The organism is Cellulomonas chitinilytica (assembly GCF_016862675.1).
GTDB lineage: Bacteria > Actinomycetota > Actinomycetes > Actinomycetales > Cellulomonadaceae > Cellulomonas > Cellulomonas chitinilytica.
Map to the genome: position 1 here is coordinate 1 of NZ_BONK01000004.1, position 111,833 is coordinate 111,833.

Consider the following 111,833-nt stretch of genomic DNA (forward strand, 5'->3'; position numbering starts at 1 on the left):
GGGCCCCACACCAGGGACGAATCGGGCTCCTGTGGACAACCATCACTCGACCGGTCGACAGGTGGACCCGTCCCCGGACCGCGACCGGCACCGGCTCCTGCGAGGATCCACGACTGGGAGGAGAGCATCGGATGGCATTCGTGGCGTACGGGCGCAGGATCTCGGTGGACCCCACCGAGGTCCGGTACGACTACGGGATGGACGAGGACGACCCGGGGCGCGGCGTGCTGGTCATCCCGGTCGCGGACCCGGACTCGTGGTTCATCGAGGGGTGCGACGATCGGCCCCGAGGTGCGGGGCGCGTCGCCGGTCGGGCCGCCCTGCACCATGAGCGGACCGGCGAGTGGCCGGAGAACGCCTCGGTGTTCTCATGACGACGATCCGGGCCGCTCGCCGGCGGCGGCCCCGGTCGGGGCTCGGAGCCGTGGACACGACGGAGGGACGCACCGTGACCGAGGTCGGCCGGTGATCGTCGAGTCGTCGGTCGAGGTCGCCGTCCCGCCGCAGGTCGCGTTCGCGGTCTCGCAGACGACGGGCGCCACCCGCCTGCGCTGGGACCCGTTCATCCGCCGGCAGGCGTTCCTCGACGGCGCGACCGCCCCCGCCAAGGGTGTCCGGACGCTGACCCGCCACCGCTCAGGCCTGCGGATGGTCAGCGAGTACGTCTCGTACCGGCCGCCGACGAACGTCGGCATGAAGATGGTCGAGGGGCCGTGGTTCTTCGTGGTGATGGCGGGCGGGTGGCGGTTCACGCCGCTGCCGGGCGGCGGGACCCGGGCGGTGTGGCGGTACAGCTTCACGTGCCGGCCGCGATGGCTGGCACCCGTGGCGGAGCGGGTCGGGCGCCTGCTGCTGCGCCGGGACATCGACCGGCGGATCGCCGGGTTCGCCCGGGGGTGCACGGACCCCGAGGTGCTCGCCTCCGTGTCGGAGGCCGGGTGGTAGCGTCCGGCGACGACCGGAGCAGAGGGGCACGCGTGACGGGTGGGTTCGAGGTCGACCAGGACCTGCTGCGGGCGCTCGCGCGCTCGTACGAGGCCGCGGCGGACGGGATCACCGGCATCCGCACGACCCCGACGGACGTCACGGCGGCCCTGCCCGGCGCGCTGGCCGGCACGGCCGCCGACCCTGCTGCTGACGTCGTGCGGGACGCGTTTGGCTCGGTCGCCCGCCGCCACGAGGACCTCGCGACGCTGGTGCGGGGCACGAGCGGCCGGTACGACGAGTCCGAGGCGCGGGTCGTCGACGGGCTGGGACGGCTGAGCCCACCGGCACCCGCCTCCCCGCGGCTGCACCGGGGCATGGAGTGACGTACACGGTGTCGGGCGTGCGTGCGTGGCGCCCCGAGGTGCTCGACGACGTCGCCGACGGGCTCTCGTCGTCCCTGGACGGCTTCGAGCAGCGGCTGTCCGACGCGCTGCGTGCGGCGGACGACGCGACGCAGACGTGGCGCGGACCCGCGTCCGACGCAGCGCACACCCGGGCGCTGGCCGAGAACCGGATGGGCCGCAGGATCGTCGCGGCCACCGACGCCGCGATCACCGCGCTGCGCACGGCCGCCAAGGACCTGCGGTCCGTCCGTGACCACGCGGTCGGGCGGGTCGACGACGCCCGCGCCGAGGGCTTCTCCGTCTCCGACGAGTGGCAGGTCACCGACCAGGGCTCCGCGGTGTCGTCGACGGCCCGTACCGTGCTGCCCGCGGCGGAGGTCGCCCGGCTCGACGCCGCACGACGCGCTCGTCTGGCGCACCACGTCGACGTCGTCGCGGAGGCGCTGCGCCAGCTCGGCGACGCGGACCACCGCGCGTCGTTCGCCGTCGACGGGGCGCTCGACGAGCTGCGGTCGACGGGCAAGGACGTGGCCGCCGGCGTCGACTACGCGCCCCCGACCTCCTTGACCGGGCTGACTCCCGCGCAGGTCGATGCGCTCCTGCGTGATCCCGCGTTCGTCGCGTGGACGGCCGGTCACCCGGACGCCGCCAAGCGGCTGCTCGACGGCGCCGTGGACGCCGGGCTCCTCGCGCCGACGGACCCCCGGTACAGCACGTTCCTCGACGGCTTCTGGCAGCGCGAGGCGCTGGAGGCCGCAGGCATCGACGTCGACGCCTGGGACCCGTCGAAGGGCACCGCCGCGAACGCCGCGATCATCGAGCAGGTGTACACGTACTACGGCCGGCTGTTCCTCGACCACCCCGAGCTGCAGTGGGCGGGGATGGCCAACATGATCGGCCCGTCGTTCGCGGGCGGCTTCTACGACCTCGGGATGCTCCGCGACATCGCGCGGCGGGTCCAGGAGGCCGGGGGTGAGCTGCCCGACATCCCGTTCACCGGCACCGACGACGAGCTGCGGAGGGCGATCGACGGGCTGGCCGACATGGGCGACGACGAGCTGAAGTTCTTCGAGTCGACGTTCCTGTCGATGCAGAAGGAAATCTTCCTCGACCAGGGCGCCATGCACGAGGCGTACCTCGTGGGCGGGACCGCGGAGATCGACCGGATGCAGGCGGCGGGCCTCCTCGACCGGACGACCGACCTCGCCTGGCACGACATCGCCGACGGCGTCGCGCACGACGACCCCGCCCTGGTGTCCGCCGGCAACGGGTCGCTGCTGCGCCGCGAGCAGTGGGACATCATCCGGGACGACTACGACACCATGCGCTCCCACCCCGGCACCGGCGAGCTGTTCACGTACGCGGCGACCCTCGTCGGCGCGCCGTCCATCCCCGGGGCGCACACGTTCGCCGAGGAGTTCCCCGTGGTCGTCGACCTGGGCGAGGTGCCGGTCACGGGCACGAGCCTCGGGGAGGTCGTCACCCCGCTCCCCGCCGGCAACGTCGCGATCGCCGAGGACCGGTGGAAGCTCGTCCAGGAGGACACGCTCCCCGCCTACCAGCACCTCCTGGCCACCGACCCGCAGGGTGCCCGCGACCTGGTCGCGTCGGACTTCGGCGACCGGCTCGACGACCAGCGCCTCGCGTCCCGCGCCGACGAGATCGTCGACCACCTCGTCCGCGACTGGGACTACCGCCGATGAGGCGCCGCCCGGCGGCCGTCGTCGCCCTCGTCGCCGTCACCGCGTCCCTGCTCGCCGCGTGCAGCCCCGCCTCCCCCAGAGAAGAGACGACGACCTTGGGACCGAACGAGTACTCCCGCCTCGACGCGGCCGGGATCGCGCAGATCCACGACACCCGCTTCGCGCGGTTCGACGTGCGCGACGGTGTGCTGCTCCCCCAGGACGTCGGCCTGCCCGAGGGCTCCTCGGGCACGATGGTCGGCGGTGCGTCCGAGCCCGAGCTGACCGTCGAGCTCGTCGGGCCCGACGCCACCGAGACGATCACGACCCGCACGCTCGACGTCATGACGGGCGAGAACGGAGCGATCATCTTCTGGCGGACCCCCGAGGACCACGACGCCGCCACGGCTGCGCTGCACGACGACCAGACCGTGTGGGGTCTTCGCGCGCAGGACGTCGACCGGTGGCTCACCGAGACCGCGGACCCCACCGTCGGGCAGGGCTCGCGGTTCACGCGCGTCGTCGGGTCCGGGGTCGGGCGCAGCGGCCTGGTCGGGACGGTCGAGGGGTCGGTGAAGGACGGCAAGGAGACGCACCGGGTCGTCGTCGAGCTCGGTTCCGCCCTCTACACGCCCGACGCGCTGGAGACCATCCGCTCGACCGGGTCCGTCGCGGGGATCCCCGCCTCCTGATCGCGCGGCCGACCCGCCCCACGGTGGACGGAGCCGGCCCTGTGGACGACGGCCGTCCGTCCGGTGGACGGGTGATGCTGGTCCTCCAGCCCTGACGTGTCGGGCCGTGCCGTCTAGCATGTGGCAGCCCGGAACCGGCCGGGCGTCGTCAGGAGGTGGTCGTGAGCACGCCGACCGCCGCGCGCCGCGACCCGCACGTGCGGTTCGGCATCGAGGTCGGCGCCGAGCGACGGGACATCGCCCTGCGACCCGACGTGCGCGTCGGTGACGCCATGCGCAGCGCGCTGCTTCCCGTGGGCGACGAGGGCGTGCTCGTGCTCGACTCCACCGGCCGCGCGGTGCCGCTGGACACCGCGGTCGGTGCCGTCGTCGCCGACGGCGGCCTCCTGCACGTCGTGCGGCGTGCCGTCCCGCGTGGCCGCGCGAAGCGATGGGCGGCGGAGCGCCAGGACGTCGTCCTGCGCCGTCCTCCCGTGCAGACGGGTGCGCTGGCCGTCGCGACGGCGCTGGGCGCGGGCACCGCGGTGGCGGCGCTCCTGCCGGGGACCCTGGGGGCGTGGTCGGCCACCGTCGCCGCGGTCGCGCTCGGCATCGGCGCACTCGCCGCCGTCCTCGTCGCCGCCGCCGGACCGGCAGCGGCCGTCGCGGGCCCGACGCTCGGGTTCGCCACGACCGTCCTCGCCCTCGACGCGGCCGACCCCGCGACGGCCCGGCTGTCCGTCACCGCGGGGCTGGTGGTCGCGACCCTGCTCGCGGGCGCCCGGCTGCTCGTCTCCCGGTCGTCGGGCACGCCCGACGACCTCGCCGGCCCGCTGTTCGCGGCGCTCGCGGCCGTCGCCGTCGTGCAGGCCGTGACCCTGCTGGCCGCGCTGCCGTCCGTCGTGGGGGCCGCAGCCCTGGTCGGCGCCGCGCCCGTGGTCGTGCGGCTCGTCCCCCAGCTGTCGATCGCCGTCCCCGACGAGCAGCTCATCGACCTCTCGCGCGTGTCCCGCACCGCGCTGTCCGTCAGGACCCCACGGGTGCGGAGCCTCGGACGGGTCAACGAGAGGCTCGTGCTGCGGACCGTGGCGTCCGCGGAGCGGCGCAAGGACGTCGCGACGGTGGTGGCCACCGTCCTGCCCGTCGCGCTGCTGCCGTGGGTGCTCGCGACGGCGTGGTCCGCCGGCTCCACCACGGCGGCGGGCGTGGCCGGGTCCGTGCTGGTCACGTGCGTCGTGGGCGCGTTCGCCCTCGGCCCGCGCGGTCAGCGTGGTCGGGCGGCCCGCTGGGCGCCGCGGGTCGGGGCCGCCGTCGTGCTCGTCGAGGCGGCGCTGCTCGCGCCGGTGCCGGACCGCTGGCGCGTCGCGACGACGATCGGCGCGCTCGTCCTGGCACTGGCGTTCGCGGCGGTCGTCCCCGCCGTCGCGCGCGGGCAGCGGTCGGTGCTCCTGTCCCACCTCGGCGACCGCGTCGAGGGGCTCGCGGTCGCGCTCTCCCTGCCTGCCGCGCTCTGTGCGGCGGACCTGGTCGACACGTTGCGGAAGGTGGCCTCCGGATGAGCGTCGGAGCAGTGCCGACCTGCCTCTCGTGCGGTCGCCCGGTCGACCAGACGACGCGCATGTGCGACGACTGCCGGTCCACGGCGGGTGCCGTCGTCATCGACCCCCGCACCGCGCCGCAGCCTCGCGACGACCGGGGGGCGGCGCAGTCGCGACGCTCGCGGAGGAACGCGGTCGCGACGGGGTCCGCCGCGGCCGTCGGCGCCCCGGAGCGCACGGCCGGACCCGGTGCCGGTGCCGCTGCGCTCGGTGCTGGTGCCGCTGCGCTCGGTGCTGGTGCCGCGTCGCTCGGTGCTGGTCCCGCGGTGCTCGGTGCTGGTCCCGCGGTGCTCGGTGCTGGTCCCGCGGTGCTCGGTGCTGGTCCCGCGGTGCTCGGTGACGCGTTCGCCGGAGCGCCGCCCGCCGGTCCCGCGCGGCGGCTCGCCGCGTTCGCGGTCGACTCGGCCGTCGTGGTGGCGGCCGCCGCGGTGGCCTTCGCCGTCACGCGCAGCACGCTCATCGCCGCGCTCGTGCTCGCCGAGCTCGTGGTCGGCGTGACCGTGTGGGAGGCCCGCACCGGGCGGACCTTCGGGAACCTGCTGCTCGGGCTGCGCTCCGCGCGCGTCGAGGCACCGTTCGCCCTCGGGTCGCCGCGCGCCGGGTCGCGCGCGCTCGTCGTGCTCGCCGGCGCGGCGGTGGCAGGCGTGGGCCAGTGGTTCGTCGTCGGGTCGTCCGCGTTCGACCGGACCCCGCTCCGGCAGGGGTGGCACGACAAGGTCGGACGGTCGGTCGTCGTCGACGTCCGCGCCGAGCGGGCGTCGTCGGGTGCTCCCGCCGGCGCCGTCGCGCCTGTCCTGACGAGCGCGGCCCCGCCCGCCCTGACGCGTGCGCACGCGTCCGTCCCTGCGCCGACGCCCCCGCCGGCAGCGGCCACCACCCGCGTGGCCGCCCCGTCGGTCCCGGTGCCGCCGGCGCCCGCCCGGTCCGTGGCCGTCCCGCCCGTCGCCGCCCCGCCTATCGCCGTCCCGCCTGTCGCCGCTCCGGCGATCCCCGCCTCAGCGGTCCCGGCCCCGGCCGGGCCGCAGGCGGCGCCCTCGCCCCGTCCGGCCACCGCATTCGTCCTCACGCTCGACGACGGCCGGTGGACCGAGGTCCGCGGGCCGGGGGTCGTCGGCCGCTCCCCCCAGGTCGCCGCCGACGAGCGGTACGACCACGTCGTCACGATCGACGACACCACCCGCTCCGTCTCGCGCACGCACGCCCGCTTCGGCGTGAGCCCGGCCGGCTTCTGGGTGCAGGACGCCGGGTCGGGCAACGGCACGATCGTCGTGCTGCCGGACGGTCGCGCCGTGCTCGCCCCGCAGGGTGCCCGCACACCCGTCCCCGTGGGGGCGACCGTGCGGCTCGGGGAGCGCACGTTCACGGTGACGGAGGTGCCGCATGTCCAGTGACATCGCGCCGGGCACCTCGTCACCCCGGGGCGCGCCCCTGCTGATCGTCGCCCCGTCAGGCCCGGCGTCCCGACGCCCACACCTCCAAGGACTCCGATGACCGTCACCTCGTCCGCACCGGTCGGGACCCTGCTGCGCCTGTCGGTGACCGCCGGCGACCGGCGGCTGGACCTCGGAGTCCCGGGCAACGTCGCCGTCGTCGAGATCCTCCCGGGCCTGGCGCGTGCGCTCGGCCAGCTCGACGCCGCCACCGCGCACGGGGGCTACCGGCTCGTCACCCCCGACGGCACGCCGCTGGACGCCGCCCGCAGCCTCGTCGGCCAGGGGGTCGAGGACGGCACCGTGCTGGCGCTGGAGTCGGGTGCCCGCGCGACGGCGCCGCGCGTGTACGACGACGTCGTCGAGGCCGTCGCCGACGCCGTCGAGTCCCAGTACCAGCCGTGGACGCCCCGGGACAGCGCGCTGGGTGCCGCCTGGGGGGCGGTGGCGCTCGTCGTGGTCAGCGCCGCCCTGCTGCTCGGTGCCGACACGGCGTCGACCATGCCGCCGGTGCTCGCGGGTCTCGGTGCGGTGCTCGTCCTCGTCGCGGGGGCCGTCGTCGGGCGCGTCGGGCCCGAACCCGTCACGGGCCGCATCCTCGTGCTCTCGTCGGGCGTCCTGGCGGCCGTCGCCGGGCTGACGCTCGGCGACCGGCCCCCGTCGTGGGGGCTGTCCGCGGTCGCGGCGGGCGGTGCGCTGCTCGTCGTCGGGCTCCTCAGCGTCCCCGCCCTCGCGGACGCGCGTGAGACTGCCGTCGCACCGGTGCTGCTCGGTCTCGTGCTCGCGAGCGCGGGGCTGGCCGTCGAGCTGACCGGCGCGGCGCCCGGCACCGTCCTCGCGGTCGTCGTCGCCGTCGTGGTCACCGCGAGCGTCGGCGTGCCGTGGCTCGCCCTGTCGAGCACGCCCCTGCGGGTGGTGCCGGCACGCACCGAGGCGGAGATCCTGCTCGATCCCGAGCCGATCGACCCGGCCGTGGTCCGGCGGCAGGCGCAGCGCGGGCAGCGGATGCAGGTCGCCCTGCGGATCGCCGTGGGGGTGTTCTCGCTGCTCACCGTGCCGGCCGTCGCCGCGACCGGGGTCATGGGCGTCGCCCTGCTCGTCGTGGGGTTCACCGGGATCCTGCTGTCGGCACGCCAGTCGTGGTCGCGGGCCGACGTGCTGGTCGTCGTCTCGGGCGCGATCGTCGGGCTCGCCGGCACCCTCGTGGCCGCGGCGGTGCTGCACCCGCAGTGGCGTGGCGCGCTCACGGCGGTCTCCGCGATCGGCGCCGTGCTCGTGGTCGGCGTCGGGCTGGTCTCCCCGGGTCGTCGCGTCGGGCTCGCCCGGGTCGGTGACGTCGTCGAGGTGACGTGCCTGGCGGTTCTCCTGCCGCTCGGCGTGACCGCCGCCGGTCTGGTCTGAGCGGGCGGGACCGGACGTGGCATCCAAGCGCGACCTCGTCGAGGCGCAGACCTACAGCCGCCGCCGGCTGCTCACGGCGTTCGTCAGCGGCGCCCCCGGCGGGCAGGAGCTGGAGCCGACGACGCCGTTGCGCGGGGTCGTCGCCGGGGGGCTCCTGACGGCCGTCCTCGTCGTGGGCTCCCTCGCGTGGGGCCAGCTGAAGCCCACGCTGCCGCAGGGCTGGGACGACGGGAAGCTCGTCGTCGTGAAGGGTGTCGGCACCCGGTACCTGAGCAGCAAGGGCGTGCTGTACCCGGTCCTCAACGTCACGAGCGCCCGCCTGGCCGTCCCGTCGTCCGCGTTCGCGACGGTCCAGGTCTCTGAGGACGACATCGCCGAGACGCCCCGGGGCGGCACGATCGGGATCGCGGGTGCCCCGGACGCCCCACCGGCGGCCGACCGGCTCGTGCCGACCGGGTGGCTGTCCTGCCTCGTGCCCGACGGGGCGCGGACGCTGGTCGGCGTCGACGTCCCGGTCGACGCGGACGCGGACGGGAAGCCCGACGCTCCGGGGACCGCCGTGCCGGACGGCTCCACGTCCGCCGTGCTGGTGCACGCCGCGGACGACCTCTACCTCGTCCAGGACGGGGTGCGGCACCGGATCGCCGCGCAGGACGTCGCGGCCGTCCAGCGTGCGCTGGAGGTCGAAGGGGTGGTGCCCCAGGAGGCGCCGGCGGCCTGGCTGAACCTGTTCCCCGAGGGGACGGACCTCGGGCCGGTCACGCTCGAGCACGCCGGCGAGCCGGTGCCCTCGATGTCGGCGCTCCCTGCGGACACCCTCGTCGGCACCGTGGCGGAGGTGAGCGCGGCCGGGGTCCCGACCCAGCGCTACGTCGTCGACGACCACGGCGAGCTCGCGCCGCTGAGCGACTTCGCGACGCCGCTCTACGCGCTCGGCTCGGGCGCCGTGGTCGACCGGACGGCCCAGTTCACGAGTGCCGACGTCGCCGACGTCCGGGCGTCGGACCCTGTCGCACCGTCCGACTGGCCGTCGGCGCTGCCGGACGTGGTCGGCGCCGACGCGTCGCCCTGCGCACGTCTCACCACCGGTGAGGACGCGCACGTCGACCTCGTGACGACGCCCGTCGACGCCGAGGCCCACGCCGGGGTGCTCGTGGCGCCCGGCGCCGGTGCCCTGGTCGCCGCCCGCACCGCCCCCGGGGCGACCGCGACGGTGCGGCTGGTCGACGAGAGCGGCCGCGCGTTCGCGATCCCCGACGTCACCGACGAGCTCCTGGCTCGCCTCGGGTACGAGCCGGAGCACGTCGCGTCCGTCCCGCCGGCATGGGCCGCGCTGCTCCCGTCCGGACCCGCGCTGACGATCGCGGCGGCCTCGACGCCGACGGGCGGCGCGCCGCTGCCGACGGCGGCCCCGTGAGCGTGCGCCCCTGGGCCACGTCGCTCACGGCCGCCTCCGCGATGGTCCTGCTCGCCGGCCTCGCGCCCGCGGCGCACGCGCAGGTCCCGGTCGCGGCGACGGAGTGCGACCCCGCGACCAGGCAGCTCGTGGCGGATCCGCCGCCATCGCTGGCCACCCTCGCCGCCGAGAGCGCCTGGTCGATCGCCACGGGCGCCGGCGTGCTCGTCGCGGTCGTCGACTCCGGCGTCGACACGCGCAACGACCACCTGTCCGCGGCCGTCGTGCCCGGTGCCGACCTGGTCGGGCGCGACGTCGAGGACTCGGGCCGCACCGACACGGACGGGCACGGGACGGCGGTCGCCGGCCAGATCGCGGCCCGGCCGGTGGACGGCTCGGGCCTCGTCGGCCTGGCGCGCGACGCCACGATCCTGCCGGTCCGCGTCTTCTACGGGCAGGACGACGAGGCGAAGCGCGACGGCACGAGCGTCCAGACCGACCGGATCGCTGCCGGCATCACGTACGCCGTGGCGCACGGCGCGACGATCGTGAACGTCTCGTTGAGCTCGTCGACGGACGACCCCGCCCTGCGTGCCGCGGTGGCCGACGCGACCGCCGCCGGGGCGCTCGTCGTGGCGAGCGCCGGCAACCGGGCGGCGGACCCGGACGCCCCGGACGGTCCCCGCTACCCCGCGGCCTACCCCGGCGTCCTCGGGGTGACCGCGACCGACGCGGACGGCCACGCGACCGACGACTCCTTCCACGGCCCGCACGTCGACGTGGCCGCACCGGGGGTCAACGTGCTCACCACGTTCCACGCGGCGGGTGACTGCATGCTCGCCGGAGGGGCCGCCGCGAGCAGCTGGGCGACCGCCTACGTGAGCGCCGCCGCCGCGCTCGTCGCGGAGCGCCATCCGGACGAGTCGCCGGCCGAGTGGGCGTTCCGGCTCGAGGTCACCGCCGCGCGCGACCAGCCCGCCGAGCGCGACGACCGGCTCGGGTGGGGCGTCGTCCGGCCGACGGAGGCGCTGCTGTTCGTCGACGACGGCTCCGCGCCGGGGCCCGACTCCCCGACGCACGCCCGCCCGGTCGTGCCGGCCGTGCCTGCCGCGGCGCTCGACACGAGCGTCAAGCCGTCACCGCTGGCCGGCGTGCGGTCGGACGTGGTCTGGTGGGTGCTCGCGGGGGTCACGGGCGTCCTGCTCGTCGTGCTCGCCGCACGGCTCGCCGGGTACCGGGGCCGGCGCCGCTGAGCCCCCCGGGCCGCGCTCAGTCGTCGCAGCAGCCGTCGTCGCACCCGTCGTTCCCGTGCACGAGCTGGGCGACGGGCGTGCAGCAGGCGTCACCACGCCACGCCTCGACGCCTTCCCGGACCGCGAAGCCGGCGATCGCGAGGGCGGCGAGCGGGTCGGCCCACCACCATCCGAGGGTGCTGTTCAGGAGCAGCCCGACGAGCAGCACCCCGGACAGCACCGAGCAGATCAGGGTCTGCCGGGAGTCGGCGACCGCCGAGGCGGACCCGAGCTCGCGGCCGGTGCGCCGCTCGAACCACGACAGCACCGGCATGACGGCGAGGCTGACGGCGGCGAGCACGATGCCGGCCGTCGAGTGCTCCGGCGCGTGAGCGGTGAGCAGGGCACGGACGGCGTCGGCCCCGACGAACACGGCGAGCCCGAAGAACGACACGGCGATGAGCCGCATCGCGACGTGCTCGCGGGTGCGCGGGTCGGGAGCGGCGAACTGCCAGGCGACGGCTGCGGCCGACAGCACCTCGACGACGGAGTCCAGCCCGAAGCCGATCAGCGCGGACGACGACGCGACCCGACCGGCGGCGAGCGCGACGACGGCCTCGACGACGTTGTAGCTGATGGTGGCGGCGACGACCCAGCGGATCCGTTGCTCGAGCACCCGGCGACGGGCGCCGTCGAGGGGTCGAGGTCCGATCGAGAGGGCGCTCATGAGCAGGTGCACTCCGGTCCGCAGCACTCCGGGTCGACCGCGAGCACGAGGGTCAGGAGGTCGTCGAGCGCCGGGGCCAGGTGGGGGTCGGCGAGCCGGTACCAGGTGCGCCGCCCGTCCGGGACGGCCTCGACGAGCCCGCACCCCCGCAGGCAGGCGAGCTGGTTGGACATCACCTGGCGCGAGACCCCGAGCGCGTCGGCGAGGTCGGACGGGTACGCCGGCGCCTCCCGCAGCGCGAGCAGGACGCGGGTGCGTGTCCGGTCCGAGAGCGCGTGGCCGAGCCTGCTCAGCGCGGCCGTGTGCGTGAGGGTCACCGTCTCCACGGGTCGACAGTACACGGACCGCTGAACTGCCAGTCGGGCGGCGCTCGTGCGCAGCCGACCCGTGACCGGTACGGCGCGAAAGCCTCGTGACCTGCGCGTTCGACGCGCCTACCATCGCCGCATGCGCATCAGGGGGGCTGCGGCCGACGCCGCGCGGACCACGCCGACGGCTGCACAGGGGCGGCGGGCCACGCGGGTGACGACCGTCGAGCTGCTGTTCGACCTGGTGTTCGTCGTCACGATCGCCCAGCTCGCCACGACGGTGTCGCACGACCCCGGATGGTCGTCCGCCGGGCGGGCCGGGCTGCTGCTCGTGGTCGTCTGGTGGATGTACGACGCGTTCGCGTGGCTGACGAACCAGGCCACGCCCGACACCCCCGCGGTCCGGCTCCTGTTCATCGCCGCGATGGCCGCGTTCCTCGTGCTGTCGCTCGCCATCCCCGACGCCCTCGCCGGGTCGAGCGTGCTGTTCGGCGTGGCGTACGCGGTGATCGCGCTCGTCCACGGGGGCCTGTTCATCGCGCTCGGCGGGGTGACGAGCGCGCGCGTGATGCTGCGGGTCATGCCGATCAACGTCGGGATCGGTGCGCTGATCGGCGTGGCCGGGCTCGTCGAGGGACCCTGGCACACGGTGCTCTCGCTCGCGCCGGTCGCCCTCATCGTGCTGGCCGCGGCGATCGCCCGGCGGTCGCCGTTCGACCTGGTCGCGGAGCACTTCGTCGAGCGTCACGGGCTGCTCATGATCATCGCGCTGGGCGAGTCCGTGGTGTCCGTCGGCGCGGGCGCCGGCGAGCACGGCTTCGACACCGGGACCGTGCTGGGCGCGGTGCTCGTCGTCGGCGTCATCGCCGCCCTGTGGTGGTGCTACTTCTCCGGGGACGACGAGCGTGCGACGCTCGCCTTCGGGGCCGTCGAACCCCGCCGCCGCACCACCGCGGCGCTGCGCGCGTTCTACGTCGACCACCTGCTCATGCTGTTCGGGCTGGTCCTGCTCGGTGCGGGCCTGCACCTCGCGCTCGAGGACGCCCTGCACCTGCCGACCGCGACCACCGGCTGGCTGGTCGGCGCGGGCGTCGCCCTGTTCCTCGTCGGGGACGCCGACTACCGCCGCTACCTCGGGCTCGGCGCCTGGTGGTTCCGGGCGGGCGGGGCCGCGGCGGCGCTGCTCGTCGGCGGGCTGGCCCCCCTCGTCCCCGCGGTCGTCGTGGTCGCGGCGCTCGGGCTCGTGGTGGTCGCGACGATCGCCGTCGACGTGCGTCGGGAGTGATGTCACAGATCCGCCCCGGCCGGTGTCTTGATGCCGACACCAGCACACGAGGAGGAACGATGACCAGCACCGCCCGGGTCCCCGCCGTCGAGATCACCGGCCTGTACGGGACCGTCGTGAAGGTCTTCAGCAAGCGCATGCTCGGCAAGGTCCCGTCGTCGCTCGGGGTGCTCTACCAGAACCCTGCGGTGCTCAAGCTCTCGCTCGGTCTCGGCCAGAAGACGTCGAGGTGGCACGCGTGCGACGCGGACCTCAAGTCGTACGCGCACATGGCGGTCGCCGCGCTGCTCGGCTGCTCGTGGTGCCTCGACCTCGGCTACTTCCAGGCCCACAACGACGGGCTCGACCTGACGAAGGCACGCGAGATCCCGCGGTGGCGGGAGTCCGACGTGTTCACGCCGCTGGAGCGGGACGTGCTCGAGTACGCGGAGGCGATGTCGCAGACCCCGCCGGCCGTGACCGACGAGCTCTCCGGCCGGCTGCTCGACCAGCTCGGGGCGCCCGCGCTCGTCGAGCTCACGTCGTGGGTCGCGCTGGCGAACCTGTACTCCCGGACGAACGTCGCGCTCGGCATCGAGTCCGACGGCCTCGCCGCCTCGTGCGACCTCCCGCCGATGCCGCAGCGCTCGTCGGCGCAGCCCTTGCCGGCGCAGACCTCGTCGGCGCAGCCCGCCGCGTAGCGTCGCGGAGATGACCGACGACCCGTTCGTCACCCACCGCAGCCTGCTCTTCACGGTCGCGTACGAGATGCTCGGCTCCGCCGCGGACGCCGAGGACGTGGTCCAGGAGACGTGGCTGCGGTGGGCGGACCTCGGCGAGGACGCCCGCGCCGAGGTCCGCGACGCGCGCGCCTACCTCGTCCGCATCACGACCCGGCAGGCGCTCAACCGGCTGCGCACCCTCGCCCGGCGGCGCGAGGAGTACGTCGGCGAGTGGCTGCCCGAGCCGCTGCTGACCAGCCCGGACGTGGCCGAGGACGTCGAGCTGGCCGAGAGCGTCTCGTTCGCGATGCTCACCGTCCTGGAGACCCTCGGCCCCACCGAGCGGGCGGTGTTCGTGCTGCGCGAGGTGTTCGACACCCCGTACGACGAGATCGCCGCGGCCGTCGGCAAGTCGCCGGCGGCCGTCCGGCAGATCGCGCACCGCTCCCGGGAGCACGTCGACGCGCGTCGTCCCCGCCGGCAGGTGAGCCGGGCGGAGCAGGCCGAGGTCGTCGAACGGTTCCTGGCCGCAGTCCGCGCCGGCGACCTCGACGGGCTGCTGCGGGTCCTCGCGCCGGACGTCGTCGTGGTGGCCGACGGCGGTGGCGTCGTGTCCGCGGCGCTGCGCCCGATCTCGGGCGCCGAGCGGGTCGCGACCTTCCTCAGCATGCTGGCCGCGACGGTCACCGACTTCACGACCGCCCCCATGTCGCTCAACGGCGGGCCCGCCGCCCGGGTCGACCTGAGCGGCGAGCTCAACACCGCGATGAGCCTGGTGATCGAGGACGGCCGGATCAGCCGGATCTACGCGGTCCGCAACCCGCACAAGATGTCGCGGCTCGACGAGGAGACGACCCTGCGCCGATGACGGCGGGCGGCCACCGTCGTCGTGGCCGCCCGTCGGATCAGCGGGACGTCACCGGCCGGACCGCGTCCGACGTCTCCCACGCGAACCCGTCCGGGTCTGCGCACGCGCCGCCGTCGCCGACGATCGCGATCCGGTGCGACCCGGTGCCGTCGGGCGCGACCCCGGCGTCCTTGGCGAGCGCCCGGCGCCCGTAGAGGGCGAGCTTGACGGCGCTGCCCGGGGTGGCGAACTCGACGTACTTGCGGCCGAAGCTCTTCGCCACGCCGAGCCCGCGGTCCACGTAGAACCGCTTGCTGACGGCGACGTCGTCGACACCGAGCAGGAGCACGACGTCGTCGACGGCGAGGGTGGCCGGGCCGGTGTCCTTCTTCGACGAGGTCGCGATCTTCCAGATCGTCCCGTCGGGGGCGCGGACCACCCCGCCGGTCCCCCAGAACGACTTCGCGACCGGCTTGATCGTGGTGGCGCCCGCCGCGAGCGCGGCGTCGACGAGCCCTCTGACGTCGGCGGGCTGGGCGACGGTGAGCGACAGCGTGAAGCCGCGGAAGCCGGTCGTCGGTGCGTCCGAGGCTCGCCCGCGCAGCCGCGCGCCGAGGCCGAAGGCGGACGAGTAGAAGTGCTCGGCGGCCGACGGGTCGGCCACGTCCAGGATCAGGGAGTCGATGGTTGCCATGCCGACGACGCTACGAACCCGGCCCCCAGGGGTGCTTCTCGATTCCTGACCACCTCAGCGGGAGGTCGTCAGACCACCGACCACGGCCCGCCGGATCCGCAGCGCCTCACCGTGCGTCGACACCGTGAAGCCCCAGCGCGACGCCGCGTCGTCCAGGGGCGCCAGCGAGAGCTTCTCCATGAAGATCGGCGCCTCGAACAGCAGCTCGCCGCCCGGTGCGGCGACCCGGTACGCGAAGGTGCGCTCGTTGCGACCTCGCTGGACGGGGATCGCGAGGAACGCGACGTGGTCGCCGCGACGCACCAGCACCCCGGGGTGGTCCGCCCGCGCTCGGCCCGACACCAGGCGGAGGCCGTCCGGCTCCTCCCGGCTGTCGAGGAGCGACCACCACCGGTACCACGACGGCCTCGGGTCGCGTGCACGCTCGACGAAGACGGCGACGCCCACGATCACGACGAAGCCCCAGACGACAGCGAGCGGGAGGTCGTGCGTGCGCCACGGGACGGTCGACGTCCAGCCCTTCTGCGCCTCGACGACCAGCCCGACGATCGCGGACGTGACGAGCAGGATCGGGAACACGAGGCCCGGACGCGGCATCGGCACCCGGGTCCGCCACCCCGTCATGACGAGCCGCGGCACGGGCCGGTTCAGGTCGCGCAGCGAACCGGCGACGAACGTGTGGTCGGACATGCGCGGAAGGTACCGGCCCGCCGGGACCGCGCCTGACCGGGTTCGCCCGGTCGGCCGAACCCGGTCACCCGGCTGACCTCGGCCGAGCGCGCCGGGGGCGCGGCGTAGGCTCGTCGTCGTGGCCACGTTCTCTGCGGTGACTCGTCAGCACATCCTCCAGGCGATCGCGGAGTACGACTCCCGCGGTCGCGACGACTTCCTCGGCGTGTACGGCTACGACCCGTCGGTCGGCTACGCGCTCCAGCACGACGGGCGCGACTACGACCCGGCCGCGATCCTCGGCGTCGCCCACCGGTACGCGACCGGCCGGCTCGCGCCCGCGCACGAGTTCTCCGACGGCCTGTCCGGCGCGACGGCGATCCTGCGCAAGCGCGGGTTCGACGTGACCGAGCCGGCCGCCCCGTTCCGGCCGGCACCGGCGGCACCTGCTCGACGCACGCCGGCCCCGCGCACCGCGGCGGCGGCCCGGCCGACCACCCGCACGTCGACGCGGGCCGCGACTCCCGAGCGGCCCGTCGCGATGTGCCCGACGTGCTCGATGGTGCTGCCCGCGACCGGGATCTGCGACTACTGCTCCTGACGGCTCACACCAGGACGACCGAGCCCTCCACGGTGATCTCGTCCGCGTCGTCGTCGTCGAACCAGCGCCCGTTCTCGCCGAGGTAGCGGAACCGCACGGTCGTGCCGACGGGAACCTTCACCGACGCGCTCGCCGTCCCGTTCGACCGACGCTTCAGCGGGTGCGCCCCCGGGGTCCAGTCGTTGAACGTGCCGACGACGCTCACGTTCCCGTCGACGGCGGACGACGGGAGGGCGAAGGTCAGCGTGCAGGTGGCGGCGGAGCGGGACTTCTTCAGCACAGGTGGGTCCACTTCCCTCGGTCGGGCCGATGCGTACCCGCGCATCGTCGCGCGCCCGTGTTTCGTGGAGTGCCTCGGTCGGATGACCGGGATGTGACGTGTCGGGGCCGGAGATGGCCGACAGGTGTCCGTGAGGGGACGCCGGTTCGCTCAGGAGAACGGGGAGAGCACGAGCCGACCCCAGGCGAGGAACGCGGCGAGGAACGCCAGCACCGCGGTGAGCACGACGAGCGTCGGCTCCTTGCGCCGGATGTGCACGGACATCGCGCCGAGCATGTTGAGGGTCAGGCCGATCGCGGCGACCGGCACGAGCACCTCCGCGATACCCGTCACGGCGGGCAGGATCAGCCCGGCGGCGCCCAGCACCTCCACGACGCCGATGAGGCGGATGGTGCCCGGCCCGAAGTCCTCGACCCAGCCGATCCCCGTCGCGGCGAGCTGCTCCTTGGTCCGGACGAGCTTGAGCAGCCCGGTGAGCAGGAAGACGAACGCGAGGAACCCCGCGACGACCCACAAGAGCACGTTCATCCGTCGCACCATCCACATGTCGTCGCGAACCCTGGTGCGACCGTAGCGGCCGGTGCGCGCCGAACGTCCCGATTCGGGGATCTTCGCGGTGGACGCGTTCGCTGCTGGACGACGAGGGGTCGTGGCCTCGACACGTCACTGCCGGCGGTCGGCGAGCCTCTCCTGGATCATCCCGACGACCTTGCCGATGTTGAGCGTCCAGCCGACGCCGAACACCCGCGGGTTCACCAGGTGGGGCCCGTCCGGGTTCCACACCCGTTCCAGGAACCGCTCGGACGTGGGCATCCGGAAGTCGTACGGCACGAACCCGGCGACGGTGCCGTTCCACTGGCGCTCGTCGCGGGGCGTGCGCAGCTCCTTGACGACGGCCGTGACCGCGAGCGCTATCGAGACCAGCCGGACGATGTTCTGGAGGTTGAGGCCTCCGGTGCGACGCCCGTCGTGCGATGCCATGGCTGCTCCCTCGTGCGCGCTGGTGGGGCCTCCATGATTCACCGATCGGCGGCCGCAGGCGAGGCCGGGGTCAGCTCGCGTCGAGGACCTCCCGCAGCCGGGCCGCGAACGCCTCCGGCTCACCGGGGTGGCCGAACTCGTCGCCCATGAACCCGGTGTGGTGGCTGGGGAACACCGTCAGCTCGACGCCGAGCGCGTCCGCGAGCGCCGACGGCGCGCGCCACGTGAGCAGGCCCTTGCTCTCGATCCCGGCGACGACGACCACCCGGGTCGACGCCGCGGTGAGGGCCGCGACGTCCGGCTCGTACGCGGTGACCGCGTTCGAGATGCCGGACAGGAGCGGGTCGACCCGGCCACCGTCGTCCTGCGTCGGCAGACCGAACACGGCGGGGTCGACCGGTTCGCGCGCGAAGTCGTCGGTGAACTCCCCCTGCCAGGACGTCAGGGCGATGAACGTCGCCATGCCCGCACCCCAGCCCCGCTGGTGGTACGCGTCCTGCACCCGCTTCTCGGCGGCGAACGCCTGCGCCGCGTCGGGCAGGACGCCCAGCAACGGTGGCTCGTGCGCGACGAACGTGCGGACGTCCTCGGGGTGCGTGGCGACGAGCTCGAGCCCGGTGACGGCCCCACCGCTGCTCCCCATGAGGTCGACGGGCCCGCCGACCTCGGCGATCAGCCGGTGCAGGTCGTCGGCCTGCTGCTGCGGGGTGTTCGTGATGCTGCCGTCGGTGCGGGTGCTGCGGTCCAGGCCCCGCGGGTCGTACGTGAGGACCGTGCGGTCGTCGAGCAGGCGGGCCAGCGTCCCGAATCCGCCCGCGCCCATGGGCTGGCCGATGAGCAGGACCGGCGGGCGGCCGTCCGCGGTCGGGAGGGGGCCGTGGACGTCGTAGACGATGCTCGCACCGGGCACGTCCAACGTCTTCGTGGTCGGGGTGGTCATGGCGGGTCTCCTGCTCCGGTCGGCGGTGTCGGTCCTTGCGGGCGCCGGACGTTCCGGCCCTTCACTGACCTTGTCGAACCTGACGTCCGGGATTCGACAGGTCCGTCCGCTCCGTGTCCTGCCGGGCGAGCTCGATCACGTCGAGGAGGAACTGCGTGCCGTGCACGCGCAGGGTGGACTCGAGCAGCTCGGGGTCGCCGGCGCGCGTCGCGGCCACGATGGCACCGAACCGCTCGGCGAACAGCAGCCGGGGCACCTGCGGGCCGAACAGGCGGAACGCCCGGCGGATGTGCAGCCGCAGCCGGTCCATCGACGACACCAGGACGGCGTTGTCGCAGCGGTCGACGAACAGGTCGAGGGCGCCGATCCCGAACAGCGGCTCGGCGACGGGCTGCGGGCCGGCTGCCTCCCCGAACGCCCGGCGCTCGGCGGTCGCCAGCCACTCGATGTCGAAGTCGCTCAGGTGCGGGAGCGCCAGCCGCCCGGCGAGGCCGAGCAGCGAGCCGAAGACGACCGCCGTCTCGGTCAGGTGGTCGAGGTCGAACGGCGCGACGCGGTAGCTGCGGTTGGCCTCGATGCGGACCAGCCCCGCCTCGGCCAGCCGCCGCAGCGCCTCCCGGACGGGCGTGCGCGAGACCCCCAGCCGCTCGGCGACGTCGGCCTCGCGCAGCGGGGTGCCGGGGGCGAGCCCGCCGTCGACGATCTCGTCCTCGATCCGGCGGTGCACGCCGTCGGACAGCGCGGTCGTCGAGGGGCGCGGGACGAACGGCGCCTCGGACGCGGGCACGCGACCTCCTGTGACGTGGGGACCGCCGACCAGCCTAGGGGCCGCGCGGCGGCTCACGCCGTCACCTCGACGCTCTTGCGGGTGCCCCAGCCGACCTTGGTGACGGTGGCGAGCGCGTAGAGCCGCAGCCCACCGATGACCGTGGCCTGCCACAGGCCCACGAGCGGTGCACAGGCGAACGTCAGTGCACGCTGCCAGGCGGTCTGGTCGCTGCGGCGCAACGACAGGTACGGGGTCGAGATCAGCAGCACGAGGGCTGCCGCGACGGCCCCCGACCAGACGAGCCCGCCGGGCTTCACGCCGTGACCGGCGACCGCGATGCCCACGAGCACGGCGACCCCCGCGACCGTCCTCGCCCACTTGAGCAGGTGGATCCAGTACGCCAGGCCTCGGACCGGGAGCTCCTGGAACCGGCAGACGGCCCGCAGGTACGACCCGCGCATCCACCGCAGCTGCTGGCGGGCGTGGTGCCCGAGCCGCTCCGGCATGAGCGTGAAGGCGAACACCGAGGCCTGCTGGACCGCGCGGCCCCGCTGCAGCGCGAACATCGTCAGGAGGCTGTCGTCGGACTGCTGCACCGAACGGCCGAACAGCGTCTCACCGAGGTACTGCTCGGCGTTGTCCAGGAGCACGGCGGCCCGGTAGTAGGCGCAGCCGCCGGAGTTCACGAGGACGCACCCCATCGCGGACAGCCCACCCCGGTCGACCATCTGCCAGGCGCCGAACCAGACCTCCTGCAGCCGGGTCAGGAGGTTGGTCCGGTAGTTCAGCACCAGGATGTGACCGGCGACGGACTGCACGCTCTCGTCCGCGAACCGAGGAAGCGCCTCCTCGGTCGCGCGGGCGTCCACGATCGTGTCGCTGTCGATCGTCAGGTAGATGTCGGCATCCGGTGCGAGGCGGGCTCCGGTCATCTGGGCCTGACGCTTGCCCCCGTTCTTCTGCCGCGTCCAGCTCCCGTCCACACCGGTCTCCTCGCACCGGGCCAGGAACCAGGCCTTGACCTCCGCGTAGTCGCCGCTCGTCGAGCCGTCGTCCACCACGCACACGGCGCTGAGCGGGCGGGTCTGGGCGAGCAGCGAGGACAGGCAGCGTCGCAGCGCGTCGGGGTCCTCGTTGTACGCCGGGACGAGCGCGGCGACCTTGAGGCCCGCCGTCGACGCCCCGTCCGCGCGGTCGGGGCGCGGCTGCTGGTCGCGCGCCGCGAGCACCAGCTGCACGAGCACGCAGAGCACGGCCACGAGGTACACGCTGTCCACCCACGGGTTGCGGTCGGCGACGAGGATCACCCACAGGTGGAAGCTGGCGTAGAGCGCCATCGCGACCGCCGTGGCGGTGAGCAGCCAGGTGGCCCCGCTCGTGCTCACGCGCGCCGACAGCTCGTCGTCGCGGTCGGGTCCGGTGCCGACCGTCATGACGACACCTGCTGCGACGACCGGCGCTGGGTCCGCCGGTGCGCGAGCCTGAGCACCACCGCCCCCAGGACCACCAGGGCCGCGGCGGAACCGAGGATCCAGGCCACCCCGGAGGCCCCCGTCGCCGCTAGCCCGCCCGCTGCCGTGCCGGCGGCCAGCACCTGCGCGACGATCGTCGGCTGCCCATCGCTCATGGCTCGTCTCTCCTCTGTTCGTGGCATCTCGGTATACCCGATGCTTCAAGACTGGGCGCAAGAAGGGCGAAACGTGCGGGACCAAAGTCTCTATTTTGACGTTTCGGTATGCCCGTAGCGTGGGACACGTACTCACCGCACCGACTCCCGAAAGAAGCTGCGCATGTCTGTCCAGACGCTCGTCCGCCCCACCGACGACCAGCTCGTCCCGTCCTTCGTCGAGGACCGGACCCGGTCGACCGTCTACGACGTGGCGATCGTCGGGCTCGGCTACGTGGGCCTGCCCCTCGCACAGGAGGCGTGCCGCACCGGCATGGCCGTCGCCGGGTACGACCTGTCCACCCGCGTCGTCGACGGCCTCGTGCAGGGCCGCTCGCACGTGGACGACCTCAGCGACGCCGACGTCCGCGACATGACCGCCGCCGGCTTCACGCCCGGCACCGACGCGTCCGTGCTCGCCCAGGCCGCCGTGATCGTCATCTGCGTGCCCACCCCGCTGTCGGCCACCGGCGGCCCCGACCTCGGCGCCGTGCGCGGCGCGGTGCGGACAGTCGGCGAGCAGCTGCAGCCCGGCACCCTGGTGATCCTGGAGTCCACGACCTACCCGGGCACCACCGAGGACGTCGTCGCCCCGATGCTCGAGGAGTTCTCCGGGCTGCGCGCCGGCCGCGACTTCGCGCTCGCCTTCTCCCCCGAGCGGGTCGACCCGGGCAACGCCCGCTTCGGCATCCGCAACACCCCGAAGGTCGTCGGCGGGCTCACCCCCACCTGCACCGAGCGGACCGTCGAGTTCTACGGCCGCGTCGTCGACCGCGTCGTCCCCGTGCGCAGCACCCGCGAGGCCGAGACCGCCAAGCTCCTCGAGAACACCTACCGCCAGGTCAACATCGCCCTCGTCAACGAGCTCGCCCGCGCGTTCCACGAGCTCGACATCGACGTCTGGGACGTCATCGACGCCGCCTCGACCAAGCCGTTCGGGTTCCAGGCGTTCCGCCCGGGTGTCGGCGTCGGCGGCCACTGCATCCCGATCGACCCGATGTACCTCAACCACCAGGTCCTCCAGCAGCTCGGCCGGCCGCTGCGGATGGTCGAGCTCGCCCAGGAGATCAACACCTCCCAGCCGTCCTACGTCGTCGCCCGCGTCTCCGAGCTTCTCGGCCGCTCCGGCCTCGCCCTGCAGGGCGCGACCGTCCACCTGCTCGGCGTCACCTACAAGGCGAACATCGCCGACGACCGCGAGTCCCCCGCCCACCCGCTCGCCGAGCTGCTCGTCGCCGCCGGTGCGCACGTCACCTTCCACGACCCGCTCGTGCGCGAGTGGGACGTCGCCGGCGTGCGTCGGGTCTCCGACGCCGAGCAGGCCACCGCCGTGGCCGGCGCCGACGTCGTCGTGCTCGTCCAGGACCACGACGGCTACGACGTCGACGCCCTGGCCCTGGCGGCCCGGACCTTCCTCGACACGAAGGGCGCCGCCACGACGCCGGTGGCCCACAAGCTCTGACCCCTGGAGCGGACGTCCCGGCGACCCGACGCCGGGACGTCGTCGTGCCGGCCCGACCGCGTCCTCAGGCCTCGCCGGCCGGCGCCGCCACCGCCCACGCGCGAGGGATCAGCTGGCTGGCGACCACGTCGGTCAGCGCGGACGGGGGCAGCTGCGCCTCGTAGACCGCGGCCTCCATCTTCTGCATCCGCAGCCCCTCGGCCAGGTCGGCGTCGTGCCCGAGGTAGCTGACCCGCATGACGGTCCCGCCGCGCCCGTCCGGCATCTGGTCCACGACCCGCATCGGCAGGCCGTTCCAGCGCGCTTCCAGGTAGAACTCGAACAGCTCGTCGACCTCGTCCCGAGGCACCTCGCGGCGGAACCGTCCCGAGGCGGTCTGCGAGAACCGGAGCCGACGGTCCGGCTTCTGCGCCGCCGCGATCACGACATGGTCGTCGAACACGTCCGCCGGGTACGTCGCACCCTGCCAGCGCGCCACCGGACCCACGTGCATCGGCAGCATCGGGAACGCGACCGATCGGGCATGCGGTCCTTCGAGGACCCAGCCGTAGCCCACGTCCACGTACGTCGCCAGGAGCGTGCTCGACCCGTCCGCGCCGACCCGCACGATCTCCGACATCGCCGGCACCCGCGAGTGCACCACCCAGTACAGCGGCACGACGTGCCCCGGGGCCGCCACGAACCCGTTGCCCGTGAACGGCGGCCGGTCGACGAACGGTCCGCCGGTGACCGCGCGAGTCGTCGGGTCCGTGCCGCCCGTGGCGTTCTCGAACCTGAGCTGCTCCGTCGACGGGAAGCGCAGCACGTCGACGAACTGCGGGGACGGCCCGAACGGCGACCCCGGGTACGCCAACCCGTGCGCGACCACGAGATCCGCGGCCGTCGTCGCCCACTCGACCGAGTCCGCGCGGACCACGAACCCGCCCATGCGCTCGTACCCGTGCGACCACGTGGCCTGCGACTGCTGCGGCGTCACCGCCTTCTGCATCAACGTCACCGTCTACGCCTCACCCTTCACTCGTGGACCTCGCCCGACTGCGACCAGGTCTACCGGAACGAAGGACCGACGATCGGGTGAGTGCCGCGACGGCCTACCGGGCGGCGCGCGGTGCTGGCAGCCTGGACCGACATGGGCGTGACGCGCGCGGCGTACTGGGACGGGCAGGCGGCGACGTACGACCGCACCACGGCGTTCTTCGAGCGGCGGCTGTTCGCCCAGGCACGGCAGTGGATCGCGGAGCGCACGTCCGGGAGCACGCTCGAGGTCGGGGTCGGCACGGGCGCGAACCTGCCGTACTACGCGGGTCGCGCCTCCGACATCACGCTCGTGGACGTCAGCGCTGAGATGCTCGCGGCGGCGTCCGCGCGGGCGCGGCAGCTCCGCGTCACGGTGCGGACGATGCACGGGGACGGGGCGCACCTGGACCTGCCCGACACCTCGGTCGACACCGTGATCTGCACGTTCATCATGTGCTGCGTGGAGGACGAGCGGGCCGTGCTGCGGGAGCTGGCGCGGGTGCTGCGGCCGGACGGGCGGCTGCTGATGGCAGACCACGTCGAGTCGTCGACGCACCTCGGCCGGGGTGTGCAGCGCGTGCTCGACCTGGTCACGCCGGCGAAGGCCGGGGAGCACCACCGCCGTCGGCCCATCCTGCTGCTGCCCGACGCCGGGCTGCGGGTCACGGAGACGACGGCGACCCGCTGGCGCCTCGTCGAGCAGCTCGCGGCGACGAAGTCGGCCTGATCAGGGCCGCTCGACCTCGGGGCCGGTACGCCGGCCGACCGCGAAGATCCGTGAGAACTCCAGCACCACGCCCCACGGCCGCCGGGGGTACGCCCGGTCGAGCTCGGCGACGTAGTCGTCGAGGTAGGCAGCCCGCTCGGCCTCGTCGGTCAGCATCCCGAGAACCGGCCGCAGGCCCGTCCCGGTCACCCACTCGAGCACCGGCGAGCGCTGCGCGCCCGCGGGGTCGAGCACGTGCAGGTACGTCGTCCGCCACACGTCGGCGTCGAGCCCGAGGGCGGCCAGGTCGCCGAGGTACGTCCCGGGGTCGACGACGCCGGCGGACCGTTCCAGCGCCGGGAGCAGGTCGGCGGCGCGGGCGTGCCGGGCGGCGACCTCCCGCATGAGCCGGTGCGAGGGGGCGTCGTAGTTGTCCGGCACCTGCATCGCGAACCAGCCCCCGGGCGCGAGCGCGTCGACCCACCGAGGGACCAGGGCCCGGTGGGTCGGCACCCACTGCAGCGTCGCGTTCGTGACCAGCACGTCGATCGGCGCTCCGAGCCCGGTGGGGTCCCAGTCCTCGGCGCTCGCCTCCGTCCACTCGACGCGTCCGTCCGTGTCGTGGGAGCGCGCGGCGGCGAGCATCTGCGGCGACGAGTCGATGCCGACCACCCGCGCGTCCGGCCACCGCTGCGCGAGCCCGAGGGTCAGCGGCCCGTCGCCGCAGCCGAGGTCGACGACGAGCGCGGGCGCCGGTGCGTCGACCCGCGCGAGCAGGTCGGCGAACGGGCGGCCCCGGTGCGTCCCGAACAGCGCGTACTGGTGCGGGTCCCACATGGCGGCGCCTCCGACCGACGACGAAGTATCTCGACGTCAAGATACTCCGCCGTGGTCGTCCGGCGGAGGTGGGGAGAGACCGGCCGACACGTCCCGGGACGACGACGTCCCCGGCCTCCGTGCGGAGACCGGGGACGTCGGAGGTGAGGACTACGCGCGGCCGGCCGTGAGCGCCGCCCACGTCTTCGGGCCGACGATGCCGTCGACCGTCAGCCCGTGCGCACGCTGGAACGCCCGCACCGCGGCGGTCGTCCGGGCGCCGAAGACGCCGTCGGAGCCCACGCCGAGGCGCTGCTGGACGGTCCGCACCACGTCACCGCGTGCACCGGCGCGGACACCGGCGGTGACCTGCGTCGGCGTCCCGGCGCTCGTCACCGGAGCGGCGGCGCTGATGCCCTGCGCGTTGCCGACGGCGACCATCACGGCCCACGTCTTCGGGCCGACGACGCCGTCCGCGACCAGGCCGTGCGCACGCTGGAAGGCACGGACCGCCGCGACGGTCTGCGCGCCGAAGCGGCCGTCCGCCGTCGTGCCGACGATGCGCTGGATGAGCACGACGGACGCGCCGCGAGCGCCGGCGGACACGCCGCGGGCGATGGCGGACGCGGGGATCGCGTCGCTCGTCAGCACCGGCGCGGCGGGAGCGGCCGGGGCAGCCGGGGCGGCGGCCGACGTGACGTCCCACGCGAACTGGAGCGTCTCGGCGTACTGCGACCCGATACCGGCGCCCACGAGGATCGTGTGGTGGCCGACCGAGAGGCCGGTGAGCGTGAACTCCGTGACCCCCTCGTCCAGGAACACGGGGTCGGCCGACTGGGCACCCTCGACGGGGTCGAGGAGGTAGCCGACCTGCGCACCCTCCGTCGTCGTCACGCGGAAGTGCGCGGTCGTGGACGTCGTGGACGCGGCGGGCGTCTCCGCGAACGCGAGGGTCGGCGCGTCGACGACGGAGAACGACCGGTCGACGACGTCGGAGACGTTGCCGGCCCTGTCCGTGGTCCGGGCCAGGACGTGGTGCGTGCCGAGGGACAGGCTCGTGAGCTCGACCTCGGCGTCGGCCGCCGTCCAGCGGCCGCCGTCGAGCTGGTACTCGTAGGTCAGGACGTCCTCGTCGTCGGAGTCGAGCCAGAAGCTCACCGCGTCGTGACCGATGCGGTCGCCGTCCCTGACCTCGTTCGAGCCCTGGCTCAGGTACACCTGGACGCCCGGCACCTCGGTGTCGACCTCGATGGCCAGGTAGGCGGACCCGGTCAGCGCGGTGTCGTCGGTGACGGTCACGTCGACGTCGTGGACGCCGTCGGCCAGCTCGGGCAGCTCGAGCGGCGCGGCCGTGTCGGCCCACTCGATGCCCGCGTCCGTGTCCCCGTCGACGACGACCGTGACCTGGGCGTCGCCGGACACGTCGAGGGAGGAGATCGTGATCTCCGGGGTGGGGTCGTTCGTCAGCTCCGGGCCGTCGACCGTGATCTCGGGCAGGACGACGGCGGACGCGGGTCCGACGCAGGAGAGGGTCATCGCGCCGGCGAGCGGCAGGGTGAGGAGCGCCAGGCGGGCACGCGTGCGGAAGGGGGACGTGGGCGCGGTCGAGCCGGTGCGCGAAAGGGGGGTCACATCGGTCTCATCGACGCCGTTCTCGACGACGTGAGCGAAAGCCGGTGGGCGCCGTCTGCGACGCAGGTCACGCGGTCGCCGTGACCCCCGGAGACCGGCGGAACGGCGCCAGGACGGCGCGCAGCATGTCGGCGTGCCCCCAGTCGGGGACGAACTGCGCGACGACCGCGAGGTTCTGCCGCAGGTACAGCAGCGGCATCCGCGCGCGCCACCCGATGTCGAGGCCGGTCACCTCGGCGTACACGTCGAAGAAGCGGTCCGACTCCGGCGGGCGCGGCTCGGACCAGAGCATCGCCACGTCGACCTCCGCCCACGTGCGGGACACGGCCGGGTCGACGAGCGCAGGTCCGCCGTCGGCGGTCGCGACCACGTTCGACGACCAGAGGTCCCCGTGCGTGAGGCACGACGGACGCTCGGGCAGCAGCTCGGGGAGCCGCGCGCACAGCCGCTCGAGGGCGTCGCGGTCCGCGTCGTCGAGCGCGGCCCGGACCCGCGGCTCCGGCAGCCACCGCAGCAGCCGGCGACGGGCGAAGAACTCGAACCCGTCGTCCTCCCAGGTGTTGTCCTGCGGCTCCAGGCCGAGCCAGGTCGTGCGGTGCCACCCGAACGGGCCGCCCGCGGTGGACGTGTGCAGGTGGGCGACGTCGTGCGCGAGACGCTCCCAGAACATCGGTGTGTCGATGCGTGGCTGCAGGGCCTCCAGGACCAGCAGGTCGCGCGTGGCCAGGTGGACGTCGGGCGTCCGGATGCCGCCGAGGTCGCGCAGCGACTGCAGCCCGTCGGCCTCGGCGACGAACATGTCGTCCTCGCGGGGCCTCGGGGACGTCTTGGCGAACACGGTGGGCGACGAGCCGCGGTGCGCCAGGCCCGCCGCGGCGACGACGCCGCCGTGCACCTCCTCGACCCGCGCCACGTCGGTCAGCCCCGCGTCGTGCAGCCGGCGGAGCAGCAGGTCGGGCGTCGACATGCGTGCCACCGTAGCGGCGCCCGCCCGCCCGGAGGCGAGGCCCCATGACGGTGGTCGCTCCTACGCTCGGGCCCGTGACCAGCGTCCGTCACCAGGAGGCAGGCGCCGTCACGAACACGTCGAACAGCGCCGGGTCGTGCGCGTGCACGAGCACCGTGAACACGACCAGGTCGAACAGCAGGTGCACCGCCACGACGTACGTGAGCGACGCGGTCCGCCGGAAGATCCACCCCTGCACGAGCGCGAACGGGATCGTCAGCAGCGGACCCCACTCCCGGTAGCCGAGCTCCCACAGGAACGACACGAAGACGGTGGCCTGCAGGACGTTCGCGAGCGGGAACGGGAAGTGCACCCGCAGCAGCGCCAGCACGGTGCACACGAAGAACAGCTCGTCCCAGATGCCCACCGCGTTCACCCCGACGAACAGCCGCGCGATCTCCTGCGGCGTGTCCACGACCGGCCAGTTCAGGTACGCGCCCGAGCCGAGGAAGTACCAGGGCAGCAGCAGGTACGCGAGCACGACGACGACGGGCAGGTAGACGACCTGCGTGCGGGTCCACCGCCGTCCTGTGCGCACGGGGAACCGGATGACGTCCTGCCCGAGCACGAACCGCGACAGCGCGTACGGCACGAGCACCGCCGCCGAGAGCACGACGGCGAACCGCGCCATCCCGGCGTCGGACAGGTCGGCCCGCAGCGAGATCGTCGAGATGATCGCCATGCCCAGCCCGACGAGTGCGAGGTCGCGCCCCAGCGCCTGGTCCACGACCCACGCCAGGGCCACGCCCACGACGAGCGGCACGTACCCGCCCGGTCGCGCGTGCACGGCGAACAGCAGGACCGCCGACCCGCACACGAGGACGGCGGCCGCGACGCGCGCCGCGTGCCTGCCCGTCAGGGCGAGCGCCGGCGGCGCGACCGTCGTCGAGGCGGAGACGTCCACGCCGTGCAGTCTGCGGACCGACGCGGCCGCCCGCGACCTCAGCCGTGCCGCGGCGGCAGGTCCGTCCCGGCAAGGGCTTCCCCCGGGTGCCCGACCTGTGCTGGTGTGGGGTCCGGCCGGCAGGGGGCCGGCCCCGGCGTGACCTACGGGCGCGCCGCCGCGTGAGGAGGCCCGCCGAATGACGGCACGTCGCACCCTGATCGCACTCGTCTCGTCCGTCGCCGTCCTCGGGGCGCTCGCGACACCCGTGGAGGCGCACGGGCACAGCAGCCCCGAGGAGAGGTTCGCCCAGCAGGTCAGCACCAGGAACGTCCTCGGCCACCTGGCCGCGCTGCAGAAGATCGCCGACCGGAACGGCGGCAACCGGGCCGCGCTGACGACGGGGTACGAGCAGAGCGCCCAGTACGTCGAGCGCACGCTCCGCAAGGCCGGGTACCGCACGGAGCGCGACCCGTTCTCGTACGACCGCGAGGTCGTCGACACGAACAGCCTGACCGAGAACTCACCGGCGACCGCCGCGTACGAGGTCGACCTCATGGAGTTCTCGCCGAACGCCCCGGCCGGTGGGGTCACCGCCGACCTTTCCGCCCCGACCGACCCGCTCGGCTGCGAGGCCGACGACTGGTCCGGCGTCGACGCCACCGGGACGATCGCGCTCATCAGCCGCGGCACGTGCACGTTCGCGACGAAGGCCACCAACGCCGAGGTCGCCGGTGCCGTCGGCGTCGTCGTCTACAACAACGTGCCCGACGCGCAGGTGCTCGGCACGCTCGGCGCCCCCGACCTCGTCACGATCCCCGTCTCGGGGCTGCGCCAGGCCGACGGGCAGGCGCTCGCGACCGCCCTCGCCGCGGGTGCGGTGAACGTGACGCTCGACGTGAGCAGCCACGTCGAGACCGTCGAGTCGTTCAACGTGATCGCCGAGACCCGGCAGGGCCGCGACGACAACGTCGTCATGCTCGGCGCGCACCTCGACAGCGTCGAGGAGGGCCCCGGCATCAACGACAACGGCACCGGCTCCGCGACGATCCTCGAGGTCGCCGTGCAGCTCGCGAAGTCGCACGCCCGGCACAACAACACGGTCCGCTTCGCGTGGTGGGGTGCCGAGGAGGCCGGGCTCGAGGGTTCGACCGCGTACGTCGACGAGCTCGCGACGCAGCCCGGTGAGCTCGACCGCATCGCGACGTACCTCAACTACGACATGGTCGGCTCGCCCAACTACATCATCAGCGTCTACGACGCCGACCAGTCGACGTTCCCCGCGCCGGTGGACGTCCCGCCGGGCTCCGCGGAGACCGAGGACGTGCTCACCGAGTGGTTCGACTCGACGGGCCAGCCGTGGGTCGACACCGCGTTCGACGGGCGGTCCGACTACCAGGCGTTCATCCTCAACGGCGTCCCGGCGTCCGGCCTGTTCACCGGGGCCGACGACGTGAAGACCGACGAGGAGGTCGCCCTGTTCGGCGGCACGGCCGGGATCACGCACGACCCGAACTACCACTCCGCGGGCGACACCCTCGCGAACGTCAACCGAACCGCCCTCGGCATCATGACGAAGGCGATCGCCGCGTCGACGTACAGCCTCGCGTGGGACACCTCCGCCATCAACGGCGTCTCCGGCCCCGGCGCCGGTCACCCGTGGCCCGGCCACGGGCACGGCCCCGGCAAGCACGGAAACCCCGACGACAACACGGGCTGGAAGCGCGCGTCCTGACGCTGCCCGCACAGCGGCCGGCGACCCGGCCTGGGCACCTACGCCCGGGCCGGGTCACCGCCCCGCAGGATCGACGCCATCTTCTTGCCGCGCGCGAGCTCGTCGACGAGCTTGTCCATGTAGCGGATCTTCTGCATGAGCGGGTCCTCGATGTCCTCCACGCGGACGCCGCAGATCACGCCCGTGATCAGGGAGGTGTGCGGGTTGAGCTCGGGGGCCTGGGCGAAGAAGGTCTCCAGGTCGCGGCCGTCATCGATCGTCGCCCGCAGCCCCGCCTCGTCGTACCCCGTGAGCCACGTGAGGACCTCGTCGAGCTCGTCCCTGCCCCGGCCCTTGCGCTCCACCTTCTCGACGTAGAGCGGGTAGATGCTGGCGAAACTGATCCCGAAGATCCGGTGCCCGGGCATCGATCCTCCTGCGTGGTGCCTGTCGGCCTGGTGGGTTCCCTCCGCCAGTGTCCCTCGGCTCACTGCCAGACGGTGGCCTTGACGTCCGGCTCGATCGGGCGCTGGGCCACCACGACCGGCGCGTCGGCGGCGTTGGACGCCGCCAGGTCGCGGACGTTCTTCTGCACCGCGACCGACGAGAACAGGGACATCGCGAACGCCAGGCCGTAGAAGCCCTTCTCCGACAGGGTCATCGACGAGTTCGCGAGCCCCACCGAGACGAGCACGAGCGACGTGAGGACCATCGCCCAGGCCAGGCCGAGGAAGATGCTCGTCACGGGGATGCCCTCGGCACGGTCGCGGACCGACTTCTGCAGCGCGATCGCCGAGAACAGGCCGAGCAGCAGCGTCGTGCCGTAGAAGCCCTTCTCCGACGTCGTCATGCCGGCGTTCCACAGCCCGACGCCGAACGCGGTCACCGCGATGACGAGGGCGACCCACGACGCACCGATGAACGCGGCGGTCGGACGGGCCGGGACGGTCTGCTGCGACATGAGGACGCTCCGGGAGTCGGTGCCGGCGGTTGCCGAGACGTGGCCCCTGATCGTGGTGGTCGTGGACGGTCGGCGGCAAGCATCTCGCCCGACGCCCCTCGTGTGGCCTAGCGGCTCGCGCATGCGACGCACAGCGCCGCGGACGGCCGGGCCCCGAGCCGCGCGGCACCGACGGGCTGCCCGCACCGCACGCACACGCCGTACGTGCCGGCGTCGAGGCGGGCGACGGCGGCGGCGTTCTCGGCGAGGCGCTCGCGCAGGGACACGACGAGCCCGTGGGTGTGCGACCACTGCTGGGAGAGCGTCGACCCCTCCGGGTCGTGCTCGTCGTCCGCGTCGGCGTCCGACCGTGCGCGGCGGACGTCGTCGACGGCGTGCTCCGCGTCCGCGAGCCCGGCCTCCAGGGCGGCGCGCTCGCCGGACAGCAGCGTGCGCGCCTCGTCGTCGAGCTCGTGCGGCGGACCCACGGACCGACGGTACGTCCGACGTCCGACGTCCGACCCGGACGGGAATGGGCGGGACTGGACGGGACGTCCGCGGGTCCGGACGTCAGCCGCCCGCCAGGCCCAGCGGTCCCGCGAGGGCCTGGACCACCGGCCACGCCGCACCCGCCGTGGTCCCCGCGACCGTCACCGTCACCTCCGGCGGGCCGCCGGGGACGTCCGGCCGGTGCGCCGACCAGAACGAGACGCCCGTGTCCTCGCCCACCAGCAGGATGACGCCCGGCACACGGGGCGGCAGCCCCAGGCCGAGCCCGTAGGCGTACGCGCCGTCCGCGGAGGCCGCGTGCGGGGTCGTCGCCTCGGTGACGAGCGTGGACGGCACGATGCGTCCCGCGAGCAGCGCGTCCCAGAACCGCTCCATGTCGGCGACGGTCGTGTACGCGCCGCCGTCGCCGCCCGCGATCACCGGCAGGTGCAGCACGTGCGAGCGCCACACGTCGCCGACCCGCACGTAGCCGATCGCCGCGTCGGCGGGCAGCTCGTCGGAGCGCAGGAAGTCGGTGCGCGCCATCCCGGCCGGGCCGAGCACGCGTGCGCGGACGAGGTCGTGGAACGGCACGCCGGACGCCCGCTGCGCGAGCAGGGACAGCAGGACGTACGTGGCGTTGCGGTACTCCGGCGGACCGCCCGGCGGGCGCTGCGGCACGCAGCCCACGAGGACCGGCAGGTAGTCCTCGGGCGAGACGAGCGCGTGCACGGGGACGTCCAGCAGGTACGCGTCCTCGTCGGCGTCGTCGTCGATGACGTCCGCGAGGCCCGACGTGTGCGTCAGCAGGTGCTCGACCGTGACGTCGTCGGGGATCGCCGGCAGGTCGTCGCCGAGCAGGTCGCGTGCGGCCGTGCCGAGGTCGAGCGTCCCGTCGGCCACGAGCGAGAGCACCGCGAGCGCCGTGAAGCCCTTGCTGCCCGACGCCATCGCGAGCCGGTCGTCCGCGGTGAGCGGCCGTCCCCACCGGCGGTCGACCGCACCCCAGGCCCGCTCGGCGACCACGACGCCGCCGAGCCGCACGCGGACGACCCCCGCCGCCTCCCGGGGATCGTCCTCGTCGACGGCCCGTTCGACGAGCCCGGTCACCTCCGCGGCTGTCACGACTGCCATCGTCCGAGCCTACGGACAGAACGCCCGAACCGGACCGTCCATTTCGTTGGCAAGCGCGCGACCTGCAACTATGCTCGACGCCGGACACCGCACAGGGGGATCGCCGCGGTGCCCGCCCGGCCCGTCGTCGGGCACGTCATCGCAGGAGGCCCTCACCGGCCACCCCGCCCCCGTGCCATGCAGCGACCGCGGACGCACGTCGACCCGTCGACGTGCGTCGAGCTCGCCCGACGCGCCGACAGAGGAGTCCGCATGCCGCACCCGCCCGCCGTCCGCGCGACGGGGCTCGTCAAGACGTACGGCACGAGCACCGTGGTCGACGGCATCGACTTCGAGATCCACCCCGGCGAGTTCGTGGGGTTCCTCGGGCCGAACGGTGCCGGCAAGAGCACCACGATGCGCATGATCGGGTCGGTCACCCGGCGCTCCGGCGGCGACCTCGCGGTGCTCGGGCTCGACCCGTCCACCGACGGGCCCGCCGTCCGGTCCCGGCTCGGCGTGTGCCCCCAGGACGACCTGCTCGACATCGAGCTGTCGTCGCTGCAGAACCTCACGACGTACGCCCGGTACTTCGGCATCTCGCGCACCGAGTCCCGGTCGCGTGCGCTCGAGCTGCTCGACTACATGTCGCTGTCGGACCGGGCGCAGGACAGGGTCGCGAGCCTGTCCGGGGGGATGCGGCGACGCCTGACGATCGCGCGGGCCCTCGTCAACCGGCCCGACGTGGTGCTGCTCGACGAGCCCACCACGGGTCTCGACCCGCAGGCGCGCCACCTCGTGTGGGAGCGGCTGTACGCGTTGCGGGACAGCGGCACGACCGTCGTCCTGACGACGCACTTCATGGACGAGGCCGAGCAGCTGTGCGACCGGCTCCTCGTCGTCGACAAGGGGACGGTCGTCGCGTCGGGCGCCCCGCGCGAGCTCATCGACCGGTACGCGTCGAGCGAGGTCGTCGAGGTCCGGCTCACGCACGGCCGGCCCGCCGAGTGGGCCGCCCGGCTGGACGGCCTCGGCGAGCGCACCGAGGTGCTGCCGGACCGTGTGCTCGTGTACGCGCAGGACGGCGACGCCGTGGCGGCGGCGCTCGAACGGCTCGGCCTCGACGTGTCGAGCGTGCTCGTCCGTCGCTCCAGCCTCGAGGACGTGTTCCTGCGGCTCACGGGCCGCGCGCTGGTCGAGGCGTGAGCGTGCGACAGGTCGGCGCTGTCGTCGAGTACCAGCTGACCGGCTTCCTGCGCGTGTGGCGCGGGACCGTGTTCGGTGCGGTGCTGATGCCCGTCGTGTTCTTCCTCGCCATCGGGGTGTCCGTCGGCATGCTCGTCGACGGGCGGCACGGGGTCGACGGCGGCTACGCGTCGTTCGTCGGCGCGGGGCTCGCCGTGTTCGTGGGTGCGCAGATCGGGCTCATGGAGTCCGGCATCCCCGTGTTCGCGGCGCTGAACTGGCACCGCGCGTTCATCGCCAACCAGTACACGCCCGTGAGCCCGGCCCACGTCGTGACCGGGCAGATCGCCTTCATCACGCTGCGCGCCGCCGCGTCCGCGACGATCTTCCTCGCGGTCATGGCGGCGTTCGGCGCGACGCACAGCCCCGGCGCGGTGCTCCTGCCGCTCATCGCCGCGCTCACCGCCGCGTCGCTCGCGGGGCTCAACTTCGCGGTCGCCGCGAGCGCCCGCACGTCCTTCCAGGTCGAGAGCGTCACGAAGATGCTCACGACCGTCCTGCTGCTCGTCTCGGGCGTGTTCTTCCCCGTGACGCTCCTGCCGTCGTGGCTCGAGGCCGTCACGTGGGTGTCGCCGCTGTGGCACGCCGTCGAGCTGGGCCGCGCCGCCAACACCGGCACCGGCAGCACCGGGCCGGTCCTCGTGCACGTCGGCGTGCTCGTCGCCTGCACGCTCGCCGGCGTGCTGCTCGCGACCCGTCGCCTCACCGCCCGGCTGGAGAGCTGACCATGACGCAGACCCCCGTCGCGGACGACCAGCGGTCCGCCACGCGCGCCGCCGCGACCGTCCGGTACCCGGCCCTCGCGCTCACCGAGCGCAACGTCGTGTTCTTCCGGTCCGGCGGCGCGTACTGGTGGCTCGCGCTCGTCGGGCTCGCCGAGGCCACCGCCTACCTGCTGGGCATGGGCTGGGGCGTCGGCTCGCTCGTCGGCCCCGTCACGCTGCCCGACGGGACGAGCGTCCCGTACGCCGCGTTCGTCGCACCGGCGCTGCTCGCGACCGCGGCGATGGACACCGCGTTGGCCGAGTCGGTCGTGTCGTTCTTCGGCAAGCTGCGCTTCGCGCGGATCTACGTGCCGATCCTCAACACGCCGCTGCGGCCCATGGACGTCGCGGTCGGCGAGCTCGTGTGGACGCTCGCGCGGGTGCTGCTCTTCGCGGTGAGCTTCGTCGCCGTGATGCTCACCCTCGGGCTGGTCCGGCCGTCGGCGGTCCCCCTCGTGCTGCCCGCGTGCCTCCTCGTCGGTCTCGCGTTCGGGGCCGTGGGGATGGTCGTCGCGACGGCGCTGCGCAGCTGGCAGGACTTCGATCTCGTCGGCGCCGTCCAGTTCACGCTCTTCATGTTCTCGGGCACGTTCGTGCCGGTCTCGACGTACCCCGGGTGGTTGCAGTGGGTCGTCGAGCTGTCGCCGCTCTACCACGGGATCGAGCTCGTGCGGCCGCTCGCCCTCGGGACGGCGTCGGCGGCGACGCTCGGGCACGCGGCGGTGCTCGTCGCGGTCGCGGGCGTCGGCTTCGTCCTCGCGGCCCGGCGCATGCACCGCACCATGTACTCCTGACGGCGTCCCGGGGAGCGCCGGGACGCCATCGCCGCTCAGGTCGCCGACGTCAGGTCGCCGCCATCAGGTCGCCGGCACCCGCAGCGCGTCCGAGACGTACACCTCGGCGCCCGCGCGGCGCGCCTCGGCGAGCACGCGCGCACCCCATCGCGGCATCAGGCCCGCCCACCGCGCGGTGACGACGACGAGGTCGACCTCACCGTCCGCCAGGCCCGTGTGCACCCCGACGGAGTGCCGCACGTCCCGGGCACCCGCACGGCGCGCAGCCCGGACGCGGTCGGCGTCGACGTCGACGAGCACGTGCTCACGCAGCTCGGGCGGCACGTCGCGGCCGATGCCGAGGACGGCGACCCGCCGCCCCGCCCGCACCGCGGCGAGCGCGACCGCCTCGTCCGCCCCGGGTTCGGTCCCTGCGGCGTCCCGGGTCCAGCGGGCCAGCGCCTCGGCCTCCAGCTCCGTCTCCCACATGAGGTCCTCCTCGAGCATCGCGTGCTCGAGCTCGAGCACCGGGTCGCGGTACTTCTCGAAGAACTGGCGGGTGTTCCGCTTGCCGCTCGCGAGGTTCGCCTCGATGTCGCGCGGGTGCGGCGGCTCCACCGCCCACGCCGTCCGGCTCACCGCGAACCGTGCCCCGTGCCGCGCCAGGCGGTACCCGAGGTCCTGGTCCTCGACGCCCCACGAGACGAAGCCCTCGTCGAAGCCGCCGACCGCCCAGTAGTCGTCCGTGCGCACCGAGACGTTCATCGACCAGAAGAACAGCCACGGCAGCCGCAGGCCCGTCAGGTCGAAGCCGAGCTCCGCCCACCGGTCGTGCCGCAGGTCGCGCAGGTCCGGGTCGCCGCCGTGCTCCGCGACGACCTGCTCGGGCGGGCACTCGCGCAGGGCCAGCGCGAGCGACGACGACAGGTCGTACGGGCGGTACCCGTAGGTGTAGCCGGTGAGCGCGACCGGCCCGTCCGCCTCGTCGTGCACGCGCAGGTGCTCCGCGAGCAGCGACCGGCCCGCGAGCGTGCCGCTGTCGAGGAACACGAGCACCGGTGCGGACGCCCGCCGGGCGCCGGCGTTCCGTGCCGCCGAGACGCGGTAGCCCCGGTCCTCCTGCCAGGTGCGGGCGATCCGCAGCCGCGGCTCGAACGACGCGACGACGTCGGCCGTGTGGTCGCTCGACCCGTCGTCCGCGACGACGACCTCGTAGTCCTCCACGTCGAGCGTCTGGTCCGCGAGCGACTCGAGGGTGCGCCGCAGCGCGTCCGCGCGGTCGTAGGTCGGGATGACGACGCTCACGCGGGGGCGGCGCGGGGGGTACGGGCTCATGGGTGCGGTGCGGACCTTTCGGTGAGGACGGTGGACAGGTCGTCGGGCAGGCCGAGGAGCCCTTCGGTGCGCGCGACCGCGACGAAGGCACGGGCGTAGCCCTCGGGCGAGCCGGTCTCGTGCCACGTGCTGGCGAGCAGGCAGCCGAGGACGGGGTGGCCGGCGGCATGGGTGGCGAGCGCCGCCGACAGGTAGACCTCGCCGTCGGGCCCCGGGGGCGTGCGGCGCAGCTCGGCGAGCAGCCCCGCGTCGACGACGACGCCCCCGACGGACGCCAGCCGCGACTCGACCTCGTGCGCCGCAGGCTTCTCGACGATCCCGCCGACGCGCACGTACGGCCCGTGCGGACCCTGCACGTGCGCGATCCCGCAGCGCGGGACGTCGTCGTCGCCGACCTCGACGAGCGCGAGGCACGGCAGGCCCGTCACGTCGTGGCACTCGAGCAGCGCGGCCGCGCGCGACGGCCCGACGAACACCTCGTCACCCCACACGACGAGGAAGGGTTCGCCGTCGGCGTGCTCGGCCCCCGTGAGGATCGCGCCGCCGTTGCCGGGGACCGGCCCCTGCCGCACGAGCCGCACCTCGACGCCGGCCGGTGCGCACTCGGCCGGGACGAGCACGCGCTCCACGTAGGTGTTCAGGGCCGCCTTGCCGGGAGACGTGACGAGCACGACGCGCTCGATCCCCGCCTCGACGAGCTCGGCGACGACGTGGTGCAGCACGGGCAGCCGCCCGAGCGGGAACAGCTCCTTGGGCACGACCGACGTCAGCGGGCCCATGCGCGACCCGCGCCCCGCGACCGGCACGACCGCCGTGCGGACCCGCTGCTCAGGCATCGACCGTCACCCGCCCGTCGCGGCGCGCCAGCTCGTGCCGCACCACCGCCTCGAGGTCCGCGGCGACCCGGGCGACGGGCGCCAGCGCACGCACGTCGTCGGGGGTCGCGCGCCCGGTGCGGACCAGGTGCGCCCGCACCCCCGCCGCCAGGGCCGCGTGGACGTCGCCGGGTGCGTCGCCGACGAGGAACGCGTCGTCCGGCCCGGCACCCAGGTCGTGCAGCGCCGCGTGCACCATGCCGGGCGCCGGCTTGCGGCACGGGCACCCGTCGTCGGCGCGGTGCGGGCACACGTACGTGGCGACGACGCACCGCGCGGCGGGGCCCAGCGATGCGAGCACGTGGTCGTGGACCTCGAGCACCCGACGCTCGTCGAGCAGCCCCTTGCCGACGCACGCCTGGTTCGTCACGACCGCGACCTGCACACCGGCGCGTGCGAGCAGCTCGAGCCCGCGCCGGCCGCCGTCGAGCACCACCACGTCCCGCTCGTCGCGCACGTACCCGTCGAGGTTGCGCACGAGCACCCCGTCACGGTCCAGCAGCGCGACGGGCCGACCGGCCACGGGCGCCCGATGACGACGCACGAGAGGGCGCAGAGCAGCCGTCCCCGCCGTGCTCACGTGAACCTCAGCACGGCGGCGCGCGTGCCCTGCGGCTCGAGCGCGAACGTCAGCTCGCGGCGGCCGAGGGTCGCCATCGCCGCACGCACCGACGCCGCGCCGCGCGCGTCCGGGACGTGCACCAGCAGGAACCCTCCCCCACCGGCCCCGAGGAGCTTCCCGCCGGTCGCGCCCGCGGCCCGCGCCCGCTCGTACAGGTCGTCCACCCGGGAGTTCGTCACCCGGTCGGACAGCTGCCGCTTCTGCAGCCAGTGCCGGTGCAGCACCTCGCCGATCGCGTCGAACTCCCCCGCCTCGACCAGCGCCACGGCCTCGACCGCAAGCTCGTGGATCGCGTCGAGCGCACCGATCACGGACCGGTCCCCCGCCTTCGTGCTGTGGTCCTGCACGGACAGCGCCGCGCTCGCGTCCCGCACGCCGCCCACGTGGAACAGCAGGAGCCGCTCGGCGACGAACTCGTCGAACCCGGCGGGCACCGGCACCGGTCGCGGGTCGACGCGCCCGTCCGGGGCGATGACGAGCTCACGGATCCCGCCGAACGCCGCCATGTAGTGGTCGTGGCGCCCGACGCTGCGTTCCAGGTCGACCATCTCGAGGTCGCTCGCGAGATCGGCGACGCGGGCGCGCGCGTCGTCGTCGGGCACCGCGTCCGCACCCTGCAGCGCGTGCACGAGCGCGACCCCGAACGCCCCCGAGGACCCGAGCCCGCTGCCGGACGGCGCGTCCGCGAACGACGCGACCTGCACGTCCCGGGTGCGGCCCAGCCGTTCGAGCGCGGCGCGGGCGAGCGGGTTCCCGACGCCGTCCGCGGACCCGACCGTGGCGACCGTGTCGAACCGGGTCGTCACCGTGCCGTCGAACGTGCGGTCGAACGCGCTCACGCACACGTACCGGCTGATCGCGAGGCTCAGGACCCGGCCGCCCCGGCCCAGGTGGTAGCTCGGCAGGTCCGTCCCGCCGCCCGCGAGAGACACGCGCAGCGGCGCCATGGTGGTGACCGCCCCGAGCGCGGGCGGCCGCACGTCGACGCTCATCGCCGCCCTCCGGTGACCGTGCCGTGAGCCGCCGCGTCGGCCGCGGTGACCCCGACGGCCGCGTCGACCTCGTCGAGCCGTGCGGGCGGCACGACCACGGCGCGCAGCTCCGCGAGCAGCGCACCGTCCGGCCCGTGCGGCAGGTCCGCGACGGCCTCCCGCGTGTGCTGCACCACCAGCTCTGCCTCCGCACCGGTCAGGACGCCCGCCCGCACCGCGCGGTCGAACCGGTCGGCGTCCTTCCACGCGGGCACGAACGCCGGGGGGTGCAGCTCGACGTCGAGCTCGAGGTCGAGCGTCTCGACGCCCTCCGGCACGACGACGAACGGCCGCTGCGCGTTGACGTAGTACCGGCCGGGACCCGAGCCGTCGGCCGGCGCGAACCAGCCGGTCGCGCACCACCGCCCGGGGCGCAGCACGTAGGTGCAGTCGTCGCCCGACCACACCGCCGGCGCGAGCGACCAGTCGTCGGCCCAGGTGTGCACCCGGCGGCCGTCGGGTCCGACGGCGGCCAGCCACGACGAGCCCGCGCTGATCCGCACGGCGGTGACGTCCGGGTCGTCGCGCAGCACGGTCACGGGCAGGTGGCACCACGTGCGGCCCGCGAGCACGTGCCGCAGGGCGACGACCGTCCCCGGCTCCCAGGGCCGGCGGGCCGACGCGTCGGGCAGGCCGGTCAGGCCCGTGAGGTCAGCGACCACGGCGGTTCTCCCGGGCGACCTCGTACGCGTCGAGCGTCGCGTCCCGCATCGCCTCGACCGAGAACCGGCCGGCGACCGCGGCGAGGCCGCCCTCGACGAGGTGCCCACCGAGCGCCCGGTCCCCGAGGACCCGCAGCACGGCGCCCGCGAGCGCATCGGGGTCGCGCGCCGGGACGAGCAGCCCGTCGACCCCGTCCTGGACGACCTCGTCGAGGCCGACGACGTCGGAGGCGACGAGCGGCACGCCGTGCTGCATCGCCTCGATCGCGGCGAGCCCGAGGCCCTCCTCGAGCGAGGGTTGCACGGCCACGTCGGACGCCGCGAACACCGTCGGCATGTCGGCGAGCGTGAGGTCCTCGTGGTGGGTGACCGCCCCGTCGCCGACCGCCGCGCCCAGCCGGTCGAACACGTCGCGCGCGTAGTCGAAGTCGGAGACCCGCCCTGCGAGGAGCAGGTGCGCGTCGGGGTGCGCGGCCCGGATCTTGCCGAACGCGTCCGCGAGGTGGACCTGCCCCTTGCGGGTGTAGAGCCGGCCCGCGCACGTCACCACCGGGCCGTCGGCCGGCAGCCCGAGGTGGGCACGCGCCTGCGCACGACCCGGCGCCGCGGGAGCCCCCTCGACCCCGTGGTAGACGAGCCGCAGCCGGTCCGGCGTCGCCCCGTACCGCACGGCCCGCTCGTGGTAGAAGCGCGACGCCGCGATGTGCATGTCGACCGGGAGCACCCCGTACGCGAGCCGGCACCGGCCCGCGCCGAACGCCTCGAGGTCCGGGTTCTGCTCGTGCAGCGACGCGACGAGCGCCGCGCGCTGGTCCTCGGCGACGGGGAGCCCGAGCTGCAGCGTCTCGTGGCTGTTCGCGTGCACCACGTCGAACGTCTCGCCGTCGAGCGCGTCGCCGAGCTCGTTGAGCAGCGCGTACTGCAGCTGGCGCCAGACGACCTTGTCGCGGCGGTCGACCTCGCCCGCGAACCGGCGCAGGCGCAGCACCCGGCAGCCGTGCTCGGTGGTCCCCGCGGGCAGGTCGTCGAGCCACGAGCCGTCGGTGACGACGGTGACGTCGTGCCCGGCGGCGGCCAGGCTCGTCGTCAGCAGCCGTCCGTACGTCTCCGCGCCGCCCGTGAGCGGCTCGAACGTCGAGGTCAGGAAGAGGATCCGCACCGTCAGCTCCTGTCGGTCGTCATCGGTCGGCCGGCGAGCACGCCGCCCACGAGCACCCCGCCCGCGGGCACGTGCGCACCGGGCAGCAGCACCGCGTCCTGCACCCACGCCCCGCGACCGACGTGCGCGCCGGCCTCCAGGGACACGCGCCCGTGCAGCACGGCCCCGGGCTCCACCGTCGCGGACCGCGCCCGGTGCTGGGTGCCTTCGAGCGCGTCGAGCGCTCGCAGCGTCGCGGCGTGCAGCGCCCCGGGCGACCCGACGTCGAACCACGCGCCCGTGAGGCGGTGCGTCGCGACGGTGTCCCCGCGGGCGACGAGGCCGGGCACGAGGTCCGCGACGAAGTCGACGACCCCGTCCGCGGGCAGCACGTCGAGGGCGTCCGGGCGCACCGCGTACATGCCTGCGCTGACCAGGTGCTCCTCGTCGGGCGGGACGTCGGGCTTCTCGCGCGCCGCGACGAGGAGGCCGTCGTCGTCGACCTCGAGCACGCCGAACCGGCTCGCCTCACGGACGGCGGTGACCGCGAACGTGAGCGCCGCGCCGGTGCGCAGGTGCGTCGCGAGCAGCCCGTCGAGCGGGTCGTCGAACAGCGCGTCCCCGGACACCACGAGCACGACGTCCGCGTCCGCCAGGTCGGCGCCGAAGAACCGCAGCGCACCCGCGGGCCCCGTCAGCCGCTCCTCGCGTCGCGCCGTGACCCACGGGCCCCACGGCCGAAGCGCCTCCTCGACGAGGTCGGAGCGCACGTGCGTGTTCACGAGCACGCGCTCGGCCCCGACCGCACGGAGCTTGTCGAGCGCCCGGTCGAGCAGCGTGCGACCCAGCACCGGCACGAGCGGTTTCGGCCGCTCGTCGGTGAAGGGCCGCAGCCGGGTCCCGGCGCCGGCGGCGAGCACCACTCCCGCGACCCGCACGTCAGCGCACCCCCGGCACGGCGGCGCGCACGCGCCCACCCACCCAGTCGACGACCCCCGGCACGCCGTCGGCGACCGTGACGGTCGGCCGCCAGCCGAGCTCGCTCGCCGCGCGCGAGGGGTCGAGCGCCACGGCCCGGACCTCGCCCGGCAGCGGCGGCCCCAGCACGGGCGCGAGGTCCGGGCGGCCCGCGGCTCGCACCACGTGGTCGTGGATCTCGAGCACGGACGTGCCGATCCCCGTGCCGACGTTGACGAGCCCCGTGCCGCGGCGCGTCGCCCGGGCGAACGCGTCCGCGACGTCGTCGACGTGCACGTAGTCGCGCGTGGACAGCCCGTCGCCGTTGACCGTGCACGTCAGCCCCTGGACCGCGCGCTCGGCGAAGATCGCGACGACCCCGGCCTCCCCCCAGGGGTTCTGCCGCGGCCCGTACACGTTGCCCAGCGCCAGTGCGACGGTCTCGACGCCGCGCTCGCGCGCGTACGTCTCGAGGTAGCTCACCGCGACGGACTTCGTGATGCCGTAGAACGACCGGGGCGCGTGCGGGTGGTCCTCCGTGACCGGCTGCTGCGCGGCCGGCACGTCGCCGTAGATCGTCCCGCCGCTCGACGCGAACGCGAACCGTCCGCAGCCACCGCGCAGCCCCGCCTCGAGCATCGCGACGAGCCCGACGACGTTGACGTCCGCGTCCAGCAGCGGGTCGCGCATCGAGACCTTGACGCTCATCTGGGCGGCGAGCAGCACCATCGCGTCGGGGCGGAAGTCCTCGACCGCGCGGGCCGCCTGCGGCGAGCGGACGTCCGCCCGCACGACGAGCTCGTCGGGCACCCACCCGAAGTCGCCCGACGACAGGTCGTCGACGACGAGCACCTCGTCGCCCTGGCGCTGCAGCGCCTCGACGGTGTGCGAGCCGACGAAGCCGGCACCGCCGGTCACGAGCACCTTCATCGGACGACCTCCAGGTGGTGGGCGGCGGTGACGCCGAGCTGACGGAGCTGGCCGGGCAGGTCCTCGTAGCCGCGCAGCAGGTGGGTCGCGCGCGGGATCGTGACCGGGCCGTCCGCGACGAGCGCCGCGAGCAGCAGCGCCGCCGAGCCGCGGATGTCCGGGCAGTCCTCCAGCACGCCCCCGCGCAGCCGCACGTCGGGGCGCCCGTCGACGACGACCTCGACCGCCGGCCGGCCCTCGACGTGGGTGCGGCTCACCACCGGGGCGTCGAGGCCCGCCGGGACGAGCCGGTCGAGGAACTGGAACCGGTCGACGAACACGGTGTCCGTCAGCGTCGAGCGGCCCTCCGCCCGGGTCGCGAGCAGCAGCGCCGCGAACGGCGCCCAGTCGCTGCTGAACACCGGCTCCGACCCCGCCCGCACGTCGGTCGCGCGCAGCGCCCGGTCGCCCGGGTGCGCGACGGTCATCGTGCCGTCGCCGACCTCGACCTCGGCACCGATGCGCTCGCACAGCTCGACGAAGCGGGGGACGCGCAGGTCACGGGTGAACCGGACGGTCACCGCCCCGCGGGTCAGCAGGCCCGCGGTGAGGAGCGTGACGGCGTGGATCCGGTCCGGCCCGACGGCCCACCGGACGGTGTCGGGGCCGGGGCCGGTGACGGTGATCCGGTCGCCCACCCGGTGCACGTCCGCGCCGTTCGCCGCGAGCGCTTCCACCTGCTCCCAGCAGGACGGCTCGGCGGTCGCCCCCTCGACGACGCTCGCACCGGGCGTCGCGAGCGCCGCCGCGACCGCGACGACCGTCCCCGTCATGCTCGGGTACGCGAACGCGACCCGCGCGGGCCGACGCACGGTCCACTCGACATCCGTGCCGTGCTCCGTCGCCCGCCACGTCGCCCCGAACAGCGCCAGCGTGTCGAGGTACCACTGCGTGGGGCGGAGGCCGATCTCGCACCCGGCCGGGACCCCCGCGAACCGCAGCCGCCCGCGATGGTGCAGCGTCGCGGGGATCAGGCAGTACAGGTTGCGGGACCGGGACACGAGCTCGGCCGACCACTCGACCGTGCCGGGGGGCAGCGGCGAGCGCAGCCGCAGCGTGCGGGCGTCACGGTCGTGCTCGACGTCCGCGAACACGAGCCGCATCGCGTCGACGAGCGCCAGCGCGTCGCTGTTCGCGGGCACGCCGGTCAGCTCGACGTCCGCCGCGACGGCCGCGGCGGCGAGGACGTGCGCGAACGCGTGCTTGCCGCCGGGCAGGTCGACGGTCCCGCGCAGGGGGGTGCCGTCGTGCTCGACGGTGACCGGCCCCGCCGTCGCCGGGCCTCCGGTCGTCTGGCCGGTGGTCATACGGTCGCCTCCCGCATGAAGGCGGCACGGTCGTAGCCGTGCCGGACGAAGTGGTCGACGAGCGCACGCTCGACGGGGAACCGGTAGGGGAAGGTCTCGACCGCCGCGTCGACGGCGTCGCGGACGCCCTGGTCGGGCACGTGGAACACGCCACCGCCGCGCACCGCGTCGTAGACGTACCCGGCGCCCTTCGCGAGCGAGAGCTTGTCGCGGTCGGTCACGTAGGCGGGCAGCACGCGGCGCGCCGCGTCGCGGAGCAGGCTCTTCGTGCGACCGCCCTCGAGGTGCGCGGGCGCGGGGTGCCGCAGGGCCGCCTCCACGACGGCGACGTCGAGGAACGGCACGCGGCACTCCAGCGTGCGGTGCATCGACATCCGGTCGAGGCGCTGGCAGTTCGTGCGGTGCAGGGCCCGCAGCCGGTCGACGCGGCGCCGCTCGAGCGCGTCGGGGTCGGTGAGCACCGCGCCGTCGGCGCCGCGCTCGGTGTACCCGAAGAACAGCTCGTCGGCCCCCTCACCGGTCAGCACGACCCGACGGCCCGAGGCGGCCACCGCGTCGACGAGGCGCAGCATCGGGGCGGCGTGGTTGACGACGTGCCACTCCCACGACTCGACGATGCCGACGACCTGGCCGGCGTGCTCCCACAGCTCGTGCGGGTCGTGCCCGACGACCTCGACGAGCTCGACGTCGAGGTCGTCGCACAGCCGGCGCGCGACGTCGACGTCCGGCGAGCCCTCGCGGTAGAGCACGAACGCGGTCACGTCCCGGCTGCGCTCCAGGGCGTGCGCGAGGACGAGCGAGGAGTCGAGCCCGCCGGAGAGCATGACGGCGTACGGCTCGTCGGGCACGCGGGCGTGGACCGCGTCGCGGACCGTGCGCGCGACGTCGTCCAGCGCGGCGCCGGGGCGCACGTCCGACGGGCGGGCCCGCACGACGTCCGCGGCGTCCCACCACGTGTCGGCGACCGGCTCGGCCGAGCTGGGCGCGAACGTCACGAGCGCACCGGGCGGCACCTCGGTGATCCGCTCGGCGCCCGGCACGTCGAGCAGCGCCTTGATCTCCGACGCGAGCACCGTCACCTCGCCGGCGCGGACCAGGTACAGCGGCTTGATCCCGAGGTGGTCACGGGCCGCGACGACCGTCCCCGTCCGCTCGTCGGCCGCGACGAGGACGCCCTCCCAGTGCACCGCCCGCAGCGCCGCACGGACGCCGCGGGCCTCGACGAGCTCCGCGAGCACAGCGGTGTCGGAGGTCGCGGCGGCCGCGGGCAGCCCGAGCTCGGCGGCGAGCTCACGGAAGTTGTAGACCTCGCCGTTGTGGACGACGACGGTCGCCCCCGACCGGGACGTGACCGGCTGCCGGCCAGCCGGCCCGCCGACGATGGGCAGCCGGTTCGTCCCCAGGTGCGCCGCCGCCGTGACCGCGTGGGCGTCCTCGTGGCGCGTGCCCGGCGACCCGCGGTGCTCGATGCGCCGCAGCCCGGCGCCGACGAGCCCGGCCCGGACGGCGTCCGACCCGCCGCCGACGGCCGCGACGATCCCGCACATCAGAGCTCCGTCCCGGCCAGCACCGGCGCGGGGGCGCCGACGGCGGCGCACACCTGGGGCTCGCCGTGCCGCAGGTACCGCACGAGGCAGTGGTTCACCCACAGGTGCAGGTCCTCGGTGAGGCCGTAGTCCCCGGCGCCGACCTCGACGACGACCTGCGCGACCTGCGCGATGCGTCCGCGCCGCCCGACGAGCGCGATCAGGTCCAGGCCCCGCTCGGCGGCGACGGTCGCGGCGGCGACGAGGTTCGGGGAGTCCGCGCTGACGCTCAGCAGCACGAGCACGTCGCCGGGGCGGCCGAGCATCTCCAGCTGCGACGCGAACCCCCGGTCGGCACCCTCGTCGTTCACGAGCGCCGACCAGCGCGCCGTGTTGTCCGCGAGCGCCATGACGATGCCCCGCCCGCCTCCGGCGAGCCACGCCGCGGCGATGTCCGCCGCCATGTGCTGCGCGGTCGCGGCGCTGCCGCCGTTGCCCGCGACGAAGATGGAGCGGCCCGCGTGCAGCGCGCGCTCGACCGCCTGGATGGCCGCGGCCACGTCGGCGTGCGGGAGCCGCTCGACCGCGTCGGACAGGTCGGCGGCGTACCGCTCGACGACGTGCGACGCCTCGGTGCGCGGGCGCTCGGGGGTGACCGGGGCGATGTCGTCGTCGAGCTCTTCGATGGGGGTCGGTGTCACGGCTGCCGTGCCTCCGTCTCGTGACGTGCTGCTGCGGACGTGCCGTCGGGCGACGGCGCGTGGGGGCGTGCGCGGCGGTAGCGGTCGGGGTCGCCGCGCCGTGGGCGGTCCACGGGGCGGGCGGTGCCGACGAGCGCCTTGTTGGGGCGGACGCCCTCGGCGTCGGTCATCACGGGCCGGGGATGGTCGAGGTGCATCCCCGTCGCGTCCGCGCGGACGACCGGGCCGAGCTCGGCGAGCCGCCGGATCAGGTCGTTGTCCTCGTCGCCCCAGCCCTCGTACCGCTCGTCGAACCCGTCGACCGCGTCGAACAGGTCGCGCCGGACGACGAGGCACAGGCCGAGCGTGTCGCGCAGCACGTAGCCCGTGACCTGCTGCGGGCCGACGTCGGCGGCGACCAGGCCGGGCGCGACGCTGCTCGCCGCGACGCGGTCGGTCGAGGCGGGGTCGAGCCAGATCGCGTCGGTGTGCGGGAAGGCGACCGCCGCGTCGGCCGCGTCCTGCACGGCGCGGTGGAGGGCGTCGCGGACGAGCACGTAGTCCCCGTCCAGCACGCACACCGTGGGCTCGTCGGTCCGCTCGACACCGAGGTTGACGGACCACCCCTTGTTGAACGGCCCCGGGTTCCAGGCGAGGACGACGTCGTCCGCGAGCTCGCGGACCGTCGCGGGCAGCCGCTGCTCGTCGTCCTGCTCGACGAGCACCACGTGCACGTGGTCGTCGGGACGCAGCGTCCGCCGCAGGACCCGCAGGGCCACCTCGACGTTGCGCAGCCGCGCGGGCTCCCGCACCCGGACGGGCACGACGACCGCGACGTCGAGCGGCGTCGCGTCGGCGGGACGCACCGGGGCCTGCGGCGCACCGGGCACCCCGCCGAGCCACAGCTGCGTCAGCCCGCGCTCCGCGACGGCGGCGAGACGCTCCTCGGCCGACGCGAGGTCCGCCCGCGCGACGTGCCGGCGCACGACGTCCGTGACCCGGGCGTGGGCCGCCCGGCGGTCGCCGTCCGCCGCGAGGTCTGCCGCGACGGCGGCGAGCTCGGCGCCGCCCAGGGCGTCGGCCGGCAGCACCGCGTCGACGGCCGCGAGGTACAGCGGGACCTGGCGCTTCCACGTCGTCGCGTTGACCTGCGCGGCCGGGTCGTTCAGCACCATCCACGCCGCCGCGACGCCCTCCGCGACCCGTCCCTCCGGCACCGTCGCGCCCGGCGCCGGGTGGACGTCACTCGCCGTCACGACGCACCGACGGCCACCGGTGAGGTGAGCCGGGACGGGACCAGCGGCACCAGCGCCGCCCGCGGCGACCAGCGCAGCAGGTGGTCGATCTGCCCCTCGCGCAGGCCCAGCGACCGCATGTTGCGCGCCTGCCCGTCGATGTTCGTCGACCCGGCCGCGACCCGGCCGTCGGACCGCAGCCGCAGCGAGCTGGTCTCCGCGGCCACGAGGTGCTCGCCCGCCATCTCGAAGACCTCGATGTGGTCGGTGATCGCGATGAGACGGTCCGCACCCACGTACTCGACGGTGCGGCGGCAGATCTCGAGGTCGACGTGGTCGCCGTCGAAGTTCAGCATCGGCAGGATCCGTCCCGCGCGTGCCGCCGTCACGATGACCGCGGGGACCGGCCCGAGGACACGGTCGAGCGTCGCGGCCGTCCACTCCTGCGCCAGGAACGCACCGAGCTCGTCGGCGCGGCGCTCCCGCTCGGCGCCCGTGCGCCACGCGTGCCGGAACGCCCGCGGCATGTCGTTGAACAGGTGGTCGGTCACGAGGGCGTCCTGCTGGCCGTCCGTGAGGCGCTCGACGAAGTCGATGACGTCCTGCGTGCGGCGTGCGCTCGTCCACGGGTCGCCGTGCCGGAAGTGCCCGAGCGCCAGCCGCACGCCGTGCGCGTAGAACAGCTCGATGAGCGCCGCGAACGTCAGGTCCTCGCCGACGAGCCCGTCGAGGTCGACCGCGTCGGGGGCGATCACGACATAGCGCAGCCCGTGGTCGCCGAGCGCCGCGATGCGGCGCCACGTCTGGGTGTCCGGCATCCAGCACCCGGCCGGCGGGACACCGCCGGACGTGCCGAGCATCGGCCCCTCGACGCCGAAGCCCAGCACGTGGTCCAGCTCGCCGCGCGCGCGGCCTGCGCTCCACGCCGCGACGACGTCCTCGAAGGTGTCGACGTACTCGCGGCGCAGGAACACGGTGGGGACGACCTCGACGCCGCGCTCCGCCGCGAGCGCGTCGACGCCCGCGAGGGCGTCCGGGGTCATCGAGCTGAAGTCGTGCGGGCCGATGCCGTGCACGTGGAACAGGACCGGGGTGGGTCGGTCGTCGTCCGTCGTCGCACTCGTCACGATCATGGTTCCTCTCCGGGGTTCGGGGGGCCGCTGCCGGGCGGCCGGGTCAGGGCTCGAGCGCCGTGGCGCGCAGCCGCGTGAGCTGGGCCGGCTCGAGGCCGTGGTGGCTCAGGTACTCGGTGACGCTCCCGTGACGTGCACGGATGCGCCGGAAGGCGTCGACCAGCAGGGCCTCGGTGACGGGGCGACCGGTCGCCTCGGCCGCGTCCGGCGACAGGTGGCTCTGCGCGTTCGACGCGAGGTAGTCGTCGAGGACCCGGCGCTCGGGGACCCCGAGGACGTCGAGCACCATCGCGGCGACCAGGCCGGTGCGGTCCTTGCCGGCCGCGCAGTGCACCAGCGCCGGGCCGTCGCTGTCGGCGATGCGCCCGACGGCGTGCGCGAGCGCGGGGCCGCACGCGTCCACCATGAGCCGGTACACGTCCGCCAGCTCGGCCGGCACGTCCTGGCCCGCGGGGAACACGGGGCAGCTGTGGTACCGGACGGGGCCGTCCGTGTACCGGTGCTCCTCGGAGTCGCGGCGCAGGCTCACGACGGTGCGGATGCCCGCCCCGTGCAGGGCGGTCGGGTCGACACCGTCGGTGCGACCCGACCGCCACAGGAAGCCGTGGCGGGTGACGCGCCCGTCGAACGTGCGCATGCCGCCGAGCTGGCGCACGTTGCGCAGCCCCGCCAGCGCGGTCGACGTCGCGCCCGCCGTGCCCGCTGCGCTCGCCGTCGTCGTCGTCGTGCTCATCGTCACCCGCCCCCGCTCAGCCGACCGCGGTGAGGCGGACGGTGCGGACGGGGTTGTCCTTGTTGGTGTCGACGAGCCGGACCGTCTGGAACCGGCCGACGCCGAGCTCGCCGTCGACGATCGGGATGCTCGCGAACGGCGGGATCAGCGCCGGCAGCACGTGGTCACGGTTGTGCCCGTGCTTGCCGCTGCGCTGCGTCCACGGCCCGTCGACCGGAAGGATCTCCTTGAGGATGCTCAGCAGGTCGGCGGGTGTGCGCTCCCCCTCCTCGAGGACCGCGAACCCGGCCGTGGCGTGCGGCGTCCAGGCGTGCAGGATGCCGTCCGTCACCCCCGACGCGCGCACGAACTCGCGGCACTGCTCGGTGATGTCGTGGGCGACCTCGTCGGCGCCCGTCTCGACCTTGAAGTCCGTGCTCGTCACCATCTCGGTGTCTCCTCTCGTGCGGTCAGGCGTGGACGACGCCCAGCAGGCGGGTGATCTCGTCGGCGAGCGCGTCGCGCGCCGCCGTGAGGTAGTGCTTCACCTCGATCGAGGCGGGCTCGCTCTCCAGGTACTCGCGCAGCCCCCGGGTGAACACGCCGTTGAGGTGCGTCGCGATGTTGACCTTCGTCATGCCGGCCTCGATGGCCCGGCCGATCTCGTCGTCGGGCACGCCGGACGAGCCGTGCAGCACGAGCGGGACCTCGAGGCGGTCGCGGATCGCGGTGATGCGCGGCAGGTCGAGCGCGCGGGAACGCTCGCGCATCGAGTGCTGGGAGCCCACCGCGACGGCGAGGGCGTCGACGCCGGTCTCCTTGACGAACTGCGCCGCCTCGTCGGGGTCGGTCAGCACACCGGGTGCGTGGGCGCCGCCCTTGCCGCCGATCTCGCCGAGCTCGGCCTCCACGTAGACGCCCTGGTCGTGGCACCGCGCGGTCACCTCGGCGGTGCGCCCCGCGTTCTCGGCGTACTCGAGCTTCGACGCGTCGAACATGATGCTCGTGAACCCGAGCTCGACGGCCTGCTGCACGAGCTCGGGGTCGGTCGCGTGGTCGAGGTGCACCGACACCGGCACGCTGGACGCGCGGGCGATCGCGAGCATCGCGGACCCGAGCGGCACGATCGAGCCGTGGTGGCGGGCGCAGTTCTCCGTCATCTGGATGATCACGGGCTTGCCGGCGCGCTCGGCGCCGATGACGTGCGCCTCGGCGTACTCGAGGTTCAGCACGTTGAACGCGCCGACGCCGCGGCCCTCCCGTGCGGCGGCGTCGACGATCTCAGCGGTGGGTACGAGTGGCATGGCTGTTCCCTTCTTCGGGCGCGCGCGAGCGACCCCGCACGTGCGTGGTGGGTGGAGCGGTACGCGTCAGTCGTCGACGACGACGCGCTGCCAGTCGGCGCGGTGCGCCTCGATGTAGGCGATGTCGTGCAGGTACAGGTCGGCGTGCCCGTCGGCGATGTGCCGCGCGAAGTTCTCGTCCCCGGCGTCGGCCGCGGCCTGCATGAAGTCGACGAGGGACTGCAGGCGGCGTCCGAGGGTCGCGACGACGGTCGCGCGCAGCTCCGGGGTCGCGCCGTAGGCGTCGAGGAACTGCCGCGCGCGCCGCGCCTGCTCGTCGGTGCCGCCGAAGCCGTCGCCGTTCTCGGGCCGGGTCAGGGGTGCGAACCGGTACAGCGCGTACGCGAGGTCCCACGCCCGCGGCCCGGGCCGGGCACCGTCGAAGTCGATGAGGGAGACCGCCTCACCGTCCCGGAACACGCAGTTGTACGGCGCGAAGTCGCCGTGGCACAGGACCTCGACGGGCTCGATCGGCCCGAGCTGCCAGCCCTCGACGCCCTGGTCGAGCAGCGTGGTCGTGGCGTCGTGGTACCCGCGCAGGAGGCGGCCGGCGGACAGCAGCGCCGACTCGCTGCGCACCTGCTCGGTCAGCGGGTAGTTGCCGACCTCGCCCGCGACGTAGTCGAGGACCTCGCGGCCCTGCTCGTCCGTGCCGTGCACGCGCGGTGCGCCCTCGAAGCCGACGTCGCGCAGGTGGCGCAGCAGCACGTGGATCGCGGGCGTCCAGGGGCGTGCCGGTCGGCGCACGGTGCTGCCGACGCGGGTGACGACGTTGACGCCGCCGCCCTCGAGGACCTCCTCGTCGGGCGCCGGGCTCGTGGGCTGGGCGGCCGGGGCGGCGGGGGTGTCGGCCATGGCGGGGACCTCCTCGGTGGTGAGCACGTGCGCGGGGCGGGTCACGGGGTGGGTCGAAGGGTGGGTCACGGGGCGGCGACCGGGGTCGCGACCGGGGCGGCGGCACGCGCGTCGGGCCCGACCGCGCCCGGGGGCACGGGCGCACCGGCCCACCGGTCGCACGTGAGGTCGGGTCCGTCGCCGTGTGCCTCGACGACCTCGACGTTGCGCAACCAGTGCACGCGCCCGTGGTCGCGCGGGAGGTTCGCGCACACCGCCGGGACGGCGAGCTGCAGGATCCCGCCGTGCGCGACGACCGCCACGACCGCGTCGCCGGGGTGCTCCTGCTGCACCCGCGCGACGACGCGCCGCAGCCGGCCGATCACCTGCGTCGCCGACTCGCCCCCCGGGGCGACGGGCTCGTCGAGCGCACCGTCGGCCATCCACCGCTCCCACCCGGCGTCCAGCCGCGGCAGGCCCTCCGACGCGGGCGTGCCCTCGACGACACCGGCGAACAGCTCGCGCAGGTCGTCCAGCGGGACGAGGGGGGCACCGGACCGGCGGGCGAGCGCCGCCGCCGTCCGCGTCGCGCGCAGCGTGGGGCTCGCGTAGACCGCGTCGAGCGACCCGGCGAGACGCTCGGCGAGCTCCTCGGACTGCCGGACGCCCTCGGGCGTCAGGTCAGGCCCGGGGGTCGCCGTGGAGATCACGCCGTCGCGGTTGTGCACGCTCTCGGCGTGCCGGACGAAGACGAAGCGGGTCATGCACTGCTCCCTGGGATCGGGGGGTCGAGGGCGGGGCGGGCGCGGGTCACAGGGTCCGGGTGAGCATGTAGTCCGCCCGCCCGTACCCGAGCTCGAGGAACCGTTCGAGCGAGGCGGCCTCGGCGTCACCGACCGTGAGCCGCTCGTCGGCGGTCCCCGCGCGCGGGCCCCGCACCTGTCCCGCGAACAGCCCGTCGCCGTCGGCGTGCTGCCCGTACCGGTACCCGACGCCCCGGGCGAACGTGAGCTTCGGTCGTTCGAGGATGTACTCGGGCAGCGTGCCCCGCATCGCGACGCGGAGCGGCCACTTGGTGAGCTCGCCGTGGACCATCTCCTCGGGGCGGAACCGGCGGGCGGCCTCGACGACGCGGCGCGCCGCGAACGGCAGCCGCACGTCGACCCCGAACCGCTGCCCGAGCCGGTCGAGCCGCTGCGCGCTCGTGCGGTGGAAGTTGCCGAGCTCCTTGTCGCGGCGGGCCGCCACCTCGGCGGCGTCGTCGGCCGCGGAGCGGTACCCGCCGAAGAGCTCGTCGCTCGCCTCGCCGGTCAGCAGCGCACGCCCGGTCGTCGCGACGTGCCGCATCAGCACCCGGCTGGGGACGGCGTGCGTGAGGACCTGCTGCTCCCACGACTCGACGTCCGCGACGAGCTCCCGCAGGAGCGCGTCGGCGTCGTCGATCGGCTCGGGCTCGATCACCGTCAGCGGGACGCCGAGGTCGGCGCACAGCCGGGTCGAGAACTCCAGGTCGGGCGAGCCGGGCAGCGCGACGGTGACGGCCACGACGTCCGCGCCGCTCTCCCGGGCGACGGCGAGCACCGTCGACGAGTCGACGCCGCCGGAGACGGCGACCGCGACGGGGCGGCCGGCGCGGGCGGCGACGCTCGCCCGGACCTCGCGCCCGAGCGCGGCGGCCCGGTCCTCGAACGTCTCGTCGGTGTCGGCGCGCACCAGCTCGTCGCGCCAGGTCTGCGGCTCGTCCCCGCCGAGGACGACGACCGACGCCGGCGGGACCACGGCGATGCGCTCGACACCCATCGCCACGAGCTGCTTGATCTCCGAGGCGATCGCGACGCCGCCGCCGGGGAGCACCCCGTGGTGCAGGGGCCGGGTGCCGAGCTGGTCGCGGACGAGGAGCGCCGACCGGCCGTCCGACGCGACGACCACGGCCGCGCCCTCCGTGCCGTCGACGACGGCCGGGACGTCCCGCGGCGCGGGTCCGCGGCGCAGCAGGCGGTGCGCCGCGGCGTCGAGCGACCCGTCGACCAGCACGTCCGGCTCGGCCGGCCGCGGGCCGGTGACGCTCACGCTGCCGCCGGCGGGCAGCGCCCAGGTGGCGGTCGTGGCGTCGCGGTAGACGGCGGTCGCGGCGGCGGTGAGCGCGGCGGCCCGGTGGTCGGCGAGCACGAGGGCGAGTCTCACGAGGCTCCTTCGGAGAGCGGCTGGAGGTGACGGCGGAGATCGGTGGGATCGATCCCACGAAGGCCGGGCACGTGGTCGTGCGTGACGTCGGCGCACCCGCCGAACGGCGTGAGGTGGACGGCGACCGCCCCGGCGCCCTGGGCGCCCCGCACGTCCTCGTCGAGCGAGTCGCCGACGTGGACGACCTTGTCGAGCGGGCGGCCGAGCTCGGCCGACACCCGGCGGAACACGCGCGGGTCGGGCTTCGCGAGGCCGAGGACCGACGAGTCGAAGGTGCGCTCGACGGGGATCCGGCCGTCCGCCGGGTCCCCCGACAGGCCGGCGGCGGCGAGGATCTCGACGGTCATGGGCCGCACGGTGTTGCTCACGGCGGCGACGGGGACACCGGCCGCCGCGGCGGCGAGCAGGAGCTCGCGGGCACCGGGGACGACGCGTCGCCAGACGTCGGGCCGTCCGTGGACCTCGCGCAGCCGGTCGACGTACGCGTGCACACGCTCGACCGGGGCGCCGACGCTCGCGGCGACGTGGTCCCAGCCGACGAGCGGGACGGCACCGGACTCGCGGACCCGCACGAGGTAGTGGACGGCGTCCCAGTGCTCGCCCGGCGCCGCGTCGGCGAGCACCGCCGTCGGCTCCGGGAGCACGAGGACGCCCGCGACGTCGAGGCTCAGCGCCTCGCCCGGCGCGACGCCGACCGCGGCCCCGGCACCCGGGTCCGGGCGCGCGGCAGCCCATTCTGCACGCATCAAAGAAAGCCCCCTTCGCTCGGCCACGGCCGGTTCTCACCGACGACGCAGCTCGCGCGATAAATCTCATCTGCGCACATTTGGGCGCGGGGACACTTAACCCTAGGGCCACCGCGATCCGTCACCAGTGATCCACGATGTGAGACCCGGACCGCGGTTCGCGCGGTCCCGCACCGCGCCGGCCGGGCGCGAGGACGAGCCGCGACGGGCGCGGCGAACGTGCAGGTCACAGCGGTGTCACGTGCTACGGTGCAGCGTCCGGTCGACGAGGTCCGGCGGTAACCTGTGCATCCGAGCTGCCCGGCGTGTCGTCACCGGCGTGGTCGCGCGGATCGCCTGGGCCCGCCCGGCAACGTCCCCTCGGGCGCCCCGAACTGCACCGGTGCCGTTCGGCGAGCACACCTGCGTCGACGCGATTTCACATTCCTGCGCGAGAAGTTCGGTGCAGGTTCACACCGCGGCTGCCAATGCTTTCCGCACCATCGGGCGGCGGAGCGTCGGGGCATTCCCGGAACCTCCGCACGCCCGCCCCCGTCTCGGCATGCCGAGCGCCGTCCACCGCCGACCAGCACGACGAGGTGCTCGGCGTCTGCGCCGTTCACCCTCCGCCCGCGCCCGTCGACCCGACGCGGCACCTACCCTGCCGACCATGGAGTCCGGAAGACGGAACGAGCGCACATCCAGCGCCTCGTGGGGAGATCGCCAACTCGTCCTCAACGCGTGGTTCTTCGCGTCAGGGTCGGCGCTCGCCGGGCTCGGGCTGCTCGTCACTGCCTTCATGACGTCGACCTGGCAGCTCGCGGCCGCCGCGGTGCTGCTGTTCGGCACCACCTGCGCCCAGGCGTCGATCATCCGGCGTCGGCGCGCGGTGCTCAACCACGGCGACCTCGACTTGGCCGGCCACGCCGCCATGGTGGGCGCACTGTCGCTCCTGGGCTTCATCGCGGCCGTCGTCCTGTGCTCGACCGCAACGTGACTGACGGCCGATCGGCCGGTCAGGGCGCGAAGCGTCGCTGGAGGTCGGCGTACGAGATCGCACCGTCGAGGAAGCCCAGCGTGCCGCCGTCGAGCAGCTCGCGTCCGGCGCGCTCCAGCGTGCTGTAGGCCGCTCGGGCGAGGCTGCCGCCGAGGCTGACCCGTGTCACGCCGAGGGAGAAGAGGGTGGGCGCGTCGGTCGTGCTCGCCAGCCCGGCCACGACGTTGAGCGGGCCGGGGACCTGCGCGGCGAGCCGGCGGATCGTGTCCGCCTCCACGACACCCGGCACGAAGACGCAGTCGGCGCCCGCCTCGACGAACCGGGCCGCCCGCTCGACGGTCTCCTCGAACGGGTCGCCGGCCGCTCCGACGAGGTAGGTGTCGGTCCGGGCGTTCAGCACGAACGTCCCTCGGGGTGCCGCTGCGCGGGCCGCCGCGACACGGTCGACGGCCTCGTCGACGCCGAGCAGCGCGCCGTCGCGCACGTCCTCCAGGTTGCCGCCCACCACGCCGAGCTCGACGGCACGGGCGACCGTGCGGGCGACGTCGTCCGGGGTGGCGCCGTAGCCGGACTCGAGGTCGGCGCTCACCGGGACGTCCACCGCCGCCACGATGCGCGCGACGTGCTCGAGCATCGTGTCGCCGTCCAGCGCTCCCCCGTCGGGCACCCCGCAGGACCACGCGATGCCCGCGCTGGTCGTCGCGATCGCCGGGAAGCCGACCCCTTGGAGCACCCGGGCGGAGCCCGCGTCCCAGGCGTTCGGGAGCACGAAGCCCGGACCGGCGTGCAGGGCGAGGAGGGCGGCCGCCTTGTTCACCACCCCATCGTCGGCCACCGGGCGCCGGAACGCGCCGGCGAACGGCTGTGGCGCCGGCGCGCGTCCGGGGTACGCCGCGGACCGTCCCTCAAGGTTCGCCGCCCCGGGCCGATCTGTTCGGTATGCCACCGACGGGACACGCGGCCGCCTAGGCCCGACGAGCCGATATGGGCAGACATCTGGCAGCCCCCAGCGCGCGACGGCCACCCCTCGCGCGGTGGGCGCGCGCGTGCCTGCGTCCGGTCGCCTGCGGGGTCGCGGTCGGCGCCGTGGCGATGACCTTCGCCCAGGTCGACCCCGACACGTCGTCACCCGCCTTCGCGGACGCGCCCGGCGTCGCCGCCGACCGGCTCGGGCCCGGCACCGTCGCCGCTCCGGCGGACGCGACGTGGACCGCCACCGACGCCGACACCTCCTGGCTGACCGACGCGATCGCGGCGGAGGCGGCGGAGCGCGCACGGCAGGCCGCCGAGGCCGAGGCCGCCCGGCAGGCTCAGGTCGAGGCCGAGCGGGAGGCCGAGCGCAAGGCCGCCCGGAGCCTCGCGCGCGGCGGGTCGTCGACGCCCGGCGTCCCGCCGTCGCGCGTCCCGGTCGGTGAGGTCAAGCAGTACGCCGCGGGCCTCGTCGGCGCCGACCAGTGGGGCTGCCTGGAGGCGCTCTGGCAGCGTGAGTCCGGGTGGGACCCGTCTGCGACCAACTCGTCGTCCGGTGCGTTCGGGATCCCGCAGTCGCTTCCCGGCTCGAAGATGGCGTCGGCCGGTCCCGACTGGAGGTCGAACCCGCTGACCCAGGTCCGGTGGGGCGTGTCGTACATCGAGGGCCGCTACGGCAGCGCGTGCGCCGCGTGGCAGCACTCGCAGTCGACCGGGTGGTACTGATCCGGCGTCCCGGGAGACCGCACGCCGCGCACCCGGTCGGGGTGCGCGGCGTGCGGTCGACCCGGTCGACGCCCTATCGCTGGAGCGTGAGCAGGCCGGGCCGGTACGGCAGCAGGCCGTAGTCCCCGCCCGAGCTCGGCGAACGGCCCTGGTACAGCAGCTGCAGGTTGCAGGGGTCGATCGTCATGGTCTGGTCGTTGCTGCTGCGGATGAGCTCGCCGTGGCTGATGTCGTTGGTCCACGTCGCGCCGCTGTTGGCCTTGCCGGCGAACGGGTTGCTCTCGCTCGCGGCCTGCGGCGTCCACGAGCCCGAGAGGCTGCTCGCGGTGAACGAGCGGAAGTACCGGCCGTTGGAACCGATCGCCTCGACGATCATCAGGTACTGGTTCTGGCCCTTGACCTTGTAGACCTGCGGGGCCTCGAACAGGTTGTTCGTGGAGTCGCTCATGACGGTGGTGTACGAGGAGCCGAAGCTGCCCGGGAAGTTCCCGATCGGCATGCTGGCCCGGTAGATCTTGCCGTTGTCACCGGCGAAGAACAGGTACATGTTCGTGGCGTCGCCGATGATCGTCTGGTCGATGGGGCCGGTGCCGGAACCCGAGATGCTGCCCGTGAACAGGGTCTGCGCCGACGACCACCCGTTGGGGTTGGTGGGGTCGCTGGACGTCCGGTAGGAGAACGCGGTCGGGCCCCACTGGTAGGTGAGCACCCAGATGTTCTTCGGCGCGAAGTAGAACAGCGACGGTGCGACGGTCGCGGACGTCATGGCGTTCTGGCTGGCCGAGCCCATGCTCGACCAGCTGCTGAACAGGCCGAAGCTCATCGAGCCCCAGGACGAGCCGTTGTCGTGCGTCGTCGCGTAGACGAGGTGCTGGCCGTTGTACTCGGCGGTCGTGAAGTCCTTGAGCGACGCCCACCCGGACCGCGGGGTGGCGAGCGAGCCCGTCGACGACCAGCGGTAGCTCGACGGCAGCGAGCACGTGCCGCCGGTGGACGTCGGAGTCGGCGTGGGCGTGGGGTTCGTCGAGCCGCCTCCCACCTTGACGAGCTGCCACTGCTGGTTGCTGCCGTTCCAGTCGGCGTACTGGACGACGTTCGCGCCGTCGGCGGTGGACGCGCCCTGCACCTCGACGGCCTTGCCGCTGTTGCGGCTGATCAGCTGGATGTAGCCGTCGACGTCCTGCAGGGAGAACTGCTGGTTCGTGGAGTTGGCGTCGGACCACTGGATGATCGCGGCGCCGTCGGCGGTGGACTTGTTGGAGACGTCCAGCACCTTGCCGGAGAGCCGGGACTTGAGCCGGTAGTAGCCGCTGCCGGAGTCGACGAACTGCCACTGCTGCTGGTTGCCGTCGTTGCGGGACCACTGGGCGATGCGCGCACCGTCGTTGGTGGCGAGGTTGTACACGTCGAGGGCCTTGCCGCTGTTGCGGTTGACCAGGACGTACCAGGCGGACGTGTCGACGCTGGCTGCCGCGGCCGGGCCGACCTGCCCCGGCACCGCTGCCACCAGGGCCAGCACTAGGCCGGCGACCGCCAGGGCTCGTGCGGCGATGGACTTCCTCATCCTTCGCTCCTTCGGTTCGTCGTGTCCCGCGAGCAGTGCCGGCACGTCGGCTCCCCGGCGACGTGGCGCGGCACGGCGGCGGGAGGGCCGGCGATGTTAGCGCTCACATCGTCGTGGCCGAGCTCCGGGTAGGGGGTGGTTCGCCGGGGAACGTATCCGGATCTACATCGATGTACAAGACATTCCGGGCTCCGGAACGTTTCACGTCGACGCACCCGGCCACGAGCGAGCGGCGGCGCCGCTCGGAGGTCGGAGCCGGAGCGGTCGCCTAGCGTGGACGCGGACGCACCCCCGCAAGGAGGATCACCGATGACGGCTCTGCCGGCCGGGCGCTCACCGTGGCCGAGCAACCACGCCCGCCGCCCGAGGGCGCTCGCCCCCCGGCTCGGGACGGGGCACCGTCTTGGATGAGACCGGCGCCCGCCACTGGATCGACAACCGCGACCGCTACGACCGCATGTACCGGCCCGTCGAGGACGCCCTGCTCTCGGCCGCCGCGATCCGCCCCGGGGAGCACGTGCTCGACGTCGGCTGCGGGTACGGCACGACGACGCTCGACGCGGCCGACCTCGCCCGGCCCGGCACCGTCACCGGCGTCGACGTCTCCCCCGCCATGCTCGAGACGGCACGCGCGCGAGCCGCCGGCGACGACCACGTCACGTTCGTCGAGGGCGACGCGCAGACCCACACGTTCCGACCCCCGTCGTGCGACGTCGTGCTCTCCCGCTTCGGCCTCATGTTCTTCGCCGACCCCGTGGCGGCGTTCGTCAACCTCCGGCGGGCGACCCGACCCGGCGGGCGGCTCGCGTTCATCGCGTGGCGGTCGCCGAGGCACCAGCCCTGGTTGTGCGTCCCCGGGGCGGCGGCAGCCCACGCCCTCGGCGTCCCCGTCCCCGACCTCGCCGAGGGCGACGGGCCCGGGATGTTCTCCCTCGCGGACGAGGGCCGGGCACGGAGCGTGCTCGTGGCGGCGGGATGGACGGAGGTCGAGGTCGAGCCCGTCACGGTGCCGCTCCTGGTCGGCGGCGGCGGGACCGTCGAGGACGCCGTCACGTTCCTGCGGACCGGGACGCTCGGGCGCCGGCTGCTGGACGGCGTCGACGTGGACACCGGGGCGCGAGCGCTGGCGGAGGTGCGGGCGGCCCTGGCGCCGCACACCCACCCCGACGGGGTCCGCCTCGACGCCGGCGTGTGGCTGGTGCGCGCCCGGGCCTGACGGCGGCGCACCGCGCCGGTCACGCCGGTGCGGCCCCGGGGTGCACGACCGTCAGCGGCGACGGCAGCTGCCACCCCAGCAGCTCGCTCGCGTGCGACCGGAACACGTCCGCCGGGTCACGCCCGCTGCCGTCGTGCAGCGTGGCGATCAGGTCCATCACCCGTGGCGTCGTCGCGATGAGGTAGCGGCACGGGTCGGCGCTCGGGTTCCAGTACGTGTGCCGCACGCCCCGCACCGCCGTCGCGGCCCCGCCGGGGTCGAGGCCGACGACCCGGTCGTCGAGCAGCACGTGCAACGCGCCCTCGAGCACGTACCAGGTCTCGTCGTCCTCCCAGTGCACGTGCACCGGTGCGATGAGCCCGCGCTCGCCCGCGGGATTGCCGGGGTCGGACCACTCCACGAGCCGGATCTCGCTCCCGGGCGGCGCGAGCTCGGCCTCGGCGACGCGCGCGGACGCGTCCGCGCGATCGAAGGCTCGGTATCCACCCGGCACCGCTCCAGCGTGCTGAACGTCCGAGCACCCGTCAATGCCGTCGCGCGGGTCAGCGAGCCGCGGCCGCCCCGAGGGCCCGGGCCAGCGCGTCGACCTCCGGAGCGAGGTTGCCGGCCGCGGCGAACCGGCGGCGGGCGTACCCGAACGCGACCCCGTTCTCCGGGTCCGCGAACCCCTGCGCGCCCGCCGCGCCCGAGTGGCCGAACGCGGACGCCCCCAGGAACGGGTACGGCACCTGCGTCCGCTCGAACCCGAGACCGAAGTGGTCGACCTCGCCGGTCACCAGGTCGGGACCCGGCGTCGCGAGCGCCGCGACGGCGGCCACGGACGCGTCGTCGAGCAGCGCGCCGCGCCCGTCGGCGCCGATGGCCGCCGCGTACAGCCCGGCGAGCCCGCGAGCGTTGCCGACCGCCCCCGCCGACGTCTGTCCGAGGCGGCGCACCTGCGGGGCGTTGCCGATCGTGACGATGTCCGTCGGCGGGTCGGCGTCGAGGTTGAACGCGACGGAGATCAGGGAGTCGCGGCTCGGTGCGGCCGCGGCGCGCTGCGCCTGCTCGGCGTCGGTGAGCAGCGGCGGCTGCGCGTCGACCACGCGGTCGTCGAGCGCCTCCGGGAGCCCGAGGTGCAGGTCGAGGTCCCGCGGCGCGCGGATGCGCCGCTCGTAGACGTCCCGCAGCGAGAGCCCGGTCTGTCGCCGCACGGCCTCGCCGAGCAGCGCCCCGACGACGAAGGCGTGGTACCCGTAGCCCGCACCCACGGGCCACGCGGGTGCGAGCGGGGCGAGCCGTGCCGCCAGCACCGCGTCGTCGGCGAGCTCGTCGAGCCGGAACCGCTCCGGCACCCCGACGAGCCCCGCGCGGTGGGTGAGGACGTCGCGCACCGTGAGGACGTCCTTGCCGTGCGTGCCGAACTCGGGCCAGTCGTCCGCGACCCGCCGGTCCAGGTCGAGCACGCCGTCCTGCGCGAGCAGCGCGACCGTCAGGTGCACGGCCCCCTTGCCGGTGGAGTACACCGGCATCAGGGTCTGCGCCGGCAGGCCCACGGCGAGGTCGACGACGCGCTCGCCGCCCACGTACGCCGCGACCTGCGCCTGCAGGCCGGGTTCGCCCGCGGCGGTCGCCGCGAAGGCGTCGCGCACCCCCTCGAAGCCGGGCGCGACCGTGCCGTGCACCTGTGCCGTTGCCGTCGTGCTGGTCATCGGGAGCCTCCGCAGCGGTGGGCCGTCCCCTGCCGACGGCCGAGCCCGCGGCACGTTACCCGCGGCCACCGACACGCTCGGCGCTCACCACACCCGCGTGCGCGACGTGCCCGACGTGAGGGACGCGAGCGGTCCGGCCGGGTAGGTGCCGCCCGACGACTTCGGCTGCCCCGTGAGGTCGGTGCCGAGCACCGCGGGGCTGCCGTCACGCTCCTCGAAGTCGGCGTCCGCGAAGCGCACCCGCTCGAGGTCGTCGCCGGTGACGAGCCCGATCCGCACCTCGTCGAACCCGGCCGGGAGCCGGGCCTCGAGGACGACCCCGCCGCCGTCGTCGACGACCGCGACGTGCACGTCGTCGCCCGCGAGCACGACCGCGCCGGGCTCGCCGGGGACCGGCTGCGCACCGCCGACGAAGACGTTGTCGCGCAGGTAGGCCGGCTGCTTCACGCCCTTGAACCGCTCGTGGTCGCCGCGCCACAGGTCGTGGACCTCGGCGAGGTAGGCGGCCAGGTCGGCGGGATGGCCGGTGTACCCGACCGTGCCGTGCCGGGCGGTGTCCCCCGTGCCGGCGTCGGGCGCGTACGCCGGGGTGCCGTCGCCGCCGAGAAAGACGTTGCCGACGAAGCGGTCGTCGCCGCCCTCGATCGCGGCGTACCCGGCGACCTGCGTGCTGTGCGGCAGGTGGTACGGCGTGGGGCGGTCGAGCACCGGCTGCAGCCAGAGCGTGCCGCGCACGAGGTTGTGCACGAAGGCACCGCCCTGGCTGAAGACCTCCAGGGACGCCGCCGACGCGAAGATGTTGTGCTCCACGAGGTAGGGCCCGTGCGACACCTCGACGAACAGGTCCCGGCTGTTGCCGTAGTACACGTTGCGCGAGACGCGGGTGCCCTGGGTCTGCCAGTCGAGCCAGGTGCCCAGCGAGCAGTCGTGGATGCGGTTGTGCCGGATCTCGACGTCGATCGCGGCGTGCAGCTTGATGCCGGCGATCTCGTACCCGTAGAACTCGCGCTTCAGGGCGATGTCGTGGATGTGGTTGTCCTCGATCGTCGAGAACACCGCGCCCAGGTGCCCCACGATGCCGTTCTGCCCGCAGTCGTAGATGGTGTTGCGGCGCACGACGTGCGAGCCGACGTGCTCCCGGTCCCAGCCGATCTGCCGTGCCGCGAACACCGACTCGAGCTGGTACTGGTAGCCGGGCTTGTCCCGGCGCCACCGGGCGTAGTTGTGGCCCGTCGAGGCCTCCTTGCCCAGTGAGATCCCCGAGCACTTCGCGTCGTGGATGACGTTGTCCTCGATGACCCAGCCCTTGGCCCAGTTCGGTCCGACGAGGCCCGGCTGGTCGGCGGTCGGCGGGGTCCACGGGCAGGCGGCCTGTGCCAGCTCGAACCCGCGCACGGTGATGTGGTCGAGGTGGTGCTCCGTCGGGAAGAACACCGAGCGGCGGACGTTGACCTCCACGAGCCGGGCGTTCGGGTCGGCGCCCTGGAAGTTGGCCCACACGGTCGTCTCGTCGGGGCCGACCTCCGCGTACCAGACGTACCGCGTCCGCTCCGGGTCGCGGATCGGGACGGTGGTGCCGGTCCAGTGGTCGACCACCGTGGTGCGCAGCGGCGGGTCGGCCAGCGCGGCGTGGTCCAGGACCTCGTAGAAGCTCGTCCCGTCGAGGTACACGTCGCCCAGGTGCGTGCGCGGCTGCCCTTCGACGTACAGGGCCCAGTCGCCGTCGAGCTCCTCGGCGAACGGGTTGAACTCGCCGAACAGCGTGTTCGGGATCGCGACCCTCCACACGGTCCCGTCCTCCCGCTCCCAGCCGGTGACCTGCTCGGAGCCCTTGATCACCACGTGCTCGCCCGGGGCGGCCTCGTAGGTGATCCGGCGCCGGTCGCTCAGCCCGCCCCGCTGCGGCCTGACCCACTCCCGGTACTCCCCGGCGTGCACGACGACACGGTCCCCCGGCCGCGCGACGGCCGCCGCCTTGCTGATGGTCCGGAACGGCGTCCCGGCGGACCCGTCGGCGGAGTCGGACCCGGTGGTCGCGACGTGGAGCGCAGGTGCCATCGTGCGTGACCTTCCGTACGTGCAGGCGACGTCGCCTCGGTGCGCGGGCGCCGGTCCATCGTCCCGCCGGTGTCGGCCGCTTGCATGTTAACGCTCACATGAGAGCCGGGCGCAGCACGCGACCGGACTCGTCAGCGCACCCGCAGCACCTGGCCCAGCCGCTCCCGCCGCCGGGCGGAGGACTCGACCGCGACCACCACGAGCACGGTCGCCGTCAGGAGCCCGACCGGCACGACCGCCCACCACGAGAGCACCACCGACGGGTCGGCCGACTGGCCGGTGACGAGCCGCAGCGCGAGCGGCGCGACGAGCCCGCCGACCAGCAGCACGCCGAGCAGCACGCCACCGAGCGCGGCCACCAGCGTCGGCGGCAGCAGCTCCCCGGCAGCGACCCGAGCCGTCCCCCGACCGCGCAGCCCGAGCACCCGGGCCGTCGCGAGCGACCGGGCACGACCCGGAGCGGACGCCGCCGCGTCGAGGACGACGACGACGACCGCGAGCCCGGCGCACACCGCCGCGACCAGCACGAGGAGGGTCAGCAGCCCGTCGGCCAGCGGGTCGGACCGCCGGTCCGCCAGCCACCGGGTGCGGGCGAGCACCGTCCCCCCGACCGGCTCGGCCGCCGCCCGGGCGGCCGTGGCCGCGTGCGGGCCGACCGCCCACACGGTGTTCGGGTCCACCGCCGCCTGCTCGGTCCCGACGGGGCGGGAGCCCACCTTCGCGGCTCGTGCGGCGACGGCCGCCCTGACGACCGCGGCCAGCGCCGCACGGTCCACCACCACGGTGGGGCCCGCGTTCGACCCGTCGGTCCGCTGCGCGGGCAGCGCGGGCACCCGGCCGACGGGCTGGAGGTCGATCGTCACGTCGCCCCACCTCAGCGACGGCTCGGTGCCCAGCAGAGGGTCGGCGACGAGGGCGGGCAGCGGGCCGGGGGTGGCGCGGGTCGTCGCGCCGTCGGACGCGTCGGCCAGTGCCGCGAGGGCCGGGGCCGGCCCGAACGGTGTGCGGGCGAGCAGCTCGCCGTAGGGCACCGGGTCGATCGCGACGACCCGCACCGCGTCGACGCCACGGACGTCGAAGAGCTGGCTCCGGTCCTGCACGCGCCCGACCGCCACCGCGTCGACACCGTCGGCGGCCGCCAGGTCGCCCGCGACGTCCTGCAGCGCCGCGTCCGGGGTCGTCGTGCGGACCAGGACGTCAGCCCCGACGCCGTCCCACGACCCGTCCGCCTGCCCGGAGCGGACGGTGCCCGCGAGGGCGGCGCACAGCGCGACGAGCGTGGTCACGACGACGAGCGCCACGAACGGCAGCACCGCTCCTGTGGACCGGGCGCGCGCCACGGCGAGCAACGGCCCGGCCTTGCGGGACCGGCGGGCGAAACGCAGGGCCGCGCCCAACAGCGGCGGGACGGCGCGCCACATGAGCAGCGCGCCCGCCGCGGCGACGAGGACGGGCGCGGCCGCGAGCGCGAGGTCGGCGGCGCCGGACATCGACAGGGCGCCGCGCCGGCGCAGGGCGGCCAGCGCGGCGACCGCCAGCACGAGCAGCGCGACCTCGACCGAGACCCGCCGCACCGTGCGGACGCGCTGCGCGAGGCGCCGGCGGTGCCGGTCGGTCGGGACGCGCCGGGCCTCGCTGCGCGCCGCCGTGACCGCGGCGGTCGCGGGCGGCGCGAGCACGCCCACGACCAGGATGACGACGACCCACGGCCACGTCACCGCGCCGGGTGCCACGAGGGCGCCGAGCGTCAGGCCCACCGCCGCCCCCGCGCCGACGACCACCGCGGACTCGGCTCCGGCCTGCCCGGCGATGCCGGCGAGGGAGGCGCCACGCGCCCGCACCGTGCGCAGCGCCACCGCGCGTCGCCGAGCGAGGAGGTCGGCGGCGACCAGCAGCACGAGCACGGCGCCGCACGCCAGCCCGGCGAGCACCACCATGGCCTGCGACCACGTCGCCGCCACGTGCTGCCGCGCCTGCGAGAGCAGCAGGTCGAGCCGGGACGTCACCGTGGGCTGGGGTCCCGGAGCGAGCAGCACGTCGGGTGACGCCTCGAGCGCCGCGACCTGCGTGGCGAGGGCCTCGGAGCTCCGGTAGTCCACCGCCCCGGGGTCCACGGGGAACTGGAACCTGCGGGTCACGCCGTCGGGCTCGAGCGCGGCGCGGGCCGCGGGGAGCGAGGCCGCGGACAGCAGCCCGCCCACCACCGTCGTCGGCTCGCTGCGTGGCCCGACCACGCGCGGCCGCAGCACCTCGGGTCGGGCCGCCCACACGGCCGCGCCCGGGTCCTGCGGCGCGAACACGCCCGTGACCAGCACCGGCACCGTGGTGTGGTCGGGCAAGACCACCTGGAACGTGCCGCCGGCCCCGACGCCGAGCGTGCGCGCCACGTCGTCCGACAGCGCGAGCTGCACGGCGCCGTCGGGTCCCGGGCGGCCCGGGGCGACCCCGTCGAGCCAGCGGACGGCGGGCTCCTGGCCCGCCCACAGGTACGTCATCCACAGGACGCCCCCGGTCGGCAGCCCGGGGGTGCTGAACCCGAGGTCGATGCTCGTCGCGGAGGCGACGGGCGGCCCGAGCACCGGGCGCAGCGACGGCGGCAGCGCGTCCTCGATCCGGCGCGCCGCGTCGTCGACGCCCCCCGTGGTGTCCGCGGCGCCCGCGGTCGGGTCCGACGCCCCCGGACCGTAGAGGCTGGTGACCACCAGGTCGGTGGGCGGGTCGGCCTGCGCGACGGCGGTCCGGACGGCGGTGTCGGCCCGGGCGACGAGCAGCCGGGGCACCGCGTCGGTGAGCATCACCGTGAGCGCGACGACGAGGACCGTGACGAGCAGCGGCCACAGGTCGGCGCGGGCCCGGCGCCACGCGACCCTCATGCGACCGGGTCCATCCGCAGCCGGGCGATCGTCGCGCGCCGCACCGCACGGGCGGTGAGCGGCACGACGAGCGCGGCGCAGCCGAGCACCAGCACGAGCACCATCGCCACCTGGGCGGGCCACGGCCACTGCACGGCCGCCGCCGGCACGGGCGCGAGCCCCTGCGGGGAGAGCACGAGCAGGGGGCCGACGGCCCAGCAGGCGAGGGCGCCCAGCACAGCGCCGGCCAGCAGCGACGCGCCCGTGACGATGGCCTGCTCGGCGAGCAGCGACGCGAGCACCGACCGTCGCGAGGCGCCCAGCCCGCTCAGGCGGGCCACGTCGAGCTCGCGCGCCTCGAGCGCGGTCGTGGAGTGCAGCGCGGTCCCGACGAGGGTCAGCACGAGGGCCGCGACGACCAGGAGTGCGGTGGCCGCCCGCTGCGGAGCACGGAGCGGACCGTCGGCGCTCTCCTGCGCCACGGCGGCGCGTGCGGTCACAGGACCGAGCCCCTGGGCCGCGAGCGTGCGGGCGGCGCCGGGAGGGGGCGCGCCACCGACCCACCACTCGTCGGTCAGGGTGTCGAGGCCGCCGTGGCTGAGGGCGGCGCGGGACAGGGCGTCGACGTCGGCCAGCAGCGCCGGCGCGCGCGGCTGCGACGGGACGTACGCCGTGATGCCGAGGACCTTCGCGTGCACGGGGGTCAGCCCGAGCGCGAGCTGCACGCCGTCGCCGACCTTCAGGCCGAGCTGGCCGGCCAGCCGGGCCGAGACCACGACGGGCACCTCCTCGACGGGACGGAACGCGAGCGCGGTGAGCGTGCCGTCCGACCAGTACAGGCCCGGCAGGTACGCGGTGCCGTCGAGGGTCAGCCGCACGCCGTCGGGCGCGGTCGTGGCCGTGACGTGGTCGAGCGCCGCCACGACGTACTCCTCGCCCCGTGCACGCGCGACGGACCAGGTGCTGCCGGACGCCGGCGTCGCGTCGCGCAGCGTCAGGTCCAGGTCGAACGGGACGTCGCTCTGCTGGTCGGGATCGGCGGCGTCGCCGAAGGCCGAGAGCCGGGCGTCCACGCCGACCACGCGGGCGTCCTGCGGGACGGCGACGGTGACGGTGTGCGGAGCGCCGTCCAGCGGCACCACGCCCGCGGCCAGCGCGGCGCGTGCGCCGTCGGCGTCCTGCACGACGAGGCTGAGGTCGGCGTCGATCGCGACGTCGTCCGCGACGTGGCCGGACACGACCAGGTCCGCGCTCGTGCCGGTCAGCAGCACTCCCCCGACGGCCTCCGCGGGTGCCAGCCCGGACGTGGTGTGCGCCCAGCCGCCGGCCGGCAGGCGCCCGCGCAGCAGCCCGTCGGCGTGCCGCGTGTCGACCGCGACGAGGTGCACGGCCTCGTCGGCGCTCTGCACCCGTGAGCCGAGCGTGACCGTCCGGCTCGTCACCGGGCTGACCTGCCCGTTCGTCGCCTCACGCAGCGAGGCGCCGGTGCCGAGCGCACGTGCCGGCACCACCAGGTCGGTACCGACGGCCGCCGCCGCCTGGTCGCCCTGGGACCGCACCCACGTCGCGGCGAACCCGACGCCGAACGTCGCGCACGCCGTCGCCAGCACCACGAGGAACGCCGCCGCGGCGCCCTGCGGTCGACGGGCCGCCCCCCAGGCCGCGAGCGGCAGGGTCAGCGAGCGGGCCGTGCGGGCGCGCGCGTCGGCCCGCCGGGCGAGCAGCGGGAGCGGGCGCAGGGCGAGCGCCGCGCCCGCCAGCAGGCACAGCACCGGGGCGACGACGAGCACCGGGTCGGCCACGGCGCCCGTCGCGACCTGGTGAGCGCGCAGCTGCAGGAAGGCGACGGCCGCGAGCGCGAGGAGCACGAGGTCGGCCCCGGAGCGGGCGACCACGCCGACCCGGTCCTCGCGGGTGCCGCGCGGCGTCCCGGTGCGCAGCCACGGCAGCACCAGGAGCACGCCGAGCGTGAGCGCGACCGCGGTGACGACTCCGGCGAGCCGCAGCAGCCCGCCCTCGGGGAGATCCGCGGGGCCGAGGCCGACCGCGTCCGCGAGCACCCGGTGGAGCGCGACCGCGAGCGCGGTCGCGGGGACGACGCACAGCAGGGCGAGGACCCCGGCCTCGGCGGCGGCCTGGCCGACCAGGCGGCTCCTGCCCATCCCGCGGGCGGCGAGGAGCGCCGCCTCGGGCGCGCGCCGGGCGGCGACGAGCCGCGCGGCCAGCACCACGGTCGTCCCGACGAGCGCGGCGCCCAGCAGGGCCACCGCGAGCACCCCGGAGCCGGTCACCCCTCGTTGCTGGCGCGCGGCGTCGAGCGTGCGCGCGAACGGCAGGTCCGTCACGACGTTCTCCGTGCGGTCGCCGAGGGTGCTGTCGAGCTCGCCGCGGAGCGCGTCGACCGCCGTGCCGGCCCGGGTCACGTCGACGGCGCTCGCACCCGACAGGTCGGGCTGCACGCGCAGCGTGACGCGGAGCAGGGGGATCCCGCTCGCGACGGCCCCGCCCGGCGCGACGACCAGCGGGCCGTAGGCGGAGATGGCGCCGCGGTAGTTCTCGCCCACCCCGCTGCCGTCCAGCGGGTCCTCCTGCCACGGGGCTCCCGGCCGGGGCACGAACGTCCCCACGACCGTCAGCGGCGCGCCGCCGGGGCCGCCCGGGGTGGCAGCGAGCGTCGTCGTGCTCCCGACGTCGAGGCCGAGCGCGCGGGCCGTCGACGTCGGCAGCGCGACCTCACCCGCCGCGGTGGGCCAGCGCCCCGACGCGACCGTCCCGCGCGCGTCCGGGTCGTCGAGCTCGGCGAGGTACGCCAGGCGCAGCGGACCCGCGTCGGGCGGCAGGTAGCGCATGACGGTCGACGTCCACGTGGTGACCGTCGCCGGGAGGTCCCCGAAGGGGGCGGTGAGCAGGGCCGTCGCGTCGGCGACCGCCCCCGAGGCGTCCCGTGCCGTCGCCGCGACGCGTTCGGTCACGTCCGGGTCGTCGGGGTCGTCCGGGAAGCCCAGCGCCACGCCGACCTGGACGTCCGCGGCGGGGGCGCGGACGATCGCGAGCTGCAGCGCCCGCTGCGGGGAGGCCGTCGTGAGCAGGACGCACGCGCCGATCAGCGCCGCGCCGGCGACCATGACCGCCAGCACCGCCGCGAGCACGCCCACCTGGGCCCGCCCGCGGCGCCACCAGAGGTCAGACACGCGCGCCGTCCCCGACGAGCCGGCCGTCCACGAGGCGCACCGCGCGGTCCGCGAGCGCGATCATCACCGGGTCGTGCGTGGCGACCAGCGCGGTCATGCCCTCCGCCTCGACGACGCCGCGGATCAGCGCCATGACCGCCAGCCCGGTCTCGCTGTCGAGCTGCCCCGTCGGCTCGTCGGCGACGAGCAGCCGCGGCGACCCGGCGAGCGCCCGCGCGATCGCGACCCGCTGCTGCTGGCCGCCGGACAGCTCGTCGGGCCGCTGGAGCGCGTGCGGGGCCAGCCCGACGAGGTCGAGCAGCATCTCGACGCGGCGCTCCCGCTCGGCGACCGGTGTCTCGCGCAGGCGCAGCGGGACGCCGACGTTCTCGGCCGCGGTCAGCACGGGGATCAGGCCGAACGTCTGGAAGACGAACGCGACCCGGTCGCGGCGCAGCAGCGCCTGCCCGTCCTCGGTCAGCGCGGCCACGTCGACGTCGTCGACCCGCACGCTGCCCTCGTCGGGACGGTCGAGCCCGCCGACGAGGTTGAGCAGCGTCGTCTTGCCCGAGCCGGACCGGCCGACGACCGCCACGAGCTCGCCCGGCGCCACGTCGAGGTCGACGCCGCGCAGGGCGTGCACGGCGGAGCGGCCCTCGCCGAAGGTGCGGTGCACGTCCCGGAGGCGGACGGTCGCGCCCGGCTCGACCCCCGGCTGCGCGCTCACCGGGCGCTGCCGTCGGGCCGGACGCTCACGTGGTCGCCCTCCAGCGCGAGGCGCACGCGCCGGGTCAGCGCGAGGGCGTCGCGGTACTCCTTCGGCACCTGCACGCGACCCGCCCGGTCCATCACCGCGTACTCCTCGTGCGTGGCGTCGCCGCCGGTGTGCCGCCGGAGCACCTCGCTGCTGGTCCGCCCGTCCCGGATCGCGACGGTGCGCTCCACCTGCCCGCTGACCGCCTGGTCGTGCGTGACGACGACGACCGTGGTGCCCGCCTCCCGGTTCGCGGTCCGCAGGGCGTCGAACACCTCCTGCGCGGTGGTGGTGTCGAGCTCCCCGGTCGGCTCGTCGGCCAGCAGCAGCTGCGGCTCGTTGGCGAGCGCGGTCGCGATCGCGACGCGCTGCTGCTCACCGCCGGACATCTCGTGCGGCTGCCGGTCGGCCAGGTGCCCGACGCCCACGAGGTCCAGCAGGTCGCCGGCCCGCGCGGCCCGCTGCCGGCGAGGCGTGCCCGTCATCGGGAGCGCGACGTTCTGCCGGGACGTCAGGTACGGCAGCAGGTTGCGCGACGTCTGCTGCCACACGAAGCCGACCATCGTGCGCCGGTACGCGACGCGGTCGCTCGCGTGCATCGCCATCAGGTCCCAGCGGCCCACGCGCACCTTGCCGGCCGTCGGCGCGTCCATCCCGGACAGCACCGCGAGCAGCGTGGACTTCCCCGAGCCGCTGGCGCCGACGACCGCGACCATCTCGCCCTCGTCGACCAGCAGGTCCAGGCCCTGCAGGGCCTGCACCTCGACGCTGCCCGACTGGAAGATCCGCACCAGGTTGTCGCAGACGACGAGTGCGTCATGACCGAACTGCGCGGGGGGCGCCGCGCCGCCACCCAGGGCCTCGAGCGTGCTCTCGGACACCGGCGGCTCCCTTCGTCGGACGAACCTGCACCCGCAGGCTAGGGCAACGCCCCGCTCCTGCTGTCGTGATCACCTCCAGGACACCTGCGGGACCTTCGTGTAGGTCACGCCGGCGGCGTCCCAGCGTTCTCCGAGCGGCACCAGCCGGGCCTTGAGGTCGTCGAGCTGCCGGTCCTGCTGCGGGGTCCAGGCGATCTCCGCGACGGCCGCGAGCCGCGGGAACGCCATCGACTCGACGTCCTCGACCGTCCGGAGCGTCTCGGTCCACAGCGGCGCCTCGACGCCGAGCAGGTCGTCGTCGCCGACGCCGTCGACGACCTGCGCCGGGTCCCACGAGTACGCCTCGGCCAGGTCGGTGAACCCGCGCGCCCACTGCAGCCCGTGCGGCGTCGAGGCGTCGTACTTCATGTCGAGGTACGTCGCGTCGGCGGGCGACATGATCAGCCGGCCGCCGCGGTCGACGAACGACCGCACGCGCTGCGCGAGCCCCTTCGTCTCGGGGCGCACGTAGCTCCAGTACTGGCCGACCGTGCCGGGCGGCAGCGGGCCGGCGTCCGCGATCTCGTGCCACCCCACGACCGTCTTGCCGGTCCCGGCGGCGATCTGCGCCGCCCGGGTCACGAACGCCGCGTACTGCTCGTCGGACGTGGCTCGGGACTCGTCGCCACCGATGTGCAGGTAGGGGCCCGGCGTGAGGGCGGCGACCTCGTCGAGCACGTCCTCGACGAACCGGTACGTCGTCTCGCTCTCCGGGTCGAGCGTGCTGAAGCCGACCTCGATGCCGCTGTACGCGGGGACCGCCCGTCCGTCAGGGTTGAGCTCGCCGTACGACGCGAGCGCGGCGTTGGTGTGCCCGGGCATGTCGATCTCGGGGACGATCGTGACGCCCCGCGCCGCCGCGTGGGCGACGATCGCGCGGTAGTCGTCCTGCGTGTAGAAGCCGCCGGGGTCGCCGTCGACCGCGTTGGCGGCGCCGACCTCGGTGAGGCGCGGCCACGAGCCGATCGCGATCCGCCAGCCCTGGTCGTCGGTCAGGTGCAGGTGCAGGTGGTTGACCTTGAGCAGCGCGACGTCGTCGACGTACCGCTCGACGTCCTGCACGCCGAAGAAGTGCCGGGCGACGTCGAGCATCGCGCCGCGGTAGGCGAACCGGGCGTGGTCGCGCACGTCCACCGCGGGGACCTCGCGCGCGGCCCCCGGGTCGCCGAGCGGCACGAGCTGCCGCAGCGTCTGCACGGCCGCGAACGCGCCTGATGGCTCGGCCGCGGCGATGTCGATGCCGTTGTCGTCGACGTGCAGGAGGTAGCCGTCGTACCCGGTGACGGCGGGGTCCACCGTGAGCCGGACGTCGGCGTCGGCCGGGCCGGCGGCCCCGCCGGTGGCCACGGCGACCCCGGTGTCCTCGTGCAGGAGCTCGACGAGCGCGGCGGCGGGCCCGGCGAGCTCCGGGTCGGCCGACACCGTGGCGCTGGTGCCGAGCACGAACGGCGCACCCTCCCCCGCCGTCAGCTCGACCGGCCGCGGCACGACGCTCGGGCCCACGGCGCCCGCCGGTGGAGGTTCCGCCGGGGGCGGCGTGCACGCGGCGAGCACGAGCACCGCTCCGACCAGCCCCGCCGTGATCCCCGCACCCGTGCGCCACCGTGTCATCAGGCCTCCCGTCCCGCGCGAGTCTGGCATCTCGTTGAACCAGAAGGCCCCTGCGGACGTCCCCTAGGTGGGTGGCGTGCCCGTCGACCGGCTGCTCGGGACACAGGGCCGTACGGGACGACGTCGACCGGTCCGGAGCCGGATCGCCGCCCGGGAAGAGGGGACCCCATGGATCGTCGGCGGATCGTCTGGACGCTGATCCTCAGCGCACTCCTGCTCGGCCTGGTGGGCACCACGCCCGCGTCGGCGGCCGGCACCTGGCAGCTCATCGACAACCACCAGCGGACGTGCGTCGTGAGCACGCGTGGTGGCACGAGCTACTTCGGCATCTGGGTCAAGGGCACCTGGACCCACCAGATCGACGTCGGCGCGAGCGCCCTGCCCGCGGGTGCGTCGACCTCCACCTTCTACGCACCGGTCCCGCCGGGCTCGAGCGACGGCGTCGGCTCGCTGGCGTACGTGGCGGTCGCGGTGCCCGCCGGGACGGCCGTCGGCACCTACACGGCGTCGCTGTGGGCGAGCGACGCGAGGTCCACCGACAGGGTGCCGATCACCCTGGTGGTGAACGCGACGAGCTGCCGCCGGTACTAGCCGGCGAGGATCGCCGCACGTCGTCCGGACCACCCCACCCTGGGACATACTGCGCGCCATGGGATGGGGCGCGACGCTGCTGCCGTTGTCGGGGATGGGTGACGCCTGGGAGTGGTTGGCGGAGTGCGCCGTCGACCCGCTGCCCGAGGCGCCACCCCCACCCGGGGCGCCGGTCGGCGCCGCCGACGTCCTGCGCCTGCTCAGGGCCGCCGGGCTGTCGGGCAGCACGTCGCCGCTGGTCGACGACGCGCTCGACCACCTGCGCCGCGACGACGCCGAGGACGGCGACGAGGACGACGCCTGGGGCGAGACGGCGCTGACCTGCGTCTTCCTCATCGACCACACGGAGCCCGGCGAGTACCACCGACCACCCGAACGCCTCGACCCGGGCACGCCCGTCGTCGCGATCGGGCTCGACAAGCCGCACCCGCACGCGGCGCTGCGGGCCGCGGCGGCACTCGTGCCGGTGTGGGGGCCGACGGTGGCGATGGAGGACTCGGGCTGCCGCTCGATCGTCGTCGACGGGCCGATCGGCGACCTGGCCGCCGCGACCGACCGCTGGCTCGACCATTGACGCATGCCGATATAGACATATGATCGCAGGATGGCACGGGCAGCGACCACGTCGGACGTCTTCAACGCGATCGCCGAGCCGCAGCGCCGGGAGATCCTCGCGCTCCTGCGGGCCGGCGAGCGGCCGGTGACCGAGCTCGCCCACGAGCTCGGGATGACCCAGCCGGGGGCGTCCAAGCACCTGCGGGTGCTCCGCGAGGTCGGGCTGGTCCGCGACCGCAAGGCGGGCAAGCAGCGGGTCTACTGCCTCGACGCCCGCGGGCTGCGACCGGTCCACGAGTGGACCGGCGGGTTCGAGCGGTTCTGGAACGAGAGCTTCGACCGGCTGGACGCGTACGTGCAGGACCTCACCCACGCACCGCAGGAGGAGTGACCGATGAGCACGACGGAGCACACGCCGACCGCGCAGCCCGCCACGGCCGACCGCGAGATCGTGGTCTCCCGGTCCATCAGCGCCCCACCCGAGCTCGTGTTCGAGGCGTTCACCGAGGTGCGGCACCTGTCGCAGTGGTGGGGACCGGAAGGGTTCACCACCACCACGCGGGCGTTCGAGTTCCGCGTCGGCGGGGAGTGGGACTTCGTGATGCACGGACCCGACGGGACGGACTACCCCGAGTGGATCTCCTGGACCGAGATCACCCCGCCGGAGCGGATCGCCCTGCGGCACGGCGAGCACCGCGACGACCCGGACTCCTTCGAGTCGGTCCTGACGTTCACGCCCGACGGCGCCACCACCCGGCTCGAGATGCGCACCGTCTTCCGGACCGCGGCGCAGCGCGACGAGGCGGTCGAGAAGTACCACGCGATCGAGGGCGGCCGGCAGACGCTCGGCCACCTCGCGGCCTACGTCACCCGGACCGCCGGGACGGGAACGGAGCCCTGATGGCCGGGACGGTGTTCTTCAGCGTGACCATGTCGCTGGACGGGATCATCGCGCCCGAGTCCCTCGACGACCTCATGGGGCCGCAGTGGAGGGAGCTGCAGCAGTGGGTCTTCCCGCAGCGGTTCTTCCGGGAGAACCTGCAGCTCGGCGAGGGCGGCGAGGAAGGGCGCGACGACGACATCCTGCGCGAGACGTTCGCGCGCACCGGCGCGAGCGTGATGGGCAGGCGGATGTTCGACGCCGGGGAGCACGCGTGGCCCGACGAGGCACCGTTCCACACCCCCGTCTTCGTCGTGACGCACGAGCGGCGCGACCCCTGGGAGCGCCCGGGCGGCACCACGTTCCACTTCGTGAACGACGGCATCGAGGCCGCGCTCGACCAGGCCCGAGAGGCCGCCGGCGACCGTGACGTCCGCATCGCCGGCGGCGGCGCGACGATCCTGCAGCACGTCAACGCGGGCCTGGTCGACGAGTTCTCGATCGCCCTGTCGCCCGTGCTGCTCGGCACGGGGATCCGCCTGTTCGAGGGCGTCGACGCGGGTCGGGTCGCCCTGGAGCAGGTCCGTGCCGAGCCGACGCAGCGGGTCACCCACCTGACGTACGCCGTCCGGGAGCGGTAGCAGCCTCCGGGTCACGGGTGCTGGGCGACGTACTCCCGTGCGGAGTGCAGCGCCACGTCGAGCCTCGCGCGGACGGCCGTCAGCTCCCCGCGATGAGCCTCGATGAACGGTGCCTGCAGGTCGGCGACCATCTGCGCGAGCCGGGGCACCAGCTCGACGTCCTCCTTGCACCGGGCGTCGACGACGGCGCTCGTCTCGTCGAGCGGTCCGCCGTTCGCCACCAGCGTGTCTCCTGAGTTGCGCTTGCCATCCGTGACGGCCCAGCGACCACGCCCCTCGTCGCGGTACAGCCCGTGGGAGGCCAGGCAGTCCCCCCACTCGCGCAGCACGAGCTGGCCGGCGTCGCTCTGCACGGCCTGCTCGATGAAGTCGGGGGGGACCTCGCTCAGCTCGGTGCTGGGCCAGAACTGCTGGACGGCCGGCGTCTCGCCGCACCGGTCGAGGATGGCCTGCTGCTCGCCGGTCCGAGCCTCGTCCTCCACCCGCTTCGCCACGCCGTAGCGCTGCGCCGGGACGCCCCAGACGCCGTAGCCGAACTGCTCGGCCGACGGCAGCCACCACACGCCGAACCGACGGTCGCCGACCGGGTTGGGTTCGGTCGCTGGGTCCAGGAGCGATTCCGACACGGGGTCGGTGATCTCGTACCCGCGGTCCGCGGCGCACGCGCGCATCGCCAGCGCGCTCGCCTGGACCACCTCGGCCTGCTCCTGCTCGGTGAGGGAGTACCGGTCGAGCGGCAGGGTGATCGTGCCGTCGGTCGTGTCGATCACGACCTCGCTGTCCTCCGGCAGCACCGCCGGGGTCGCGTCGTCCGCGACGAACCGCATCGCGGGCGCCGCACCGAGCGCGACCGCGAGGGCGACCACCGCGACCCCACCCACCACCGCGACCCTGCGGACGGTGCGCCGGCGGCGCCCTCGGCGCAGCGTGACGTCGACGTCGGTGGGGACGTCCGGCGCGGCCCGGTCGGCGCGCTCCCGCAACCTGTCGACCCAGAGGTCGTCGGGGATGACGTCGTGGCTCATCGCGGCCCTCCCTCGTCGTCGCCCAACGGCCCCAGGTGCGCCCGCAGGAGGCTGAGCCCGCGGGACGCCTGCGACTTGACCGCGCCGACGCTCACCCCGAGGTCGGCCGCGACCTCCCGTTCGGTCAGCCCGACCAGGTAGCGCAGCACGACGACGCGCCGCTGCCGGGTGGTCAGCCGCGCCAGGGCCCGGACGAGCTCGTCGCGGTGCTCGACGACGACCGACTCGCTGGCCCGGGCCGAGTCCGGGACCGACGCCGGCGCGCTCAGGACCTCGCGACGCCGCCGCCGCCACATGTCGATGCGGGAGTTCGCGAGCACGCGACGGGCGTACGCCAGCGGGTCCGTCTGGCGTGCCCGCGGCCACGCGACGTACGTCCGCACGAGCGCGTCCTGCACGAGCTCGGCGGCGAGGTGCGCGTCACCCGTCAGCAGCCACGCCGTCTTGCCGAGCTCGCCCCTGGCCGCCGCGGCGAACGCGGTGAACTCCGCGTCGTGGTCGGTCCGGGTCCCACCGGTCGGGAGGATGCCGACCTCGCCGACGACCGCCCCTGACCCGGCCGTCGACGACGGCGCCCGGGACGGGTCTGAGTCGGACACGAGTGCAGTCACACCCTTCACACGCACGGCGGCAGGCAAAGGTTGCCACCCGGATGCGAGCTCGCGTGTCCCCCGTGAGAGCTACCCACGACTGCCCTCCACGCGGTGACGTGCTGGAACACCCCGGATCCGTAGCGTCCTTGACGAGCCGCAGCACCCCGCTGAGGCCCTGTCGAGGAGGAACGTCATGCGTCTGTTGAAGCAGCTCGGGACCGTGGGAGGCGTCGCCGTCGTCGGCAGGGTGGCGGTCGGTCTGGTCGGGGGGAGCTGGCTCCTCCAGCTCCTCGTGGGTGCGGTGGCGGCGGTGCTCACCCTCCTCGCGTACGCGTGGGTGGTGCGCAGGACCGAGCACCGGGAACCGGTCGAGGTGGGACTGGCCGGGGCCCGCTCGGCCCTCGGCCGGGGCCTCGGGATCGGCGTGCTGATGTTCGTGGCCGTGATCCTGGCGATCACCGTCGCCGGCGGGTACCGGATCGACGGCTGGGGCTCGGTCACCGTCGCCCTGGGCGTGCTCGGTGCGACGCTCGCCGCCGCCGCCGCCGAGGAGCTCGTCTTCCGCGGCGTCCTGTTCCGGATCATCGAGGAGCGCGCGGGCACGTTCGGCGCCCTGCTGCTGACCGCGGCGATGTTCGGTGCGCTGCACCTGGTCAACCCCGAGGCCACCCTCTGGGGGGCGATCGCGATCACCGTCGAGGCCGGACTCATGCTCGGTGCCGCGTTCGTCGCGACCCGCACCCTGTGGCTGCCGATCGGCCTGCACATCGGCTGGAACTTCGCCCAGGCCGGCATCTTCGGCACGGTGGTCTCGGGCAGCGACCAGTCGCAGGGTCTGCTGGTCGGCGTCACGTCGGGTCCCGTCCTCCTGTCCGGTGGCGCGTTCGGCCCGGAGGCGAGCCTGTTCTCCGTGCTCGCCGGGCTGACGCTCACCGTCGTCTTCCTGCGCATGGCCGCCCGCCGCGGTCGTCTCGTGCCGAGCCGCCGGCACCGCGCCCCGGCCGAGCAGACCGTTACGGTCTGACCGTGACCGACCTCCGGAGGGTGTCCGCCGCGTGGCAGCGGTACGACGTCACGCGGCGGGACCTGCCGCTCGCGGTGGCGGTCGCCCTCGCACCGTTCGTCCCGGCGCTGCACACCCAGGGGACGCGGCTCGGTGGCGTGCCGGACCGCCCGGTCGATGCGCTCGCCCTCGTGGCGATCGCGCTCCAGTCCGCCCCGCTGGCGGTCCGCCGCCGGTGGCCGGCCGTCTGCCTGGCGCTCGTCTCGGTCGGCTTCGCCGTCGACCAGCTCCGCGGCTACCACACGGTCGCGGGCGTCGCTCTGCCCGTCGCGGTGCTCAGCGCGGCAGCGCACCTGGAGCACCACCGGCGCACGACGATGGTCGTCGCCTCCGGGGCGTACGCGGCGCTCGCCGTGGCCCTCGACCGGCGCGGGTCCGGCGAGGGCGTCGCGGGGTTCGTGACGTTCTACCTGTTCCTGGCCGTCGCCTGGGGCGTCGGGGCGTGGCTCCGCCAGACGAGGGCCGTCGAGGTCGCACGTCGCCAGCGCGTGGCCGAGACCACCCGGGCCGCCGAACGGACCCGCCTCGCCAGGGAGCTGCACGACGTCGTGACCCATCACGTGACCGCGATGGTCGTGCAGGCCGAGGCCGCCCGGTACCTGACCGCCGACCCCGGCCGCCTCGACCAGACCCTGACGGCCGTCACCGACACGGGCCGCCGGGCCATCAGCGACCTGCGACAGCTCCTCGACGTGCTCGACCCCGACCACGGACCCGGACCGCGCACACCGACCGTCGGCGACCTGGACGACCTCGTCGAGCAGACGCGACGCTCCGGCCAGCCCGTCGAGTACGTCGAGGAGGGCCGGCCGGCGCAGAACGCGGTCGCCGCCCACGTCGCCGTCTACCGGGTGGTCCAGGAGAGCCTGACGAACGCGCTCAAGCACGCGCACGGCAGCCGCACCGTCGTCCGCGTGCACCACGGCGCGGCCGACATCACCGTCGAGGTCAGCACGGACGGGTCCGGCGCGCCGACGGCGGCCGTCGGCGGCAGCGAGCGCGGCCTGGCCGGGCTCCGCGAGCGGGTCGGGCTGCTCGGCGGCGAGCTCAGCGCCGGACGTCAGCCCGGCGGCGCGTTCGTCGTCCGGGCCCGCATCCCCGCGGCGGGCGCGTCGTGACCGTGCCTGTCCACAAGCCCGTCCGCGTGCTCGTCTGCGACGACCAGGCCCTCATCCGCGCCGGCTTCGCGACGATCATCGATGCCCAGCCCGACCTCGAGGTCGTCGGCGAGTGCGGCGACGGACGCGCCGCGGTCGACCTGACCCGCCAGGTGCACCCCGACGTCGTCGTGATGGACGTCCGCATGCCCGTGCTCGACGGCATCGAGGCCACCCGCCTGCTCGCCGGCGCCGGCGTGCCGGACCCCGTCAAGGTCCTCGTCGTCACGACCTTCAACCTCGACGAGTACGTCTACGAGGCCCTGCGCGCCGGTGCCAGCGGGTTCCTGCTCAAGGACGCCCCACCGGCGCAGCTGCTCGACGGCATCCGCACCGTCGCCGCCGGTGCCGCCCTGCTCGCACCGGAGGTGACACGGCAGCTCGTCGGCCGGTACGCCAGCCGGATCAGCCCCCCGGAGCCCGTCACCGACGACAGCAGGCTGACCCCGCGCGAGCTCGAGGTGCTCCGCCTCATCGCCGACGGGCTGTCGAACGGCGAGATCGCCGCGACCCTCGTCCTCAGCCACGAGACCGTCAAGACGTACGTGTCGCGCATCCTCACCAAGCTCGACCTGCGCGACCGGGTGCAGGCCGTGGTCTACGCGTACCGCAGCGGCCTGGTGACCTGACGGGCGGCGACGATCCCCGTCGGACCTCCCGCGCGCCGGGCGGCGGCCGCCGCCGTCAGCCCTCGTCGCCCGCCTCGTCGACGTCCCCGTCGAGACAGAGCGCCGCGAGCCGAGGCAGCCTCCGCCGCATCTCGTCATCGTTCTCGAAGTCTCATCGCTCGCCGGAGGATGCGCTCCAGCGGCAGCTCTGGCCAGCACCCCGGTCAACGCCTCGTCGAACGGCACGTCCGCCGCCGCGCGTGCCGTCTCGACGAGCGTCCGTCGTCCCTACAGGCCGGCGAGGCGCGCGCGCAGGAACCGCTCGATGCGAGCGGAGTCGTCGGGTTCCTCGGTCAACCCGACGCGCTCGCTGACCGCCGCCCAGCCCTCGAGCTCCGCCAGGACGAACGACCAGTCCGCGAGCCGCAGACCGACGGAGAGGAACGCGTCGGGCGGGGGCCACCCGAGTGACCCGTCGTCCACGTGCGGATGGGCCGCAGACGCGGCCCATCCCGTCCGTCGAACTCTCCTGCCGGTCGCGACGCGGTCGTCGTCACCGTCGACCGCCGCGACGGCGACGGTGTTGTCGACGGTGGCGTCGATCAGCTGCCAGTCGCGCACCGGCATCGTGATGTGCTGGATGTCGTCCATGCCCGTGCGTCACCCCTCGCTGGAACGTCTCCTCGACAGGGCCCGACGTTAGCCTCGGTCGCATGCCCATCAAGCTGGAGAACGTCGGCATCGCCGTCCGCGACCTCGACGCGACGATCGCCTTCTTCACCGACCTCGGACTCACCGTCGTCGGCCGCGACACCGTGAGCGGCGAGTGGACCGACACCGCCGTCGGCCTCGACGGCAACCACGCGAAGATCGCGATGCTCCAGACGCCCGACGGTCACGGTCGCCTCGAGCTCTTCGAGTACCTCCACCCCGACGCGATCGACACGGAGCCCACCCGTCCGAACGAGATCGGCATGCACCGCGTCGCCTTCTCCGTCGACGACATCGACGCAGCCCTGGAGATCGCCGCACGGCACGGGTGCCACCCGCTGCGCGGTGTGGCGACCTATCAGGACGTCTACAAGCTCACCTACCTCCGCGGTCCCAGCGGCATCCTCGTGATGCTCGCCGAGGAGCTGCGCAAGGCGTGAGGGTCGATCGGCTCCCGTCGGAAATCGCTCGCACGTTGTCGTTATCTGTACTCATCTAAGATGATGTGTATACGGTAAGCGACACTCGAGCCAAGGAGGGGCGACGTGAACCGCCTGGACGCACTGCCCGACGGCGCGTTCACGCTCGACGACGCCGCCATCGCCGGGATCAACCCCCGCGCGCTGCAGCGCCTCGCCGCCGACGGGCGCGTCGAGCGGATCGGCCACGGGCTCTACCAGCGACCCGAGACCGCGACGTACGACACCGACCTGTACGCCGCCGCCAGGAGGCAGCCGCTCTCGACCCTGTGCCTGGCGTCAGCCCTCGCCCACCACCGCCTGACCGATGCGATCCCCGCACGCATCGACCTGGCCCTGCCACGCGGCACACGCCGTCCCGCGACCAGCCAGACCATCCAGTGGCACCACTTCGATGGCGACACGTTCACCATCGGCCGGAGCACGACCGCCATCGAAGGCTCCGACGCCACCGTGGGCCTCTACTCCGCCGAACGCTCCATCGTCGACGCGTTCCGCCTGCGCAGCACAGTCGGCTACGAGCTCGGAATCGAAGCGCTACGCACGTGGCTGCGCCGTCGAGGCAGCCACCCCAGCTCGCTGCTGAGCATCGCCGACGCCCTGCCCCGAGCCCAGGGACCGCTTCGAGACGCGCTGAACCACCTCGCATGAGACCCGCCCAGACGTACGCCGCCCTACGACGCGAAGCCAACGCACGAGGACGAGCATTCGGCGAGATCGTCACCTTGTACGCGTTGGAACGCTTCCTCGCGCGCCTGACCCAGACCCCGTACCGCGACGACTTCGTCCTCAAGGGCGGCGTGCTTCTCGCGGCCTACGGCCTGCGTCGCCCGACACGCGACATCGACGCCCAGCTCATCGACCGGGACCTCGACGCGGCGCACCTGCTGACCGTCGTGCGCGCCGTCGCCGACGTGGCCACCGAGGACGCCCTCGTGCTGCACGTCGAGGACGCATGGGTCGAGCAGATCCGCGACGAGGACGCCTACACCGGGCTGCGGGTGCACGTCGCCGCCCACGTGCACACGTTCGACGTCAGCACCTTCAAGGTGGACGTGTCCACAGGCGACCCGATCAGCCCGCAGATCGACACCATCGAGCTGCCCACGATCCTCACCGAAGACACCATCACGCTGCGGGCGCACCCGCTGCCGACGGTCGTCGCCGAGAAGACGGTCACAGTCATCGAGCGAGGCACGACCAGCACACGATGGCGCGATCTGATGGATGTCGTGACGCTGGCCCGTACGCACACCTTCAACGCCGGCGAGCTCAACGCCGCAGGCAACGCCACCGCCGCCCATCGCGGCGCGAACCTTGGCCCTCTCGCGCCGCTCGTCAAAGGGTACGGAGAGGTCGGGCAAGCCAAGTGGGCCGCGTGGCGCCGCGCGTGGCAGCTGGAGGACAGGACCGAGCGCAGCCTCGACACGCAGGCCGAGCTGGTCGCGGCGTTCGTGGACCCCGTGTACGCGGGCAACGTCACCATGGCCGCCACCTGGAACCCGGACGCGTACGAGTGGCGCGAGCCCGGCTCCGACCCGGAGTAGCGCTCGGGCATGGCGGTCGCTCCCGCGGAGGCTGGCTCAGTGAGGTCGGGGGCTGAGTACGACGCCCGGCGACACCAGTGCGGGCGACGCGCTCCCGTCCGGACGAGGGCGGGCCGTCGGCTACCGCGTGATCTCCGCCGAGTCTTCCCGATGGGCGGCGTAGATCGCCGCGCGGATCGCCGACCTCACCTCGTCGATCCGGGCGTGCACACGTCGCAGCGTCTCGGGACCCGGCGTGCCGGTGGGGATGGCGAGCGGAATCGCGCGTCCCACCGTGCCCCGGGCGACCTGCTCGGGCGCGAGGTGCTCGAGGACGTCGAACGCGATCGCCGCGTGCCTGGTGTCGTTGTGGACGCGGATCCAGACCCGGGGTTCGGGCCGCCCGGACGGGTGCTCCTTGCGGCCGGACGCGATGGCGACGTGGGTGTCGAACGGCGTGACCTGGACGTACCGCACGACGTCGAAGTCGGGGTCGACCCGGACCTGCGGGTACAGCCTCTGCCCTCCGAAGAGCACCGTGGTCACCTCGAGGACCATCCGCTCGATGTCGCCCTTGCGGAGGTCGCAGTCGTCGAGCAGGTCCGCGGGTTCGAACGGCGGCATGCCGAGCACCGCCGCCATCGCGTCGTGCAGGTCGGGCGGGCCGGAGGCGACCTCGGACGCGAGGGCCTCGTCGATCGCCGAGACGATCGCGGAGGCGGTCGTCACGATCTGGTCCCGGACGGTGTCGATCATGGCCGCACCCCACCGACCGGGCGGGATCTGCAACGGCACCCCCAGTCCCTGGCCCTCCCGCAGCGTCCCGGAGGGGTGCAGGTCGTCGAGGACCCTCTGGGCGACGTGCGCGAAGGCGGTGTCGTCGGAGATCCGCAGCCAGGCCCACGGGCGCGGTGCGTCGACCTGCCTGCCCTTGCGTCCCACACCGACGACGAGTGACGTCGGCAGCGGAGCCAGCTCGACGAACCGGCGCACCTCGAAGTACCGGTCGGTGCCGGCGGGCGACCGCTGCCCGAACAGCCCGGACGACGCCTGCTCGACGACGCGCCAGATGTCGTCGCGGCGGCCCGGCTGGTCCTCCGTCAGCTCCGCCTCGGTGAGCGGCGAGATGTCCAGGGCACGCGACGCCGCCACCAGCCCGGCGAACTGCGCGACGTCGGGGCTGTCCGGGAGGCGATCGGCCAGTGCGCGCGTGACCTCGTCGTACGTCCAGACGTCGAGGTGGACGGACTCGTCGGGGAACAGCACGCGGTACTCGGCCAGGACGCGGTCCGCCTCGTGGCGTCGTGACTCGGGTACCAGCACCGCGAGCAGCCCGCCCGAGTCGGGCAGCCGGTGACGGTAGGCGGCGACCTGTCCGACGTCGAGGGTGTGGCCGATCTTCGCCTCGACGACGACGTGCGCGACGGCCGGTCTCCCCCAGTGGCACTCCAGGTCGGTGCGCCCGCGGTCCGCACCGACGACCTCCGTCAGCCACCGCGGCTCGTGTCCCGGTTCGATGCCACCCCGCACCAGCAGAGGGTCGAGGGCATCGGCCGCGCCGGCGAGCCCGAGCAACCACCACAGGCCGCGCGTCAGTGCGACCTCAGGCTGCACCAGGACACCGGCAGGGACCAGCGCGGCCAGCAGACCGTTCGGTGGATGAGGTTCCGGCGCCGGCGCCATACCTCGCACCGTACTGTCGCAGGAGCTGTCCGCCGTGCCTGACGACGGCACGACTCACGCAAGGAGCACCCATGCGCACCCGCCCGACACCTGCCCTCGCCGCCTCGGCGCTCACCCTGGCCGCGGGCCTCGTGCTCGCGGGCTGCTCGCGATCGGACGACGCCCCGGAGAGCGCTGCGACCACACCACCGGCCGCCACCGAGAAGGTCGAGGGATCCGGCGGCGACTTCTGCGCGGCCTACGACGAGGCCGGCGGGACGCTGGCGACGCTCGGGCCGTTCCAGGTGGCGATGCCGCCCGAGGAGACGCTCGCCGACCTGGGCCCGCGCATCGAGGTCCTGGAGGCCGTCTCGCCGCCGGACGACATCGCCGCGGAGTGGCAGACCCTGCACGACCTGTACACCGAGGCCGTCACGATCGCCGAGCAGACCCCCGACGACGGCGTGGTCGCCGGGCCGAGGATCTTCGAGATCGTCGAGGAGCTCGACGCGCCCGGCAGCACCGTCCTCGACTACCTCACGACCACCTGCTGACCGCCCAGGAGCGTCGCTCCGCCGAACGTGAGGACCCGGAGCCGTCCCTCACGGCCCTGCGGAGGTTCGGGGCTGCGCGACGACGACCTCGCGGTATGCGAGGCGGTTCTCGAGGTCGTTGCGGGACAGCACCGGCGCGTTGTGCAGGAAGAGCCGTCGCAGCTCCTCGCGGGCACCGCCCACGTCCAGACGCTGCTCGTCCTGGGCTGCGAAGAGCCCGCCGTAGACGTCCTCGTCCTCGTCCTCGGCCTCGGTCGCTGCTCCGGCGTACCGCTTGAAGACCCGTGCGAGCAGCTCGAGGAGCAGCGCCGGATCGATGATCGCGACGGGGTCCTGCATGAATCGCCCGCGATTGATGACCCCGTGCGTCGCTCCGTCCACGGCGACGACCATCGCGTTCGACGATCCGTCGAGCTCGGCGATGACCCGGTCGATCAGGGCGTTGTCGACGATCTCACCGCGCCTCGGGAAGAGGAAGACGGTCGTCTGGGCGCCGTGCGTCTCGTCTGCGGGGAACTGCAGCGTCACGCGGTCCCCGTCGTCGCTCAGCTCGGCGTCCAGACCGAACGGACGCATCATCGCGAGCAGCACCTGCGCGCCTTCGCCCAGCGCGACCTGCTCCAGCTCGTCCCTCACCCGCCGTCCAGGGATGCCCGGCACCGGCATCGCACCGATGTCGTCGATGACCCGGTACGCCGTTCCCTTCCGTCCCTCGTCGTACTTGACGAGCTCCGCCCGGATGTCCGCGACGGCGTCCTCCGGGAGCGGCATCCAGTCCTGGCTCTTCGGATCAGGGACCGCGTCGTACTTGTCGACGTAGATGTCGAACAGCTCGGCCAGCCCGTCCCACCGTTCTTCGGCCTCCTTGACGATGCGGCGCATGCCCAGGATCCGCTCGCGATCCATCCCCCGATGGTTGAGGTAGAGGAACGGCGCGAGCAGAGCCGGCATGCCCAGCTCGACCTCCGTCGAGAAGAAGCCGAGCGAGCGGAAGTGCATCGTGTCCGGGTTCATCCCGAGCAGGTCGGACGCGGCGCTGGTGATGTACGCGGCGCCCTCGGAGAGCAGCACCAGCGCGGACTCGTCCAGGCGCCAGCGGGGCTCGTCCTTCTGCAGGATGTTCTCCAGGTGCGCGAACGGGGCGCCCGTCCACCGCAGGTAGACGTGGAACGCGCGCCAGATGGCGGTCAGCTCCGCCGCCCGTTCCGGGTCGAGGGTGCCCTGCACCGGGAGCTCGATCGAGCGTCGGAGCAGATCGGCCTCCGAGCCGTGGCCGATGAGGTCGGCCACGGCGTCGGGGAAGTGCCGCATGAACGTGCTGCGGCTGGAAGGTCGTGCCGTGTGGGGGACGAACACCCGGATCTGGGCCAGTGCGTTCTCCCCGAAGTCGGGAGCGTCACCCGGCTTGAACGCGATCTGGTGGTTCGACGTCGACACGTGCCACGAGGTGCAGGCGAGGTAGATCAGCGTGAACGGCCCGGCGCCCTCCTGAGCAGCCCTGGCGATGCGCTTGACGATCTGGCCGTCCTTGGTGGTGAGCGCATTGACCGCGGTGCTCCGACCGATGTCGGTCAGCCGGTACTCGCTCCCCGAGAGGGCGATCGCCCCGACGTCCGTGAGGCGGCCCACCACAGCGTCACCGTCCGGCCTCCCCATCCCGTCGACACCCGCGAGGGAGCGCGCGAACAGGAAGTCCAGCTCCTCCTGGAGATGCTCGACGGGAAGGGTTCGCCCCGCACTCGACTCGAGGTACTGGGTGACGAGCTGATCGAACCAGGCAGGATCCACGGGACGGACGTAGTGGGCGCCACCCGACCAGTCGCGGACGTAGGCCGCGTAGAGACCGTCGATCGTGCTCACCGCATCGAGCACCTGGGCGTCCGTCGCGTTCGACCGGCCCGTGACCTCCATCCGGTCGTGGGCCTCGAGCCTCAGGTAGTCCGGTGGGCGGCGGGCGATGAGGAAGCCCTGGCCCAGACTCCTCGAGTGCCCGAGCCTCCCCGCACGACCCAGCCGCTGGATGAGTGCGTCCTTGCTGATCAGCCGCGCCTCTCCGTCGTACATGTGGAGGTCCGCGTTGATGACGATGTCGGCGGGCAGGTTGATCCCGAGCCGGAGGGTGTCGGTCGCGAACAGCACGCGGATGTAGCCGCCGCGGAACAGCGACTCGATCACGGAACGGCCCGTCGCGTTCAGTGAGGCGGTGTGGAACCCGACGCCGGTCTCCAGCGCGCTCGTCAGGTCGGCCCTGATCCGTCCCGGGGGGAGGAGCCGGATGGTGCGCACGGGGTGGGGCCCGCCCGAGTGGCCGTCGAACACGGGGAACCTGGCGGCCGGCTCCTCGCCGCGGCGACCGGACGCGGTCGACGGCACCCCGAGCCTGGTCACGAGCAGCTCGCGCGTGATGCGCGCGAGGTCCTCGGCGTGTCGCCGGGTGTCCGCGAAGACGAGGACGGACGGCGTGCCCTCGTCGAACTTCCCGTCCTCGAGGTTCTCACCGACGATCCCCAGCAGCAGGGCGATCGACGCTCGGTACTTGTGCGCGAGCGACTTCAGCTCACCGCTTCCCCGCACCTGCTCCCGGATCGTGTTCAAGCCCTCCAGCGGGGTGTCGAGATCCTTGCGGTCGCCGGGGATGTGCGTGCGGCTCTCGATCCTGCCGTCCTTGCCGAGCGCGGTGACGGTCAGGGGCACAGGTCGCGCCGTCACCTCCAGCAGGTCGACCCGCAGGAGGTTCGCGGCGAACCACTTCTGCAGCAGCTCCTTCGTCGTCGGTGAGAGCGATGCCGAGAGCCCGATGAACCGGGGCGGGGAGGGGCGGCCGAAGACCTCCATGAGCAGCTGCTCTTCCTTGAGCCCCCGCTGGCCGTCGACGATGTGCTGGAGCTCGTCCACGAGGATCAGCGGCGTGCGTTCGATCTTCATCCCGTTGCGCATCAGCGCGGCCAGCTTCTCCGGGATGATCACCGCGATGTCGAAGCGTGAGGCTCGGATCCGGTCGTCGTTCTGCGGGTAGTCCCGCGAACCTTCGAGGACCTCCCACTGCTCGGCCTCCGTACCGGCGAGCACGTCGCGCAGCTCGCGGGCGAACTGTGTGACCAGTGCCTTGGTCGGGACGATCACGATGACCTTGCCGTAGGTCTTCCGGTGCTGACGCTTCTTCTCGTAGACCTCGCGGGAGATGGCGATCTGACCGAACCGGCTCTTCCCGCTCGACGTCGGCGCCAGCACCATGAGCGAGGTGTTCGACTTGGAGCTGAAGAGGTAGGCGACCCCGCTGCGGTCGAGCTCGGTGGTGCCCGGCGGCTCGATCCCGGAGCTGAAGTAGTCCTGGTCCTCCACCTTGCGCTTGTGCTCCATGAGGAAGTCGCCGTTGATGAACTTCCTGGCGAGGAGCGGGGGAAGTCCGACCGCGGGGTCGGTCAGTGCGGAGAAGTAGTCCTCGTCCACGTCGACCTTCGTGAACACCGCGCCGGGGAGCAGGTCTCGACCGAGGCGCCGCGAGAGGAAGATCATCGCCGGGACCGGGTTGCGCGGGAGGCGCCTGTTCAGGGCGAGCCAGGTGAGCTTCGCCTCGTCGTCCGGGCGGCTGCCCACCGCGCCGGGGTCGAAGTCCAGGGCGATCCCGGCGGCGCGTGCGACCGGACCGATGAACCCGTTCCGCACCAGCGCCAGCAGCCTGGTCGACGCCTCGAGCTCCTCCGCGGTGAGGTCGAGGTCGGGGAGGGCGTCGGAACCCTCACGCTGCCAGTCGGTCCAGGCGTCGTCGACCGACCTGACGAGGCTGTCCAGCAGCCGCCCGCCCCTGGTCTCGGCGTCGTCGGGCGCGCTGATGTAGGGGTCGAGCCACGGGAAGAACGCGCGACTCTCGTCGCCCGCGAACAGGCGGAGCTCACGCACCACGCCGTCGGGCGCGTCCCGCACGAACCGCCACATCGGCAGGACGAGCTCCCCGAAGTACCCCCACACGCGTGTCCACCGCGGATCCGGTGAGAACCGTCCCCGCGACCCGAACACGTCAGCGCTGAGCGTGCCCTTGTCGAGCTCGAACCGCCCGCGCTCGAGCAGGGTGAGCGCGTCCTCGAGGCGCTGGCGGCGTTCGTCCGTGTACTCGTTGATCGCCATGCACGGCTCCTCTGGAGCAGTTCGGTCGCGGAGCCGCCCAGATCCTCGGCTGCGACACCGATGACCAGCCGAGACGCTGGATCCGCGGCGAACGTATCAGGATCGCGCCGCCCTCTCGTGGGTTCCTGCACCTCGGTTCCCGCGCTCGGTGTCGACCACGTCCGCAGGGCACCCGACTGCCCGCCGGGCTCGACGCCGAGCCCGTCGGCCACGCCGTTTCCCGAGCCCGTTTCCCGCCGCGGCGCGCCCCTCCCGAGCGCCGGGAAAGCCCCGGCTCGCAGACTCCTCACCACCAGGTCAGCACCGGCATCCGCGCCACCGACGCGACGTGCACGTGCACCACGACGAACCGAAGGAGAACGCCCGTGAGCTGGAAGACGAGCACGGTGATCGTGCTCACCGTCGTCGGACTCGGGGTCGGCGCGACCGCGTACCTCGAGCGCCCGTCGTCGCGCTCCGAGTTCGAGCAGCAGCGTCAGCAGCAGCAGGTGGGGGACCTCTCGGACTCCCACGAGCGCGAGCTGGGCCGGTACGAGGACGACGCCGAGACCCTCCGTCACGCCGAGCGGGCGCGTGGGTCCGTCCCCGGCGAGCACCGGCCGCCGCTCCCGAAGCTGAAGCTTCCGCTCCGGTAGGCCGCGATGTCCTCGATCTTCTCCCGCCACCCCGAGCCCGGTGACACCGTGCGTCTCACGTCGGACGTCCGGACCGGCCTCCTGTCGGCTCCTGCGCCGGCGGGCAGCCTCGGCGTCGTCACCGCGATCGAGGGCGGCCGCGTCCGCGTCGAGGTCGACGGCGGCATGTCGGGTGCGACCACGGTCAGCGCACGCCTCCGGGACTGCCGCGTCATCGAGCGGGGTACGGGCATCGAGCGGTTCCGCCGTCGCATGCGCCACCGCGCCGCGGTGCGCCTCGGTGCCCTGATCCTGCTCGCCCTGCCGCTCGTCCAGTTCGTCTGGGGGTGGTGGTCGGCGGTCGGGAGCCTCGACGGCCTGCTCGAGCACCTGCCGATCGCGCTCCTCGAGTCGGCTGCCGACCTCCTTCTCCTCGCGCTCGGAGACCCGGTCCGGGCCGCACTGACGGTCGCGCTCGGCTCCCTCACCTGGTGGCTCGCCTTCGGGCCGGGCCGCCGCGGATGACCACGCCCACCCTTCCCACCCGCACCACCCCGACAAGGAGATGACGACAGTGATCACGATCCTCACGCCGGAACCGCTCCCGCGGCGCCGCCCGGGCCGCCGTCGCGATGGCGCGGCCACCATCACCCTCCATCGCGCGCCGGTGTGCCCCGAGAGCGGCAAGCGTCGCTACCGCGACCACCACCAGGCCACCGACGCGCTCACCAGCACCCGTCGGCAGCGCACCGACGACCTCGCGCGCGTCGGAGCGACGCGGCGCCGCGAGAGCCGCCTGTACCGGTGCGGCTCGTGCCTGGGCTTTCATCTCACGTCGCCCGTCGAGCGGGTCCCCCCCGCCGTCGAGCCCCCGCCCGGGCCCGACGCGGTCGCCGTCGCCCGCGTCGCCGCGATCCGCGCGATCGCGCGGGCGAGCAGGTTCGCCCCCACCGAGGAGGTGGCGGCCTGATGTCGGTCATCGACACGATCCGTGGCCGCTCGCGCGGCCGGTCGCCGGCGCGCGTCCACGCCACCACGCACGCCGAGCACACGGTGGCCGGCGATCTCGACCGTGCCGCCGAGCGCACCGAGGGCTCGAGCACGGACGCGGTCCTGGCCGCGCTCGCCACCCGGGCCCTCGCCTCCAGCCGGGCCCGCACGGGACGACGCGCGCGCCGCGCGTCACGCGCCGCGACCAGGGCTGCCGGGCGCCGGCAGGTCCGCATCGACCATCAGCGCCGTCGCGCGCAGCACCTGCGCCATCCCCGCACCGCGGAACGGCTGGCACATGCGCTCGACCACGACGTGCGCAGCACCCGCATCGGCTACCTCACCTCGTGGCTCCCCGGCTTCGTCGTGCTGGCGGTCGCCGCCGGGATGATCGCGAACGACCCGCCGTTCGTCGCAGCGACCCTCCGTCGCACGTTCGACATCCCCGACGGGACCCCGCTGTGGGCGGTCCAGGACCCGAACGTGCTGGTGTCCCTCGCCGCGGCGGTCATCATCACGGTCCTGCTGCTGGGCGGGGCGCACCTGCTCGGCAAGGCGTACGCGTCGTTGCTGTTCCGCGGGCCGCTCCTGCGCCCCCCGGGCCGGTACCGCGAGGCCGCGGTCGCGCACGAGGTGCTGCCCGCGGGTCGGTCGGCGGTGATCGCCGCCCTGGGCAGCGCAGTGATGGCCTTCTTCGTGTGGTTCCTCCACACCATCGCCGAGGAGCGCTTCACCGGCGGCATCGCCGCGGCGTTCTCGGGGCAGGACGGGATGCGCGTCGAGACGGCCGTCACGATGTTCGTCACCTGCCTGCCCGTCGCGGTCGTGGTGCTGGAGGTCATCGCCAACCACCCGGTGTTCGTGCACACGCGCAAGGCGGCGCGGTGGTCGCTCGTGCTGCGCCTGACCGAGCGGCGCGACATCCGGCGCGACGAGCGCCTCGCCCGCCGCGCGGCCGCGAGCCGGCGGCGTGCCCGCATCGCCATGGCGGACCTCGGCGACATGATCGCCGACGTCACGCTCCGCGCCCAGGCCGAGCACATCGAAGGTGCGGTCCGGACCGGCAAGCTCGACATCTCCACCGTCGCCGAGGCGCTCGGCGTCTCGGTCCCCGACGGTCGGGACCTCGACGAGCGCGACGCGGTGCCCACGCCCCGGATCGACGTCACCGGCCGCGTGCGCACCGGCGAGCTGCTCACCCCGATCGTCAGCAACCGCGTCGTCGAGGCGATCGCCGCGTTCCGCGCGGTCGACGAGGCCGACGAGGTCGCACCCATCGCCCGGCTCTGGGCTGCCGAACGTGACGCCGCAGCACGGCGCGGTGCGACGAACGCCGACGCCGACACCTCCCCCTCGGACGCCGTCACGCGTCACTGGCTGCACGCCGAGGACGACACGTCCACGCCGACCGACACCGCCGCGCACGCGGCCTGAACCCGAGAGGTCTCCCCCGTGAAGACACGCACCGCCACGACCGCGCTCGCGGTCCTGCTCCTCGCCATCCTCACAGCCTGCGCCGGCCCGACGACGGCCGCCCCGGCCGGGCGCACGACCACGCTCGCCGCCGACGCGCTCAGCGCCTGCGCCGACGTGTTCAGCCGTACCGTTCCCGGCGCCTCCGACCGCATCGTCGTCGTCGCCGACCACACCGCCAGCGGCGCGCCCTCTGCCATGCCCGACGCGCTGCGCGACGCCATCGCCGCGGCGAGCCTCGTCGACGGCACGATCACGGTGGTCGCCGTCGACGGGGAGGGCGCAGCGCCCGCCATCGTCGCGAAGGACGCGGCGCTCAGCACGGAGGGGGCCCGCGACCGCCCGTCCGTCGCCGAGCTCGCCGGCCACATGCCGGCCTGCGTCGAGCAGGTGCTGCTGCCGCAGGCGACCCCCCACGCCCCTGGGACCGACCTGCACCGCGCGCTGTCGCTCGCCTCCGAGCTCGTCACGCCGGGCACCGCGGTGTACCTGCTCAGCGACATGGTCTCCACGACCGGGCCGTTCGCGCTCAACGAGCAGCTCCTCAGCCTCCCTGCGGACGATGCTGCCGCCCGCGTCGCCGCGGCCGCCCCCCTCGACCTTCGGGGCGCCGCGCTGAGTGTCGACGGCATCGGCAACACGTCGACCGCACTGCTCACGGCCGACCGCGACTGGCTGCGCGACCTCACCGCGGCGCTCTGCACCCGGTGGGACGCCACGGGGTGCGACGACATCCGCACGAACCCGGTCAACGCGACGTCCCGCGGCGGGCTGCCGGACGACCCGATGCCCGCCTTCCCCGCCGTCGAGGTGACGTCCTCCGCCGGGACGTGCACGTTCGAGGTCCCCGCGAGCCTCGCGTTCGCCGGCGACTCCGCCCAGCTCGCCGCCGACGCGCACGAGGTGTTCGCTCCCGCGATCGACCTCCTGCGCCACAACGAGGCGGCGACCGCGACGATCGTGGGGCACACGGCCAGCTCCGGTGCGCACACGGCCGCCGAGCTGGTCGACCTGTCGCAGCGACGGGCTGACGCGGTCGCTGACGTCTTCGTCACCGGCGGCGTCAGCGAGGACCGGCTCACCGTCACCGGGGTGGGAGACACCCAGCCGAGAGTCGAGGACATCGACCCCGCGACCGGTCAGCAGATCGAGCCGCTCGCGGCGACGGAGCGGCGCGTCGACGTCGTCGTCGAGGGGGCCCCGTGCCCCGCGTGACCGGTCTCCTGGAGCCGAACGAGGCGCGCATCGGCGACCTGCGCGAACCCGCACGCCTGCGCCGGACCCGGCGCGTGCCGCTGTGGGCGCCGCTGCTCGTCGTCGCGCTCCTCGCCGGGGGTGGACGGGCGGCGTGGGAGGTCATCCACAGGCCCGAGCGCATCACCGACGTCGCACTCAGCGGTGCCCGCTCGCCCGTCCCGCTCGACGTCGTCCTGCTGCTCGACGAGTCGGGCAGCTTCGCCGCCTACGAGTCCGTGCGCGCCGAGGCCATCACCCAGCTCACGGACTGGGCCCCCGCGAACCTCCGGGCCGACGACACCCTCACGGTCGTCGCGTTCACCGACGAGGCCGTGGTGCGCATGCCGACGACCACCGTCGGCGAGCTCGCCGCCCGAGGGGCACCGCTGTCGGCCGCCCGGGCACCCGGCGCCGGGACCAGCATCCTGCCTGCTCTCCGTACGGCGCTGGGCAACGTCGCCGACACGGGCCACCCTCGGACCGTGATCGCGATCACCGACACGATGGTCGGCGACGCCGACCCGGACGCCGCCGCGGAGGCCGCCGCGCGGCTCGACGCGATCACCATGACGACGATCACCCCCTCCGGCGTCGCCGTCACCCCGGGCTGGCGCGACGCGTTCCCCTGGGCGCATCACGTCGATGCCGACGCGGACTCGGCCGGCAGCACGTCGCTCGCGATCGCCGAGGCCCTCGCGCACGCGACCGGCCAGCGAGTCGTCCGTCGCTGACGGCACCCGGTCCACCAGGACGGTCCGTCCCGTGCGGACCCATCGCGCCTCCGCGGGGGACCGGATGCGCCGGGCGGCTCAGCTCTCGCCACCCCGCACGACCGCCAGGTGCACGTCGCGGGCGTAGGCCTGGGGCTGCTCCCAGGCAGCGAAGTGGCCCCCGGCGCCGTGCTCCACGTAGTCGACGACGTTCAGGAAGGCCTCGGCGTAGCTGCGGGGCTCCGGCTTGGTGTCGCGCGGGAAGACGGAGAGCACGGTCGGTGTGTCGATCCGGTCGGCGAGGACGACCGGTTCGACGTACGTGGCGAACGACGTGCCGATCGTCCCGGTGACCCAGTAGGCGGTGACCCAGGTGAGGAGGTCGTCCGCGGTGAACGCCGACTCGTCGGACCAGGCCTGGAGCTTCTCGACGATCCACGCCAGGAGGCCGGCGGGCGAGTCGCCGAGGGCGACGGCGAGGGTGTTCGGCCGCGTCGACTGCTCCGCGATGTACCCGCCCTCGGCCCGGAACCACTGGGCCGTGCGGCCGAGGTAGGCCGCCGCGTCGGGTGCGAGCGTCGCCGGGTCGGCCGTGAGCGCACGCCGCGGGGCGACGTTCGTCAGGTGCAGGGCGGCGACCCGGTCCGGGTGCTCGCCGGCGAGGATCTCCGCGACGGTGCCACCCACGTCGCCGCCCGACACCGTGTACCGCGGGTAGCCGAGCTCGTCGAGGGCGTTCGCGACGGTCCCCGCGATCCGGTTGGCCGACATGCCGGTCGTGGTGAGCGGGGCCGCGAACGGGAAGCCCGGCAGCGCGGGGACCACGACGTGCAGGTCGGTGAGCAGAGGCAGGACCCGCTCGAACCGCAGCACCGAGTCCGGCCAGCCGTGCAGGAGCACGACCACGGGGGCGTCGGGGTCGGCGGACCGCTGGTGGATCACTCGCAGGTCGGTGTCGCCGGCCGGCACCGTGACCCACGGGAGCGCGCCGACACGGCGTTCGTGCAGGTCCCAGTCGTACCCGTCGGCCCAGCGGTCGAGCAGCTCGTGCAGCCGGGTGCCGCCGAGGCCGAGCGTCCGGTCGTCGCTCCACGGAGTCGTGACGTGCCGCGTCCGCCGGAGTCGTGCCCGTGTCTCGTCGTCCATGTGTATCACCATACACATCATGTGTATCATGATACACATGAACGTGCGCAACGCGGCCGCCACCCAGCAGCGGATCCTCGAGCACGCCCGCCGCCTGTTCGCCCGTGACGGCTTCACGGCGATCACGGTCAAGGCCGTGGCCGACGCTGCCGGCGTGTCACCCAACCTCATCACGCGCTACTTCGGTGGCAAGGACGGCCTCTTCCTGGCGGCGACCCAGGTGGAGATCCCGGTCGTGGACTCCTTCAGCGGCGACCTGTCCGGGCTGGGCTCGCGCCTGGCGGCGAGCATCGTGGAACGGTGGTCCGGTGAGTCCGGGCAGGATCCGCTGCTCGTGCTGCAACGCGCCTCCGGCGAACGCCCCGAAGCCGCCGAAGCGCTCGCCGCCTTCCTCGACGCGCACTCGCTCGAGCCGCTGCACCGCTACCTGCGCGACAGCGGTCTGGACGACACGGACGCCCGCCACCGGGCCGCGGCGATCGACGCCTTCGTGCTCGGCGTCTCGACCCGCCGCCGGGTCCTGCGTCCCGAGCTCGGCGACGCCGCCGACCTCCAGGCCTGGCTGGGCGCCACCATCCAGCGCCTCGCCGACGGATGACGCACGCCGACGCGAGGCTCGGGACCCGCCGCCGGCCCGTGCGCGCGGGCGCCGCTACCAGTCGGTCGGGTGGACGTAGCGCGACGCAGGTGCGGCGAGCCACTGCGTGACCTGCATGACCAGCCCCATGTCGGCGAGCTGCGCGCTCTTGAGATTGGTCAGCCGGTTCGGGGAGCAGACGAGCTCGGCGCCCATCGCAGCCCAGGTCAGCGCGCGTTCCTCACGGCGCCCGTTGAGGTCCGCGTGCAGCTCGGCAAGATCCCAGCGGAGCCGCTTGTCCGGCCCGGCTTCGGGCAGGCGCGTGTCGCCGACGTCCACGACCTCACCGACGAGGAAGTCCTCCGGCGGTCGGCGCAACCAGCGCAGCAGGGGCAGCGCGTACTGGCACGACATCGTCCCGCGCACGGCGGTCCGCTGGAGGGCTCCCGGGCACAGCGCGTCGTCGCCCAGCTGAGCGTTGAGCACCGCCGACTGGTCCCACAGCTCGACGGCGAGGCCCCTCCACCGCAGTCCGCGGACGGACCGCTGCTCCTCCACCGCACGCATGAGCATCTCGCCGTCGAACGACACCGTCGACAGGGTGCTCGCGTCCATGCGTCGACGCTAGCCGCACGCTCGTGGCCTTGCCAGACGCGTGCTACCACACGCTGTCGTCAGGGTTGAGGTCCTCCAGCTCCCACCGTCCCGCATCGACCCAGAACAGGTGGGGCCTGGGCGCGTTCTCGTACTGGGCGTAGCCGACGAGGACTCGGCCGCTCCGGAACCCGGGGTCGACGTAGGGGGCAAGCCATGCCAACGCGTCGCTCGCGCTCCCGGGGTCCGTCTTCCACGCGAACCGGCAGTCCAGGTTCCACCGGTCCCCCCACCCGGACCACACCAGCCGACCGTGCGGAACCGTGCCACCACCCATGGACGTCGAGAGCCACGAAGCCCAGTCGTGCCGCCACGGCTCAGCCTCGAACGGGTCACCTCCGGGCCAGCCCGCCTGACGCCAGTCCGGCGAGAACAGCTCCCACTCCTCGACCGTCGGCGACGGAAGACGGGGGACCTCCTGCCGAGCGTCAGGCACGGCCAGTGCCGCCACGGCAGCGAGCACGCCAGGCGGCGTCTGCGCAGTGAAGTCGAACGACAGGACGACTTCCGAGAACGACCCCATGCGGCGCAGCCTAGACAGGCGAGATGCCCTGAACGCGCCGATCCGTGAGCGCCGGCGGTGCACCGTCCGAGTGAACCCGCCCCCGCTGGACCGTTCGCCTCCGCCGCGACGCGTAGCGTCCGATGCTCGCCGTGGGCAGGCATGGCGCCCGCGATGCAGGCCCCGGTGCGCTGGGCCCAACGTCAGGGGGATCTCGGTGACCAGCAGCACCACGACCGGCGCGCTCACCGAGGGCGGACCGAAGGTCCACCGCTGGCTGATCATCCCGGTGGTCCTCGCCGTCGCGGTCAACTCCGCGTTCTCCTGGGTCGCCATGGTGGTCGCGGCCTGCGGCTTCGCCAGCTGCCCTCGTGACGTCTGGCAGACGGCAGGGCCGTACATCAGCCTGGTCGCAGGTCTCGGCGCTGCCGCGGTGAGCGGAAGCCTGCTCGCGTTCGCTCCGTGGGCCGGGCGCCGGACCCGGTCGGTCGTGGGCGGCGTGGTCGCCCTGGCCTGGGTCGCCTACACGGCCTGGTTGGCGCTGTCGCTCATCTGATCGTTCGGAACCCGGTCGGCGAGGTCGATCTTGCGCAGGTGCTCGGGTCGGTCGGGCACGGCTCAGGCCTCGCCGGCCGGCTCGTCCGCGCGGCTTCCCAGTTCGGTGCTGCGCCGGTTCACCATCTCGACGCGTGCGCGCTCCCGCTCTCGTTCGCGCCGTCCCCACATCTCGCGGACCAGGGCGCGTGCCTCGTCGCCTGTCGGACGCTCCGCGGGAGGACGCGTGGAGTCGGTGCGATTCGCTCGCGCATCCGCGAGAAGACGCCTGGCCGTCGACGAACAGGCCCAGAAGGTGCCCTGGGCGTCGTAGGAGAAGAGCGCGATCCCCACCTGTTCTGCGTACGCGGTGGCCGGCGTGCCCGCGTCGGCGCCCTGGTTCGTGACGTGAGCGTCCCAGTAGCCCAGATGCGTGCGCATGAAGATCTCGGCCGCACGTTCGGCGTCCTGCCACGACCCGATCGCGCACGAGCCACCCATTCGGCCCGCCGGCGACGGGTGAAATACCTCGGTGATTTGCACATTCGCGGCCCGCCTTGCACCAATTACACGCCCCGTCGCCGACGAAATAGCGTCGATGGTTTTGGTGGGACACGCGAATGTCCCGACGCTTCCTGCATGAGACACGCACGGGCGAAGACGAGCACACCCATGTCCACCAAGCGCAAGTACGCGCTCCTGACCCTGCCGATGACCGCAGCACTGACCATCTCCTGCATCACCCCTGCGCTCGCGGACAGCCCTGGTGCGCTTCCGACGTTCACCCTTGGTGGGTTGCCGGCCGGCGGGTTCGTCACGCACAACGACTTCACGCTGACGATCGCCCCGGGTGCGGACGACCCGGTTCAGCGTGCGGAGGTCTTCGTCGACGGCGCGCAGGTCGGTCACTGGGGCGTCCCCTCCGTCGCGTTCCCGCTGGACGACCTGCCCGAGGGCACGCACACGGTCGAGGTCAAGGCGTACGACGCCGACGACGAGGAGTTCGTCGAGACCCGCACGTTCACGGTGGACACCCTCGTCCCGGACTTCTCGTTCACGTCCCACGGTCTGGCGGACGGTCAGACGACCGACGCGACCCACCTGTCGTTCACGGTCTACAGCGAGCAGGGCGCCCTCACGTACCAGCTCGACGGCGGTCTCTGGCTCGCGGCCACCGACAGCCAGCTCCTGGAGTTCACCGACCTCGCCGTCGGCGGCCACCACCTGCTCCTGAGGTCCACCGACCCGGCCGGCAACGTGATCGGCGGGTCGTTCGACTGGACCGTCACCGCCCCGGGTGGCGTCGACGAGGACACGACCGCCCCGGAGATCACCGGGTGGGTCACCAAGCGCACCGAGGGGGAGACGACCGAGTACCGGGCTGCCGGGTTCGCGTGGCACTCCGATGACGACGACGCGACCTGGTACGCGTCCCTGGACGGCGCCACGCCCACCCGGACGGACGGGCGCAACGCGTTCTACGACGACCTCGCCGAGGGTGTGCACACCTGGTCGGTGTACGGCGTGGACGCGGCCGGCAACGAGTCCGTGCCGTTCACGGTGACGTGGACCATCGCGTTCGCGGACGTCCCCGAGGACAACCCTGCCCCCGTCGTCACGTGGGTGCGCACGCCCGCTGCGTCGAGCACGGCCACGACGGCGACGTTCTCGGTCTCCGCGACCGAGGGCTCCAGCGTCGAGTACGTCCTGGACCTCCCCGAGGACGCCCAGATGGCCGACCCGATCCCAGTGGAGGGTTCGCAGTTCACGCTGACCGGCCTGTCCGTCGGGCAGCACACGATCCAGGTCAGCGCCGTCAAGGACGGCCGGTACTCCGAGGTGCTGACCTACGCGTGGACGGTCACCGCCGCGTCCGTCACGCCGCCGGCCGTCTCGGCCCCGTCGGCAGAGCGTGCCGACCTGCGTGCGCGTGCGACGGATGTGCCCGCCGACGTCATCGCCGCCGGGGTCCAGCGGGGTGCACGCGGTGAGGTCGTCTCGCTGATCCAGCGCGTTGTCGGCGCAGACACCGACGGCCGTTTCGGTCCGCAGACCCGGGCGGCGATCAAGGCGTTCCAGACGGCGCACGGCCTCAAGGACGACGGGATCGTCGGCCCGAAGACGTGGGCCGCCATCCTCGCGGTCCTGGCCGGTGACGGCGAGCTCGCACCGGCGCGGCCGGCTGCGGGCGCCATCGCGAGCTCGGTCGTCAGTGCCGGCATCAACCGCGGTGACCGAGGTGGCGCCGTCGCGATCATCCAGCGGGCTCTCGGCGTGCGCGTCACCGCCACCTTCGACCTGCGCACTCGTGCGGCGGTCCAGGCGTTCCAGCGCGCGCACGGCCTCCAGGCCGACGGGATCGTCGGCCCCCTGACGTGGGCGGCGATCGTCGCCGGCTGACACCAGGCCGCTGACCCGACGAAGCCCCCGACCTTCCGTGTGAAGGTCGGGGGCTTCGTCGCTCGCCGCTCACCACGGGGGCCCGCTAGCGAGCGACCCGGCCCCGGGCATCGGTGCCGGTCGGGGTGAAGACGTTGACGAGGTTGCCGTCCGGGTCGCGGAACAGGAGCGACCGGTTGCCCCACGGCATGGTCGTCGGCGTGTTGACGAAGACGTCCACGACGTCCTGCAGCGCGAGGTAGACCGCATCGACGTCGTCCACGAGGAAGTCGAGGATGACGGAACGGTTGGCACCCGACCGTGCCGCGTCCTCCCCGAGCAGCGGCACGGTGGCGGAGCTCGCGAGCGCCAGCGTCCCCGACTCCGTGCGCAGCTCGGCGAACAGTGGGTGCAGCCGGACGGCGGCCACGCCGGTCACCTTCTCGTAGAAGGCGACGAGGGCGTCGACGTCGTCGGTGATGATGCGGGTGGCGGCGAGCTGCACGGCGTCTCCTCGGTCAGGGTCGCCTCCGCGGATGCGGCGGGTGACGTCGACGCTAGGAGGAATACCGGGCGGTTCCTGCCCGGTATGGCGGGAGAATGGCGACGTGACGTCGACGACCTCGCGCGTGCTGCAGCTCCTGGAGCTCCTGCAGTCGGCGGACATCCGCACGGTCACCGAGCTCGCCGAGCGGCTCGCCGTGAACGAGCGCACCGTGCGCCGCCACGTGCAGCACCTCCTGGACCTGGAGATCCCGGTCGAGTCGGTGCGAGGGCGCTACGGCGGATACCGGATCCGGGCCGGCTACCGCATGCCACCGGTCATCCTCAGCGACGACGAGGCCGTCGCCCTCCTGCTCGGCCTCGTTCACGCACAGGCCGGTGCGGACGCGCCGGACGTCGCGATCCAGACCGCCATGTCGAAGATCCGACGATCGTTGCCGGCCCAGACCGCGCGGCGCCTCGAGTCGCTCCTGGAGACGGCCGTGCTCGACGCCCCGACGCACCGCGACGTCCCCGACGCGGGCTCGCTGCTGACGATCGCCGATGCGATCAAGCAACGACGACCGCTCGACCTGCGATATCTGGACGCGGCCGGCACACCCTCGCGCCGAACGGTGCTCCCCTACGACCTGATCGCGCACTCGGGTCGCTGGTACCTGATCGCCTTCGACACCGCGCGGCGATCGGAGCGCACCTTCCGGGTCGACCGCATCCGCACCGCTCGGGCGGTCTCCGGCGCCTTCGAGCCGCCGGCGAGACGCGAGGCGATCTCCCGTCTGGTCGACGGCTTCGCCGACGCCGACTACCCGTGGCGGGTCGTGCTCCGCATCCGAGCGTCCGACGAGCACATCCGCCGGCACCTTCCGGCGAGCGTGGCCGTCCTGCGACCCGTCCCGGAGCTCGACGGCGATGGCCCGCCTACCTGGCACCGTGCCGACATCCGCGCGCACACGCTCGACTGGATCCCTGCCGTCATCGCCGCGCTCGACTGCGACGTCGTCATCGAGGGTCCCGAAGAGCTTCGGCAGGCCGCTCGAGCCGCAGCGACAAGGCTGCTCGACGCTGCCGACGCCTCCGGGGGCACCACGGCCCGACCGGACGTCTCGAAAGCCGGGCCGGCGACCAGAGGGAGGAAGACGCCTCGCACGGGTTCGACCGTCGCACCGTGACCCGTCAGGCTGCGCGGCGCGGTCCGGCCACGTCACCCGCAGCAGGTGTGTGACCATGACGCATGGCCGTCCTCGAGGATGTCCGATGGCTGGGCACAGAGCTGGAGCGGTCCTCTCCGGCCTACGTGCGCGGTCGGCTGAAGTTCCGCGTCAAGCAGATCGTCTACGTCGCGTTCTCCCTCGACGAGCGGATCATGGGCTTCGCCTTTCCCCGGGAGGAACGGGGAGCGCTCGTCGCGAGCGACCCACGCAAGTTCCAGCTCCCGAGCGAGTCCGATCTGCGCTTCAACTGGGTGCAGGCCGACCTCGCGGCCCTGGATCCGGCCGAGGCGCGCGAGCTCGTCGTCGACGCCTGGCGCATGGTCGTCCCGCAGAAGATCGCGCGAGCCTACGACCTCGCTCATCCCGCCGGGCCCGGCTGAACCTGAGCCGCCCCGGTGGACGCCACGGTCGCGCTCGCCCGCCGTGGCCCGTTCGTGATCAGCACGTCGGGTGACGCTGCCCGGCGGGACTGTGCTGCAGTAGGTGCGTGGACGGTCCCGATCTGGCCCGACAGTTCGCCCTCGGCGGTGGCGCGAGGCTGTCCGACGGCCCGGTCGCGAGAGGCAAGCAGGGCGTGGTGTGGCGGCTGGACACGACGGATGGCAGCTGGGCGGTGAAGGTCCCGTTCACCCCGTCGCACGAGGACGAGGTGCGGCCGTCGGCGGAGTTCCAGGAGGCGGCACACCTCGCGGGCGTGCCCACGCCGCAGATCCGACGCACGACCGACGGGTGCGTGTTCGCGGACGTGGGAGATCGCCGGGTGAGGGTCTACGAGTGGGTCGACCTCGGAGCCCCGGACACCGGTCTCGACCCAGCGCTCGTGGGCGCGGTCGTCGCCCGTATCCACGGCGTGCAGATCGACGACCCCCGCCCGCTCCACCCGTGGTACCACGAGCCCGTCGGCGCCGGTCGCTGGGACGAGGTGGTCACGCAGGTGCGGGACGGTGGCGCGCCGTTCGCGGGTCGGCTCGCCGCGCTGCGCGACGAGCTGGTCGCGCTCGAGTCCTGGATCGAGCCACCCGAGGCAGTGCGGTCCTGCCACCGTGACCTGTGGGCCGACAACGTGCTGCCCACCGCGAGCGGTGGGCTGTGCGTCATCGACTGGGACAACAGCGGGCCGGCAGACCCGAGCCAGGAGCTCGCGTGCGTGCTGTTCGAGTTCGGGCGCTCCGACCCGGGTCGAGCGCGCGCGCTGATGGGGGCCTACCAGGACGCCGGCGGCCCAGGGCGGGTCGACCGACCTGGGCACTTCTCGATGCTCATCGCCGAGCTCGGGCACATCACCGAGATGGCGGCGACGGACTGGTTGCAGCCCAACGCCCGCTCCCCCGACCGCGCGGACTCGACCGCCTGGATCAACGAGGTGCTGGAGGATCCACACACCCGCAGGAGGCTTCGAGACCTGCTCGACGTGACCCGCGCTGTGCCGCCGGGCCCGGGAACCGGCCCGTTGGCGCCCTGAGACGGGCCAGCACGTCGTCCGCGAGCTCGGCCGAGCAAAGCTAACGGGCCGGTCGCGCTGCCGCGATCAGAGCATCGAGCTCGGCCAGCCGCCCGCCTGAGAACAGCTCCGCAGGCATGAATCGCCGCACGGAGGAGCTACGCATCCGCACGAGCGCGACGTCCCCACGTACCGCTATGCCCTCGAGCGCCGCGTAGAAGGTGGTCGACTCTCCGGTCGGGCCACTGACCCACAGGCCTTCGTCGTCGCAGCGCGCCCGATAGCAAGAGCCGACCGGCGCCTGACCCGCAAGCTGCGTTCGAGTCCGGCGTTCCAGGAAGTACAAGCCGAGCACGATGCCGAGCACGAGCCCGACGATCAACGCGAGCTGGCCCATCCAGAGGAGGCCCGTCGCGACGAGAAGCAGACCGACGCCCGCCAGCCGCGCGCCGCGAAGCAGCTCGACCGCGAAGAGCCGCGCCGCCCGGCGCGCGAAACCGGCGCCGACGACCGCGGTCCTCTCGCTTCGGACGTCAGGCTCCATGCCGGGTGACGCTAGTGCCGGCGAGCTGCGCACGCCGGTGCTTCCGCCCGCAGTTCAGTCGACCAGCCCAACTGGCGATCAGTCATCGACCGTGCAGGCCGCCGACCTGACTGCTTCTCAGCGAGGGCAGCAACCGCAACGCGCCTGCACTCCGGTTGGCTCCGCTTTGAAGCAGGTAGTGCAGCAGTCGAGACGCACGACGGCCTGTCCGCGGCGCTCAGACTTTCGTGCGGCTGGCACGATGGCGCGCATGCTCAAGTTCCCGGCTCCGCTCAGGCCCGGCGACCGCATTGGTGTCACCTCCCCCTCAGCCGGAGTTCACGGCGGAGAGGCTGACCGCATCGACTTCTGCGTCACCTGGCTGCGCGAGGCCGGGTTCGATGTCGTCGTCGGGAACCAGATGGACGGCACCGGCATCACCGCCGGGCCCGCAGCCGACCGTGCGGCCGAGCTCACCGCGATGCTGTGCGACCCTGCGATCCGGTGTGTCATACCCCCGTGGGGCGGCGAGACCGCGATCGACTTGCTGGACCTGTTGGACTGGGACGCTCTGGCCGCCGCGGAGCCGACCTGGCTCGTGGGCTTCTCCGACCTGTCCACCATCCTGGTGCCGCTCACGACCCGGTTGGGGTGGGCCACCGTGCACGGGGACAACCTCGCCGACACTCCGTACGAGGTACCCGAGGGGCTACTGAGCTGGCTCGATGTCGCGGCCGGTGTCGGCCCGCACGTGCAGCACGACTCCGGCGTGATCGCCGACTGGTGGAGATTCGAGGAGGACGTACGAGCGACGAGCTGGAAGCCGGGAGGCGAGGGGCACTGGACCCTTCACGGCGCGGAATCGCTGCACTTGACCGGCCGGCTCATCGGCGGATGCGTGGAGACCATGTGCAACATCGCGGGCACGCCGTACGGCGACGTCGCGGCGTTCGGTCGCGAGCACGCCAGCGATGGCTTGATCGTGTACGTCGAGGCGGCCGGAGACGAGGCCGCCACCATCTGCCGCAACCTGCACGGCCTGCGTCTCGCAGGGTGGTTCGATCACGCCCGCGCCGTGCTCGTCGGCCGGACGCATGCTCCCGACCACCCCCAACTCACCCAGCGCGAAGCCGTACTTGACGCTCTCGGACGCCTTGGCATCCCCATCGTCTTTGACGTGGAGATCGGGCACGTCCCGCCGCACCTGCCACTGGTCAACGGCGCGCTGGCGACCGTGACCGTCGGCGCCGACTCCCGGGAGATCCGGCAGCTGCTTCGCTGAGGATCGATGGCACCCCGCCGGAGGCGCACCAACCGCAACCCCCGCCGACGCGGCCGGCGTGCGCTCCCCTACGCCGGATGCGAAGTCCGTAGCCGGCCCTGCTGAGCGTCCTGTGCCTCGATCAGGTCGAGGTCGCGGACGCAGAAGCGGTGGTGCTCGAAGGTCTCGTTGAGCACCGTGCCGAGGCACTGCCGCACCAAGCGGCCCCGGGCGTACGGCGGCCAGACATCGTCGTCGGGCACCGGCGCTCGCGCTGCGAGCTGCTCAGCGGTGACCTCGTCGAGCCAGGCCTCGAGCTCGGCTGCCTGTGCGTCACGCACGCTCACGATCTCGTCGAGGGCCGGATCGAGCGAGAGGTCAAGCCCGTGCGCTCCACGGTAGGGCTCGACGGTCGTCCCGATGCCCATCGGCGTGAACAGCTCCGTCGAGCCCAGGCAGCAGCGGCGGAACCACGAGTCGTGGACGAAGACCAGGTGGCGCATCGTCTGCGCCGCCGACCACTCGTCGTTCACACTGCGCCGCTCGATGCCGGGCGTACGGCGGATCCGCTCGATCGTGGCGGCCCAGCCGGCATGGAGCTGACGCGATGCCTCGCGCAGATCGGCAAGGTCCTCGGAGCGGATCAGCACCCGCACCGGATGACGCCGGTCGAGCTCAGCCTCGACGTACTCGGTGACCTCGACACCGTTCACCACGAGGTTGGTGATGAGCCCGTCGATCACGGCATCCTGCATGACGACGCCGACCAGGCGTGCCCCGGTCAGATCGCACTCGCGGAACTCCGCACCGTGCAGGTCCTCGTCGACATACCGCGTCATGCTCCGCATGCTAGGTCCGAGCACCGACAGGCCGGCCACGACAGGAGCCGTGGGCGGACGAGCAGCACGAGGACGACGGCGACGACGTCGAGATGTGGGTGGTCGATGATCCCGGGCAGGGGCCACGACTGCCCCTCGGCACGACCCTGGCGCGGATGAGCAACGAGTGTCGAGATGCACGAAAGAACGACCGCTGCTGGGTCATGACGCTCGCGACCTTGCTCGGGCTGCTCATCTCTCGCCGGCTCGGCCTGGGCTCGCGGATGCTGGCTGCCACCGAGACCAAGCCCATCGGTCTGGGCGACGTGCGCACCGTCAGGCCGCAGGCAGCGACCACTTCTGCGCGTTGGTCGAGTTGCAGTCCCAGAGCTGCAGCTGCGTGCCGTCGGTCGTCGATGCGCCCGGGTCGTCGAGGCAGCGACCGGACACCGGGTTGCGGTAGCCACCGTCGTGTGGCTGCCACTGCTGCGCGGCCGTGCCGTTGCAGTCCCAGAGCTGGAGCTTCGTGCGGTTCGCGGTGCCTCCCCCGGCGGCATCGAGGCACTTGCCCAGTGCCGTCAGCGTGTTGTCGGCCGTGCGCGCCCAGCGCTGCGCGCCGGTGCCGTTGCACGACCAGAGCTGGACCGGTGTCCCGTTGGCCGTGCCGGCGCCCTTGACGTCCAGGCACTTCCCCGCGATGCCGGACGCTACGGCGCCCGTCGGGCCAGAGCCGGTGCCCGTGTCTCCCGGGATGCAGGCGCCCGCGGCGATGTCGTCACGATGCGTCGAGCCGGCTGCGCGCAGGCTGCTCACCCGGCTCGCCACGGCGGCCGGCGAGAGCACGGTGTTCTTCGCGTGGTAGACCCAGTCGACATGCTGCTGCCACGTGCTCGCGGCGCCGCTGTGCCCGGCGAGGTCGACGAACCAGAGGTTGAAGTCGATGGTCATCGCCGCGCGAGGGTAGACGGAGTAGGTCCCGGTCTTGTCATCCACGGTGTGGTCCCCGACGAGGGTGCCGTCGATGAAGTACTTCACGTGTCCGCCGGCTACCTGCGCGACCACGTCGTGCCAGCCCTCGAGGCTGCGCGACTGCTCGCTCTGGGCGTTGCGCGGGTCCCACGGGTCGGCCCGGTAGCCGTTGTAGCTCGTCTGGTAGTTCGTCGGCTTGCTCGTTCCCCAGCCGCCGTTCGGCAGGTACTCCGAGAAGTCGAGCTCGCTGTAGAGCGGGTCGTAGTCGAAGCGCTGAGCCGGCCCGATCGCGAAGAACGTCTGGTTCACGTGGTCACCGTCGGGACCCGCAGCAGGCGCGTCATGGAACTTGATGCGCGAGGCGTACGTCCCCTCCAGGAAGCGCATGCCGGTCTGGAGGAACTCCGTCTGCGACGTCCCGCCCGGTGTGCCGTTCGTCGAGGCGCTCAGCTGCGCGACCTTCTGCCCGTCCACGACCGGGAAGCTCAGACCGCTCGCGGACCAGCTCGCACCTGCCGGACCGGGACCTCCGCCGCCGCTCCGCACCGACCACCCGTTGCTCCTGAAGGCGGCGTCAGAAGGACTGTCATAGCTGAAGTCGTCGAAAAGGGCCCCGCAGGCCGGTGCAGCCGCCGCGTTGCTGGGGGTCGCGACACCGACGGCGCCGAGGAGGGAGGTGCTGGCCGCTGCCAACGCCGCGGCTGTGGCTGTGACGAGGCGCTTGCGTCGGAGCTGGGCAAGTGGCATGGGCAGACTCCATCGTCAGCGGTGCGGCGGCGGGCTGGGACTACGGGATCACGAACGGCTCAAGTTGCTGTCCGGTAAGTAAGTTTTACCCTACCTTGCCGGAATGGTGACTCGACCCACCAGGGCACACAGCAAAACGACCCGGTGACCGCGGGCGGATTCCAGCGGGTGAAGGCGGCGCGAGACGCCGCCTACCTCCGGGGCAACCCGACGCCGCCCGGCAGGCTCGATACCAGTTGGGTCGACCCAAGCCTCAGCCTCACCGAGGCGCTGGTTCTCATCGCGGACTACCACGCCGGCTACGACGACCGGGTGTGAATGGTGACGAAACACGGGGCTTGGTGACAGCCACTACAGCGGGAGACATCGCGGGTTCCCCAAGCAGGAGCAGCGTTGCGGTATCGACGCCGCCCGGTCAAACCAAGTCGCATCTCGGCAGTCGTGCAATGTACAGCCCCGGTTTACGACAGCGGTGCTACGCCTGCATGTCGACAAAGCGCGAGTAATGACCCTGGAACGCCACCACGAGAGTGTCCGTCGGACCATTTCGATGCTTGGCGACAATGACGTCCGCCTCGCCCGCTCGAGGTGATTCTTTTTCATATGCGTCTTCGCGATGCAAAAGGATCACGATATCGGCGTCCTGTTCGATGGATCCCGATTCACGAAGGTCGCTCATCTGCGGTCGCTTGTCCGTCCGCTGCTCGGCACCACGGTTCAGCTGTGAGATGGCGATGACCGGGACCTCGAGCTCCTTCGCGAGCAGCTTGAGCGCCCGGGAGAATTCCGAGACCTCCTGCTGGCGCGACTCGACGCGCTTGCCGGACGTCATGAGCTGGAGGTAGTCGATGACGACGAGCTTGAGGTCGTGCTTCTGCTTGAGCCGCCGGCACTTGGCGCGGATCTCCATGAGCGACATGTTCGGCGAGTCGTCGATGAACAGCGGCGCCTCGGAGATCTTGCCCATGGTGGCGGCGATCTTGGCCCAGTCGTCCTCGCCCATCTGACCGGTGCGCAGCTTCTGCAGGTGCACCCGCGCCTCGGCGGAGAGAAGACGCATGGTGATTTCGTTGCGGCTCATCTCGAGCGAGAACACGACAGACGTCAGCCCGTGCTTGATGGACGCCGACCGGACGATGTCGATGCCCATCGTCGAGTTGTGCGTCGGGATCATCGAGCGGCTCGCGAGGTACAGGTGCGAGGCGTGGTCGATCTGCACGCACCGGACGGGTTCGCTCGCGATCGGCTCGACCGACACGATGAACCGCTCCGTGAGTCGCGGAGTCGACGGGCGACGCCGCTCCTTGTGGACGAGCCGCTTGCGCTCGAGCGCGAAGACGTCGTCGTCCGTCGTGAACGTCAGGGTGAAGCAGGTCGAGGACTCGGCGGACCGGCCGCGCACCGTCCTCGTCGACCAGCCAGTGCGGTAGCCGAGCGAGTGCACGAGCTCGCGGACGTCGTCCGCGAGGCGCTCGCTCGTGAGGGCGATCTGCACCGAGCCGGTCGGGTTCACGGTGCCGTCGGTGTCGAGGAGCCCCGCGAGCAGCTCCCGCCGCTGAGCCTCGCTTGCCCGGAGGTACTCGGCGGGGATGTGCTTGTCGCCGAGCACGCCGATCGTCCGCAGCCGACCATGCACCGTCCCGACGCGGTCGTGGCACTCCTGGCACCGGAGCAGGCCGGTCGTGATGACACCGCATTCCGGGCAGGTCGGTGCGGCGACCGGACCGGAGAGCATCTTGACCTTGCCACCGCACGAGCGACCGCACGTCCGGACCTGCGACCGGGCCGGGACGAACTCGGCGCCGCATACCTCGCAGGCGCGCACCGCGACCTCGTCCTGCGGCAGACGGAGCTGGTACAGCCGGGCTGCACCCGTGCCGCCGGGCGCGACGCGGGCGAGGATGCCCCGACCCTCGATCCGCATCGCGATCTCAGGGTCGGCACTCGTGAACCGGGCGGAGGCGGAGTGTCCGTCGCCGAGCCACACGCCGAGCACGTACGGGTCCACGAGCAGGTCAGCCTCGGGCAGCCGCAGGGCCTGGGCGTTGTCAACCGAGTGGTTCGCGCGCCGGTCGGCGGTCGCGCACCGTGCGGTGGCGTGGATCTCCTCGGTGGTCCGCACCGCGGGCGACCCTCGGTCCGGGCGCCGGCGGTCCGCTCGCGTGCGCGTCTCCCACTGGTGCTCGGCGTCGGCGACGATCACGGTCCCGTCGTCGAACGTCACGCGGTAGCAGGGCCGCTCAGTCATGACAGGCGTCGCTGCGACGACACGAGTAGGCGTGCCGTCCGCTGCCAGCAGGAGGTCACCGACCTGGACCGCGCCCATCGTCGTCCAGCCCGTCGGCGTCGCGAGCGGGGTGTCGAGCGCGAGTGCCTTGCCGATGGCCGGGCGGGCCGCGAGGACGACCATCTGCCCGGCGTGGAGCCCGTTGGTCAGCCGGTCCAGGTCGGCGAACCCCGTCGGGACACCGATCATCCCCTCGCCGCGGTGGCCCGCCGCCTCGATCTCGTCGACCGCGCCGCCGATGATGTCGCCGAGGATCAGGTAGTCCTCGGAGGTGCGCCGCTCGGTGACGGCGTAGACCTCGGCCTGGGCGTTGTTGACGATCTCGTCGACGTCGCCGCCGTCGGTGCCGTAGCCGAGCTGGACGATGCGGGTGCCGGCCTCGACGAGCTTGCGCAGCACGGCCCGCTCGCGCACGATCCGCGCGTAGTAGCCGGCGTTCGCGGCGGTGGGGACGGACGAGATGAGGGTGTGCAGGTAGGGCGCGCCGCCGATGCGGCCGATCTCGCCGCGCTTGGTGAGCTCGTCGGCGACGGTGATGGCGTCGGCGGGCTCGCCGCGGCCGTACAGGTCGAGGATCGAGTCGTAGATGACCTCGTGCGCGGGCCGGTAGAAGTCGGTGCCGCGGAGCTGCTCGATGACGTCGGCGATGGCGTCCTTCGAGATCATCATGCCGCCGAGCACGGACCGCTCGGCGTCGAGGTCCTGCGGCGGGGTGCGGTCGAAGCCGGCGTTGCCGCGGCCGGGTTCGCGGCCCGGGTCGGCCGGCATCCCGTACTCGAGGTCCTCGATCGTCACTGCTTCCCCCGTCGTCGTTCGTCCGAACACATGTTCCATGGGGGGTATGACACTGGGTCCGACATCCACGCCCACGCGAGGGCGTAGCCACACCTCGCACCCGCGACGGTAGAGGTCCCCGGGGGCGGTGCCAAACGCGCGCCCGAGGGCCTGTGGGAGCCTGTCCAGGATCTGTGGACCGTCTGGGGAAACCTGTGCGCGTGCCTGTGGACGATGTCCGAAACTATCCACAGACCGTGGACAGCGATGTGGACGAAGCCGGGATCTCCGGCGATCTGCCGCGTCCCACGGGCGCAAACGCTGTGCACCGGCTGTGGATGCGAGAAAGGTTGGCCGAGATTTCATCTGTCGGACATCCGCCGTCCAGCGTCGACCGCCAGATCCTGGCGCTCGCCGTCCCGGCGCTCGGCGCGCTCGTCGCGGAGCCGCTGTTCGTGCTCGTCGACTCGGCCGTCGTCGGGCACCTGGGGACCGCCCCGCTGGCCGGGCTGGCGCTCGCCTCGACCCTGCTCGTGACCGTCGTCGGGCTGTGCGTGTTCCTCGCGTACGCGACGACCGCGGCCGTGTCCCGTCGCCTCGGCGCGGGTGACCGCAGCGGCGCGATGCAGGTCGGCATGGACGGGATGTGGCTCGCGCTCGGCGTGGGCGTGGTGCTCGGGGCCGCGACGTGGGCGGCGGCGCCGTGGCTGGTCAGCGCGCTGGGCGCGCACGGAGAGGTCGCCCACCA

The 111,833-nt window shown here is 73.9% G+C and carries 114 protein-coding genes (1 of these 114 running past the window's edge); 50 read left to right on the forward strand and 64 right to left on the reverse strand.

The genetic code is table 11. The features are described from left to right. The first annotated feature begins 131 nt into the window (after positions 1-131). The 10 genes from Cch01nite_RS06480 (at position 132) to Cch01nite_RS06525 (ending at position 10,762) form a co-directional block, all read left to right on the forward strand. Positions 132-374 (forward strand): hypothetical protein, encoded by a 243-nt coding sequence (locus tag Cch01nite_RS06480; protein WP_203750161.1) that lies wholly within the window; start codon positions 132-134, stop codon positions 372-374. A gap of 91 nt (positions 375-465) precedes the next feature. Beyond that, positions 466-945 (forward strand): SRPBCC family protein, encoded by a 480-nt coding sequence (locus Cch01nite_RS06485; RefSeq protein ID WP_239069993.1) that lies wholly within the window; start codon positions 466-468, stop codon positions 943-945. 32 nt (positions 946-977) lie between these two features. Continuing rightward, the gene (locus Cch01nite_RS06490; RefSeq protein ID WP_203750165.1) at positions 978-1,310 is read left to right on the forward strand and encodes a hypothetical protein; all 333 of its coding nucleotides are present in this window, start codon (positions 978-980) and stop codon (positions 1,308-1,310) included. A gap of 17 nt (positions 1,311-1,327) precedes the next feature. Further along, the gene (locus Cch01nite_RS06495; RefSeq protein ID WP_203750168.1) at positions 1,328-3,034 is read left to right on the forward strand and encodes a WXG100 family type VII secretion target; all 1,707 of its coding nucleotides are present in this window, start codon (positions 1,328-1,330) and stop codon (positions 3,032-3,034) included. Beyond that, the gene (locus Cch01nite_RS06500; protein WP_203750171.1) at positions 3,031-3,705 is read left to right on the forward strand and encodes a hypothetical protein; all 675 of its coding nucleotides are present in this window, start codon (positions 3,031-3,033) and stop codon (positions 3,703-3,705) included. Before Cch01nite_RS06495 ends, Cch01nite_RS06500 begins: the two co-directional genes overlap by 4 nt. Positions 3,706-3,866: 161 nt before the next feature. Beyond that, positions 3,867-5,243, forward strand: a complete 1,377-nt coding sequence (locus tag Cch01nite_RS06505) for a hypothetical protein (RefSeq protein WP_203750174.1) — start codon at positions 3,867-3,869, stop codon at positions 5,241-5,243. Then, complete coding sequence (locus tag Cch01nite_RS06510) at positions 5,240-6,673, forward strand: FHA domain-containing protein (RefSeq protein ID WP_203750177.1); 1,434 nt, start codon at positions 5,240-5,242, stop codon at positions 6,671-6,673. The genes Cch01nite_RS06505 and Cch01nite_RS06510 overlap by 4 nt, the downstream gene beginning before the upstream one ends. A gap of 96 nt (positions 6,674-6,769) precedes the next feature. Continuing rightward, the gene (gene eccD, locus Cch01nite_RS06515; protein ID WP_203750181.1) at positions 6,770-8,113 is read left to right on the forward strand and encodes a type VII secretion integral membrane protein EccD; all 1,344 of its coding nucleotides are present in this window, start codon (positions 6,770-6,772) and stop codon (positions 8,111-8,113) included. A 16-nt stretch (positions 8,114-8,129) separates the two neighbouring features. After that, positions 8,130-9,530, forward strand: coding sequence for a type VII secretion protein EccB (eccB, locus tag Cch01nite_RS06520; RefSeq protein WP_203750184.1), 1,401 nt, complete (start codon positions 8,130-8,132; stop codon positions 9,528-9,530). Further along, positions 9,527-10,762 carry a S8 family serine peptidase gene (locus tag Cch01nite_RS06525; RefSeq protein WP_203750187.1) on the forward strand — a complete coding sequence of 412 codons (1,236 nt, stop codon included), beginning with the start codon at positions 9,527-9,529 and terminating at the stop codon, positions 10,760-10,762. Before eccB ends, Cch01nite_RS06525 begins: the two co-directional genes overlap by 4 nt. A 16-nt stretch (positions 10,763-10,778) precedes the next feature. Here Cch01nite_RS06525 and Cch01nite_RS06530 read toward each other — a convergent pair whose 3' ends face one another. Further along, complete coding sequence (locus Cch01nite_RS06530; protein ID WP_203750190.1) at positions 10,779-11,468, reverse strand: cation efflux transmembrane domain-containing protein; 690 nt, start codon at positions 11,466-11,468, stop codon at positions 10,779-10,781. Beyond that, a complete protein-coding gene (locus tag Cch01nite_RS06535; protein WP_203750193.1) occupies positions 11,465-11,794 on the reverse strand; it encodes an ArsR/SmtB family transcription factor in 330 nt (109 codons plus the stop codon). Before Cch01nite_RS06535 ends, Cch01nite_RS06530 begins: the two co-directional genes overlap by 4 nt. A gap of 121 nt (positions 11,795-11,915) precedes the next feature. On the opposite strand from Cch01nite_RS06535, the gene Cch01nite_RS06540 reads away from it, so the two are divergent. Genes Cch01nite_RS06540 through Cch01nite_RS06550 form a run of 3 tightly spaced genes read left to right on the forward strand, consistent with a single transcriptional unit; the run spans position 11,916 to position 14,630 of the window. Then, entirely contained in the window at positions 11,916-13,061 is a 1,146-nt protein-coding gene (locus tag Cch01nite_RS06540) for a low temperature requirement protein A (RefSeq protein ID WP_203750196.1), read from the forward strand. Positions 13,062-13,120: 59 nt separating this feature from the next. Then, a complete protein-coding gene (locus Cch01nite_RS06545) occupies positions 13,121-13,741 on the forward strand; it encodes a carboxymuconolactone decarboxylase family protein (protein ID WP_203750199.1) in 621 nt (206 codons plus the stop codon). 10 nt (positions 13,742-13,751) lie between these two features. Further along, complete coding sequence (locus Cch01nite_RS06550) at positions 13,752-14,630, forward strand: RNA polymerase sigma-70 factor (protein ID WP_203750203.1); 879 nt, start codon at positions 13,752-13,754, stop codon at positions 14,628-14,630. 37 nt (positions 14,631-14,667) lie between these two features. Here the strand turns inward: Cch01nite_RS06550 and Cch01nite_RS06555 are convergent, their stop codons facing one another. Next, complete coding sequence (locus tag Cch01nite_RS06555) at positions 14,668-15,303, reverse strand: VOC family protein (RefSeq protein ID WP_203750206.1); 636 nt, start codon at positions 15,301-15,303, stop codon at positions 14,668-14,670. Positions 15,304-15,357: 54 nt separating this feature from the next. Further along, complete coding sequence (locus Cch01nite_RS06560) at positions 15,358-15,993, reverse strand: hypothetical protein (protein ID WP_203750209.1); 636 nt, start codon at positions 15,991-15,993, stop codon at positions 15,358-15,360. Positions 15,994-16,111: 118 nt separating this feature from the next. Here Cch01nite_RS06560 and Cch01nite_RS06565 point away from each other — a divergent pair, with 118 nt between their 5' ends. After that, positions 16,112-16,573: a ScoMcrA-related endonuclease gene (locus tag Cch01nite_RS06565; protein ID WP_203750212.1), complete on the forward strand. Its 462-nt coding sequence runs from the start codon at positions 16,112-16,114 to the stop codon at positions 16,571-16,573. 4 nt (positions 16,574-16,577) lie between these two features. On the opposite strand, the gene Cch01nite_RS06570 is transcribed toward Cch01nite_RS06565, so the two are convergent. The 7 genes from Cch01nite_RS06570 to Cch01nite_RS06600 all read right to left on the reverse strand — a co-directional run bounded on the left by Cch01nite_RS06570 (position 16,578) and on the right by Cch01nite_RS06600 (position 21,170). Further along, the gene (locus Cch01nite_RS06570; RefSeq protein WP_239069995.1) at positions 16,578-16,865 is read right to left on the reverse strand and encodes an isoamylase early set domain-containing protein; all 288 of its coding nucleotides are present in this window, start codon (positions 16,863-16,865) and stop codon (positions 16,578-16,580) included. 138 nt (positions 16,866-17,003) lie between these two features. Further along, entirely contained in the window at positions 17,004-17,381 is a 378-nt protein-coding gene (locus Cch01nite_RS06575) for a DoxX family protein (RefSeq protein ID WP_203750214.1), read from the reverse strand. A gap of 135 nt (positions 17,382-17,516) precedes the next feature. Beyond that, the gene (locus tag Cch01nite_RS06580; RefSeq protein ID WP_203750216.1) at positions 17,517-17,834 is read right to left on the reverse strand and encodes a DUF5808 domain-containing protein; all 318 of its coding nucleotides are present in this window, start codon (positions 17,832-17,834) and stop codon (positions 17,517-17,519) included. A gap of 70 nt (positions 17,835-17,904) precedes the next feature. Further along, positions 17,905-18,774: an alpha/beta fold hydrolase gene (locus Cch01nite_RS06585; protein ID WP_203750219.1), complete on the reverse strand. Its 870-nt coding sequence runs from the start codon at positions 18,772-18,774 to the stop codon at positions 17,905-17,907. Between the two features lie 61 nt (positions 18,775-18,835). Then, complete coding sequence (locus tag Cch01nite_RS06590) at positions 18,836-19,561, reverse strand: GntR family transcriptional regulator (RefSeq protein ID WP_203750222.1); 726 nt, start codon at positions 19,559-19,561, stop codon at positions 18,836-18,838. A 53-nt stretch (positions 19,562-19,614) separates the two neighbouring features. Beyond that, a complete protein-coding gene (locus Cch01nite_RS06595) occupies positions 19,615-20,976 on the reverse strand; it encodes a glycosyltransferase family 2 protein (protein ID WP_203750224.1) in 1,362 nt (453 codons plus the stop codon). Beyond that, positions 20,973-21,170 carry a hypothetical protein gene (locus Cch01nite_RS06600; protein ID WP_203750227.1) on the reverse strand — a complete coding sequence of 66 codons (198 nt, stop codon included), beginning with the start codon at positions 21,168-21,170 and terminating at the stop codon, positions 20,973-20,975. Before Cch01nite_RS06600 ends, Cch01nite_RS06595 begins: the two co-directional genes overlap by 4 nt. A gap of 163 nt (positions 21,171-21,333) precedes the next feature. Between Cch01nite_RS06600 and Cch01nite_RS06605 the strand changes: the two genes are divergently transcribed. Further along, on the forward strand, positions 21,334-22,671 hold the full coding sequence (locus tag Cch01nite_RS06605; protein ID WP_203750230.1) for a nucleotide sugar dehydrogenase: 1,338 nt from the start codon (positions 21,334-21,336) through the stop codon (positions 22,669-22,671). A gap of 64 nt (positions 22,672-22,735) precedes the next feature. Here the strand turns inward: Cch01nite_RS06605 and Cch01nite_RS06610 are convergent, their stop codons facing one another. Continuing rightward, entirely contained in the window at positions 22,736-23,668 is a 933-nt protein-coding gene (locus tag Cch01nite_RS06610; protein WP_203750232.1) for a hypothetical protein, read from the reverse strand. An 81-nt stretch (positions 23,669-23,749) separates the two neighbouring features. Between Cch01nite_RS06610 and Cch01nite_RS06615 the strand changes: the two genes are divergently transcribed. Continuing rightward, positions 23,750-24,415 (forward strand): class I SAM-dependent methyltransferase, encoded by a 666-nt coding sequence (locus Cch01nite_RS06615; protein ID WP_239069998.1) that lies wholly within the window; start codon positions 23,750-23,752, stop codon positions 24,413-24,415. Here the strand turns inward: Cch01nite_RS06615 and Cch01nite_RS06620 are convergent, their stop codons facing one another. From Cch01nite_RS06620 to Cch01nite_RS06635, 4 genes are all read right to left on the reverse strand, one after another. Further along, positions 24,416-25,231 carry a methyltransferase domain-containing protein gene (locus Cch01nite_RS06620; RefSeq protein WP_203750235.1) on the reverse strand — a complete coding sequence of 272 codons (816 nt, stop codon included), beginning with the start codon at positions 25,229-25,231 and terminating at the stop codon, positions 24,416-24,418. It lies immediately after the preceding gene. A 150-nt stretch (positions 25,232-25,381) separates the two neighbouring features. Continuing rightward, entirely contained in the window at positions 25,382-26,842 is a 1,461-nt protein-coding gene (locus Cch01nite_RS06625; RefSeq protein WP_203750237.1) for a peptidoglycan-binding domain-containing protein, read from the reverse strand. 67 nt (positions 26,843-26,909) lie between these two features. Next, positions 26,910-27,809, reverse strand: a complete 900-nt coding sequence (locus Cch01nite_RS06630) for a fructosamine kinase family protein (RefSeq protein WP_203750241.1) — start codon at positions 27,807-27,809, stop codon at positions 26,910-26,912. Between the two features lie 88 nt (positions 27,810-27,897). Then, positions 27,898-28,752, reverse strand: coding sequence for a CPBP family intramembrane glutamic endopeptidase (locus tag Cch01nite_RS06635; protein WP_373309820.1), 855 nt, complete (start codon positions 28,750-28,752; stop codon positions 27,898-27,900). Positions 28,753-28,930: 178 nt separating this feature from the next. On the opposite strand from Cch01nite_RS06635, the gene Cch01nite_RS06640 reads away from it, so the two are divergent. Beyond that, complete coding sequence (locus Cch01nite_RS06640) at positions 28,931-30,466, forward strand: M20/M25/M40 family metallo-hydrolase (protein WP_203750244.1); 1,536 nt, start codon at positions 28,931-28,933, stop codon at positions 30,464-30,466. A 38-nt stretch (positions 30,467-30,504) separates the two neighbouring features. Here the strand turns inward: Cch01nite_RS06640 and Cch01nite_RS06645 are convergent, their stop codons facing one another. From Cch01nite_RS06645 to Cch01nite_RS06660, 4 genes are all read right to left on the reverse strand, one after another. Further along, a complete protein-coding gene (locus Cch01nite_RS06645; protein WP_203750247.1) occupies positions 30,505-30,873 on the reverse strand; it encodes a DUF2200 domain-containing protein in 369 nt (122 codons plus the stop codon). A 59-nt stretch (positions 30,874-30,932) separates the two neighbouring features. After that, positions 30,933-31,406 (reverse strand): inner membrane protein YiaA, encoded by a 474-nt coding sequence (gene yiaA / locus Cch01nite_RS06650; protein ID WP_203750250.1) that lies wholly within the window; start codon positions 31,404-31,406, stop codon positions 30,933-30,935. Between the two features lie 107 nt (positions 31,407-31,513). Further along, on the reverse strand, positions 31,514-31,873 hold the full coding sequence (locus Cch01nite_RS06655) for a TraR/DksA family transcriptional regulator (protein ID WP_203750252.1): 360 nt from the start codon (positions 31,871-31,873) through the stop codon (positions 31,514-31,516). Positions 31,874-31,955: 82 nt separating this feature from the next. Beyond that, positions 31,956-33,008 (reverse strand): serine hydrolase domain-containing protein, encoded by a 1,053-nt coding sequence (locus Cch01nite_RS06660; RefSeq protein ID WP_203750255.1) that lies wholly within the window; start codon positions 33,006-33,008, stop codon positions 31,956-31,958. Between the two features lie 252 nt (positions 33,009-33,260). Between Cch01nite_RS06660 and Cch01nite_RS06665 the strand changes: the two genes are divergently transcribed. From Cch01nite_RS06665 to Cch01nite_RS06675, 3 genes are read left to right on the forward strand one after another with little or no spacing between them, the layout of a single operon-like run. Continuing rightward, positions 33,261-34,193 (forward strand): ABC transporter ATP-binding protein, encoded by a 933-nt coding sequence (locus tag Cch01nite_RS06665; RefSeq protein WP_203750257.1) that lies wholly within the window; start codon positions 33,261-33,263, stop codon positions 34,191-34,193. Then, positions 34,190-34,957 (forward strand): ABC transporter permease, encoded by a 768-nt coding sequence (locus Cch01nite_RS06670; RefSeq protein WP_203750260.1) that lies wholly within the window; start codon positions 34,190-34,192, stop codon positions 34,955-34,957. The genes Cch01nite_RS06665 and Cch01nite_RS06670 overlap by 4 nt, the downstream gene beginning before the upstream one ends. Positions 34,958-34,959: 2 nt before the next feature. Beyond that, the gene (locus tag Cch01nite_RS06675) at positions 34,960-35,790 is read left to right on the forward strand and encodes an ABC transporter permease (RefSeq protein ID WP_203750263.1); all 831 of its coding nucleotides are present in this window, start codon (positions 34,960-34,962) and stop codon (positions 35,788-35,790) included. Positions 35,791-35,853: 63 nt separating this feature from the next. Here Cch01nite_RS06675 and Cch01nite_RS06680 read toward each other — a convergent pair whose 3' ends face one another. The 20 genes from Cch01nite_RS06680 to Cch01nite_RS06775 form a co-directional block, all read right to left on the reverse strand. Further along, a complete protein-coding gene (locus tag Cch01nite_RS06680; protein WP_203750266.1) occupies positions 35,854-37,104 on the reverse strand; it encodes a glycosyltransferase in 1,251 nt (416 codons plus the stop codon). After that, on the reverse strand, positions 37,101-37,940 hold the full coding sequence (locus Cch01nite_RS06685; protein WP_203750268.1) for a sugar phosphate nucleotidyltransferase: 840 nt from the start codon (positions 37,938-37,940) through the stop codon (positions 37,101-37,103). The genes Cch01nite_RS06680 and Cch01nite_RS06685 overlap by 4 nt, the downstream gene beginning before the upstream one ends. Next, positions 37,933-38,502 (reverse strand): D-glycero-alpha-D-manno-heptose-1,7-bisphosphate 7-phosphatase, encoded by a 570-nt coding sequence (locus tag Cch01nite_RS06690; RefSeq protein ID WP_203750271.1) that lies wholly within the window; start codon positions 38,500-38,502, stop codon positions 37,933-37,935. The genes Cch01nite_RS06685 and Cch01nite_RS06690 overlap by 8 nt, the downstream gene beginning before the upstream one ends. A gap of 53 nt (positions 38,503-38,555) precedes the next feature. Further along, complete coding sequence (locus Cch01nite_RS06695) at positions 38,556-39,593, reverse strand: GHMP family kinase ATP-binding protein (RefSeq protein ID WP_203750274.1); 1,038 nt, start codon at positions 39,591-39,593, stop codon at positions 38,556-38,558. After that, a complete protein-coding gene (locus Cch01nite_RS06700) occupies positions 39,590-40,294 on the reverse strand; it encodes a ribonuclease FAU-1 family protein (RefSeq protein WP_203750276.1) in 705 nt (234 codons plus the stop codon). The genes Cch01nite_RS06695 and Cch01nite_RS06700 overlap by 4 nt, the downstream gene beginning before the upstream one ends. Continuing rightward, positions 40,284-41,453 carry a glycosyltransferase family 4 protein gene (locus Cch01nite_RS06705; RefSeq protein WP_203750278.1) on the reverse strand — a complete coding sequence of 390 codons (1,170 nt, stop codon included), beginning with the start codon at positions 41,451-41,453 and terminating at the stop codon, positions 40,284-40,286. Before Cch01nite_RS06705 ends, Cch01nite_RS06700 begins: the two co-directional genes overlap by 11 nt. A 2-nt stretch (positions 41,454-41,455) precedes the next feature. Beyond that, positions 41,456-42,370, reverse strand: a complete 915-nt coding sequence (locus Cch01nite_RS06710) for a nucleotidyltransferase family protein (RefSeq protein ID WP_203750280.1) — start codon at positions 42,368-42,370, stop codon at positions 41,456-41,458. A 1-nt stretch (position 42,371) separates the two neighbouring features. Further along, the gene (locus tag Cch01nite_RS06715; RefSeq protein ID WP_203750282.1) at positions 42,372-43,319 is read right to left on the reverse strand and encodes an NAD-dependent epimerase/dehydratase family protein; all 948 of its coding nucleotides are present in this window, start codon (positions 43,317-43,319) and stop codon (positions 42,372-42,374) included. After that, a complete protein-coding gene (locus tag Cch01nite_RS06720) occupies positions 43,316-44,665 on the reverse strand; it encodes a carboxyvinyltransferase (protein WP_203750283.1) in 1,350 nt (449 codons plus the stop codon). The genes Cch01nite_RS06715 and Cch01nite_RS06720 overlap by 4 nt, the downstream gene beginning before the upstream one ends. Further along, the gene (locus Cch01nite_RS06725) at positions 44,662-46,212 is read right to left on the reverse strand and encodes an asparagine synthetase B family protein (protein WP_203750285.1); all 1,551 of its coding nucleotides are present in this window, start codon (positions 46,210-46,212) and stop codon (positions 44,662-44,664) included. Before Cch01nite_RS06725 ends, Cch01nite_RS06720 begins: the two co-directional genes overlap by 4 nt. Then, positions 46,212-46,892: an SIS domain-containing protein gene (locus tag Cch01nite_RS06730; RefSeq protein WP_203750287.1), complete on the reverse strand. Its 681-nt coding sequence runs from the start codon at positions 46,890-46,892 to the stop codon at positions 46,212-46,214. The genes Cch01nite_RS06725 and Cch01nite_RS06730 overlap by 1 nt, the downstream gene beginning before the upstream one ends. Further along, on the reverse strand, positions 46,889-48,127 hold the full coding sequence (locus Cch01nite_RS06735) for a galactosyltransferase-related protein (protein WP_203750290.1): 1,239 nt from the start codon (positions 48,125-48,127) through the stop codon (positions 46,889-46,891). Before Cch01nite_RS06735 ends, Cch01nite_RS06730 begins: the two co-directional genes overlap by 4 nt. Then, a complete protein-coding gene (locus Cch01nite_RS06740) occupies positions 48,124-49,239 on the reverse strand; it encodes an amidohydrolase family protein (RefSeq protein WP_203750293.1) in 1,116 nt (371 codons plus the stop codon). Before Cch01nite_RS06740 ends, Cch01nite_RS06735 begins: the two co-directional genes overlap by 4 nt. 43 nt (positions 49,240-49,282) lie before the next feature. Then, the gene (locus Cch01nite_RS06745) at positions 49,283-49,972 is read right to left on the reverse strand and encodes a tyrosine-protein phosphatase (RefSeq protein ID WP_203750296.1); all 690 of its coding nucleotides are present in this window, start codon (positions 49,970-49,972) and stop codon (positions 49,283-49,285) included. Positions 49,973-49,988: 16 nt separating this feature from the next. Then, complete coding sequence (locus tag Cch01nite_RS06750) at positions 49,989-50,399, reverse strand: YjbQ family protein (protein ID WP_239070000.1); 411 nt, start codon at positions 50,397-50,399, stop codon at positions 49,989-49,991. Positions 50,400-50,421: 22 nt separating this feature from the next. Beyond that, on the reverse strand, positions 50,422-51,255 hold the full coding sequence (locus tag Cch01nite_RS06755; RefSeq protein WP_203750301.1) for a class II fructose-bisphosphate aldolase: 834 nt from the start codon (positions 51,253-51,255) through the stop codon (positions 50,422-50,424). A gap of 66 nt (positions 51,256-51,321) precedes the next feature. Further along, positions 51,322-52,218, reverse strand: a complete 897-nt coding sequence (locus tag Cch01nite_RS06760; RefSeq protein ID WP_239070001.1) for an aminoglycoside phosphotransferase family protein — start codon at positions 52,216-52,218, stop codon at positions 51,322-51,324. Then, positions 52,215-52,892, reverse strand: coding sequence for a histidine phosphatase family protein (locus Cch01nite_RS06765; RefSeq protein WP_203750303.1), 678 nt, complete (start codon positions 52,890-52,892; stop codon positions 52,215-52,217). The genes Cch01nite_RS06760 and Cch01nite_RS06765 overlap by 4 nt, the downstream gene beginning before the upstream one ends. Before the next feature lie 46 nt (positions 52,893-52,938). Then, a complete protein-coding gene (locus Cch01nite_RS06770; RefSeq protein ID WP_203750306.1) occupies positions 52,939-54,312 on the reverse strand; it encodes an asparagine synthase-related protein in 1,374 nt (457 codons plus the stop codon). Further along, positions 54,309-55,058, reverse strand: coding sequence for an HAD family hydrolase (locus Cch01nite_RS06775; protein ID WP_203750309.1), 750 nt, complete (start codon positions 55,056-55,058; stop codon positions 54,309-54,311). The genes Cch01nite_RS06770 and Cch01nite_RS06775 overlap by 4 nt, the downstream gene beginning before the upstream one ends. Before the next feature lie 649 nt (positions 55,059-55,707). On the opposite strand from Cch01nite_RS06775, the gene Cch01nite_RS06780 reads away from it, so the two are divergent. After that, on the forward strand, positions 55,708-56,034 hold the full coding sequence (locus Cch01nite_RS06780) for a hypothetical protein (RefSeq protein ID WP_203750312.1): 327 nt from the start codon (positions 55,708-55,710) through the stop codon (positions 56,032-56,034). Positions 56,035-56,053: 19 nt separating this feature from the next. On the opposite strand, the gene Cch01nite_RS06785 is transcribed toward Cch01nite_RS06780, so the two are convergent. Further along, positions 56,054-56,851 (reverse strand): isocitrate lyase/PEP mutase family protein, encoded by a 798-nt coding sequence (locus Cch01nite_RS06785; protein WP_203750314.1) that lies wholly within the window; start codon positions 56,849-56,851, stop codon positions 56,054-56,056. Between the two features lie 275 nt (positions 56,852-57,126). On the opposite strand from Cch01nite_RS06785, the gene Cch01nite_RS06790 reads away from it, so the two are divergent. Further along, entirely contained in the window at positions 57,127-57,729 is a 603-nt protein-coding gene (locus tag Cch01nite_RS06790; protein WP_203751133.1) for an aggregation-promoting factor C-terminal-like domain-containing protein, read from the forward strand. Between the two features lie 73 nt (positions 57,730-57,802). Here the strand turns inward: Cch01nite_RS06790 and Cch01nite_RS06795 are convergent, their stop codons facing one another. Then, positions 57,803-59,293 carry a non-reducing end alpha-L-arabinofuranosidase family hydrolase gene (locus Cch01nite_RS06795; protein ID WP_203750316.1) on the reverse strand — a complete coding sequence of 497 codons (1,491 nt, stop codon included), beginning with the start codon at positions 59,291-59,293 and terminating at the stop codon, positions 57,803-57,805. Between the two features lie 403 nt (positions 59,294-59,696). On the opposite strand from Cch01nite_RS06795, the gene Cch01nite_RS06800 reads away from it, so the two are divergent. Further along, positions 59,697-60,509 carry a class I SAM-dependent methyltransferase gene (locus tag Cch01nite_RS06800; RefSeq protein ID WP_203750318.1) on the forward strand — a complete coding sequence of 271 codons (813 nt, stop codon included), beginning with the start codon at positions 59,697-59,699 and terminating at the stop codon, positions 60,507-60,509. 19 nt (positions 60,510-60,528) lie between these two features. Here Cch01nite_RS06800 and Cch01nite_RS06805 read toward each other — a convergent pair whose 3' ends face one another. The 8 genes from Cch01nite_RS06805 to Cch01nite_RS06840 all read right to left on the reverse strand — a co-directional run bounded on the left by Cch01nite_RS06805 (position 60,529) and on the right by Cch01nite_RS06840 (position 73,565). Then, entirely contained in the window at positions 60,529-61,002 is a 474-nt protein-coding gene (locus Cch01nite_RS06805) for a cupin domain-containing protein (RefSeq protein WP_203750320.1), read from the reverse strand. Positions 61,003-61,051: 49 nt separating this feature from the next. After that, a complete protein-coding gene (locus Cch01nite_RS06810; protein ID WP_203750321.1) occupies positions 61,052-62,200 on the reverse strand; it encodes a serine hydrolase domain-containing protein in 1,149 nt (382 codons plus the stop codon). 84 nt (positions 62,201-62,284) lie between these two features. Then, positions 62,285-64,258, reverse strand: coding sequence for a right-handed parallel beta-helix repeat-containing protein (locus tag Cch01nite_RS06815; RefSeq protein ID WP_203750322.1), 1,974 nt, complete (start codon positions 64,256-64,258; stop codon positions 62,285-62,287). A 131-nt stretch (positions 64,259-64,389) separates the two neighbouring features. After that, positions 64,390-67,131, reverse strand: a complete 2,742-nt coding sequence (locus tag Cch01nite_RS06820; RefSeq protein WP_203750323.1) for an FtsX-like permease family protein — start codon at positions 67,129-67,131, stop codon at positions 64,390-64,392. Next, positions 67,128-70,301, reverse strand: a complete 3,174-nt coding sequence (locus tag Cch01nite_RS06825; protein ID WP_203750325.1) for an ABC transporter permease — start codon at positions 70,299-70,301, stop codon at positions 67,128-67,130. Before Cch01nite_RS06825 ends, Cch01nite_RS06820 begins: the two co-directional genes overlap by 4 nt. Beyond that, complete coding sequence (locus tag Cch01nite_RS06830) at positions 70,294-71,007, reverse strand: ABC transporter ATP-binding protein (RefSeq protein ID WP_203750327.1); 714 nt, start codon at positions 71,005-71,007, stop codon at positions 70,294-70,296. Before Cch01nite_RS06830 ends, Cch01nite_RS06825 begins: the two co-directional genes overlap by 8 nt. Then, entirely contained in the window at positions 71,004-71,915 is a 912-nt protein-coding gene (locus tag Cch01nite_RS06835) for an ABC transporter ATP-binding protein (RefSeq protein WP_203750329.1), read from the reverse strand. The genes Cch01nite_RS06830 and Cch01nite_RS06835 overlap by 4 nt, the downstream gene beginning before the upstream one ends. Before the next feature lie 69 nt (positions 71,916-71,984). Continuing rightward, positions 71,985-73,565, reverse strand: a complete 1,581-nt coding sequence (locus tag Cch01nite_RS06840) for a beta-N-acetylhexosaminidase (RefSeq protein WP_203750332.1) — start codon at positions 73,563-73,565, stop codon at positions 71,985-71,987. A 168-nt stretch (positions 73,566-73,733) separates the two neighbouring features. On the opposite strand from Cch01nite_RS06840, the gene Cch01nite_RS06845 reads away from it, so the two are divergent. Genes Cch01nite_RS06845 through Cch01nite_RS06865 form a run of 5 tightly spaced genes read left to right on the forward strand, consistent with a single transcriptional unit; the run spans position 73,734 to position 76,232 of the window. Then, complete coding sequence (locus Cch01nite_RS06845; protein WP_203750335.1) at positions 73,734-74,156, forward strand: DUF5980 family protein; 423 nt, start codon at positions 73,734-73,736, stop codon at positions 74,154-74,156. 58 nt (positions 74,157-74,214) lie between these two features. Further along, positions 74,215-74,730: a hypothetical protein gene (locus tag Cch01nite_RS06850; protein ID WP_203750338.1), complete on the forward strand. Its 516-nt coding sequence runs from the start codon at positions 74,215-74,217 to the stop codon at positions 74,728-74,730. A gap of 30 nt (positions 74,731-74,760) precedes the next feature. Continuing rightward, positions 74,761-75,102: an ArsR/SmtB family transcription factor gene (locus Cch01nite_RS06855; protein WP_203750341.1), complete on the forward strand. Its 342-nt coding sequence runs from the start codon at positions 74,761-74,763 to the stop codon at positions 75,100-75,102. Positions 75,103-75,105: 3 nt separating this feature from the next. Further along, a complete protein-coding gene (locus Cch01nite_RS06860; RefSeq protein WP_203750344.1) occupies positions 75,106-75,612 on the forward strand; it encodes an SRPBCC family protein in 507 nt (168 codons plus the stop codon). After that, positions 75,612-76,232 carry a dihydrofolate reductase family protein gene (locus Cch01nite_RS06865; protein WP_203750347.1) on the forward strand — a complete coding sequence of 207 codons (621 nt, stop codon included), beginning with the start codon at positions 75,612-75,614 and terminating at the stop codon, positions 76,230-76,232. Before Cch01nite_RS06860 ends, Cch01nite_RS06865 begins: the two co-directional genes overlap by 1 nt. Positions 76,233-76,243: 11 nt before the next feature. On the opposite strand, the gene Cch01nite_RS06870 is transcribed toward Cch01nite_RS06865, so the two are convergent. Continuing rightward, the gene (locus tag Cch01nite_RS06870; RefSeq protein WP_203750349.1) at positions 76,244-77,257 is read right to left on the reverse strand and encodes a hypothetical protein; all 1,014 of its coding nucleotides are present in this window, start codon (positions 77,255-77,257) and stop codon (positions 76,244-76,246) included. Beyond that, complete coding sequence (locus Cch01nite_RS06875; RefSeq protein WP_373309833.1) at positions 77,254-77,856, reverse strand: SigE family RNA polymerase sigma factor; 603 nt, start codon at positions 77,854-77,856, stop codon at positions 77,254-77,256. Before Cch01nite_RS06875 ends, Cch01nite_RS06870 begins: the two co-directional genes overlap by 4 nt. A gap of 187 nt (positions 77,857-78,043) precedes the next feature. Here Cch01nite_RS06875 and Cch01nite_RS06880 point away from each other — a divergent pair, with 187 nt between their 5' ends. The 3 genes from Cch01nite_RS06880 to Cch01nite_RS06890 are packed head-to-tail and all read left to right on the forward strand — an operon-like array spanning position 78,044 to position 80,699. After that, on the forward strand, positions 78,044-78,874 hold the full coding sequence (locus Cch01nite_RS06880) for a CPBP family intramembrane glutamic endopeptidase (protein ID WP_203750350.1): 831 nt from the start codon (positions 78,044-78,046) through the stop codon (positions 78,872-78,874). Between the two features lie 2 nt (positions 78,875-78,876). Continuing rightward, complete coding sequence (locus Cch01nite_RS06885) at positions 78,877-80,031, forward strand: sensor histidine kinase (RefSeq protein WP_203750351.1); 1,155 nt, start codon at positions 78,877-78,879, stop codon at positions 80,029-80,031. Positions 80,032-80,033: 2 nt separating this feature from the next. Beyond that, positions 80,034-80,699, forward strand: a complete 666-nt coding sequence (locus Cch01nite_RS06890) for a response regulator (protein ID WP_203751139.1) — start codon at positions 80,034-80,036, stop codon at positions 80,697-80,699. 267 nt (positions 80,700-80,966) lie between these two features. Here Cch01nite_RS06890 and Cch01nite_RS06895 read toward each other — a convergent pair whose 3' ends face one another. Beyond that, a complete protein-coding gene (locus Cch01nite_RS06895) occupies positions 80,967-81,329 on the reverse strand; it encodes a hypothetical protein (RefSeq protein WP_203750352.1) in 363 nt (120 codons plus the stop codon). A 62-nt stretch (positions 81,330-81,391) separates the two neighbouring features. Here Cch01nite_RS06895 and Cch01nite_RS06900 point away from each other — a divergent pair, with 62 nt between their 5' ends. The 3 genes from Cch01nite_RS06900 to Cch01nite_RS06910 all read left to right on the forward strand — a co-directional run bounded on the left by Cch01nite_RS06900 (position 81,392) and on the right by Cch01nite_RS06910 (position 83,415). After that, positions 81,392-81,829, forward strand: coding sequence for a VOC family protein (locus Cch01nite_RS06900; protein WP_203750353.1), 438 nt, complete (start codon positions 81,392-81,394; stop codon positions 81,827-81,829). A gap of 105 nt (positions 81,830-81,934) precedes the next feature. Continuing rightward, on the forward strand, positions 81,935-82,519 hold the full coding sequence (locus Cch01nite_RS06905) for a type IV toxin-antitoxin system AbiEi family antitoxin domain-containing protein (RefSeq protein WP_239070010.1): 585 nt from the start codon (positions 81,935-81,937) through the stop codon (positions 82,517-82,519). Further along, positions 82,516-83,415 (forward strand): nucleotidyl transferase AbiEii/AbiGii toxin family protein, encoded by a 900-nt coding sequence (locus tag Cch01nite_RS06910; RefSeq protein WP_203750354.1) that lies wholly within the window; start codon positions 82,516-82,518, stop codon positions 83,413-83,415. Before Cch01nite_RS06905 ends, Cch01nite_RS06910 begins: the two co-directional genes overlap by 4 nt. Before the next feature lie 120 nt (positions 83,416-83,535). Here Cch01nite_RS06910 and Cch01nite_RS06915 read toward each other — a convergent pair whose 3' ends face one another. Then, positions 83,536-85,008 (reverse strand): hypothetical protein, encoded by a 1,473-nt coding sequence (locus Cch01nite_RS06915; protein ID WP_203750356.1) that lies wholly within the window; start codon positions 85,006-85,008, stop codon positions 83,536-83,538. A gap of 140 nt (positions 85,009-85,148) precedes the next feature. On the opposite strand from Cch01nite_RS06915, the gene Cch01nite_RS06920 reads away from it, so the two are divergent. Next, entirely contained in the window at positions 85,149-85,610 is a 462-nt protein-coding gene (locus tag Cch01nite_RS06920) for a hypothetical protein (protein WP_203750358.1), read from the forward strand. A gap of 48 nt (positions 85,611-85,658) precedes the next feature. On the opposite strand, the gene Cch01nite_RS06925 is transcribed toward Cch01nite_RS06920, so the two are convergent. Further along, positions 85,659-89,735, reverse strand: a complete 4,077-nt coding sequence (locus Cch01nite_RS06925) for a DEAD/DEAH box helicase (RefSeq protein ID WP_203750359.1) — start codon at positions 89,733-89,735, stop codon at positions 85,659-85,661. Between the two features lie 365 nt (positions 89,736-90,100). Here Cch01nite_RS06925 and Cch01nite_RS06930 point away from each other — a divergent pair, with 365 nt between their 5' ends. The 6 genes from Cch01nite_RS06930 to Cch01nite_RS06955 are packed head-to-tail and all read left to right on the forward strand — an operon-like array spanning position 90,101 to position 94,779. Further along, positions 90,101-90,370, forward strand: a complete 270-nt coding sequence (locus Cch01nite_RS06930; RefSeq protein ID WP_203750361.1) for a hypothetical protein — start codon at positions 90,101-90,103, stop codon at positions 90,368-90,370. A 6-nt stretch (positions 90,371-90,376) separates the two neighbouring features. Next, the gene (locus Cch01nite_RS06935) at positions 90,377-90,874 is read left to right on the forward strand and encodes a hypothetical protein (RefSeq protein ID WP_203750363.1); all 498 of its coding nucleotides are present in this window, start codon (positions 90,377-90,379) and stop codon (positions 90,872-90,874) included. A 40-nt stretch (positions 90,875-90,914) separates the two neighbouring features. Further along, a complete protein-coding gene (locus tag Cch01nite_RS06940) occupies positions 90,915-91,319 on the forward strand; it encodes a hypothetical protein (protein ID WP_203750365.1) in 405 nt (134 codons plus the stop codon). Then, entirely contained in the window at positions 91,319-92,773 is a 1,455-nt protein-coding gene (locus Cch01nite_RS06945; RefSeq protein ID WP_203750367.1) for a hypothetical protein, read from the forward strand. The genes Cch01nite_RS06940 and Cch01nite_RS06945 overlap by 1 nt, the downstream gene beginning before the upstream one ends. A gap of 18 nt (positions 92,774-92,791) precedes the next feature. After that, a complete protein-coding gene (locus tag Cch01nite_RS06950; protein ID WP_203750369.1) occupies positions 92,792-94,027 on the forward strand; it encodes an OmpA family protein in 1,236 nt (411 codons plus the stop codon). After that, on the forward strand, positions 94,024-94,779 hold the full coding sequence (locus Cch01nite_RS06955) for a VWA domain-containing protein (RefSeq protein ID WP_203750371.1): 756 nt from the start codon (positions 94,024-94,026) through the stop codon (positions 94,777-94,779). The genes Cch01nite_RS06950 and Cch01nite_RS06955 overlap by 4 nt, the downstream gene beginning before the upstream one ends. A gap of 78 nt (positions 94,780-94,857) precedes the next feature. Here Cch01nite_RS06955 and Cch01nite_RS06960 read toward each other — a convergent pair whose 3' ends face one another. Further along, positions 94,858-95,904, reverse strand: a complete 1,047-nt coding sequence (locus tag Cch01nite_RS06960) for an epoxide hydrolase family protein (protein ID WP_203750374.1) — start codon at positions 95,902-95,904, stop codon at positions 94,858-94,860. A 37-nt stretch (positions 95,905-95,941) separates the two neighbouring features. Between Cch01nite_RS06960 and Cch01nite_RS06965 the strand changes: the two genes are divergently transcribed. Next, a complete protein-coding gene (locus Cch01nite_RS06965) occupies positions 95,942-96,502 on the forward strand; it encodes a TetR/AcrR family transcriptional regulator (protein ID WP_203750376.1) in 561 nt (186 codons plus the stop codon). A gap of 54 nt (positions 96,503-96,556) precedes the next feature. On the opposite strand, the gene Cch01nite_RS06970 is transcribed toward Cch01nite_RS06965, so the two are convergent. Together Cch01nite_RS06970 and Cch01nite_RS06975 are read right to left on the reverse strand one after the other, a co-directional pair. Next, the gene (locus Cch01nite_RS06970; RefSeq protein WP_203750380.1) at positions 96,557-97,096 is read right to left on the reverse strand and encodes a hypothetical protein; all 540 of its coding nucleotides are present in this window, start codon (positions 97,094-97,096) and stop codon (positions 96,557-96,559) included. 43 nt (positions 97,097-97,139) lie between these two features. Next, complete coding sequence (locus tag Cch01nite_RS06975; protein WP_203750383.1) at positions 97,140-97,658, reverse strand: hypothetical protein; 519 nt, start codon at positions 97,656-97,658, stop codon at positions 97,140-97,142. A gap of 196 nt (positions 97,659-97,854) precedes the next feature. On the opposite strand from Cch01nite_RS06975, the gene Cch01nite_RS06980 reads away from it, so the two are divergent. After that, a complete protein-coding gene (locus Cch01nite_RS06980; protein ID WP_203750386.1) occupies positions 97,855-98,193 on the forward strand; it encodes a hypothetical protein in 339 nt (112 codons plus the stop codon). Between the two features lie 62 nt (positions 98,194-98,255). Here Cch01nite_RS06980 and Cch01nite_RS06985 read toward each other — a convergent pair whose 3' ends face one another. Continuing rightward, on the reverse strand, positions 98,256-98,714 hold the full coding sequence (locus Cch01nite_RS06985) for a hypothetical protein (RefSeq protein ID WP_203750389.1): 459 nt from the start codon (positions 98,712-98,714) through the stop codon (positions 98,256-98,258). 96 nt (positions 98,715-98,810) lie between these two features. Here Cch01nite_RS06985 and Cch01nite_RS06990 point away from each other — a divergent pair, with 96 nt between their 5' ends. Continuing rightward, complete coding sequence (locus Cch01nite_RS06990) at positions 98,811-100,571, forward strand: peptidoglycan-binding domain-containing protein (protein WP_203750402.1); 1,761 nt, start codon at positions 98,811-98,813, stop codon at positions 100,569-100,571. 85 nt (positions 100,572-100,656) lie between these two features. Here the strand turns inward: Cch01nite_RS06990 and Cch01nite_RS06995 are convergent, their stop codons facing one another. Beyond that, positions 100,657-101,055, reverse strand: coding sequence for a VOC family protein (locus tag Cch01nite_RS06995; RefSeq protein ID WP_203750405.1), 399 nt, complete (start codon positions 101,053-101,055; stop codon positions 100,657-100,659). A gap of 103 nt (positions 101,056-101,158) precedes the next feature. On the opposite strand from Cch01nite_RS06995, the gene Cch01nite_RS07000 reads away from it, so the two are divergent. The 3 genes from Cch01nite_RS07000 to Cch01nite_RS07010 all read left to right on the forward strand — a co-directional run bounded on the left by Cch01nite_RS07000 (position 101,159) and on the right by Cch01nite_RS07010 (position 103,727). After that, positions 101,159-102,223 carry a helix-turn-helix transcriptional regulator gene (locus Cch01nite_RS07000; RefSeq protein WP_239070013.1) on the forward strand — a complete coding sequence of 355 codons (1,065 nt, stop codon included), beginning with the start codon at positions 101,159-101,161 and terminating at the stop codon, positions 102,221-102,223. Between the two features lie 62 nt (positions 102,224-102,285). Continuing rightward, positions 102,286-102,645 (forward strand): MmcQ/YjbR family DNA-binding protein, encoded by a 360-nt coding sequence (locus Cch01nite_RS07005; RefSeq protein WP_203750409.1) that lies wholly within the window; start codon positions 102,286-102,288, stop codon positions 102,643-102,645. 107 nt (positions 102,646-102,752) lie between these two features. Continuing rightward, a complete protein-coding gene (locus tag Cch01nite_RS07010; RefSeq protein WP_203750411.1) occupies positions 102,753-103,727 on the forward strand; it encodes a phosphotransferase enzyme family protein in 975 nt (324 codons plus the stop codon). A gap of 40 nt (positions 103,728-103,767) precedes the next feature. Here the strand turns inward: Cch01nite_RS07010 and Cch01nite_RS07015 are convergent, their stop codons facing one another. Next, entirely contained in the window at positions 103,768-104,250 is a 483-nt protein-coding gene (locus tag Cch01nite_RS07015; protein ID WP_203750413.1) for a hypothetical protein, read from the reverse strand. A gap of 250 nt (positions 104,251-104,500) precedes the next feature. Between Cch01nite_RS07015 and Cch01nite_RS07020 the strand changes: the two genes are divergently transcribed. Beyond that, positions 104,501-105,511 (forward strand): S66 family peptidase, encoded by a 1,011-nt coding sequence (locus Cch01nite_RS07020; protein WP_203750416.1) that lies wholly within the window; start codon positions 104,501-104,503, stop codon positions 105,509-105,511. Positions 105,512-105,579: 68 nt separating this feature from the next. On the opposite strand, the gene Cch01nite_RS07025 is transcribed toward Cch01nite_RS07020, so the two are convergent. Together Cch01nite_RS07025 and Cch01nite_RS07030 are read right to left on the reverse strand one after the other, a co-directional pair. Then, positions 105,580-106,329: a DinB family protein gene (locus Cch01nite_RS07025; RefSeq protein ID WP_203750418.1), complete on the reverse strand. Its 750-nt coding sequence runs from the start codon at positions 106,327-106,329 to the stop codon at positions 105,580-105,582. Positions 106,330-106,644: 315 nt separating this feature from the next. Next, on the reverse strand, positions 106,645-107,751 hold the full coding sequence (locus tag Cch01nite_RS07030; RefSeq protein ID WP_239070014.1) for a glycoside hydrolase family 16 protein: 1,107 nt from the start codon (positions 107,749-107,751) through the stop codon (positions 106,645-106,647). Positions 107,752-108,168: 417 nt separating this feature from the next. Here Cch01nite_RS07030 and Cch01nite_RS07035 point away from each other — a divergent pair, with 417 nt between their 5' ends. Continuing rightward, on the forward strand, positions 108,169-108,342 hold the full coding sequence (locus Cch01nite_RS07035; protein ID WP_203750423.1) for a hypothetical protein: 174 nt from the start codon (positions 108,169-108,171) through the stop codon (positions 108,340-108,342). Positions 108,343-108,499: 157 nt separating this feature from the next. On the opposite strand, the gene dnaB is transcribed toward Cch01nite_RS07035, so the two are convergent. Beyond that, positions 108,500-111,079 (reverse strand): replicative DNA helicase, encoded by a 2,580-nt coding sequence (gene dnaB / locus Cch01nite_RS07040; protein WP_203751145.1) that lies wholly within the window; start codon positions 111,077-111,079, stop codon positions 108,500-108,502. Between the two features lie 344 nt (positions 111,080-111,423). Here dnaB and Cch01nite_RS07045 point away from each other — a divergent pair, with 344 nt between their 5' ends. Then, positions 111,424-111,833: the beginning of an MATE family efflux transporter gene (locus Cch01nite_RS07045; protein WP_203750426.1), read on the forward strand. The gene runs 946 nt beyond the window's last position; 410 of the gene's 1,356 nt are visible here — the first part of the coding sequence; its start codon is at positions 111,424-111,426; its stop codon lies off the right edge, out of view.

Coding starts and splice junctions, on each gene's coding strand:
- Cch01nite_RS06480 (WP_203750161.1), top strand. CDS start 132: ATGGCATTCGTGGCGTACGGGCGCAGGATCTCGGTGGACCCCACCGAG.
- Cch01nite_RS06500 (WP_203750171.1), top strand. CDS start 3,031: ATGAGGCGCCGCCCGGCGGCCGTCGTCGCCCTCGTCGCCGTCACCGCG.
- Cch01nite_RS06510 (WP_203750177.1), top strand. CDS start 5,240: ATGAGCGTCGGAGCAGTGCCGACCTGCCTCTCGTGCGGTCGCCCGGTC.
- eccD (WP_203750181.1), top strand. CDS start 6,770: ATGACCGTCACCTCGTCCGCACCGGTCGGGACCCTGCTGCGCCTGTCG.
- Cch01nite_RS06530 (WP_203750190.1), bottom strand. CDS start 11,468: ATGAGCGCCCTCTCGATCGGACCTCGACCCCTCGACGGCGCCCGTCGC.
- Cch01nite_RS06540 (WP_203750196.1), top strand. CDS start 11,916: ATGCGCATCAGGGGGGCTGCGGCCGACGCCGCGCGGACCACGCCGACG.
- Cch01nite_RS06545 (WP_203750199.1), top strand. CDS start 13,121: ATGACCAGCACCGCCCGGGTCCCCGCCGTCGAGATCACCGGCCTGTAC.
- Cch01nite_RS06550 (WP_203750203.1), top strand. CDS start 13,752: ATGACCGACGACCCGTTCGTCACCCACCGCAGCCTGCTCTTCACGGTC.
- Cch01nite_RS06555 (WP_203750206.1), bottom strand. CDS start 15,303: ATGGCAACCATCGACTCCCTGATCCTGGACGTGGCCGACCCGTCGGCC.
- Cch01nite_RS06560 (WP_203750209.1), bottom strand. CDS start 15,993: ATGTCCGACCACACGTTCGTCGCCGGTTCGCTGCGCGACCTGAACCGG.
- Cch01nite_RS06575 (WP_203750214.1), bottom strand. CDS start 17,381: ATGAACGTGCTCTTGTGGGTCGTCGCGGGGTTCCTCGCGTTCGTCTTC.
- Cch01nite_RS06580 (WP_203750216.1), bottom strand. CDS start 17,834: ATGGCATCGCACGACGGGCGTCGCACCGGAGGCCTCAACCTCCAGAAC.
- Cch01nite_RS06585 (WP_203750219.1), bottom strand. CDS start 18,774: ATGACCACCCCGACCACGAAGACGTTGGACGTGCCCGGTGCGAGCATC.
- Cch01nite_RS06595 (WP_203750224.1), bottom strand. CDS start 20,976: ATGACGGTCGGCACCGGACCCGACCGCGACGACGAGCTGTCGGCGCGC.
- Cch01nite_RS06600 (WP_203750227.1), bottom strand. CDS start 21,170: ATGAGCGATGGGCAGCCGACGATCGTCGCGCAGGTGCTGGCCGCCGGC.
- Cch01nite_RS06605 (WP_203750230.1), top strand. CDS start 21,334: ATGTCTGTCCAGACGCTCGTCCGCCCCACCGACGACCAGCTCGTCCCG.
- Cch01nite_RS06620 (WP_203750235.1), bottom strand. CDS start 25,231: ATGTGGGACCCGCACCAGTACGCGCTGTTCGGGACGCACCGGGGCCGC.
- Cch01nite_RS06630 (WP_203750241.1), bottom strand. CDS start 27,809: ATGTCGACGCCCGACCTGCTGCTCCGCCGGCTGCACGACGCGGGGCTG.
- Cch01nite_RS06640 (WP_203750244.1), top strand. CDS start 28,931: ATGACGGCACGTCGCACCCTGATCGCACTCGTCTCGTCCGTCGCCGTC.
- Cch01nite_RS06645 (WP_203750247.1), bottom strand. CDS start 30,873: ATGCCCGGGCACCGGATCTTCGGGATCAGTTTCGCCAGCATCTACCCG.
- yiaA (WP_203750250.1), bottom strand. CDS start 31,406: ATGTCGCAGCAGACCGTCCCGGCCCGTCCGACCGCCGCGTTCATCGGT.
- Cch01nite_RS06660 (WP_203750255.1), bottom strand. CDS start 33,008: ATGGCAGTCGTGACAGCCGCGGAGGTGACCGGGCTCGTCGAACGGGCC.
- Cch01nite_RS06665 (WP_203750257.1), top strand. CDS start 33,261: ATGCCGCACCCGCCCGCCGTCCGCGCGACGGGGCTCGTCAAGACGTAC.
- Cch01nite_RS06675 (WP_203750263.1), top strand. CDS start 34,960: ATGACGCAGACCCCCGTCGCGGACGACCAGCGGTCCGCCACGCGCGCC.
- Cch01nite_RS06680 (WP_203750266.1), bottom strand. CDS start 37,104: ATGAGCCCGTACCCCCCGCGCCGCCCCCGCGTGAGCGTCGTCATCCCG.
- Cch01nite_RS06685 (WP_203750268.1), bottom strand. CDS start 37,940: ATGCCTGAGCAGCGGGTCCGCACGGCGGTCGTGCCGGTCGCGGGGCGC.
- Cch01nite_RS06695 (WP_203750274.1), bottom strand. CDS start 39,593: ATGAGCGTCGACGTGCGGCCGCCCGCGCTCGGGGCGGTCACCACCATG.
- Cch01nite_RS06715 (WP_203750282.1), bottom strand. CDS start 43,319: ATGAAGGTGCTCGTGACCGGCGGTGCCGGCTTCGTCGGCTCGCACACC.
- Cch01nite_RS06720 (WP_203750283.1), bottom strand. CDS start 44,665: ATGACCACCGGCCAGACGACCGGAGGCCCGGCGACGGCGGGGCCGGTC.
- Cch01nite_RS06725 (WP_203750285.1), bottom strand. CDS start 46,212: ATGTGCGGGATCGTCGCGGCCGTCGGCGGCGGGTCGGACGCCGTCCGG.
- Cch01nite_RS06740 (WP_203750293.1), bottom strand. CDS start 49,239: ATGATCGTGACGAGTGCGACGACGGACGACGACCGACCCACCCCGGTC.
- Cch01nite_RS06745 (WP_203750296.1), bottom strand. CDS start 49,972: ATGAGCACGACGACGACGACGGCGAGCGCAGCGGGCACGGCGGGCGCG.
- Cch01nite_RS06750 (WP_239070000.1), bottom strand. CDS start 50,399: ATGGTGACGAGCACGGACTTCAAGGTCGAGACGGGCGCCGACGAGGTC.
- Cch01nite_RS06755 (WP_203750301.1), bottom strand. CDS start 51,255: ATGCCACTCGTACCCACCGCTGAGATCGTCGACGCCGCCGCACGGGAG.
- Cch01nite_RS06765 (WP_203750303.1), bottom strand. CDS start 52,892: ATGACCCGCTTCGTCTTCGTCCGGCACGCCGAGAGCGTGCACAACCGC.
- Cch01nite_RS06775 (WP_203750309.1), bottom strand. CDS start 55,058: ATGCGTGCAGAATGGGCTGCCGCGCGCCCGGACCCGGGTGCCGGGGCC.
- Cch01nite_RS06780 (WP_203750312.1), top strand. CDS start 55,708: ATGGAGTCCGGAAGACGGAACGAGCGCACATCCAGCGCCTCGTGGGGA.
- Cch01nite_RS06790 (WP_203751133.1), top strand. CDS start 57,127: ATGACCTTCGCCCAGGTCGACCCCGACACGTCGTCACCCGCCTTCGCG.
- Cch01nite_RS06795 (WP_203750316.1), bottom strand. CDS start 59,293: ATGAGGAAGTCCATCGCCGCACGAGCCCTGGCGGTCGCCGGCCTAGTG.
- Cch01nite_RS06810 (WP_203750321.1), bottom strand. CDS start 62,200: ATGACCAGCACGACGGCAACGGCACAGGTGCACGGCACGGTCGCGCCC.
- Cch01nite_RS06815 (WP_203750322.1), bottom strand. CDS start 64,258: ATGGCACCTGCGCTCCACGTCGCGACCACCGGGTCCGACTCCGCCGAC.
- Cch01nite_RS06820 (WP_203750323.1), bottom strand. CDS start 67,131: ATGAGGGTCGCGTGGCGCCGGGCCCGCGCCGACCTGTGGCCGCTGCTC.
- Cch01nite_RS06840 (WP_203750332.1), bottom strand. CDS start 73,565: ATGACACGGTGGCGCACGGGTGCGGGGATCACGGCGGGGCTGGTCGGA.
- Cch01nite_RS06845 (WP_203750335.1), top strand. CDS start 73,734: ATGGATCGTCGGCGGATCGTCTGGACGCTGATCCTCAGCGCACTCCTG.
- Cch01nite_RS06850 (WP_203750338.1), top strand. CDS start 74,215: ATGGGATGGGGCGCGACGCTGCTGCCGTTGTCGGGGATGGGTGACGCC.
- Cch01nite_RS06855 (WP_203750341.1), top strand. CDS start 74,761: ATGGCACGGGCAGCGACCACGTCGGACGTCTTCAACGCGATCGCCGAG.
- Cch01nite_RS06860 (WP_203750344.1), top strand. CDS start 75,106: ATGAGCACGACGGAGCACACGCCGACCGCGCAGCCCGCCACGGCCGAC.
- Cch01nite_RS06865 (WP_203750347.1), top strand. CDS start 75,612: ATGGCCGGGACGGTGTTCTTCAGCGTGACCATGTCGCTGGACGGGATC.
- Cch01nite_RS06870 (WP_203750349.1), bottom strand. CDS start 77,257: ATGAGCCACGACGTCATCCCCGACGACCTCTGGGTCGACAGGTTGCGG.
- Cch01nite_RS06880 (WP_203750350.1), top strand. CDS start 78,044: ATGCGTCTGTTGAAGCAGCTCGGGACCGTGGGAGGCGTCGCCGTCGTC.
- Cch01nite_RS06895 (WP_203750352.1), bottom strand. CDS start 81,329: ATGGACGACATCCAGCACATCACGATGCCGGTGCGCGACTGGCAGCTG.
- Cch01nite_RS06900 (WP_203750353.1), top strand. CDS start 81,392: ATGCCCATCAAGCTGGAGAACGTCGGCATCGCCGTCCGCGACCTCGAC.
- Cch01nite_RS06910 (WP_203750354.1), top strand. CDS start 82,516: ATGAGACCCGCCCAGACGTACGCCGCCCTACGACGCGAAGCCAACGCA.
- Cch01nite_RS06920 (WP_203750358.1), top strand. CDS start 85,149: ATGCGCACCCGCCCGACACCTGCCCTCGCCGCCTCGGCGCTCACCCTG.
- Cch01nite_RS06925 (WP_203750359.1), bottom strand. CDS start 89,735: ATGGCGATCAACGAGTACACGGACGAACGCCGCCAGCGCCTCGAGGAC.
- Cch01nite_RS06935 (WP_203750363.1), top strand. CDS start 90,377: ATGTCCTCGATCTTCTCCCGCCACCCCGAGCCCGGTGACACCGTGCGT.
- Cch01nite_RS06940 (WP_203750365.1), top strand. CDS start 90,915: ATGACGACAGTGATCACGATCCTCACGCCGGAACCGCTCCCGCGGCGC.
- Cch01nite_RS06945 (WP_203750367.1), top strand. CDS start 91,319: ATGTCGGTCATCGACACGATCCGTGGCCGCTCGCGCGGCCGGTCGCCG.
- Cch01nite_RS06960 (WP_203750374.1), bottom strand. CDS start 95,904: ATGGACGACGAGACACGGGCACGACTCCGGCGGACGCGGCACGTCACG.
- Cch01nite_RS06965 (WP_203750376.1), top strand. CDS start 95,942: ATGAACGTGCGCAACGCGGCCGCCACCCAGCAGCGGATCCTCGAGCAC.
- Cch01nite_RS06970 (WP_203750380.1), bottom strand. CDS start 97,096: ATGGACGCGAGCACCCTGTCGACGGTGTCGTTCGACGGCGAGATGCTC.
- Cch01nite_RS06975 (WP_203750383.1), bottom strand. CDS start 97,658: ATGGGGTCGTTCTCGGAAGTCGTCCTGTCGTTCGACTTCACTGCGCAG.
- Cch01nite_RS06990 (WP_203750402.1), top strand. CDS start 98,811: ATGAGACACGCACGGGCGAAGACGAGCACACCCATGTCCACCAAGCGC.
- Cch01nite_RS07005 (WP_203750409.1), top strand. CDS start 102,286: ATGGCCGTCCTCGAGGATGTCCGATGGCTGGGCACAGAGCTGGAGCGG.
- Cch01nite_RS07015 (WP_203750413.1), bottom strand. CDS start 104,250: ATGGAGCCTGACGTCCGAAGCGAGAGGACCGCGGTCGTCGGCGCCGGT.
- Cch01nite_RS07020 (WP_203750416.1), top strand. CDS start 104,501: ATGCTCAAGTTCCCGGCTCCGCTCAGGCCCGGCGACCGCATTGGTGTC.
- Cch01nite_RS07025 (WP_203750418.1), bottom strand. CDS start 106,329: ATGACGCGGTATGTCGACGAGGACCTGCACGGTGCGGAGTTCCGCGAG.
- dnaB (WP_203751145.1), bottom strand. CDS start 111,079: ATGCCGGCCGACCCGGGCCGCGAACCCGGCCGCGGCAACGCCGGCTTC.